Annotated in this window: 69 protein-coding genes, 1 pseudogene and 1 riboswitch; of the genes and pseudogenes, 24 read left to right on the top strand and 46 right to left on the bottom strand. The window is 44.4% G+C overall.

Annotated elements, in window-relative coordinates:
• Positions 1-280 precede the first annotated feature (280 nt).
• From AB4185_RS12015 to AB4185_RS11995, 5 genes are all read right to left on the bottom strand, one after another.
• Positions 281-1,336 (bottom strand): MJ1255/VC2487 family glycosyltransferase, encoded by a 1,056-nt coding sequence (locus tag AB4185_RS12015; RefSeq protein WP_017068817.1) that lies wholly within the window; start codon positions 1,334-1,336, stop codon positions 281-283.
• Positions 1,337-1,390: 54 nt separating this feature from the next.
• On the bottom strand, positions 1,391-1,915 hold the full coding sequence (locus AB4185_RS12010) for a phosphatase PAP2 family protein (protein WP_017062930.1): 525 nt from the start codon (positions 1,913-1,915) through the stop codon (positions 1,391-1,393).
• 293 nt (positions 1,916-2,208) lie between these two features.
• Entirely contained in the window at positions 2,209-5,316 is a 3,108-nt protein-coding gene (locus AB4185_RS12005) for an efflux RND transporter permease subunit (protein WP_102332758.1), read from the bottom strand.
• The gene (locus AB4185_RS12000; protein WP_050053092.1) at positions 5,313-6,650 is read right to left on the bottom strand and encodes an efflux RND transporter periplasmic adaptor subunit; all 1,338 of its coding nucleotides are present in this window, start codon (positions 6,648-6,650) and stop codon (positions 5,313-5,315) included. The genes AB4185_RS12005 and AB4185_RS12000 overlap by 4 nt, the downstream gene beginning before the upstream one ends.
• Entirely contained in the window at positions 6,650-7,309 is a 660-nt protein-coding gene (locus AB4185_RS11995; RefSeq protein ID WP_102332757.1) for a TetR/AcrR family transcriptional regulator, read from the bottom strand. Before AB4185_RS11995 ends, AB4185_RS12000 begins: the two co-directional genes overlap by 1 nt.
• Positions 7,310-7,877: 568 nt before the next feature.
• Here AB4185_RS11995 and leuA point away from each other — a divergent pair.
• The 5 genes from leuA to AB4185_RS11970 all read left to right on the top strand — a co-directional run bounded on the left by leuA (position 7,878) and on the right by AB4185_RS11970 (position 13,700).
• Complete coding sequence (gene leuA / locus AB4185_RS11990) at positions 7,878-9,425, top strand: 2-isopropylmalate synthase (protein WP_017066940.1); 1,548 nt, start codon at positions 7,878-7,880, stop codon at positions 9,423-9,425.
• Between the two features lie 97 nt (positions 9,426-9,522).
• Complete coding sequence (leuB, locus tag AB4185_RS11985; RefSeq protein WP_017061390.1) at positions 9,523-10,614, top strand: 3-isopropylmalate dehydrogenase; 1,092 nt, start codon at positions 9,523-9,525, stop codon at positions 10,612-10,614.
• 117 nt (positions 10,615-10,731) lie between these two features.
• Positions 10,732-12,144 carry a 3-isopropylmalate dehydratase large subunit gene (leuC, locus tag AB4185_RS11980; RefSeq protein ID WP_017062936.1) on the top strand — a complete coding sequence of 471 codons (1,413 nt, stop codon included), beginning with the start codon at positions 10,732-10,734 and terminating at the stop codon, positions 12,142-12,144.
• Between the two features lie 14 nt (positions 12,145-12,158).
• Positions 12,159-12,761 (top strand): 3-isopropylmalate dehydratase small subunit, encoded by a 603-nt coding sequence (gene leuD, locus AB4185_RS11975; protein WP_102332756.1) that lies wholly within the window; start codon positions 12,159-12,161, stop codon positions 12,759-12,761.
• 156 nt (positions 12,762-12,917) lie between these two features.
• The gene (locus AB4185_RS11970; protein WP_102332755.1) at positions 12,918-13,700 is read left to right on the top strand and encodes a DUF547 domain-containing protein; all 783 of its coding nucleotides are present in this window, start codon (positions 12,918-12,920) and stop codon (positions 13,698-13,700) included.
• Positions 13,701-13,795: 95 nt separating this feature from the next.
• Here the strand turns inward: AB4185_RS11970 and AB4185_RS11965 are convergent.
• Positions 13,796-14,346, bottom strand: a pseudogene (locus AB4185_RS11965) (DUF924 family protein).
• A gap of 57 nt (positions 14,347-14,403) precedes the next feature.
• Positions 14,404-15,258 carry a co-chaperone DjlA gene (gene djlA, locus AB4185_RS11960; protein ID WP_017061385.1) on the bottom strand — a complete coding sequence of 285 codons (855 nt, stop codon included), beginning with the start codon at positions 15,256-15,258 and terminating at the stop codon, positions 14,404-14,406.
• 149 nt (positions 15,259-15,407) lie between these two features.
• Here djlA and lptD point away from each other — a divergent pair, with 149 nt between their 5' ends.
• The 6 genes from lptD to AB4185_RS11930 all read left to right on the top strand — a co-directional run bounded on the left by lptD (position 15,408) and on the right by AB4185_RS11930 (position 22,170).
• Positions 15,408-17,735, top strand: a complete 2,328-nt coding sequence (lptD, locus tag AB4185_RS11955; RefSeq protein ID WP_102332753.1) for an LPS assembly protein LptD — start codon at positions 15,408-15,410, stop codon at positions 17,733-17,735.
• Between the two features lie 43 nt (positions 17,736-17,778).
• Positions 17,779-19,077 carry a peptidylprolyl isomerase SurA gene (surA, locus tag AB4185_RS11950; RefSeq protein WP_065584690.1) on the top strand — a complete coding sequence of 433 codons (1,299 nt, stop codon included), beginning with the start codon at positions 17,779-17,781 and terminating at the stop codon, positions 19,075-19,077.
• A complete protein-coding gene (pdxA, locus tag AB4185_RS11945; protein ID WP_017062941.1) occupies positions 19,064-20,056 on the top strand; it encodes a 4-hydroxythreonine-4-phosphate dehydrogenase PdxA in 993 nt (330 codons plus the stop codon). The genes surA and pdxA overlap by 14 nt, the downstream gene beginning before the upstream one ends.
• Positions 20,053-20,868: a 16S rRNA (adenine(1518)-N(6)/adenine(1519)-N(6))-dimethyltransferase RsmA gene (rsmA, locus tag AB4185_RS11940; RefSeq protein ID WP_017062942.1), complete on the top strand. Its 816-nt coding sequence runs from the start codon at positions 20,053-20,055 to the stop codon at positions 20,866-20,868. Before pdxA ends, rsmA begins: the two co-directional genes overlap by 4 nt.
• A gap of 88 nt (positions 20,869-20,956) precedes the next feature.
• On the top strand, positions 20,957-21,337 hold the full coding sequence (gene apaG, locus AB4185_RS11935; RefSeq protein WP_004735899.1) for a Co2+/Mg2+ efflux protein ApaG: 381 nt from the start codon (positions 20,957-20,959) through the stop codon (positions 21,335-21,337).
• Positions 21,338-21,366: 29 nt separating this feature from the next.
• The gene (locus tag AB4185_RS11930; RefSeq protein ID WP_017062943.1) at positions 21,367-22,170 is read left to right on the top strand and encodes a symmetrical bis(5'-nucleosyl)-tetraphosphatase; all 804 of its coding nucleotides are present in this window, start codon (positions 21,367-21,369) and stop codon (positions 22,168-22,170) included.
• 74 nt (positions 22,171-22,244) lie between these two features.
• Here the strand turns inward: AB4185_RS11930 and folA are convergent, their stop codons facing one another.
• From folA to rplU, 6 genes are all read right to left on the bottom strand, one after another.
• On the bottom strand, positions 22,245-22,724 hold the full coding sequence (gene folA / locus AB4185_RS11925) for a type 3 dihydrofolate reductase (RefSeq protein WP_017062944.1): 480 nt from the start codon (positions 22,722-22,724) through the stop codon (positions 22,245-22,247).
• A 36-nt stretch (positions 22,725-22,760) separates the two neighbouring features.
• The gene (locus AB4185_RS11920; RefSeq protein WP_017062945.1) at positions 22,761-23,234 is read right to left on the bottom strand and encodes a threonine/serine exporter family protein; all 474 of its coding nucleotides are present in this window, start codon (positions 23,232-23,234) and stop codon (positions 22,761-22,763) included.
• Positions 23,234-24,001, bottom strand: a complete 768-nt coding sequence (locus AB4185_RS11915; RefSeq protein WP_017061378.1) for a threonine/serine exporter ThrE family protein — start codon at positions 23,999-24,001, stop codon at positions 23,234-23,236. Before AB4185_RS11915 ends, AB4185_RS11920 begins: the two co-directional genes overlap by 1 nt.
• Positions 24,002-24,165: 164 nt before the next feature.
• Positions 24,166-25,338, bottom strand: coding sequence for an Obg family GTPase CgtA (gene cgtA, locus AB4185_RS11910; RefSeq protein ID WP_017061377.1), 1,173 nt, complete (start codon positions 25,336-25,338; stop codon positions 24,166-24,168).
• Positions 25,339-25,661: 323 nt separating this feature from the next.
• Positions 25,662-25,919 (bottom strand): 50S ribosomal protein L27, encoded by a 258-nt coding sequence (rpmA, locus tag AB4185_RS11905; protein WP_004735905.1) that lies wholly within the window; start codon positions 25,917-25,919, stop codon positions 25,662-25,664.
• 19 nt (positions 25,920-25,938) lie between these two features.
• Positions 25,939-26,250 carry a 50S ribosomal protein L21 gene (gene rplU, locus AB4185_RS11900; protein WP_004740823.1) on the bottom strand — a complete coding sequence of 104 codons (312 nt, stop codon included), beginning with the start codon at positions 26,248-26,250 and terminating at the stop codon, positions 25,939-25,941.
• 268 nt (positions 26,251-26,518) lie between these two features.
• Between rplU and ispB the strand changes: the two genes are divergently transcribed.
• Positions 26,519-27,490, top strand: a complete 972-nt coding sequence (gene ispB, locus AB4185_RS11895; RefSeq protein WP_017061376.1) for an octaprenyl diphosphate synthase — start codon at positions 26,519-26,521, stop codon at positions 27,488-27,490.
• Positions 27,491-27,593: 103 nt separating this feature from the next.
• Here the strand turns inward: ispB and AB4185_RS11890 are convergent, their stop codons facing one another.
• Both AB4185_RS11890 and mdh read right to left on the bottom strand, forming a co-directional pair.
• Entirely contained in the window at positions 27,594-27,785 is a 192-nt protein-coding gene (locus AB4185_RS11890; RefSeq protein WP_017061375.1) for a hypothetical protein, read from the bottom strand.
• A 124-nt stretch (positions 27,786-27,909) separates the two neighbouring features.
• Entirely contained in the window at positions 27,910-28,845 is a 936-nt protein-coding gene (gene mdh / locus AB4185_RS11885; RefSeq protein ID WP_009847834.1) for a malate dehydrogenase, read from the bottom strand.
• Positions 28,846-29,177: 332 nt separating this feature from the next.
• Between mdh and argR the strand changes: the two genes are divergently transcribed.
• From argR to AB4185_RS11865, 4 genes are all read left to right on the top strand, one after another.
• Positions 29,178-29,648: a transcriptional regulator ArgR gene (gene argR, locus AB4185_RS11880; protein WP_004740827.1), complete on the top strand. Its 471-nt coding sequence runs from the start codon at positions 29,178-29,180 to the stop codon at positions 29,646-29,648.
• A 342-nt stretch (positions 29,649-29,990) separates the two neighbouring features.
• Positions 29,991-30,959, top strand: coding sequence for a TAXI family TRAP transporter solute-binding subunit (locus AB4185_RS11875; RefSeq protein WP_017061374.1), 969 nt, complete (start codon positions 29,991-29,993; stop codon positions 30,957-30,959).
• Positions 30,960-31,213: 254 nt separating this feature from the next.
• A complete protein-coding gene (locus AB4185_RS11870) occupies positions 31,214-33,793 on the top strand; it encodes a TRAP transporter permease (RefSeq protein WP_372135494.1) in 2,580 nt (859 codons plus the stop codon).
• Positions 33,794-33,897: 104 nt separating this feature from the next.
• Complete coding sequence (locus AB4185_RS11865) at positions 33,898-34,335, top strand: universal stress protein (protein WP_048609641.1); 438 nt, start codon at positions 33,898-33,900, stop codon at positions 34,333-34,335.
• A 90-nt stretch (positions 34,336-34,425) separates the two neighbouring features.
• Here the strand turns inward: AB4185_RS11865 and AB4185_RS11860 are convergent, their stop codons facing one another.
• Complete coding sequence (locus AB4185_RS11860) at positions 34,426-35,388, bottom strand: D-2-hydroxyacid dehydrogenase (protein ID WP_372135493.1); 963 nt, start codon at positions 35,386-35,388, stop codon at positions 34,426-34,428.
• Between the two features lie 36 nt (positions 35,389-35,424).
• Complete coding sequence (gene rluA / locus AB4185_RS11855) at positions 35,425-36,159, bottom strand: bifunctional tRNA pseudouridine(32) synthase/23S rRNA pseudouridine(746) synthase RluA (RefSeq protein WP_372135492.1); 735 nt, start codon at positions 36,157-36,159, stop codon at positions 35,425-35,427.
• 156 nt (positions 36,160-36,315) lie between these two features.
• Here rluA and AB4185_RS11850 point away from each other — a divergent pair, with 156 nt between their 5' ends.
• Positions 36,316-37,593 carry an NRAMP family divalent metal transporter gene (locus tag AB4185_RS11850; RefSeq protein ID WP_010434396.1) on the top strand — a complete coding sequence of 426 codons (1,278 nt, stop codon included), beginning with the start codon at positions 36,316-36,318 and terminating at the stop codon, positions 37,591-37,593.
• A gap of 110 nt (positions 37,594-37,703) precedes the next feature.
• On the opposite strand, the gene rapA is transcribed toward AB4185_RS11850, so the two are convergent.
• A complete protein-coding gene (rapA, locus tag AB4185_RS11845) occupies positions 37,704-40,613 on the bottom strand; it encodes an RNA polymerase-associated protein RapA (RefSeq protein ID WP_102332749.1) in 2,910 nt (969 codons plus the stop codon).
• Positions 40,614-41,079: 466 nt separating this feature from the next.
• On the opposite strand from rapA, the gene AB4185_RS11840 reads away from it, so the two are divergent.
• Positions 41,080-42,459 carry a PhoH family protein gene (locus AB4185_RS11840; protein WP_102332748.1) on the top strand — a complete coding sequence of 460 codons (1,380 nt, stop codon included), beginning with the start codon at positions 41,080-41,082 and terminating at the stop codon, positions 42,457-42,459.
• Positions 42,460-42,567: 108 nt separating this feature from the next.
• On the opposite strand, the gene tldD is transcribed toward AB4185_RS11840, so the two are convergent.
• The 26 genes from tldD to AB4185_RS11710 form a co-directional block, all read right to left on the bottom strand.
• Complete coding sequence (gene tldD / locus AB4185_RS11835) at positions 42,568-44,013, bottom strand: metalloprotease TldD (RefSeq protein WP_372135491.1); 1,446 nt, start codon at positions 44,011-44,013, stop codon at positions 42,568-42,570.
• Positions 44,014-44,032: 19 nt separating this feature from the next.
• Positions 44,033-44,845, bottom strand: coding sequence for a carbon-nitrogen hydrolase family protein (locus tag AB4185_RS11830; protein ID WP_372135490.1), 813 nt, complete (start codon positions 44,843-44,845; stop codon positions 44,033-44,035).
• Positions 44,846-44,919: 74 nt separating this feature from the next.
• Complete coding sequence (locus AB4185_RS11825) at positions 44,920-48,795, bottom strand: YhdP family protein (protein ID WP_372135489.1); 3,876 nt, start codon at positions 48,793-48,795, stop codon at positions 44,920-44,922.
• A gap of 10 nt (positions 48,796-48,805) precedes the next feature.
• Positions 48,806-50,275 (bottom strand): ribonuclease G, encoded by a 1,470-nt coding sequence (gene rng, locus AB4185_RS11820; RefSeq protein WP_017061363.1) that lies wholly within the window; start codon positions 50,273-50,275, stop codon positions 48,806-48,808.
• A 20-nt stretch (positions 50,276-50,295) separates the two neighbouring features.
• A complete protein-coding gene (locus AB4185_RS11815; RefSeq protein WP_372082783.1) occupies positions 50,296-50,919 on the bottom strand; it encodes a nucleoside triphosphate pyrophosphatase in 624 nt (207 codons plus the stop codon).
• Positions 50,920-50,926: 7 nt separating this feature from the next.
• Positions 50,927-51,415, bottom strand: a complete 489-nt coding sequence (gene mreD / locus AB4185_RS11810) for a rod shape-determining protein MreD (protein WP_017061361.1) — start codon at positions 51,413-51,415, stop codon at positions 50,927-50,929.
• Entirely contained in the window at positions 51,405-52,292 is an 888-nt protein-coding gene (gene mreC, locus AB4185_RS11805) for a rod shape-determining protein MreC (protein ID WP_004735927.1), read from the bottom strand. The genes mreD and mreC overlap by 11 nt, the downstream gene beginning before the upstream one ends.
• A gap of 94 nt (positions 52,293-52,386) precedes the next feature.
• Entirely contained in the window at positions 52,387-53,430 is a 1,044-nt protein-coding gene (locus AB4185_RS11800) for a rod shape-determining protein (RefSeq protein ID WP_017062957.1), read from the bottom strand.
• A gap of 150 nt (positions 53,431-53,580) precedes the next feature.
• Positions 53,581-57,495, bottom strand: coding sequence for a DUF6701 domain-containing protein (locus AB4185_RS11795; RefSeq protein WP_372135488.1), 3,915 nt, complete (start codon positions 57,493-57,495; stop codon positions 53,581-53,583).
• 3 nt (positions 57,496-57,498) lie between these two features.
• Positions 57,499-57,942 carry a hypothetical protein gene (locus tag AB4185_RS11790; RefSeq protein ID WP_029235849.1) on the bottom strand — a complete coding sequence of 148 codons (444 nt, stop codon included), beginning with the start codon at positions 57,940-57,942 and terminating at the stop codon, positions 57,499-57,501.
• Positions 57,932-58,675 (bottom strand): PilW family protein, encoded by a 744-nt coding sequence (locus AB4185_RS11785; RefSeq protein ID WP_017066956.1) that lies wholly within the window; start codon positions 58,673-58,675, stop codon positions 57,932-57,934. The genes AB4185_RS11790 and AB4185_RS11785 overlap by 11 nt, the downstream gene beginning before the upstream one ends.
• Positions 58,675-59,064: a prepilin-type N-terminal cleavage/methylation domain-containing protein gene (locus AB4185_RS11780; RefSeq protein ID WP_016790948.1), complete on the bottom strand. Its 390-nt coding sequence runs from the start codon at positions 59,062-59,064 to the stop codon at positions 58,675-58,677. Before AB4185_RS11780 ends, AB4185_RS11785 begins: the two co-directional genes overlap by 1 nt.
• Positions 59,064-59,570 (bottom strand): prepilin-type N-terminal cleavage/methylation domain-containing protein, encoded by a 507-nt coding sequence (locus AB4185_RS11775; RefSeq protein WP_372135487.1) that lies wholly within the window; start codon positions 59,568-59,570, stop codon positions 59,064-59,066. The genes AB4185_RS11780 and AB4185_RS11775 overlap by 1 nt, the downstream gene beginning before the upstream one ends.
• A gap of 144 nt (positions 59,571-59,714) precedes the next feature.
• Positions 59,715-60,191: a type II secretion system protein gene (locus AB4185_RS11770; protein ID WP_108167446.1), complete on the bottom strand. Its 477-nt coding sequence runs from the start codon at positions 60,189-60,191 to the stop codon at positions 59,715-59,717.
• A gap of 33 nt (positions 60,192-60,224) precedes the next feature.
• A complete protein-coding gene (locus tag AB4185_RS11765; protein ID WP_372135486.1) occupies positions 60,225-60,800 on the bottom strand; it encodes a prepilin-type N-terminal cleavage/methylation domain-containing protein in 576 nt (191 codons plus the stop codon).
• A gap of 79 nt (positions 60,801-60,879) precedes the next feature.
• A complete protein-coding gene (locus tag AB4185_RS11760; RefSeq protein ID WP_372135485.1) occupies positions 60,880-61,335 on the bottom strand; it encodes an MSHA biogenesis protein MshF in 456 nt (151 codons plus the stop codon).
• Positions 61,336-61,338: 3 nt separating this feature from the next.
• Entirely contained in the window at positions 61,339-62,562 is a 1,224-nt protein-coding gene (locus tag AB4185_RS11755) for a type II secretion system F family protein (RefSeq protein WP_017061351.1), read from the bottom strand.
• 12 nt (positions 62,563-62,574) lie between these two features.
• On the bottom strand, positions 62,575-64,299 hold the full coding sequence (locus AB4185_RS11750; RefSeq protein WP_229648290.1) for a GspE/PulE family protein: 1,725 nt from the start codon (positions 64,297-64,299) through the stop codon (positions 62,575-62,577).
• On the bottom strand, positions 64,289-65,464 hold the full coding sequence (locus AB4185_RS11745) for a lipopolysaccharide assembly protein LapB (RefSeq protein WP_017061349.1): 1,176 nt from the start codon (positions 65,462-65,464) through the stop codon (positions 64,289-64,291). Before AB4185_RS11745 ends, AB4185_RS11750 begins: the two co-directional genes overlap by 11 nt.
• A 2-nt stretch (positions 65,465-65,466) precedes the next feature.
• Entirely contained in the window at positions 65,467-66,306 is an 840-nt protein-coding gene (locus AB4185_RS11740; RefSeq protein WP_017061348.1) for an ExeA family protein, read from the bottom strand.
• 53 nt (positions 66,307-66,359) lie between these two features.
• A complete protein-coding gene (gene mshL, locus AB4185_RS11735) occupies positions 66,360-67,997 on the bottom strand; it encodes a pilus (MSHA type) biogenesis protein MshL (RefSeq protein WP_017065932.1) in 1,638 nt (545 codons plus the stop codon).
• A 15-nt stretch (positions 67,998-68,012) separates the two neighbouring features.
• The gene (locus tag AB4185_RS11730) at positions 68,013-68,345 is read right to left on the bottom strand and encodes an MSHA biogenesis protein MshK (protein WP_372135484.1); all 333 of its coding nucleotides are present in this window, start codon (positions 68,343-68,345) and stop codon (positions 68,013-68,015) included.
• On the bottom strand, positions 68,338-68,985 hold the full coding sequence (gene pilO / locus AB4185_RS11725) for a type 4a pilus biogenesis protein PilO (protein ID WP_017061345.1): 648 nt from the start codon (positions 68,983-68,985) through the stop codon (positions 68,338-68,340). Before pilO ends, AB4185_RS11730 begins: the two co-directional genes overlap by 8 nt.
• A complete protein-coding gene (locus AB4185_RS11720; RefSeq protein ID WP_372135483.1) occupies positions 68,985-70,427 on the bottom strand; it encodes an MSHA biogenesis protein MshI in 1,443 nt (480 codons plus the stop codon). Before AB4185_RS11720 ends, pilO begins: the two co-directional genes overlap by 1 nt.
• Positions 70,428-70,429: 2 nt before the next feature.
• Positions 70,430-72,445 (bottom strand): RNase E specificity factor CsrD, encoded by a 2,016-nt coding sequence (gene csrD / locus AB4185_RS11715; RefSeq protein WP_372135482.1) that lies wholly within the window; start codon positions 72,443-72,445, stop codon positions 70,430-70,432.
• A 161-nt stretch (positions 72,446-72,606) separates the two neighbouring features.
• On the bottom strand, positions 72,607-73,164 hold the full coding sequence (locus AB4185_RS11710) for a single-stranded DNA-binding protein (protein WP_017061342.1): 558 nt from the start codon (positions 73,162-73,164) through the stop codon (positions 72,607-72,609).
• Between the two features lie 278 nt (positions 73,165-73,442).
• On the opposite strand from AB4185_RS11710, the gene AB4185_RS11705 reads away from it, so the two are divergent.
• The 4 genes from AB4185_RS11705 (at position 73,443) to AB4185_RS11690 (ending at position 79,961) form a co-directional block, all read left to right on the top strand.
• Positions 73,443-74,090 carry a LuxR C-terminal-related transcriptional regulator gene (locus AB4185_RS11705; protein ID WP_029235092.1) on the top strand — a complete coding sequence of 216 codons (648 nt, stop codon included), beginning with the start codon at positions 73,443-73,445 and terminating at the stop codon, positions 74,088-74,090.
• 157 nt (positions 74,091-74,247) lie between these two features.
• Positions 74,248-75,120, top strand: a complete 873-nt coding sequence (gene galU, locus AB4185_RS11700) for a UTP--glucose-1-phosphate uridylyltransferase GalU (RefSeq protein WP_372135481.1) — start codon at positions 74,248-74,250, stop codon at positions 75,118-75,120.
• Between the two features lie 149 nt (positions 75,121-75,269).
• Positions 75,270-78,101, top strand: coding sequence for an excinuclease ABC subunit UvrA (uvrA, locus tag AB4185_RS11695; RefSeq protein ID WP_017061339.1), 2,832 nt, complete (start codon positions 75,270-75,272; stop codon positions 78,099-78,101).
• A 96-nt stretch (positions 78,102-78,197) separates the two neighbouring features.
• On the top strand, positions 78,198-79,961 hold the full coding sequence (locus tag AB4185_RS11690; protein WP_017061338.1) for a PglL family O-oligosaccharyltransferase: 1,764 nt from the start codon (positions 78,198-78,200) through the stop codon (positions 79,959-79,961).
• A gap of 112 nt (positions 79,962-80,073) precedes the next feature.
• Here AB4185_RS11690 and AB4185_RS11685 read toward each other — a convergent pair whose 3' ends face one another.
• Entirely contained in the window at positions 80,074-81,213 is a 1,140-nt protein-coding gene (locus AB4185_RS11685) for an alanine--glyoxylate aminotransferase family protein (protein WP_017061337.1), read from the bottom strand.
• Between the two features lie 176 nt (positions 81,214-81,389).
• A riboswitch (Lysine riboswitch) is annotated at positions 81,390-81,567 on the top strand.
• A 108-nt stretch (positions 81,568-81,675) separates the two neighbouring features.
• Between AB4185_RS11685 and lysC the strand changes: the two genes are divergently transcribed.
• Positions 81,676-83,043, top strand: coding sequence for a lysine-sensitive aspartokinase 3 (lysC, locus tag AB4185_RS11680; RefSeq protein WP_372135480.1), 1,368 nt, complete (start codon positions 81,676-81,678; stop codon positions 83,041-83,043).
• 107 nt (positions 83,044-83,150) lie between these two features.
• On the opposite strand, the gene metH is transcribed toward lysC, so the two are convergent.
• Positions 83,151-86,828: a methionine synthase gene (gene metH / locus AB4185_RS11675; protein WP_017068719.1), complete on the bottom strand. Its 3,678-nt coding sequence runs from the start codon at positions 86,826-86,828 to the stop codon at positions 83,151-83,153.
• Between the two features lie 169 nt (positions 86,829-86,997).
• Between metH and AB4185_RS11670 the strand changes: the two genes are divergently transcribed.
• On the top strand, positions 86,998-88,278 hold the full coding sequence (locus AB4185_RS11670) for a sodium:proton antiporter (protein WP_017061334.1): 1,281 nt from the start codon (positions 86,998-87,000) through the stop codon (positions 88,276-88,278).
• Positions 88,279-88,496 lie beyond the last annotated feature (218 nt).

Genomic DNA, 88,496 nt, shown 5'->3' with positions numbered 1-88,496 from the left:
TTCTTATATTTATCAGACCGATGTTTTTCGGATTGACATTACTATTAACCAATGCATCTCGAGCTACCAACAAGATTGATAAAGAATAATTTTATTTTACCTTAATTATTAAATAACATCTAAAAATCAATTATTTATAGAGTTATAAAAAAACATAAAATGCGTCACTTATGAGTTTAATTTCGACTTATTTAGCTGTTCTATCGTTTGGTTACATTTGTTACAATTTATTGAACTCGTGAATTGTTCAACCGGTCAATTCAGAAATAGCACTTATGAGTTAGGTGAGCGATGCATAACTTGGAAAGTCGACCTTGTCCCAAAGTTGCTTTCTTAAATCATCTTGATTAGACCAATTCCCTGCTAATACCCACTCAACGAGTGCACTTGCCACGTCTGGATAGGTGACCACTTCGGCCTGTTTTTCACTGAGCCAAGCGCGCAAGATAGCCGCATCTAAAAACGTCATGGTTTGAGCTAACCCAAGGGCCTCTAGCGTCGCCACATTGCTCTGTTGTTCGAACTGTCCTTCGAGTGGTTTGAGAAGCAATTTCTTCCCCAAAGTTAGGGCTTCAGATGGCAATTCAAAGCCGCCATTTGCGACCACACCAGAGCACTGATTGAGGTCGAATTGAAAGCCCGCATGACTCAGTGGTTTGAACTCAATATTTTCAACTCGGCTATGCTCAATCACATCCGGGTGGTAACAGACAAAGTTTTGCGAAATGAACTTCATCAGCAGCTCTGAGATCGACTCAAGATCCTCAAATGGCAAATAGACCAACGTAAAGTCTTGTGCTGTTTTGGTTTGTTGCTCACCAACCAGCGTGTGAACGATAGGCGGCAAAATCGGCTGTTCAAAGTGATACCAGTGCAAGCCAATAGAGTGCTCGGTTGGGGCGAAATGTTGAATCACTGAATGTTCAATCCAGTTGCCCCCTTCTTTGGGTACATCATAACGAAACGCATTCTGGTGGCTTATCCCAATGCATGGCACACCTTGTCTCTTAGCCGCCCATGCAGTGACAGGCTCAAAATCATTAATCACTAAGTCATAAGGCGTAAGATCGATCTGGTTAATCTCACGGAGAAATCGCCAGATGTTGTTCTTCATGAATGTTTTGCCGTATTTAACCTGCCCCTGCTCGCTGTAAAAAGTTAAGCCGCTGCGGGTCTGATAGTTGCCAAACGCTTCCATCGAAAAGTATTTGCTCTCATCTCGCCCAGAGAACAGAAAATCGACATCAATATTTTGCTGACGAAAAGCGACGGCCATTGCTCTCGCTCGAGCGATGTGCCCATTTCCTGTGCCTTGTACGCCATATAAAATTTTCATGCATGTTCCTTTAAATTTACCACTTAAGCTCGGCAGTGGTTGCCAACAAAATAATTACAGGATGAAGCTGATAGCTAGGCTGGTACAAGCGATGCCCAAGGCTGCGCCAATCAGTACGTCCGTTAAAAAGTGCACACCGAGCAGGATTCGAGAGCCTGCAATCGCAGTTGCCCACACCAAGCTAAAGAGGTACAAGCTCGGATAGAAATGCCCGATTAGGGTCGCCATAACAAAAGCAGCAGCGGAATGCCCTGAAGGCAGACTGTATTTATCGGATGGCACAATATGAGAGTGAAGTAGTGAAGAGAATTCAGCTGGTCGACGGCGCTTGAGGGTATTTTTAGCAAACCAGTAAATAGGCAGTTCGATTGCGAAGGCGGTTAAGCCCACCAAAAGAAAGTCTCGACCGGTGTTGCTATCGACCAGCAGTGCAATCAAGGCAATCAAAACATAAAGGTGTCCATCTCCAGTATGAGACACCGCTTTACTGAGCGTTGCATGTTGCCCGCCATAGCGGTTGTTTAAACAGAAAACAGAAAATGCCACATCCCAGCGGACAATAGGTTCGATAGTACGCATACGATCTCCTTAACAATCCTTATTCAGTTAAGGCTCAAGTTATGCTCAACAAATGACAGTTAAGTGACATTTTGAATGAACTAAAATGAAATTTCCCATGCTTGATAGGCTGGTCAATGGATCAAGTCAGGATGGCGATAGAAGCGACCGATAAAAATAAAGCGACCCAAGGCCGCTTTATTCTTCTATGTTTTCAATTCTTTATATAAGCAAGCAAACGCTACTTCTATCGTGTTAATGGTTATAGCGTTCGCTAATGATAATAGAGCTCGCAAATAATTAAACGCTAAAGGCTATAGCGCTAGTGGCTCGTGCTTTTTAACCAAACCGAAATCCGCCAATATCGCGTAAGCAGCAGGGGTCATAAACAGCACCAGTAAGGTCGAGGCAAATATGCCGAATACGATCGAAATAACCAATGGCTGGATAACCTGAGCCTGTAAGCTGGTTTCCGTCAACAGCGGTAGCAAACCTGCCGCAGTCGTCATTGAGGTCAAGAATACCGCTCGGAAACGCTCGCGACTGGCTTTCACCACCGAGTCATGCACGCTATCTCCCTCATCGACATGGTGACGAATGTACTGCACCAACAAGATGGAATCATTAACCACAATTCCGGCAAGCGACACAAAGCCCATCATGCTTGGCATACTCAAAGAATGGCCAAGTATCCAGTGACCAACGACCACCCCAATAAAAGCGAGTGGAATCGCTAACATCACGACCACAGGCTCTAAATAGCTTCTGAACTGATAGCTAAGAATCGCAAACACGCCGAATAAGCCGAGCAAGAATCCTTTGCCCATCGAAGCGCCAGTCTTGGCTGCATCCTTGGCCTCCCCTTCGAAATCAAAGCGTAAACCCGGGTACTTCTGAATAAGTTTGGCGGCTTCATCTTTTTGGAACTGAGCCAAAATCGCGGATGAACTCGCTTTCTTATTATCAATATCACCAAAGATACTGATGGTTCTCAGCCCATCAATACGCTGAATTCGCACGTAGTTACGCTGGAAATCTAATGTCGCCAACGTTGCTAGCGGGATCTGACTGCCGTCTGCGGTAATGATTGGGAAGTTAGCTAGCTGCTGTAAATCACCCGCTTGTTCTTTATCAAGACGAACTTCAATCGAGATATTCTCAACACCGATTTGAATCTCATCCGCTGTCTGACCAAAGAAAGCCGCACGTAATTGGGAAGCGATCATCTGTCCATTCACATTGTAGGTCTCAGCGCCCGGGCGCAGCTTAACCAAAATCTCTTCTTTACCCATGCGCATATCATCAAGCACGCCGTGCACCCCATCGAACTGATTAAGGTACTCCTGAATATCCAAAGAAGCGGATTTCAATGCGCTCAGGTCATCGTGTTTGGCGCGGATTTCAATAGCACGACCGCCCGGCCCCATAGTCGGTTGCTTGAACACCAATGAAATAGGATCCGCTAAATCGCCAATATCCTCTCGCCACGCATCAATGAAATCATCGATAACCGTATTACGACTCTCTGCTCCGCGTAAATCTAAGCGCACTGTGGCTAAGTGCGGGCCGGATTCATTGGCATCGGCGTTAGCATTGAATTGGCTAGTTATGTGCTCGACCAGTGTATTGCCTTCTTCAACCTCTTCGCTCCATTGCTTGTTCAAACGCTCAGCAGACGCGACAATTTTGTCGACCACTTTCTCGGTTTGAGACAGTGATGCGCCCGGCGGAAGAATAATACGCGCCTCGGCAATATCACCATCCAGCTCTGGGAAAGGTTGAAACTTAACAACACCACCAGCAATCAAGGCGACTGAAAGCAACAACAGCGTAATCACTCCGCCCATAAAGGCGTAGCGGAAGGTCACGACTTTCTCAACCATGTTCATCAAAGTGGTATTACGGAAGTTCTCAAACTTCTCAAGCAACACCACTTTAAAGCGCAGCGCTGGCTTGTCATTTTTTTCTTTGTGTAATGAATGAGATAGGTGATTAGGTAGAATCAGGAAGGCTTCAATCAAGCTCAACGACAGCACCAAAATCAATACTTGAGGAACGGCCTTAAGCACAGCGCCCATCTCGCCATCAAGAAACAGTAAGCTACCGAAAATACACACCGTGGTTAAGAAAGAAGACAGTACTCCGGGAAGCACTTTCTTAACGCCGTTGTACACCGCATCATCGACGCTTTGTCCCCTATCTAAGTGGGAGGCTATCGATTCGGCTATCACGATGGCGTCATCCATCATAATACCGATTGCCATTAACAACCCGACCAGCGACATAATGTTGATCGACAAACCAAGGTTGGCCATTAAGAACAAGCCACCAAGGAAGGCCACTGGCAACCCTGCCGCCACCCAAAATGAATAACGTAAGCTGAAGAACAGCCACATGGTGGCGAACACCAGCACAATACCTTGCCAGCCATTGCTCACCATCATGGTTAGACGATCCCAAAGCACAGATGAGAGATCGTTGGTCATTTGTAGTGTCACGCCATCAGGAGCAATCGCGCTTTGATCTTCAACGAATCGTGTTACGTTCTCTTTGATTCGCAGCGCATCGTCTTCTTTGTTCTTACTGATCTTAAGCAGCGCTGAAGGCTTGCCATCAAATAGCACCTTTTGCTCATCAAGCTCAAAGCGGTCGGTTATTTTGGCTATGTCTCTCAAACGAATCACCGAGCCATTAGGCGCAGATCCAACCACGATGCTTTCCAGCTCAACAGGCGTAACTCGTCTCTCGTCGAAACGAATCAGAAAGTTTTTGTCTGGTGTTTCAACGTTACCACTCGGCAGTTTTACATTCTGTCGACCAATTTGATCCGCGATATCACCGACACTCAAACCCAACTGACGAATAGCTTGGGTATCCAGTTCCACTCGATATTGATGATCCGAGAAGCCGCTAACCTCGACCAAAGAGACATCGTAATCAAGCTTCATGGTGCGCTTAAGATCTTCCGCGTAGGCCTTAAGTTCTGGCCACGACGTTTCGGCTGTTATAGCGATATCGACAACCGGTTCATTCCAATCTAGCTCTTGAACAACAGGCGATTCAATCTCAGTTGGGAAATCATTGATCGAGTTGATCTGGGTTTGCACATCCACCAGCATTCGGCCGATGTCCGCTTTTTCATTTAACTTTAGAATTAAACGAGCGCTGCCTTCGATGGCTTCACACTGAGTTTCTTCAATGTTGGCTAAGCCGTCTACTGCATCTTCCATTCGCACACACAAGCTCTCTTCCACTTCTTGTGGAGAGGCGCCGGGATAAACAATCGCAGCCATAATGTAAGGCGGATCGTAAGCGGGGAAGGTTTCACGTTTGATGGTTGATAGTGAGCTTATACCCAAGATCAACAACCCAAGCATCAACAAGTTTGCTGCTGTTGGGTGCCGAGAGAAAAACTTGATCATGACGCACTCTCCTGAGTATCTGATTCAAGCTCAGCCTCTTCAGAGTTGGACTCTCTCAGTAACATGCCTTCTATTGCTGGCAGGACATCATTGAGAACCAGTTTATCTCCAGTTTGTAGCTCTCCACTCACAACCACTTGATTGTCTCTGCGATAAAGCACTTCAACATTGACCACTTGCAAACGCTGGTTGTCATCCATCAGGTAAACCTTATCACCATGCAGTGCTCGCTCTGGAACCACCCAACTTAGATTGGCGACACCCTCAATCTCAGCTTTGACAAACATACCGTTAACCAAAGGCGTCGCGCTGTCTGGTTGCAATTGTGAGTAATCTTGAGCGATCTCGAGAATAATCCCCGCCGTCGCTTGGTTTTCATCAACTGTTTCGCTGATTCTTGCCACCTTCGCTGGCCAACTGAGGTTCAGGTTGCCGCTGTTAAGTTGAATGCTTGCTTTGATTGGCGCTTCATAAGGATTAGGGATTCCTGCAGCATCGCGAGGAAATTGGTTAAAGCTGGAGGCTAAAGTTTGCATATCGTGAATAGAAAGTTGCGCCTCTACTTCCATGACATTAATCCCGTGAGCAATAAACATCTCCTGCTGAAGGTTTACTACTTGATTTTGTTCGATATCAACCTGAGCAATTCGCATCGCTCTTGGCAAAGTGATCGTGGTCTTATCGAGAGAGCGCTGCGCCTCTTTTACCTTAGACACGTTGACCTTAATCACCGCTTCCGCAACACGCTTTTCATCTGGCATCAACGCGATTTGGTTCGCGATATCTAATACCAACTTCTGCTGAGACAATGCGCTTTGTTGTTGCAGGTCGACATCCGATTGAGAGGTGAGCCCTTTCTTACGCAGATCCTGTTTACGTTGTAGCTCTTTATTGCTGATCACCAAACGATTCTTTTCGATCTTAAGAGTCTGATTAAGGTTGTCTTCTTCTTGATTCAATTTCGCTAATGAGGTTTGGCTTGATTTTAGATCCGCCTCTGCTTGTATCAGTTTCAATTCGTAATCCAATGGATCAACCTTGAGCACGACCGTTCCTGCAGGGATCACCTGGCCTTTTTCAAGATCTGGATGTCGATACACGATCTGTCCTGTCACCTCAGCGATCGCTTTCCATTCAACTTTAGGCACCACTTTGCCAAAGCCGACCGCTAACGGCGCTATCAGTTGTTGTTCTAGGCTCACAGTATCAACTAAGCGAGCCCTATCACCCGCAGGTTTGGTTGGAAGATCCGGCTTCAAGTTAATCGCGGCGACAAGGCCAATCACACCAACCGCAAGTGCTGGAAAGAAGAGTAGTTTTTTATTTATTTTCATTATCTTTGGTCCTGCACGGAAGAAGGGCTCGGTGCGTTAATAAAGCCTTCAGTCATCAATTGAATGTTGTGTTCGATTAAACGATTAAGAAATTCTTCATTAATCTCAATCCCATGAATTGCCAATAAAGGCGGCGGAGCGATGAAAGGAAACACCATCAAGCTTACATACGAAATACGGCACAATTTTGGATCCATGTTCTGTTTTAAGATGCCTTGTTCAACCAACTTTTCAAAAATGACATCTTGGGCTGGCTTTGCAACATCGAGGAAAACCTTTTCGAGCAACTCTCTTTGCACTTCAGAGGGAGGCATATTCATCACTTGGGCTATCAAGCGAGGAAACTTCGGCACTTTGACCATCTCTTTGTAGTAAGTCCTCATTAAATCAAGAAAGTTCTCATGACTGCTTTCATCAACGAGTCTCTGCATCTGCAATTGCATCGGTCGTAGCGTTTCACGCAGCATCGCCTCAAACAATCCGGCTTTACTGCCAAAGTAATAGCGGATCATCGCAATATTCACACCCGCACGCTCAGCAATCAGGCGCGTCGAGACCTTGTCGTACGGTTGAACCACGAACAGATCTCGAGCGTGCTCAATGAGTAACTGCCGTACATCTAGATTCTGTTGAGGTCGCCCTGCTTTACGCGCTGCCATCACTGAGACCTATCCCTATAATTAATCACACGATTAATTATAGGGATAAATCGACATGGTTGTAGAAGATTAATTACTCACTATTTAATCAAATGATTAATTAATTTAGCCACCCTTTTAATTTTATTGGTGAATCGTTCCATCAAAAAGATTTACTACAAAGTTTTAACCTACACATCAGCCAAACGATAAACTAACCGCCCAGTACAAAACACTCAATCAGCTGATAACACCAGCAAACAACACGCAAGCAGCACAAACCAAAAAAAAACACCGCCAAAGCACGCTGATATTGGATTTTCTTGTTTGACGCTCAGAATAAATTGCGGTAAATATGGTGTTAACAGTTTATTTACGGATATTTGTGTAATGATTTTTTCTTCTTCTCGACTGCTGAAACTTCTCCTTATCGTGAACCAATCGCGCGGGTAAGTTGTGGGTCAAGAACTACACAAATATTAAAACCCGCGCTGAGCGGGTTTTTTTGTAACTGGCACTTTTAAAAGAACATCATTCTTAATAATAATTTGGATAGCAATCGATTCATTATCGATATAAGGAAGCACCCATGAACGATCAAGTGATAATTTTTGACACGACCTTACGTGATGGCGAGCAAGCGTTGGCTGCAAGCTTAACGGTAAAAGAGAAATTACAGATCGCTTATGCACTTGAACGACTGGGTGTAGATGTTATTGAAGCGGGCTTTCCGGTGTCATCACCAGGCGACTTTGAGTCAGTACAAACCATCGCAAAAAATATTAAAGACAGCCGAATCTGTGCACTTTCTCGTGCTGTAGCGAAGGATATCGATGCCGCTGCAGAAGCGTTAAAAGTCGCTGAGCAGTTCCGTATTCACACCTTCATATCTACATCAACGGTTCACGTGCAAGATAAATTACGCCGTAGCTACGACGATGTTGTCGATATGGCAGTAAAAGCGGTAAAGCATGCGCGCAACTACACAGACGATGTTGAGTTCTCTTGTGAAGATGCCGGTCGTACACCTATCGACAACCTATGTCGTATGGTTGAAGCGGCAATCAACGCGGGCGCGAAAACCATCAACATTCCAGACACAGTGGGCTACACAGTACCTAACGAGTTTGGTGGCATTATCAAAACGCTATTTGATCGCGTTCCAAACATCGACCAAGCAATCATCTCTGTTCACTGTCACGATGACTTAGGCATGTCGGTTGCTAACTCAATCGCAGCGGTACAAGCAGGTGCTCGCCAAGTTGAAGGTACCATTAACGGCATTGGTGAACGCGCGGGTAACTGTTCTTTAGAAGAGATCGCAATGATCATCAAGACTCGTCAAGAGTTATTAGGTGTTCATACCGGCCTAGATCACCAAGAGATCCACCGTACCAGTAAATTGGTGAGCCAGCTTTGCCACATGCCGATTCAAGACAACAAAGCAATCGTTGGTGCTAACGCATTCAGTCACTCTTCAGGTATCCACCAAGATGGCATGCTAAAGAACAAGAACACTTACGAGATCATGACACCTGAGTCTATTGGCTTGAAAAACAAAGCATTGAACCTAACAAGCCGCAGTGGTCGTGCAGCCGTTAAGAGCCACATGGACGCAATGGGCTACAAAGACAATGAGTACAACCTAGATTCATTGTACGAAGACTTTTTGAAACTGGCTGACCGTAAAGGCCAAGTATTCGATTACGACCTAGAAGCACTAATGCACTTCGCAAATCTACGTGACGAAGATGACTTCTATAAACTTAACTACCTAAGCGTACAATCTGGTAGTGTTATGTCTACCACTAGCATCAAGCTGCAATGTGGTGATGAAGAGAAATGCGAAGCGGCTGTCGGTAACGGACCTGTTGATGCTTTATACCAATGTATCTACCGCTTAACAGGTTACGAAATTGCATTGGATAAATTCGACCTTACCGCGAAAGGTGAAGGCGAAGATGGCTTAGGCCAAGCTGATATTATTGCGAACTACAAAGGCCGCAAGTACCACGGTACAGGCGTTTCAACGGATATCGTTGAGGCCTCTGGTCAGGCGCTACTGCACGTTATTAATAGCATTCAACGCGCAGACACCATTGCTGAAATGAAACAGCAAAGAATCGCAACAGTTTAAACACCCAATAACAGAGCCCTAGAGCCGATGTTATTGGCTTTAGGGACAAAATTTAAAACGAGCGAAAGAGCTCAGTAACAAGAATTAAAGGATTAACATGACTGATAAATCATACAAGATTGCCGTACTACCTGGTGATGGCATTGGCCCAGAAGTAATGCAGCAAGCACACAAAGTGCTAGACGCGATTGAAAAGAAGCATGCGATTAGCTTTTCTCGTGAAGAGTATGATGTTGGTGGTATCGCAATTGATAACCACGGCTGTCCACTTCCAGAAGCGACAGTAACAGGCTGTGAAGAATCTGACGCAGTACTATTTGGCTCGGTTGGCGGTCCTAAATGGGAACACCTTCCACCGAACGACCAACCAGAGCGTGGTGCCCTACTTCCTCTACGTAAACACTTCCAACTGTTCTGTAACCTACGTCCAGCTCAAATCCATAAAGGTCTAGAGTCTTTCTCTCCTTTACGTGCTGACATCTCAGGTAACGGTTTCGACATCGTGGTAGTCCGTGAGCTAACAGGCGGTATCTACTTCGGCCAACCTAAAGGCCGTGAAGGCGAAGGCGCAACTGAAAAAGCTTTTGATACAGAGGTTTACCACCGCTACGAAATCGAACGTATTGCAAAGATTGCGTTTGAATCGGCACGCCTACGTAACAAAAACGTTTACTCAATCGATAAAGCGAACGTTCTACAGAGCTCTATCCTATGGCGTGAAGTCGTTGAAGAGATCGCAAAAGATTACCCAGATGTAACGCTAAACCACATGTACATCGACAACGCGACCATGCAGCTAATCAAAGACCCATCTCAGTTTGACGTAATGCTATGTTCAAACATCTTTGGTGACATCATCTCTGATGAGTGCGCAATGATCACTGGCTCTATGGGTATGCTTCCTTCTGCAAGTTTAAATGAAAGCAACTTCGGCCTATACGAACCAGCAGGTGGCAGCGCACCAGATATCGCAGGTAAGAACATCGCAAACCCAGTCGCGCAAATCCTTTCTGCAGCCCTAATGCTTCGTTACAGCCTAGGCGAAGAAGCGGCAGCACAAGACATCGAAGCAGCGGTTTCTAAAGCACTTTCTGCAGGCGAGCTAACGGCAGACCTTGCTGGCAAAAACCAAGCGCTGACTACCTCTGAAATGGGTGACAAGATCGCTGAGTACATCTTAGCTTCATAAGCTAAAGGCTCCGATTAGAAGCAAGTACATAAGAATAATATCAAGCCAAGTCAGCGTAAACCGCATGACTTGGCTCGAAACAAACACTGGGACTGATGCTCCCAAGGAAGAAAAGCTATGTCGACAAACCAGCACGCAAAAACCTTATACGAAAAAGTTTATGACGCTCACGTTGCGGTTGCAGCGAAGGGCGAAACACCAATTCTTTATATCGATCGTCACTTAGTTCACGAAGTAACGTCACCTCAAGCCTTTGATGGCCTACGTGAGAAAGGCCGCAAAGTTCGCCAAGTTGGCAAGACTTTCGCGACCATGGATCACAACGTATCGACACAAACTAAAGACATCAACGCTTCTGGTGAGATGGCTCGTATCCAAATGGAAACGCTATCGAAGAACTGTGAAGAGTTTGGTGTCACGCTTTACGATCTAAACCACAAATACCAAGGTATTGTGCACGTAATGGGTCCTGAGCTAGGTATTACGCTACCGGGCATGACCATCGTATGTGGTGACTCGCACACGGCTACACACGGTGCATTTGGTTCACTAGCATTTGGTATCGGTACTTCAGAAGTGGAACACGTTCTAGCTACGCAAACGCTAAAACAAGCTCGCGCTAAAACCATGAAGATCGAAGTAAAAGGCAAGGTTACTCCTGGCATCACTGCAAAAGACATCGTGCTAGCGATCATCGGTAAAACAACGGCTGCTGGCGGTACTGGCTACGTAGTTGAATTCTGTGGTGAGGCAATTACCGACCTTACGATGGAAGGTCGTATGACAGTATGTAACATGGCAATCGAGCTTGGCGCTAAAGCAGGCTTAATCGCTCCAGATGCAACGACATACGAGTACATCAAAGGTCGTAAGTTCTCTCCAGAAGGCGAAGACCTAGAAGCAGCAATCGAATACTGGGATACGTTAAAAACCGATGCTGATGCAGAATTCGATGCAGTTGTTACATTAGAAGCGGCAGACATCAAACCACAAGTCACTTGGGGTACCAACCCAGGTCAGGTTATCTCAGTAGACACACCAATCCCTGCACCAGAAAGCTTCGCAGACCCTGTAGAAAAAGCATCAGCTGAAAAAGCGCTGGCTTACATGGGTCTTGAAGCCGGTAAATCTCTATCTGATTACAACGTAGATAAAGTGTTCGTGGGTTCTTGTACTAACTCTCGTATCGAAGACATGCGTGCAGCAGCAGCGGTAGCGAAAGGCCGTCAAGTAGCGAAACATGTTCAAGCGCTTATCGTTCCGGGTTCAGAGCAAGTTAAAGCACAAGCTGAGGCTGAAGGCCTAGATAAGATCTTCATCGAAGCAGGCTTTGAATGGCGTTTACCGGGTTGCTCTATGTGTCTTGCGATGAACAACGACCGTCTAGGTCCACAAGAGCGCTGTGCTTCTACATCAAACCGTAACTTTGAAGGTCGCCAAGGCCGTGATGGTCGTACGCACCTAGTTAGCCCAGCAATGGCAGCCGCAGCGGCTATCGCTGGTCACTTTGTCGATATTCGTGAACTTTAATTAGAGGATTTAACATGTCAGGTTTTCAACAACACACCGGATTAGTCGTTCCTCTAGATACGGCCAACATCGATACTGATGCGATCATTCCAAAGCAGTTTCTACAGAAAGTAAACCGCATCGGTTTTGGTAAGCACTTGTTCCACGATTGGCGCTTCCTAGACGATGCAGGCCAACAGCCAAACCCTGATTTTGTAATGAACGAAGCTCGCTACCAAGGCGCTTCAATTCTTTTAGCTCGTGAAAACTTCGGTTGTGGTTCATCTCGTGAACACGCACCGTGGGCGCTTGCCGATTACGGTATCCAAGTAATGATCGCACCAAGCTTTGCCGACATTTTCTACGGTAACTCGATCAACAACCAAATGGTGCCAGTTCGATTGACTGAGCAAGAAGTGGATGAGCTATTCCAATTCGTTGAAGCGAATGAAGGTGCAGAAATTACGGTTGATCTAGAAGCAATGAAAGTCAGCGCGAACGGCAAAGAGTACTCGTTTGAAATTGATGAGTTCCGTCGTCACTGCTTACTGAATGGTTTAGATAATATCGGCCTTACACTTCAACATGCCAATAAGATCTCAGAGTTTGAAGCTAAGATTCCTAGCTTCCTAAAATAATGAGACGTTTCTGAATAAATCTAAAGGTTGGCCAAGTGCCAACCTTTTTTATTTGGCTAAGCTTTTAACTTAACTTCATATGTTTATTTAAATGAAGAGCAATGAAAGAAAATGGTAAGCCTTAAGGTCTTAGTAGTCAGTCATCAGGAGAATGCCATGAAACAACTACTTTTTATTGTCAGCCTACTTTTCTCAACCTTAGCTTGGTCTGCGCCTAAATCCGATCTTTGGCCATACTGGAAGCAAAGCGACGAAACCAACCTAGAACAGGTATCTCATCAAAATTGGCAGCAATTCCTCGATAGCTACTTGGTTAAACAGGGGCAAAATACGTTAGTTCGCTATAAAGCAGTGAACACCGCCGATAAAACAAAGCTTAAACAATACATCAAGCAACTCGAACAGGTGAATCCGCTCGACTATTCAAAAGCGGAGCAGTATGCCTATTGGGTTAACCTATACAACGCCGTGACTGTCGATTTGATTCTTGATGCCTACCCGATCAAATCCATAACTAAACTTGGCGGACTATTTAGTTTCGGTCCGTGGGGAGATGATGTGGTAGTCGTTAATGGGAAATCACTGACACTCAATGACATTGAACACCGAATCCTAAGACCAATTTGGCAAGATCCTCGCACGCATTATGCCGTGAACTGTGCCAGCCTAGGTTGCCCTAACTTACAACCTGACGCTTTTACCTCTAAAAATACTGAAGCCTTGCTAGAGCAAGCTGCAACTGAGTTTGTAAGCAGTGACAAAGGCGTGATGGTTACAAACAATAAGCTTCAACTATCATCGATTTACGAATGGTTTGCTGTGGATTTTGGTACGAAGAAACAGCTTATTCAGCACTTAGAACAATATCGAATTGAAGCAGTAACCAATACTCAAAACATCAGTTATGAATACGATTGGTCGCTCAACCAAGCAAACTAGCTCTAAGGCTAAAGTTGATCACTAAAGTAAAAAAGAGGCGAGAGGTTTTTATTAACCTCTAGCCTCTTCTCAATTCTTTGACCGTATTTCTACAATTAAAAGCTTGAGCTCGGTTGCTGCAAGAACTCAATCTCTTCGGGAGTCGAAGCTCGCCCTAACACCTCATTACGGTGCGGATAGCGACCAAATCGCTCAATGATAACCTTGTGCTTAAACTCAAAGTCCAGATTATGCTCTAATCCCGTTTGAGAAAAGAGTTCCACGGCTTGTTCATGGACTAACAAAGATTCACTGTGCATATAAGGCATATACAGGAAGCTTTTCTGTTGCTCGTTAAGCTGGTGATCAAAACCACCCGCCCCGCTACCGCCTCTTGGGCTAGAGCCAACGCCATCGGATCAGCAGAAAATGCTGTCGGACTTTTTCTACCAATATTTCGAGAAAACTGATCAAGTACGATAATCTCAGCCAATCGTCCTTGCGCAGTTTGGCGCCACTCAAATAGCTCGCCTTGAATGGCTGCTTTATGCAATTCAGAAAATCGAGACTCTATCAAAGTGTCAATCTCGGCGCCGCCAGTAAACCAACCTTTAGGCGTCAACTCATCGAACCAAAACTCTAGAACATCCTGATACGTTACCGTCATATAATTCCCTTTAATAAAAAACCGAGTAACTTTGTTATTACTCGGTTTAGTGTTCAATTACTTAAAACCTTTTACTTTCTTTATCAGGTCATAAGCATTCTGAATTTCTTGCGATTTCTCTTTCGCAACATTCATCATCTCAGGCGGTAAGCCCTTCGCCATCAGTTTATCTGGGTGATGTTCATTCATCAGCTTGCGGTAGGCTTTCTTCACCTCTTTACCGTCAGCACTTTCACTCACACCAAGAACCTTATATGCGTCGCCAAGTTGGTTCTGTTGCGAAGCCTGTTGCCAACCTGATGATTGCCCATGACCCTGATGGCCACCAAAGCTTCCACCTTGCTGTTGGAAACGGAACGCAGCTTCTTGCATCTGCAAGCGGCGTTCTAGTTGTGCTGCCGAAAACCCAAGCCCTTGCGCTATTTTATGCAGAACTTGACGTTCACTCGGGTGCAAACTTCCATCCGCAAATGCGGCAGATACCTGAAGCTCTAGAAAGAACTGCAGAAGATCAAAACGACCACCCGATGAGATTTTAACTCGCTCAAGTACGTCGTTCAGAGGGAAGTCGCTCTCTTTGCCGTCACGGAATGCATCTTGCGCTGCTTTACGCTGTTCGCCATGCAGGTTCATACGCTCCATCATGGTAGAAGCGAGTTGAATCTCTTCTGGCGTTACCTGCCCTTTCGCTTTAGCAACGTGCCCCATAACCGCAAAAGCGGATTTAAAAAACTCGTTCTGTCTTTCTGCTTGGCTTGGACCTCGACCAAAACCAGAGCTATTGAAGCCTGATTGGTTCAATCCGCGAGCTTTATCGAATTGGTGTCCTAAAAACAGACCAAAAACTAAACCGAGTGGCCCTCCAAATAAAAAGCCAAAAAACGCGCCCAAAATTTTGCCAAATATTTGCATTATGTGTTCTCTATCTATGAATTTTATCTGAGTAATGCTGTCTGATGATGCTGAATGCTATTATTTCCTTTATCATAAGGAAAATGCTTTATTAATTGGATTGATACTAGATCAACCCTTCATCTAGTGACACAGGATAGTTCAACTTCATGCAATCTTTTTCCCGCACCTTGTTAGCCGCGTCTATAAGTACGGCGTTATACGTGTCGACAACTCAAGCTGAAACAATCACCGATAGTAGTGTGCAGGAAATGCCCTCTATAGATCAATGCTTGATCGAGCCCGCTGCAGAAAACGAGACACAGCTACCCGCTCATGTTGAGTCAGATCGCTTAGAAGCTATCAATGGTGACAAGGCAATATACTCAGGTGACGTAGTCGTTACGCAAGGAAATAAGACCATCCTTGCAGATAACGTAACCCTGCACCAACAAGAAAATATCGTTGTAGCTGAAGGCAACGTAAACTTTAGTGATGGTCAAATCAAATCTATCTCAGACAGAGCGACCAATAATCTGACTACAGATGAAATGACGCTTGAGAACACCGATTACGAATTCCTTTGCGAGCCCGGTCGCGGAGATGCTGTTTATATAGCAAAAACAGGTAAAGCGGTTTATGAGATTGAAGATGGCTCCATTACCTCTTGCCCGATTGGCGATAATGCTTGGCGTCTAAGAGCATCGAGCATCAGTGTCGACCAAGACGAAGAACAAGCCACTTTTTATAATCCACGTTTTGAAATCCAAAGTGTTCCCGTCTTTTACTTACCTTACTTAACAGTACCGGTGGGTGATACACGTAAAACCGGTTTCTTGTACCCAACAGTTTCGTATGGTTCAAGCGATGGTTTTGAAGCTGAAATTCCTGTTTATTGGAACTTAGCACCAGACTACGATTTGGAAACTACCTTCAAGTACATGCAAGAGCGTGGCACTCAACTCAACAGTAAATTCAGATATTTAAGCGATTTTGGTTCCGGTAGTATCGAGTCTGAATATTTACCAGACGATCAAAAGTACACTGATCTAGGCGATCGTTGGGGTTTCCAACTAGAACATTCAGGAATATTCCAACAATCTTGGTTATTCGAAATTGATTACTCTAAAGTCAGTGATATTGACTACTTTTCGGACATGAGCTCAAATATCGGTAACCGTGAAGATGGACAACTGCTTCAAGAAGGGCAAGCAACATACCGTTCTCAAAATTGGGATGCGTCTGTACTTGTTCGAGACTTCCAAGTTCTTACCACCAGCAATAACTTGCCTTATCGTCTAATGCCACAACTCGAGTATAACTACTATGCTCCAGAGGTAATGGATTACCTAGATTTTGACTTAATCAGTCATATATCAATGTTCGATACCGACGCATCAGGCAAACCATCAGCCACTCGTGTTCACGTTGAACCTGGTATTACAATCCCAGTAGGTAACACTTGGGGCACTTGGACAACCGAAGCACGATTACTTGGTACATACTACCAACAGGATCTGAATGACATTGATAGTGAGTATGAAGATTTAGAGGAATCAGTAACACGTGTAATACCTGAGTTTAGAAGCCACGCAGGTATCGTTCTTGAACGTGATACAAAAATTGTAGGTAATTACACTCAAACACTCGAACCTCAAGTTCAGTACCTTTACGTGCCAGAAGAAGATCAAAGCGAAATTGGTCTTTACGATACAACACTACTACAGACTGATTACTATGGCTTATTCAGAAGCCGCAAATACAGTGGTGTAGACCGCATTGCGTCAGCAAATCAAATTAGCTATGGCGCATCATCTCGCTTTTTTGATGATGAGTACCGAGAGCGCTTAAACATATCTTTTGGTCAAATTTTCTATTTTGATAAAGATACAAAGCAAACTTTAGGCAACGAAGACTCCGCTGACAAAACTAATTATTCATCTTGGGCTATTGAAATGGACTTCAACTACGATGATTACCTTTTCTACCATGGCGGTGTGCAATACGACATTGATTCATCTTCGATGCAACTTGCTAACAGTACCATTGAGTACCGTTTTGCCGGCGGCTATATACAAACCAACTACCGCTACGTTACAGAAGAATATATTGAGGATAATGTAGGCGAAAGTATAAATGTTGGTTCAATAACTAGAGATGGTATCTCACAAGCAGGCTTACTTGGTGCTTACCAGATTTCGCGGAAGTGGAATGCCAGTGCTCAATATTTCTATGATTTAACCACACAAGAAAATCTAGAATGGTTGGCTCGCTTGAACTATAAATCGGATTGTTGGTATATCGGATTTACGTATAGTAACCAGCTGACAAATAACATTAGTGATCCAAATGTCACGCCTGAATATGAAAATAACTTTGGTGTGAATTTCGGTATTATCGGCTTTGGTACTAACTTAGGCTCTGATTCAGGCGCTGTTGGGGATAGCAGTTCTGATAACTCATTGAGCTACGGTCGCCCATTCTTCTTAAACAACTAATTTTCTTTACTGATAAGAAATCAGTAAATTTAAAGGATTACACATGACATTGTGGAAACGCACATTAATTGCTATTGCAGCGACTTGTACTTTATCAACAAGCTTTGCAGCACCGGTTGAGCTAGACAGCGTAAAAGTTATCGTTAACGAAGGCGTTATCTTACAAAGCGACATCGATGCTTCGATGAAGACACTGCGTGCCAACGCAAAAAAAAGCGGTCAAACACTGCCATCGCAAGATGTGCTCAATGAGCAAGTACTAGAAAAACTGATCATCGATACTATTCAAACTCAAGAAGCAGAACGTATCGGTGTTCGTATTGATGATGCTCGACTTGATCAAGCAATTGAAGGTATCGCTAAAGACAACAACCAAACGGTAGAACAACTTACCGCATCGGTTGCTGAAGAAGGCCTTAGCTACAATGCATTTCGAGAGCAAGTAAGAAAAGAGATTGCAGCAAGTGAAGCTCGTAACGCCTTAGTTCGTCGCCGTATCAATATTCTTCCTGCGGAAGTTGATAACCTAGCAGATATCTTAGCGCAAGAGACTAACGCGACCGTTCAATATAAAATTGGCCACATTCAACTGCGCTTTAATGATGACCAAACCAAAGAAGAGTTAGAAGCTCAAGCTACTGAACTGGTTGAAGAACTGAACTCAGGCAAAGATTTCAGCACCATGGCATATACTTACTCTAAGGGTCCTAAAGCGCTGCAAGGTGGTGATTGGGGTTGGATGCGTAAAGAAGAGATGCCAACCATTTTTGCTGACCAGATCAAAATGCAAAATAAAGGCAGCATCATCGGTCCTTTCCGTAGCGGTGTAGGTTTCCACATTCTAAAAATTGAAGATGTGAAAGGCTTAGAAACCGTAGCAGTAACGGAAGTGAATGCTCGTCATATCTTGATTAAGCCAACCGTAATCTTGAGTGACGATGGCGCGAAAGAACAACTTGAAGAGATCACGCGCCGCGTAAACACAGGTGAAGCGAGCTTTGGCGACCTTGCACAGCAATACAGCCAAGATCCAGGTTCTGCAGTACAAGATGGTGAGCTAGGCTACCAAACACCAGATTTGTATGTACCAGAATTCAAACACCAAGTAGAAACGCTACCAGAAGGCAAAATCAGTGCGCCATTCAAAACCGTACACGGTTGGCACATTGTTGAAGTACTAGACCGTCGCGAAGTCGACCGTACCGATTCAGCTTTGAAAAACAAAGCTTACCAAATTCTATTTAACCGTAAATTCAACGAAGAAGCTGGTGCTTGGCTACAAGAAGTAAGAGCAAGTGCCTTTGTTGAGATGGTTGAGGACGACCAAGATGACAACAACTAAACGTATTGTCATAACCGCAGGTGAACCAGCAGGGATAGGCCCAGATTTAACTTTGGCTCTATCTCAAGAAAGTTGGCCTCATCAACTCGTGGTTTGTGCTGATAAAACACTGCTATCCGAGCGAGCTAAAATTCTTGGTATCGAAGTCGATCTTCTGGACTACGATGCAAATGCAGCTAAGCAACCGCAACGCGCTGGCACACTGGTAGTGAAACACGTTCCACTTGCTGAAACGGCAGTTGCAGGTCAACTCAATGAGGCTAATGGTCATTACGTATTAAATACTTTAGAAACCGCAGCAATTGGCTGTATGAATGATGAATTTGATGCTATTGTCACCGGCCCCGTTCACAAGGGTGTAATTAACCGAGCTGGCGTTGCTTTTAGCGGCCATACCGAGTTCTTTGCAGAGAAGTCCAATACACCACTGGTGGTGATGATGTTGGCAACTGAAGGGCTGCGTGTTGCGCTAGTAACAACGCACATCCCACTAGCTTATGTATCTCAAGCTGTGACCGAAGACAGATTAGAGCAAATTATTGCTATTCTAAATAAAGACTTGGTTGAAAAATTTGCTATTGAGAAACCAACTATCTATGTGTGTGGCTTGAATCCACATGCTGGTGAAGATGGTTGTTTAGGGCGTGAAGAGATTGAAACTATCACCCCGACGCTAGAAAAAATTCGCCAAAAAGATGGCATCAATTTAGTTGGCCCATTGCCAGCAGACACCATCTTTAATGAAAAATATTTGCAAGATGCAGATGCTGTTTTAGGTATGTATCACGACCAAGTACTCCCGGTATTGAAATACAAAGGGTTTGGTCGCTCAGTGAACATCACGCTTGGCTTACCGTTTATTCGCACATCAGTCGACCACGGTACCGCCTTAGACTTGGCAGGGAAAGGCCAAGCCGATACAGGGAGCTTTAGAACAGCGCTCACGCACGCCATTGAATTAGTAGAGAAAAAGCAATGAGAAATGATGTCCACTTAGGGCACAAAGCGCGTAAACGTTTTGGTCAAAACTTCCTTAACGATCCATACATTATTGATGGCATCGTATCGAGTATTAACCCACTACCAGGTCAAAACTTGGTAGAGATCGGTCCTGGTCTAGGCGCAATTACTGAGCCTGTGGGTAAGCTTGTCGATAAATTTACTGTTATCGAATTGGATAGAGACCTTGCAGAACGTCTTCGTAACCATCCAGATCTTGCGGACAAGCTAACGATCCGTGAAGGCGATGCGATGAAGTTCGATTTCCAAGAACTGGTTAAGCCAAACAATAAGCTACGCATCTTTGGTAACTTGCCATATAACATCTCTACACCATTGATGTTCCACCTTTTTGAATTCCATAAAGACGTGCAAGACATGCACTTTATGCTTCAAAAAGAAGTGGTTAACCGTCTAGCTGCTGGCCCTGGCAGTAAAGCTTACGGTCGTCTTACTGTAATGGCTCAATACTACTGTAAAGTAACGCCTGTGTTAGAAGTTCCACCAACGGCCTTCGTTCCGCCACCGAAAGTAGACTCAGCAGTCGTGCGCCTACAGCCATACGAAGTGCTGCCTTATCCGGCAAAAGATCTGAAATGGCTAGATCGCGTCTGTCGTGAAGGCTTTAACCAACGTCGTAAAACAGTTCGTAACTGCTACAAGAGCTTAATCGATAAGGAAGTGCTTGAAGAGCTAGGTATCAACCCAAGCATGCGTCCTGAGAACTTAACACTCGAGCAGTTTGTCGACATGGCAAACTGGTTGTACGACAGTCATAACGCTGACAAATAAATAAAAAAGGCTCCTACACTTCGGTTAGGAGCCTTTTTTATGTAATACTTTAATTACATTAAGTATATCAACAACAAAAGGTGCGAATATGGATATATCTACGCCTTGTATCAAATGCCAGGTTCACTCTAAGTACATAGAAGAACAATCTGAGCCAACGAAGAATCGTTATGTCTTCGCCTACATTATTACCATCAAAAATCTAAGTAAAACAACGGTGCAACTTATGTCTCGCCGCTGGTTAATTACCGACTCTAACGGCAAGCAGCTCACCATTGAGGGTGATGGTGTAGTTGGCCAACAACCCGTGATTGAAGCCAACGACGAGTACACCTACACAAGTGGTACGGTCATCGAAACCCCTGTTGGCGTTATGCAAGGTCACTATGTGATGACCGATAACAAGGGCATTGATTTTATTACCGAAGTTGACCCATTCAGACTCGCAATCCCTAATATTCTTAATTAGCCGTACATCCGTATCTACAGGAAATTATTGTGTCGAATTACATTGTCGGAGACATCCAAGGGTGCTTCGACGAACTTCAAGGACTACTTGAAAAAATTAACTTTGATAAACACCAAGATACTTTATGGGTCGCCGGAGACTTAGTTGCTCGAGGCCCTAAATCATTGGAGACGTTACGCTTTATTCGTAACCTTGGTGACGCAGCTAAGGTTGTATTAGGCAACCACGACTTACATCTTCTGGCGGTGTCCTTAGGACTATTTCCAGCGAAGCCAAAAGATAAGACTCAAGCGATTCTTGATGCTGAAGATCGTGAACTGCTAATCGAATGGTTAAGACAACAGCCTTTGCTTCAAGAACACCCAGAGTTCGTGATGTGCCATGCGGGTATCTCACCGCAGTGGAATCTAGAAAGAGCACGTGTTGAAAATCGAGAGATCGTATCCTTGTTAAAGTCCGATAAATGGCAATGGCTAATCGAAAACATGTACAGCAACGCGCCTGATTTATGGCATCAGGATTTACATGATATTGAGCGCTATCGCTATGCGATCAATAGCCTGACAAGAATGCGTTTCTGTTTTGAAGATGGCCGTCTCGACATGGCATGTAAGCTACCACCGAATGAGATTACCGATGAACCATTAGTGCCATGGTTTGACCTTCCGCAACGCATAAAGCTCGATAAAACCGTTGTTTTTGGACACTGGGCTGCGCTTGAAGGCTATAACGGAAAAGACGTAATTGGACTTGATACTGGATGCGTCTGGGGAGGTGAATTGACAATTCTTCGCTGGGAAGATAAACAGTTTTTCACTCAGAAAGCGCTATAAAGATACGAGAAACTTGCGCTACCTTGGTAGGGTAACGCAAGCATTTTTCAGAGACTAGCTATTGATAACCACAGTTAACGCTCGAGAATCACAAACTCCATGTTGTGTTTGTTTTTCTCGTCAGCTTGATAGCTCTCGTTAAAGCTCTGCTTCCAACCTTCACCCCAGTCAGGAAATTGTGTATCTCCATCGACGGCGAAATCGATGTAAGTCAGATACAACTTGTCCGCTTTAGGTAAGCAGCTCTCATAAATAGAGCCGCCACCAATGATCATCACCTCTTCAACATCACTGAGTAGCTCTAGAGCCTGTTCAATAGAAGTTACCGTCGTTACACCTTCAATCTTTAAACTCTCATCACGGCTGATTACGACATTCAACCGACCCGGCAAAGGGCGTCCAATAGAATCGTAGGTCTTACGTCCCATCACGACTGGTTTACCCATAGTCGAGCGTTTAAACCATGCAAAATCCGCAGGTAAATGCCAAGGCATCTGATTGTCTTTACCAATTATACGGTTGTTTGCCATTGCCGCTATCATGCTGATGATCATAAATCGAAAGTCCTGTCCCTAAAAAGAAAATTAACGCTAAACGATAGGTCTACGGCGATAGAATAACAGCCCTGGCACAGCTAAGCCAACCGCCAACCCTGCGATAATGAACATCGATTTTAAAAAGTTCTCCATCAACATTGCCAACAACTCAGGCGTGTAGCCTGCCCTGTTAATCTCCACCATCGCAATCATCGCCTTGAAGGCGAACACACCTGGCACCATAGGAATTAGAGCTGCAACCGTAAACACCTTCGGATGTGCTAACAGTTTATGTGACCAATGAACCCCTATCATACCAACCACGGTTGCGGCGAAGAACGTCGCCCATTCGATTGGAATACCAAAGTGCATCATCAGATACCGGCTACCATGACCGATAGAACCACCGAGTGCACAATAAATTAAAGCACGTTGCGGAACGTTAAACACCAATGCAAACCCAACCGCAGGAATAGCGGCGAAAAACATATCGTTGAGCAGACCTAAAAACAGTTCGAAAATACTCATTAGCTTGCCCACCCCCAAACATCTGATAGACTCATCGCCGCGACAATGCCCAAGCTCGTCGCCAGAGTTAATAAGCTGGCCATGGTAAAGCGCGCTAACCCCATATTAATATGGCCTTTAAGCATATCAGCGACGGAGTTAATCAGAGGAAAACCAGGTACTAACATTAATACAGATGAAGCCATCACGATCGTGGGTTGGCCGCCAATATTGTAAAGTACGGCTTGAGCTGAAATGGTCGTGGTAACGAATGCTGTGATAGCAAAGTTTAATAGCGGATTGAAATGGCGGTGCCCAATCTCTTGCCTGACGATCATACCGCAAGCTGAAGCAATAAAAGTCATCATGAAGACTTGCCAGTCTCCGCCCGCAAGGTGGCTAAAAGAGGCGCACGACAACCCTATCATCACAACCACTAACCAACGGTTGTAGCGCTCGGGGCTGATGTTTTGAATCTTTTTATACGCCAAATCATAATCGAGAATTCCCTTCTCCATCATGATGCAAATGCGTTGAATGTCGGTGATAACCTGCATGTTAATGCCACGATCAGCACAACTTCGAGTAGTGGTAATACAGTGATCATCCATTACGGTAGTTACAACAAGCGCATTGGCTGACAGTGCGACTTCAACCTCATTCACCCCACAAGCAATACCGATGCGACGCATGATATCGCCGACCAGTGTGCTCTCTGCCCCGTGCGCCAATAACATTTGTCCTGATTGAGCGACGAGTCTTGAGATCGCTCTTTGCTTTGATGCCATGATTTCCTTCCCATAGGCGTTAATTATCTAAAGATAAATTTTGCATAAAAAACAGTAAGACGTCATGATTTAGATACAAAAAAACCGCAATTTTCATTGCGGTTTAATAAAACTATCAGTGTACTTGTAAGAAGCGACCGATGCGTTATGAGAAACTAAGAGGATTAGTCACGAACATAGATAACATGGCCGTCATCCTCTTCGTCATCCCAATCGTCCCAATCGTCGTCATCTTCAGTAACGACATTCTTACCGCTCATCGCATCTTTATGGTAGTCATCCCACATAAAGTCTACTTTTTCTTCTTCTTCAACTTCTACAACTTCACGAGGTAGGTTTTCCATAAACTCACCTAGTTTGAAGCAAAGATCTTTGGTGCCGATTTTATTCACAGCAGAGATCTTGAAGTACTCGCCTTCCCAGCCCAAAGCATCGATGATTTCTTGAATCTTTTCGTCTGCTTCGTCTTCTGGCATTAGGTCAACTTTATTGAACACTAACCAGCGAGGTTTTTGTGAAACTTTTTCACTGTATTGCTCAAGCTCATCGATGATCGTTAGTGCATTCTGAATAGGATCAGATTGATCGATCGGCATAATGTCGATCATATGCAGAAGAACACGACAACGCTCAAGGTGCTTAAGGAATCGGATACCAAGGCCAGCGCCATCAGCTGCGCCTTCGATTAGTCCTGGGATATCGGCAACAACGAAGCTCTTTTCAGGGACAACACTTACCACACCCAAGCTTGGGATCAAAGTAGTGAACGGGTAATCAGCCACTTTTGGTTTCGCAGCAGATACTGAACGAATAAAAGTAGATTTACCTGCGTTTGGTAGGCCAAGCATACCAACGTCAGCTAATAAAAGAAGCTCTAAACGCAGTTCACGAACTTCGCCTTTAGTACCCATTGTCTTTTGACGAGGAGCGCGGTTAACAGACGATTTAAAACGCGTGTTACCAAGACCGTGCCAACCACCTTTACCAACCATTACTTTCTTGCCGTGTTCAGCAACTTCAGCAACGATTTCGTTGGTGTGGATATCAACTGCACGCGTACCAACTGGTACTTTCAGCGTAATGTCTTTACCACGTTTACCAGTACAGTTACCGCCGCGACCATTCTCGCCACGCTCTGCATTGTAAAAACGTTGGAAACGGTAATCGATCAGTGTGTTTAAGTTCTCATCCGCTTGGATGTAAACATCACCGCCGTCACCACCGTCACCGCCATCAGGACCACCTTTAGCGACGAATTTTTCGCGCCAAAAGCTAACTGTACCATTACCGCCATCACCGGCTTCTATTTTTACTACCGCTTCATCAACGAATTTCATTTTTTAACTCCGCACTTACGTTGCGTTACCACTCATCAAGGAGTGATATAAATTCTAGCAGATCCGTGTTTAGATCGATCACCTAAGATCTAGGCCGACCTGCAACCAAGGAACAAATAAGGAGAGGTTCTTTGCTTCTTATTTCTTAAAAACAAACGGCTTCTTAAAAACTAATCTGTTTATCAAAAAATAAAACGGCTTCTCAAAACCAAAACAAGAGCGTCTGCTTTTTTATTCTTGCTATAAATAAAAAACCCTGCCGAATCGGCAGGGCTTTTGAATTCAGCTTGAAAGCTAATAAAATAATCTAGTTAAAGATTAAATTACTCAGCTTCGATGCTTACAAACTTACGGTTTTTAGGACCTTTAACAGCAAATTTCACTTTACCTTCAGTAAGAGCGAAAAGAGTGTGGTCTTTACCGATGCCAACGTTTGTGCCAGCGTGGAACTTAGTACCACGTTGACGAACGATGATGTTACCTGCAAGAACAGATTCACCACCAAAACGCTTAACACCAAGACGTTTGCTTTCTGAATCGCGGCCGTTATTAGTAGAACCGCCAGCTTTTTTATGTGCCATTGTTAAACTCTCCTAATACTTAAGCGTTAATGCCAGTGATTTTCACTTCAGTGAACCACTGACGGTGACCAGCTTGCTTACGCGAGTGCTTACGACGACGGAACTTAACGATTTTTACTTTATCGCCACGACCGTGTTGTACTACTTCTGCAGTAACCTTGCCACCTTCAACAAGAGGTGCACCAACAGCGATTTCTTCGCCGTTAGCAACAAGAAGAACTTTATCAAATTCAACAGTTGCACCAGTTTCAACGTCTAATTTCTCTAAACGAAGTGTTTGACCTTCGCTTACTCGGTGTTGTTTGCCACCAGATTGGAAAACAGCGTACATATTTTACTCCGCTTTTTCCGCACAGCCTATGGTTGTTAATTGTACAACTCGGGTGTGCGCTAAACTAATCAATAGGGCGCAGATTCTACGGGAATCATGGCGCTATGACAAGCCATATTTTTAAAAAATTGGCGAAAACCTGTTCGCCAAAGAAAAGTGCGGCAATCATGCCCTTTAGCGATGTATTAATCAACGTTTTTTAGTGTATTATTCAACAATTAAATACAACGTATAAGCCTTACAGGGTCTAACTTCAGCCGGATGAACAATGGATTTTAAAGCTATCCAAACGCTTACTGCCAATGATATGGCAAAAGTGAATGAAACAATTCAAGCCCAACTTAATTCTGACGTAAGTTTAATCAACCAGCTTGGTTTTTATATCGTTAGCGGTGGTGGCAAACGCCTACGCCCTTTGCTTGCTCTTTTATCTGCTCGCGCACTTGGATATCAAGGTGAAGCTCATATCACCTCTGCAGCCTTTATCGAGTTTATTCACACCGCAACCCTGCTTCACGACGATGTTGTCGATGAATCAGACATGAGACGCGGTAAAGCGACGGCCAATGCCGCTTTTGGTAATGCCGCTAGCGTTTTGGTGGGTGACTTTATCTACACACGCTCATTCCAAATGATGACAACGCTAGGATCTTTAAAGATCCTTGAGCTAATGAGTGAAGCGGTAAACGTGATTGCCGAGGGTGAAGTTCAACAATTAATGAACTGCAATAACCCAGACACCACAGAAGAAAGCTACATGCAGGTGATCTACTCTAAGACTGCTCGTTTGTTCGAAGCTGCGACCCAAATCGGTGCGATTCTTACTGAGTCATCACCAGAGATCGAAACAGCAATGCAGAACTATGGTAAATACCTAGGCACCGCTTTCCAACTGATTGACGATGTGATGGATTACACTGCAGATGGTAAAGAGATGGGTAAAAACGTTGGTGACGATCTAGCCGAAGGCAAACCAACACTGCCTCTACTTTACGCAATGCATAATGGCTCTCCTGAACAAGCAAGCATGATTCGTGAAGCGATTGAGAAAGCGAACGGCATGGAACGTCTTGACGATATTATGGCTGTAATGAAAGAGACAGGCTCTTTAGAGTACACAACAAATAAAGCCTACGAAGAGGCCGATAAAGCCATCGCTGAGCTTTCTGTACTTCCTGACTCAGAATATAAGCAAGCGCTAACCACGCTCGCACACTTAGCTGTTAAACGCAGTAAGTAAGCAGGTTAATAGACAACTCGCTTCTAGCTTCTATATAAATAACAAAAAGAGCCTCAGGGCTCTTTTTTTTGGTTTTCAACAAATATTTGTAGGTGAGCCAAATTCAATATCGACTGGCTTCTAATGATAACGGCAGTTGTGCTTCAATCTCTTCAAGCTCTTCCATTGGCACCGCGTACTGCTCATGCCCGTTGTAAGTCTCTACTAGTGCGTACTGCTCTTGCTCATCAATTACCAATACTTTTCCTAAGTGCCCCAAATATTCGACATTCATACCCTTCTGAACAGTAGCCATAACATTTACCTTCACATTAATTTTAAAGCTAAATACGAGTAGCTTGAACTTCAGGATCAAAAAAGCCGATCATAATGACCGGCCCTTATTAATTAGCTTAAGTCTGAGTTAAATAGCGTTTCGCTTATTTAGCGAATTCAACACCAATCTCGATGTCACCATTTAGCGTTTCAAGCATGCTATCTAAAGCGTTACGTTCGAAGTCACTTAGCTCACCGTAGCTAAGGATCGCTTCAGCGCCCTCTTTGCCTAGTTTAACTGGCTGTGCGAAGAATGGAGCGTGCTCGCCTTCACCTTCAACGTATGCACATTCAATCACGTTTTCTTCACCTTGAAGTGCTTTAACTAGTGCAAGACCGAAACGACAAGCCGCTTGACCCATAGACAGTGTCGCACTGCCGCCGCCAGCTTTAGCTTCTACTACTTCAGTACCTGCATTTTGGATGCGAGTCGTTAGCGCTGCAATTTCTTCATCAGTGAACTCTACGCCTTCAACTTGAGAAAGTAGAGGAAGAATCGTTACGCCTGAGTGACCACCGATAACAGGAACACGGATGTCGCCTGGATCTTTGTCTTTTAGTTCAGCAACGAACGTTTCAGAACGAATCACATCAAGAGTCGTAATACCGAATAGACGACGCTTGTCGTAAACGCCCGCTTTCTTCAGTACTTCAGCCGCGATTGGCACTGTTGTGTTTACTGGGTTAGTAATGATACCAACACAAGCAGTCGGACAAGTAACTGCGATTTTCTCTGCAAGAGACTTAACAATGCCAGCGTTCACATTGAAAAGATCCGCACGATCCATACCAGGCTTACGAGCAACACCCGCTGAAATAAGTACAACATCCGCACCTTCTAGTGCTGGTGTTGGATCTTCACCCGCGTAACCTTTGATCGAAACAGGCGTTGGGATATGGCTAAGATCGGCAGCAACACCCGGTGTTACCGGAGCGATGTCGTAAAGTGCAAGATCTGAACCAGCAGGTAGGCGGTTCTTAAGTAGTAGGGCTAGGGCTTGACCGATGCCACCAGCGGCACCAATAACAGCTACTTTCATTGTTATTCTCCTTGAGAGCTTTCTCTTATAGATTCTTTGTAGGGTAATTCTTGAGCTAAATCTAAGTTAAAAAACTATATTAATCACAAAGTGATTACAATCAATTAACGCTAGCTTTGCGACTTCGCGCAAGTCAATAAAACCGTGCTACACAGCAAGTTCGCATTATGGCGATAATCGACTGAAATAACAAAATAAGTCGTCGCAAATAACACATTATTCTATTAAATATTTACAGTGATATGACTAACAAATTACAGGGATGTTTTGGCTAAAATTGAATATGTATGCGAGAATATGCAAACATCTTTGTTAATGAATAAGAATGACATATGCGCAATACAGAAAAGCAAGACAACTTAGTTCGTGCATTTAAAGCCTTACTAAAAGAAGAACGTTTTGGCTCACAAGGCGAAATTGTTGATGCTCTAAAACACGAAGGTTTTGAAAGCATCAACCAGTCTAAAGTCTCGCGTATGTTAACCAAGTTTGGTGCCGTTCGAACTCGTAACGCAAAAATGGAGATGGTTTACTGTCTTCCTGCTGAGCTAGGTGTTCCGACCGTTTCTAGCTCTCTAAGAGAATTAGTACTAGATATTGACCACAACAATGCATTGGTGGTGATACACACAGGTCCTGGTGCGGCGCAGCTGATTGCTCGTTTATTAGACTCACTAGGTAAGTCGGAAGGTATACTGGGCGTAGTCGCAGGTGATGATACTATCTTCATTACCCCAACGTTATCGGTTACCACTAAGCAACTGTTTGATTCAGTGTGTGAACTGTTTGAATACGCAGGATAATTGATCGCTGTTTCATAACTATCAGCCTTATTAATGGATCACGAGTATCTATTTGCTTCGTGATCCAAATCACATCCTAGAATATCCATACCTCCCTTCCAAAATCACACTAAACCATTGATTTTAAAAAACTCAGTAGCAAATCAAACACGAGATCAAGACATCATTTGTTAGATTTTTTAGCTATATCTTTTAACATTCGAGTAATTTTCTGCCAATTTTTGATATTATTCAGCCACTTTTTCATCACATGGATTGAAAAAGGTGCCGTTTCCAAATAGGAAACTCCTGAAGCAACTACACTTGTTTCAGGGTTAATAATGAATAAAGGAAGGGAAATTCATGGCATTTACCAAACTTATTAAAGTTGGTGCTATTGCAGCTGCTGTAATGGGCGCTGGCGCTGTTAACGCTCAAGAGTTCATCACGATTGGTACTGGTTCAGTTACGGGTGTTTACTACCCAACTGGTGGTGCGATTTGTAAGCTAGTGAACAAGGGCCGCAAAGACCACAACATTCGTTGTTCTGTAGAGTCTACTGGTGGTTCAATCTACAACGTTAACACCATCCGTGCTGGTGAACTAGATTTCGGTGTTGTTCAATCGGACTGGCAATACCACGGCTACAACGGTACAAGTAAGTTCAAAGATCAGGGCGAATACAAGAAACTTCGCGCGATGTTCTCTCTACATACAGAACCGTTCAACATCATCGCTCGTACTGATGCTGGCATCAACAATGTGTCTGACCTAGCAGGTAAGCGTGTAAACATTGGTAACCCAGGTTCTGGTGACCGTGCAACGATGGGTGTTGTAATGGACGCTATGGGCTGGACTAACGACAGCTTCAAGCTTGCTTCTGAACTTAAAGGTTCTGAGCGTTCACAAGCACTTTGTGATAACAAGATTGATGCATTCATCTACATGGTTGGTCACCCGAACGGATCAATCAAAGAAGCAACAACGTCTTGTGATGCAAAACTGGTTTCAGCAACAGGTCCACAGATCGACAAGATCGTAGCTGAAAACCCATACTACGCTTACAGCACAGTTCCTGCTGGTATGTACCGTGGTACTGACGCTGACGTAAACAGCTTCGGTGTTGCAGCTACTATGGTAACAACTTCAGACGTTTCTGAAGAAGTTGCATACAACGTTGCTAAGGCAGTATTTGAAAACTTTGACACTTTCAAACGCCTACACCCAGCATTTGCTAACCTGAAAAAAGAAGACATGGTTAAAGCGGGTATCTCTATCCCTCTTCACCCAGGCGCAGCAAAATACTACAAAGAAGTGGGCCTTCTAAAGTAACTCTACTTTAAGCCTACTACACCAATAAGGAGGCTAGCCCTCCTTATTGGCTTTTCACGTTTTATAAAAATAATTTAAGTGAAAAGAACAGCCCTTTAAGTTTCTCCAATTTGGAGGACTTACCTTCGTATCAAGCCTAAGACAAAGACGAGCAAAAAACGCATTTCCCTATCCATTCACTACACTAGATAGGAAAGAAATAACGTCTCGTTGTTCGTAAGAAAGGCAGACCATCAATAATAAGGATAAAGTACATGACGCAGACAACATCACCGTCTCCAGATGTGCAAGAAATGGTGGCACAATCAGACACTGGTGCGCGTAGCCCTCGCGGTATCCAAGGCCGTATTTTATGGTTTGTGCCTCTATGTTGGTCACTGTTCCAACTTTGGTATGCATCTCCGCTGCCGTTCATTTTTAACTTCGGAATTTTAAACGATACCGAAGCTCGAGCAATTCACCTTACCTTTGCTATTTTCCTAGCATTTACCGCTTATCCAGCTATGAAGAACTCGCCGCGGGACCATATCCCGGCAGTCGACTGGGTATTAGCGCTTGTAGGTAGTTTTTCAGCTTCTTATATCTATATTTTCTACACTGAACTTGCTGAGCGATCGGGCGCACCAACAACATTCGATATTGTTGCGGCTGTATTCGGTATGGTTTTACTGCTTGAAGCAACACGACGCGCTTTGGGTCCACCTCTTATGGTTGTGGCAGCAGTATTCCTACTTTATACCTTTGGCGGCCCTCACATGCCGGACGTTATTGCCCACAAAGGTGCGAGCCTGAACAAGGCAATGTCGCATCTGTGGCTAACAACTGAAGGTGTATTCGGTGTGGCACTTGGCGTATCAACGTCATTCGTATTCTTGTTTGTACTGTTTGGTGCAATGCTAGAACGTGCTGGCGCCGGTGCTTACTTTATTAAAGTTGCATTCTCACTGCTTGGTCACATGAAAGGCGGCCCAGCGAAAGCAGCCGTTGTCGCATCAGGTCTGTCTGGTTTGGTATCAGGTTCATCTATCGCGAACGTGGTAACCACGGGTACATTTACTATCCCGCTAATGAAGCGTGTTGGTTTCCCGGGCACTAAAGCAGGCGCAGTAGAAGTCGCGGCTTCAACCAATGGTCAATTAACACCACCTATCATGGGTGCAGCAGCCTTCTTGATGGTTGAGTATGTGGGCATTTCGTATGTAGAAGTAATCAAAGCCGCGCTACTGCCCGCTCTGATCTCTTACATCGCTCTGATTTACATTGTTCATCTAGAAGCATGTAAAGCAGGTATGACTGGCCTACCTCGTCGCCACACACCAACTATCGTACAAAGCTTACTGTCTTTCACGGGTACCATTTTAGGTCTGTGTGTTATCAGTGCCGCAGTTTACTACGGTGTCGGTTGGACGAAAGATGTCTTTGGCGATGCTGCAACACCAATCGTAACGGTGGCTCTATTAGTCGCTTATGTCGCTCTGGTTCGTGTATCAGCAAAATACGCATCTGAAGGCGGCATGGAAATCGATGCGGATCTCAAAGAAGTTCCGGATCCAGGTCCAACAATTAAGTCTGGCCTGCACTTCCTATTGCCTATCGTGGTGCTTGTTTGGTGTTTAACAGTTGAACGTTTCTCTCCAGGTCTGTCGGCATTCTGGGCGACCGTGTTCATGATCTTCATTCTGATCACTCAGCGTCCGTTAATGACTCTGATGAACAAATCAGACGATCTTGCAGAGCAAACTAAAGCTGGCTTCGTTGATCTCGCAGAGAGCTTGGTTTCAGGCGCGCGTAACATGATCGGTATCGGTGTGGCGACAGCGGCTGCAGGTACGGTTGTAGGCGTGGTGACTCTAACGGGTATCGGTCTAGTAATGACGGACTTCGTTGAGTTTATCTCAGGCGGTAGCATCATTCTTATGTTGCTATTCACTGCAGTAATCAGCTTGATCTTAGGTATGGGCTTGCCAACAACGGCGAACTACATCGTTGTATCAACGCTGATGGCTCCGGTAATCGTGACCCTAGGCGCTGCGCACGGCTTGATCATTCCATTGATTGCGGTTCACTTATTCGTGTTCTACTTCGGTATTCTTGCAGATGACACACCTCCGGTAGGTCTGGCAGCCTTTGCGGCCGCCGCGATTGCGAAATCCGACCCAATTCGTACAGGTATTCAAGGTTTTACCTATGATATCCGTACCGCAATTCTACCTTTCATGTTCATCTTCAATACTCAACTACTACTGATGGGCATTGATTCTTGGTGGCACTTAGCACTAACGATTTTCTCATCTGTGACTGCGGTACTTATCTTCGCAGCTGCAACACAAGGTTGGTGGTTCACCAAGAACAAGTGGTGGGAAACGGTGCTGCTTATTGCATTAACCTTCACTTTCTTCCGCCCTGGCTTCTGGTGGGACATGATTTACCCAGAGAAAGTTCTTTCACCTGGAGTTGAGATTGCTCAAATCACGGAAAAGCTGGATGTGGGACAATCACTTGAACTTAGAGTGGGTGGCGAAAACTTAGAAGGTGACTATTCTGAACAGACAGTTCGCCTGCCGTTTGAAGATTCTGCGACCTCAAGTGAAGATCGTATTGCCTCTATGGGTCTAATGCTGACTGAATCAGAAGGCAAGATGATTGTTGATATGGTTGAGTTCGGTAGCCCAGCAGAAGCGGCTGGTATTGATTTCGATTGGGAAATCAAATCCGTTATCCAAGATGCAGATCGACCAATGAAAGAGTGGGTATTCTTACCAGCTCTGATCATTTTGATTGGTTTAGCGATGAACCAAAGAAGACGTGCTCGTAAGGATGAGATTAGCGCGTAATGGATAAGGCTGAGTAGTGCTTAGCGCTATTTGGCTTTATTACATGGAAAGGATAATTACAGTGCTAAGTGAAAGCTTAGCGCTGATTAAAAAGAGACGAATACATGTATAGACAAATCCTTGTTCCCGTTGATCTTAACGACAAAGGCTTTTCTGATAAAGCAGTCGAGCTAGCGGTATGGCACGCGAAACACAGCAATGCTGAAGTCCACATTCTGAACGTCCTACCAGGCATTCACATGTCGATGGTTGCGTCTTACTTCCCGAAAGATGCAGCGAACCAAATGAAGCTTGATGTGAAAAATCAGCTCAAAGAGTTTGCTGACAAGCACATTGACGATGAAGTGGTGTATAAAGTTCACGTTGCCGAAGGCAAGACTTACACAACGATTCTAGATTACGCAGAAAAACTGGGCGCTGACCTTATCGTGATGCCTAGCCATAAGCGTTCGAAAATCGACAAAGTTGTGCTTGGTTCTGTTGCAAGCAAAGTGGTACAGAACTCACCAATCAATGTATTGGTAGTTAAGCCGCAAGGCTAAATCACTTAATCGACACAACGATCTAAAAAGGTTGGCTCAAAGCCAACCTTTTTTATGTCTGAAGCTGAGCGTATAACTGCTTACTGTGAATTAACTGACAAGATTCTGCGGCTTACCTGAAGCAAAGGCATCAATGTTATCTATCAAGATATCAGACAGCTTTTGAATTGAGCTATCACTGCCCCACGCCACATGTGGCGTTAATAGTAAATTTGGCAAATGACTGTTAGCCAGTAATGGGTTCGAGTTGTCTGCAGGCTCTTGTGTAAACACGTCCATGCCCGCACCTGCGATCTCATTACCTTTCAAAGCTTCAACCAAAGCTTGTTCATCGACAAGCCCACCACGGCCAGCATTAATTAACACCGCACTTGGTTTCATCATTGCTAGCTCTCGCTGTGAAATCAGATTACGGGTCGCTTCAGTCAATGGACAATGCAAGCTGATCGCATCGGCTTGCTGCAACACTGTATCAAAAGGCAGATACCCCTCTCGACAAGACTCCGCCCCTTTTCGCTCAGCAAAAATCACCTTCATACCTATCGCTTTAGCCAGTATCGCAGTCGCTTGGCCTAAGCTGCCACTACCGATTAAGCCCAATGTGCTGCCTGCAATATCTTGAATCGGATGTGTAAAAAAACAGAACTGCTTGTCCTTTTGCCACTCCCCGACTTCAATGTCTTGATGATAACCAACAAGGTTTCGTTTTAGCGTAAACAGCATAGCAATCACATGTTCAGGAACCGATTGAGTCGCATAACCTTGTACGTTTGTCACTGCAATGTTTTTAGATTTGCAGTATTCCACATCGACATTATTAACACCGGTCGCTGAAACCGCGATCAACTTGAGTTTTTTCGCACCAGCGAGATTCGACTCATTGAGCACTACCTTGTTAGTGATCACCACATCAGCTTCTTCAACTCGCTCTGATACTTGCTCAGGAGCTGTGAAATCATACTCTACCCATTCATGCTCAAAGCTCAGAGGCTTTAAATGAATTTGAGATGGGATAGTCGCTCTATCGAGAAACACAACATTCAGCGTTGGCATTCTTCTTCCTTGGTTAGATCTATGAATCAGTCCATTCTAAGCTTTTAGCTTACTGTAGTCTGGAAGCTCAAGCGCAATTTCAAAGTGCTGTTCGATTTGTGGGGATGCTTGAGGATAAAAGTCACAGGGAACAAAGGCTTTAAACAACTGATTATTCGCTGGATGATAAAAGCTCAGCTCACACGCATGCAAAGCCAACCTATCACTGTATTCAAATGCTTCTGATGTTGCGTAAAACTCATCGCCCACAATCGGTGCGCCTATTTCCATGCAATGCACTCTCAATTGGTGAGAACGCCCGGTAATTGGCAGTAACTTAAGTAAAGTCGTTTGGAGTTCTTGCTGTTCTACCACATAACGAGTCTGTGATGATTTACCATCCTCGAAACACACTTTTTGCTTCGGCCGGTTTGGCCAATCGCAAATAAGAGGGAGGTCAATCAAACCTTCTGCTTTTTCCAATCGGCCCCATACTCGCGCGTAATAGAGTTTGTGTGTCAGTCGATATTGAAACTGCTTCTTCAAATGACGCTCAGCTTGTTTGTGTTTAGCGAGCAGCATCAAGCCTGATGTCGACATATCCAAGCGATGCACCACCTGAATATCTGAAAAATCCACGACTAGGCGACTCCACATACTGTCGTAATGCTCTGGTAACCTCCCAGGAACTGAAAGTAAGCCAGCAGGTTTATTCACCACAAGAATATCGTCATCTTGATACACAATATCAATCCAGGGGTCACGCGGTGGTGCGTAATGTTCTAACGCCATTCTAGCCTCTAGTTACTGTTAAATAATAATTTATGGTCAAGTTGTTTATTAAAAAATACAATTAAAGTCTTTTTTGTACATAAAAGTTGACGACCTTACAAAACATGGTATTGATAGGGGAACGGAAAATAAGAAGTCAGCATCAAAGGAAAAATGATGGAAAGTACGGTTAAAACTACAACAACAAAAGCACAAACCTCTGCTCCCCTATCAACGTTAATTCGGTCTCTTGGCCCAGGTATTATGATGGCAGCAGCTGCTGTGGGAGGTTCACATTTAGTTGCATCCACTAAAGCTGGTGCGATATATGGCTGGCAACTTGCCGCTCTTATTATCCTCGTGAACCTGTTTAAGTACCCGTTCTTTAAAGCCGGCATCCAATATACATTGGGAACGGGTCAAAGCTTGGTGGAAGGTTACTCTAACTTAGGTCGCCCTTACCTTGTGATCTTTTCTATTTTGAGTGCTATTTCAGCCGTTGTGAATACCGCAGCCTTACTGTTATTCAGTGCAAGCTTACTTAGCTACTTTGTTCCTTTTGATTTGGCCACCAGCACATTGTGTATGATCGTTTTAGCGACATGCTTAATCATTCTATTCGCCGGCCATTATCGCGCTCTCGACACGCTATCTAAATCGATCATGGCGATACTGACCATCACAACCTTAGCTGCAGTCGCCATTGCGATTGGCTCTCCCGTTGAACCTGATGCGGCTTTTGTTCCACCGTCGCCTTGGTCATTGGCTGCTATCGGCTTTATCGTGGTAACCATGGGTTGGATGCCAGCTCCTATCGAGATCTCAAGCATCACCTCTATGTGGCTAAAAAGCCAAAAAGAAAAACAAGAAGTGACCGCTCAATCAGCACTGTTCGATTTCAATGTCGGTTACATTGGTACTGCACTGCTTGCTTTAGTATTTGTTGCGTTAGGTGCGTTGGTACTTCACGGTTCAGGTGTTGAACTGTCTCGCTCTGGCGTTGGCTTCACTCATCAATTGGTCGGTATCTACGCTTCGACAATTGGTGAATGGTCTCGTCCATTAATCGCTCTGATCGCATTCTTCTGTATCTTTGGCAGCACCATTACCGTTATCGATGGTTATTCACGCGTGCTTGCTGAATCACAACGTCTATTGCTTAAAAAAGAAAGCAGCCCAAAAATGCTACAGGGTTGGATCGTCATCGTCTCTCTCGCAGCACTCTCCATCGTGATGTTCTTCAGTGCTGCTTTAATGCCTATGCTTGATTTCGCGATGGTACTTGCTTTTGCAACTACGCCATTCTTCGCATTGCTTAACTTCATCTTAGTCAGTAAAACAAAGCTTCCAAAAGCGCTCGCGATTGGCACTAAGCTAAAATGGTTGTCTGTCGCAGGTCTTATTTACCTATTTGGTTTCCTAGCCGTATTTGTTTGGTGGAAATGGTTAATGTAATTTCTTTGCCATTGCACGTTTCAACAATCAAAACACCTTTCAAATACTAGATAAAAAGAAGGCCTTCATCATGAAGGCCTTCTTTTGTTAAAGCATTTACTAATTCAAAACTAGTTGTGAGAAACCACTATCAAACGTAGTGAATCTAATTGAACCTGAGCTTTGCTGATGTAACCTGTCAGTGCATTGATTTGAGCTTCGATAACCTCTAGCTCTTCATCACGAATATTAGGGTTCACGGCTTTAAGCGCTTGTAGACGCTCTAATTCACCGTTCAGGTTAGTCTGCATATCTCGTTGAGCCTGTTCACGCACTTCTTCCACTTTAGGAAGTACGTGCGTCTCACCCGCTTCAATTAGCTTGTGAATCTCACCTTGTACCGAGTTCACTAGCTTGCTCGCTAAGTGACGGTTTACTGGGCTTAGTTGACGGTTAAAGCTGTCGAACTCAACCTGAGCAGATAAATCGTTACCACGGCCATCCATCATCAAACGAATTGGCGTCTTAGGTAAGAACTGGCTGATACCGCTGCGCTTTGGCGCTTGCGCATCCACAAGGTAAACCAACTCAAGCAGGATAGTACCCACTGGCAGCGCTTTGTTTTTCAGCAATGATACCGCTGATGCACCCACACCTTCACTCAGTAGCAGATCAATACCGCCTTGAATCATTGGGTGCTCCCAGCTGATGAAGTTCATGTCTTCACGAGAAAGGGCTGTATCACGATCGAACGTGATGGTTGCGCCTTCGTATGGTAAGCCAGGGTAGCTTGGTACCATCATGTGCTCAGATGGTGTCACGACTAGCGCATTTTCACCCTTGTCGTCTTGGTTCAAACCAATCGTGTCGAACAAGCTCAGTGCAAACGTTACTAGGTTAGTATCGCCATCAGTTGATGCAATCTTCTCTGCGATTTCGTGTGCTTTGTCGCCGCCGTTTGAGTGCATCTCTAATAGGCGATCGCGGCCTTTTTCTAGATCCGCTTTTAGGCTTTGATTTAGCTTGGCAGACTCTTCAATCACTTCATCAAGCTGCTCTGTATTACCAGAAGCCAGCATTTCGATAAGAACATCTGAGTACTTGTCGTAAACTGTGCGACCAGTTGGACATGTCTCTGCAAATGCATTTAGACCCTCATCAAACCAACGCGCAAGAATCGCCTGTGACGTGCCTTTTAAGTAAGGGACATGGATGTCGATGTCACGCAGCTGACCGATACGGTCCAAACGACCAATACGTTGTTCAAGCAAGTCTGGGTTGAACGGAAGATCGAACATTACTAGCTGGTTCGCGAACTGGAAGTTACGACCTTCAGAGCCGATTTCGCTACAGATAAGAACCTGAGCTCCGCCCTCTTCTTGAGCAAAGTAAGCCGCGGCTTTATCACGCTCTAGAATCGACATGCCTTCGTGGAATACGGTTGCACGTACACCTTCACGCTCACGTAGTGCTTGCTCTAATTGAAGAGCAGTACTTGCACGTGATGCGATCACTAAGATTTTTTCGCTTCGCTTGTCTTGGATCTTTTCAATCAGCCAGTTAACACGCGAATCGAACTGCCACCAGCTTGAGTCTTCACCTTCAAACTCTTGGAAGATCTCTTCTGGATAAAGCATCTTCATAGCACGAGCTTCGGGAGCCATCTTGCCACCGATCATGCCAGATACACGCATTGAGGTTGTGTACTGCGTTGGAATCTCCATCGGCAGTAGGTTTACATTACGCTTAGGGAAGCCTTTGATTGCAGCTCGCGTGTTTCTAAATAGAACACGGCCAGTACCATGGCGGTCCATAAGGTTATCAATTAATTCTTGGCGAGCTAACGCTTGCTCTTCTTCGCTACTATCACCTTCGATAACACGGAACAGCGGCTCTACATCTTGCTCAGAAAGCAGTTCAGTAATCTGATTCTTCGCGCTGTTTTCAAGCTTCACACCAGAGAACAATGCAGTAACAGCATCAGCAACCGGTGCGTATTGGTCTTCTTCTTCAACGAATGCTTCGTAATCGTAGAAGCGGTCAGGATCAAGCAGACGCAGACGTGCAAAGTGACTCTCACGACCTAGTTGTTCAGGCGTTGCTGTTAGTAGTAGCACACCAGACGTATTTTCCGCTAAGCCTTCAACCACCTGGTATTCGCGGCTTGGTTTGTCTTGGCTCCACTCAAGGTGATGCGCTTCATCGACAACCAGCAAGTCCCACTCGCCTTCAAGTGCTTGCTCGTAGCGCTTACGGCTCTTACGTAGGAAATCCAAAGAACACAGAACGTACTGCTGGGTATCAAATGGGTTGTCCGATTCAGCAAACGCTTCAATACAACGCTCTTCATCGAAGATAGAGAAGTGCAGATTGAAACGGCGCATCATCTCTACTAACCATTGGTGCTGTAGAGTTTCAGGAACCACAATCAGAATTCGTTCAGCACGGCCAGACAACACCTGTTGGTGGATGATCATGCCCGCTTCGATGGTTTTACCTAGGCCAACTTCATCAGCCAGTAAAACGCGCGGAGCGTGACGACGGCCCACTTCATGAGCGATGTATAACTGGTGAGGGATCAAGCCAGCACGCATACCACACAAGCCACGCATAGGGCTCTTGTGTTGTTGGTACTGGTTACTCAACGCGCGGTAACGCAACACGAAGTTATCCATACGGTCGATTTGACCTGCGTACAGTTTATCTTGTGGCTTGTTAAAGCGGATCTGGTTACTTAAGAAGATTTCACGCAGAGTGACTTCTGTTTCTTGGGTATCTTCGCGAGTACCTAAGTAGGTTAGCAGTCCTTTGTCTTCGATAACTTCTTCGACAGACAGAGACCAACCTTCTTGGCATTCGATGACATCGCCTACATTAAACGTTACTCGGGTTACGGGAGCATCAGTACGTGCATAAACACGGTTTTCTTCTGACGCTGCAAACATTAGTGTCACTGTGCGAGCATCCATTGCTACAACGGTACCTAAACCTAAATCGCTCTCCGTATCGCTTATCCAGCGTTGCCCCAAAGCAAATGTCATGAATCGACTACCTCAATCTTATAGTTGGAATTTGGTCTTTTTAACTGCAGTTTCAAACAAGAACGTTCTTGCTCCTGAACTAAAAATATAGCCAAAAATGCCTAGTTTGCAGCCACTTTTTAAGTGCGCTCTAGATAATAAATATCTCAAGAAAATGGTGCAGAAAAAGGTCGCTAATCTTACTCGATGCTGTGATTTAGGTCACGCCTAAAGGAGATGATTTCGTGCTTTTTTTCTGTTTTCGCCAGTGCAATCAAACTGTCAAAAAATCATGGTTAATCTATAGGTAGCAGATTGCTGCTCTCAAACGAATACGCCATAGTCATCTACAACGATATGGTGGTATTCCTCTAGATGAAGTTTAGGTGAGTAGTTGACTATCACCAGAATCAGATACTAATCTTTATATGAGCTTTATCTACGTTCAATGAATGCAAGGCAAGCCGCACGTCGGCAAGGAGATGCTATGGGCGAGACCAACCGGAAGCTATTTGTTTTAGACACCAATATCCTACTTCACGAACCCTTCGCTATATTTTCTTTCCAAGAGCACGATGTCGTTATCCCCATGACAGTGCTAGAAGAACTAGACAGAATCAAAGACAGTAAGAGAGACGTTGCCCGAGATGCGAGAATTGCGATACGAACTCTCGAAGATCTATTCAGGGAAGCTACACCAGACCAAATATCGGAAGGTATCCCTTTCACCAAAGACATTAAAGCCTCAGGCAGTATTTCAATACTCGCCGATTACGAACTTCAAGAAAGCATTAAGGCCTTCGCCGACGACAAAGCTGGCGATAACCGAATCCTCAACGCAGTCCTCTATCTTCAAAACAAACGTGCGCCACGCGAAGTGGTTCTCATCACCAAAGACATCAACATGCGCTTACGAGCCAAAGGCGCTGGTGTTCGCTTTGTTGAAGACTATCAAACAGACCAACTGATTGATGATATCCAATATCTCACCAAAGGCTTTCAACAGCTCGAAGGATCATTTTGGGATGGTATCGACAATGTCGAGAGCAGAAGTTTAGGTGGAAAGACACTGCACACCTTAGCTAGAGCGCCTTTTGAGCCAACCTTCCTTAACCAATATGTGATTGATGAAGAGAGTGACTTTGCCGCTCGAGTCGAAGAGATTGAGCCAGAAAGCATTACCCTGAGAGACCTCAGTCGCGAACGACTGATGAATCGCAGAGCATGGGACATCACACCCAAAAACGTCTATCAAGGTATGGCGATCGATGCCCTGCTCGACCCTGATATTGATCTGGTGATCCTAACTGGTGCGGCAGGGAGTGGTAAAACGCTGCTCGCCATGGCTGCTGCACTTGAGCAAACCATTGAGCGTAAACAGTTCGATAAGATCATCGTAACCCGAAACACGCCCGACATTGGTGAGTCGATTGGTTTCCTCCCTGGTACCGAAGAAGAGAAGATGCTGCCTTGGTTGGCTGCTGTGACCGATACACTGGAAGCGCTGCACAAGAACGATCACTGTACAGAAGGCTCGATGAAGTACATCTGTGACAAAGCCAACATCCAGTTCAAATCGATTAACTTCATGCGTGGACGCTCGATTCAGAATGCGTTTGTGCTTCTCGATGAGTGTCAGAACCTCACCGCTTCACAAATCAAAACCATTATCACCCGTTGTGGTGAAGGTACTAAGATCGTCTGCTCAGGAAACCTAGCACAGATAGATTCTTCCTACTTAACCCCCGTGACTTCAGGCTTAACTTACATGGTTGAGCGTTTTAAAAACTTCGAAGGCAGTGCCAACATCCACCTCAATGGTGTGGTGCGTAGCCGACTGGCAGAGTTTGCGGAAGAGAACATGTAGCGACTCTATACGCTCACTGAATCAATAACCTAAAAACAAAAAGCGCCTCACATTGGAGGCGCTTTTCAATTTAATATTTTGAAGTAAGTTGGCAGAGATTCGTCTGAATTACTCAGTACCACCAACAGTTAACGAGTCTAGTTTCAATGTTGGCTGACCAACACCTACTGGCACACTTTGGCCAGCCTTACCACACACACCAACACCTCGGTCGATGCTTAGGTCGTTACCGACCATAGACACTTGCTGCATCGCTTCAATACCAGAACCGATCAACGTTGCACCCTTCACTGGGTGAGTGATCTTACCGTTTTCAATCATGTACGCTTCAGAAGCCGAGAATACAAACTTACCAGAAGTAATATCAACCTGACCGCCGCCGAAGTTCGGGGCGTAGATACCCTTCTCAACCGTTGCGATGATCTCTTCCGGCGTGTGTTCGCCCGGTAGCATGTATGTATTCGTCATACGTGGCATTGGAAGATGGGCGTAAGACTCACGACGACCATTACCTGTCGGTGCTACACCCATTAGGCGAGCGTTCAGCTTATCTTGCATGTAACCTTTTAAGATGCCGTTTTCGATTAAAGTATTGTACTGACCGTTAACACCTTCATCATCGACGTTCAATGAACCACGAAGATCAGTCAATGTACCGTCATCGACAATCGTACATAGGCTTGAAGTGACTTGCTCGCCAACTTTACCCGAGAATACTGAAGACTCTTTACGGTTAAAGTCGCCTTCTAAACCGTGGCCTACGGCTTCGTGTAGAAGAACGCCCGGCCAACCAGAACCAAGAACCACAGGCATTGCACCAGCAGGCGCAGCAACTGCTTCAAGGTTAACAAGCGCTTGGCGAATCGCTTCATCCGCAAATTGGTAAGCAACCTGAGTGCCTTTGTCATCGCTTAGGAAAAAGTCGTAACCAAAACGACCACCGCCACCAGCACTACCACGTTCACGGCGATCGCCTTTCTGAGCAAGTACACTGATTGATAGACGAACCAGCGGACGAATATCGCCAGCGTAAGTTCCATCAGTCGCAGCAACCAGCATCTGCTCATGTACACCGCTTAGGCTCACAGATACCTCAGTCACCATAGGCTCTTTCGTACGAATGTAAGCATCCAATGATTTCAGTAGTTCCGTTTTCTGCTGTTTTTCCCAGCTCGCTAGCGGGTTAACTGCATCATAGTAAGTTTGGTTAGAGTTGCGTTTAAACGCTTGAACCTTGCCGTTTTGACCTTGCTTCGCGATACCACGAGCCGCAATTGCGCTCAGTTTAAGACCATCCAATTGGATTTGGTCAGAGTAAGCAAAACCGGTCTTTTCGCCAGATACTGCACGAACACCAACACCGCAATCGATATTGAAAGAGCCGTCTTTAATAATGCTATCTTCTAGCACCAAAGATTCGTGCCAGCTAGACTGAAAGTAGATATCAGCATAATCAATTTGGCGGGTAGCAATGCTCGCCAATGTATCTGCGATATTTTGCTCCGTAAGCCCTGTTGGGTTCAGTAGCGCTTCTTCAATTTGATTAATGCTCATAGATGGCTCTTGTTTGTAATTAAAATTGATTGGTAAATCGAGAGTGTTGCGCGATGGGCATATTTTGCCTGATTGATTCGCAACTGGACGTATCTATCTCAACCACCATACTTTTAGGTTCTTGATCTAACTGTGCGACCACTCTTCCCCAGGGATCAACCACCATAGAGTGTCCCCATGTTTCTCTTTGGCAAGGGTGTTTGCCACCTTGCCCTACCGCGACGATCCACGATTGTGTTTCGATCGCACGGCATCTTAATAGTGCTTCCCAATGCGCCTGTCCGGTGACTGCGGTAAACGCAGCTGGAACCACTATGATTTGCGCCCCTTGCTTACGTAACTCAGAATACAAGTGTGGAAAACGCACATCATAACAAATACTCAAACCTAAGCGACCAAAAGGCGTTTCCGCTGTCACAACTCGGTCACCCGGCGTGAAAATATCCGACTCTCGATAGCACTTATGGGCATCGGCGACATCTACATCAAACATGTGTAGCTTGTCGTAATGAGCCACTAAACTGCCAAAATCGTCAATCACCAAGGTTGTGGTAGTCACGCCTTTAGCTGTGCTTATCGGCATACTGCCAATGACGATCCAAATTCGCTGAAGCTTTGCTAACTCAGAGATTTTCTTTTGCAATGGGCCATCATTTAGAGGCTCAGCATACTGGTGATAGTCGGCTTTACTGCCAAAGACTAACGCATTTTCAGGACACACAACCCACTTAGCCCCCGACTCTTTGCACTTTGCTACCTCTTGAACAAGGTACTCAAAGTTCAGTTCAGGGCTAGGGCCAGATGTCATTTGAATCAACCCAACACAATCCATGTGTATCGCTCCTCCATTCATTATGATTCAGAAATCAGCATTTCACCGTATATTCGCTGACTAGGATATAAGGCCTATTCGGCTAACTTCCTGAGTTTCTCTGGTAGCTGGAACTCACCGGAGCTACGAGAAAGCTCGCTCACCGTTGGTGAATCCAATGGTCCTTTCACCGAATAATTTACTTGGGTAAAGACTTCCACAACTGGCGAGATAACCGTGGTCACCGCCAATACGTACAGCGCCGTTTGAGGGGTTACCGCAAAGGCCGTTAATACGGGAATACCCGAGGTAATATCTGGGGTAAAGTTCACCTCAGCATCAACCTGACGCGTGTTGAGGTTAGCGATACCTTTGATTTTCATCTCACCTGCGACCGCATCCATGTTCAGATCATTGGTCAGGAAGATACCATTTTGAATCTCGCCCGTTCCGGTGATGCTGTTGAAGGCCATACCTTTATCAAACACATCTGAGAAATCGAGCTGCATCTTACGGATGATCGAATCTAGGCTAAACAGGCCAAGTAATCGAGCTGCGCCGCTCACATCCGAGATAATGCCTTTACCAAACTTGGTTTTAACGTTGCCATCAAGGGTATCCATTTTGATTCCCCAAGGCGAACCATCCCAATTTAGTTGACCTTCCAACGCGAATGGCGCTTTTTGAATCCCGGAAGTAATACCAAAGCGCTCCATGAGCTCACTGTTGTTTTCGCCTTCAACATCAACCGTTAGCGCGGAATGACTCTTGTCACCGTCCAGTTCCCACCAACCGCTGACATCCGCTTTGTTACCGCCGCTTCGCACCTGGATTTTGTTCCACTCGATACGATCTTCGTTCCTCGTCATTTCAACATCGACCTTACCCACCTTGTAGCCTTGCAGCCAAAAGTCGTTCAGCGTCAGGGTCAGGTTTGGCATCGCATCGTGGATCTCTCTATCCAATTTGGATATCAATGGCGCAGCTTGTTCTTTACGTTGCAGCAGTTGCTGATCTTGGTTGTTCTTATCACTCCACTCAGGAACAAACAGATGCAGACGATCCAGTGAAACTGTCAAATCATAAGGAGGCAGGTAGTTAATATCCCCTTCTAGCTCTTGGCTAGACACTTCCATTTGCCACGCCTGTTTGTTCTTACGAGCACTAAAATCGACGTCATTCCAAGAGATACCACCCAAGATCAGCTCTTTACTCTCAAAGGTAATACGGCTTGGCGCAGGTATGGTTGGCGTGTTCATTTGACTAAGTACAGCCGTTGAAGGCTTTACCGGTTCCATTACAACCGATAACCAATCATCGGCATTGAATTTGTCTGTACGAATCAGTGCGTGATGGCCCACCACCGGGCTAATTTTGTAGCCACCGCGACCAAGCACTAAGTTGGTCGCCGTTAACTCAGGCACGTCGCCTGTGATATCAATCTCAGCTTGGTACTTGGTGTTTGGCAATTGCAGGCGCGCGGTAATCGTCTCTTGGTTACCCGATGCCTGTAGCCTTGCAGAACCACTTTCTAGTGATTTTTTCGCCAATGGATATGGGTAATCACTCGCCAAGTATTTTAGGTCTGACTGTAAGTCTAGTTGGTAGGTAAAGCCGATATCATTCAGCTGGATATCAATCTGGCTTTGCCATTGCGCATGACCTGATAAGCGGCTTAACCATTGCTCACCGATGTAAGGTTCTAGAGGCTTGACGTCCCAATCACCTAACACATCAATATCAACTGCATAGCCAGGACCATCATTAAGGCCCTTAAAATCAAGCGAGATACCTTGGTTAAGCAGATCCGCAGCGAGGCCATTTGCCGTCACTACGTCATTATCAAATTCAATTCGACCCGTGGTGTTCTCGAGCACCATTGGCGGCGCTTCAATCTCAACATGGTTGCCACTTAAGTCGGCGTAACCCCATGCTCTTGCTTCTTTTTCAGAATCAAACGGAATATTCAGCTGGAACTCAGAAGAGACATCACCACTCACTTGAAGTGCGGTTAAGGCTGCGCCTACCGAGCCCACCAGTGGCGAAGACGTCATGTAATCGCGTACTGCGTTGCCAGACGCCGTCGCTTTAGCTTCAATTTCAATATGGCCGCCTTCCCCTAAATAAGGAATGCGTCCTGTGATTCGATCTGCCGTCACATCCATCAGTTGAGCTGAGCGAGAATCCAAATGCATCGCATCATTTTCAAACAACAGATCAAGCTGAAGATCAGTAATCAGTGGCCACGCGGTATCAAAGCTGAATTTCGCATCTTCTAAGCCAACCCAAACCTGGAAAATACCATCGTGGTTAGTGTATGGGTATTGAGACAAATCACCATGCCACAACAGTTTTACGGTATCCGCTTTACCGGCTTGAATCGCAGTTGAAAGGTAGTCTGTTAGATCTTGCCCAAGAGCCAGTGTAGGTAAGTAGCGCCATGTTTCACCGACATTGTAAGCGTCCGCTTCGCCGTAGAAGGATAAAAACGGGCTCGCATCTTTTGGGAAGTCTAAGCGGAATGCGCCTAGTACTTGTAAATCGGGGGTGGCAGCTGTGATTTTGTCTGACCACAGCTTCCAGCCGTTTTCATCTTGCTGCCAAACAATATCAACCTGACCTTGTTTGATATTCAAAGGCGCTTGGAATACGTCACCATAAGGGAACACATCGTCAATAACATGCAGGCTAGCTTTCGCTTCCGAGGCCGAACCAAACACACTACCAGACACTTGGCTAAAGCCTGGGACTAGTTCCCACTGCTCGATAGCAAGATCAGAAAAACTGGCTGAATAACGTAAACTGTCAATTCCCGAACCCATGGAAACACGGATATCAGAAACAGAGCCGCCCGGCGCCAATACGTTAATCATTTTGGTTGATTGTTCAGAGTCAGGCAGCAGCTTAATCAACGGAGTAATAGTCGCAATATCCAGCTCAGAAATGTTGAGTTGCCATGGACCTTGATTCCACTTGAACGCTACGTCGAGTTCCGGCCAAGGTGTGTCATCCGTTCTAAGGTTTAGTGAGTGACCATTTACTTGCCAACCATCATCAGTCGGCGACAACTTAAAGACACCGGACTCAAGCATGAGGTCATGCTCGCCATCTTCGTTCCACGCCAGTTCTGAGGGTAAAACCTCAACATAAGCGCTCACTGGCTTGCTATTTCGCAGCGTAAGCCAGCTATTCAAGCTCACAGTACCCGTTTCAATGCCGGATTCCGCCTGCATATAATGCGTAAGCCATGGCTTAACAGAAATGCTGTCGGCACTGACATAAAACTCACCAGTCACATCAGTCAGTGACCCACCATCAATAAAGTTAGCACTCACTGACAGAGAGTTTAGATTGGCATCTTTGATACTCACCACACCTTCAGCAAGGTGATGTTTGTCTAAATTTTGCCATTTTAAGGTTTCTATATCGAGCTGACGTTCTTCACCCGAAACAGAGTGATAAAGAATAGAAGAATCTTTTGCAGTTACATCGACGAGTGTTTTTAGCAGTAAATTATCGAGCTCTTGTATCACTCGCTTGGAAGACTCGGGATCTGTAGGTTCGTCTTTGCCATTTTGTCCGGCAAACAGATCAATTGAGCGGATATCAAGATACATTTGATTCATGACTAGATCGGCCACAACCGGGCGCATCTGCACGAGCGATTGAATCAAGTCAAACTCGACTTCAACACGCTCAACAGAGAAGGTCACATCTTCTGCATTGGGGAGGCTAGCTTTAACGCCTTGCAGAGCAATAGAGGGGTGAGTGTTACGCCAAAAACCGCCCACATCTTGAATCGAAAAATCAAAACCGGAGTGTTGGTTTACCCAAAGCTCAATTTCAGATTGATACTTGTTTAAATTGGGCAAGGCTACACGCAGTGTAGTAACGGCAATGGCTAGCGTTACTAAGAGAGTAACCACTAACCATAAACATGCACGTAGAATCAGAGTAACGCTTGAGCTCACAAAATTTCCATTACATCATAACAACATCAAACTGCTCTTGTATGTACAGAGGCTCAGCCTGGATTTTAACTTGCTTACCAATAAAGACTTCAAGCTCCGCAAGCGCATGAGATTCATCGCCCTCTAACGCCTCAGCTACGGCAGCTGCCGCATAGACCACAAATTTATCGGCGTCGTACGCACGATTCACTCGCGTGATCTCTCGAAGAATTTCATAACAAACGGTTTCAACTGTCTTCACACTGCCGCGGCCTTCACAAGCAGGACAGCTCGAACATAGGATATGCTCAATACTTTCCCGAGTACGTTTACGAGTCATCTCAACCAACCCAAGCTGCGTGAAGCCATTAATATTGGTTTTCACACGGTCTTTGTCGAGCGCAGCCTCTAAAGAAGTTAGTACTCGCTTACGATGTTCCTCAGACAACATATCAATAAAGTCGATAATGATGATGCCACCTAAGTTACGTAGACGCAGCTGACGAGCAATCGCTTGAGTCGCTTCTACATTGGTGTTGAAAATCGTCTCTTCTAGATTACGACGACCAACAAACGCGCCAGTGTTGATATCAACCGTGGTCATCGCTTCAGTTTGGTCGATAATCAGATATCCACCAGACTTTAATTCGACTTTACGATCCAATGAACGCTGAATTTCGTTCTCGGTATCGTACATATCAAAGATAGGCTTATCACCTTCATACAGCTCAAGCTTGTCTGTCAGCTCAGGCACGTATTCAGAGGTAAACTCTTTTAGGTTTTCATACTCTAGACGAGAATCGACCTGAATCTTGCTCAGCTCAGTACCGACGAAGTCACGTAAGATACGTTGGCTTAAGCAAAGCTCACCATACAAACGAGTACGCGCCTTGTGCTTACCACGACGCTCTAATACTTTTAGCCATAATCGCTTCAAGAATGCGGCATCTTGTGCCAACTCATTTGAATCTGCACCTTCTGCTGCTGTGCGGATGATGAAGCCACCGTGTTCGTCACAGTAACGAGACACGACTTTTTTAAGACGGTTACGTTCAGACTCGCTGTCGATACGTTGAGATACACCAACATGACTTGCGCCCGGCATAAATACCAGATAACGAGACGGTAGAGTGATATCAGTGGTTAAGCGAGCACCTTTAGTACCAAGAGGGTCTTTGACCACTTGCACCACAATGTCTTGCCCTTGACGGACAAGCTCTGAAATATCACGAACCTGAAATTGTTTCTTTTCGTTTTCAGCGACACATTCAGTGTGTGGGACAATATCAGAGGCGTGTAAAAAAGCTGCTTTCTCAAGGCCTATATCCACAAAAGCCGCCTGCATTCCCGGAAGAACACGGCTTACACGTCCTTTATAGATATTTCCTACGATACCGCGTCGAGCATCTCGTTCGACATGGATCTCTTGAAGAGCCCCCCCTTCAATCATGGCCACACGAGTTTCACTCGGGGTCACGTTCAGCAACAATTCAGCACTCATGGTGCACCTCAGATTAGTAATTATAAGAATTCTTGCAGTAGCTGGTCCGTTTCAAATAAAGGTAAGCCGACAACGGCGTAATAACTACCTTCAATTCGGGTAACAAAGCGTCCGCCCAAACCTTGGATCCCATAGCTACCGGCTTTATCGCATGGCTCCCCTGTTTGCCAGTATTGTTCTATTTCTTTTTCACTGAGGGGTTTAAACCATACGTCGGTAATAATGATTTCTGTTCTTTGTTTTTCTTCTGAAACCACAGAAACCGCCGTCATCACTTGGTGACGTTCATTCGCTAACTGAGTAAGCATACGCTTAGAGTCAGCAAAATCGCAGGGCTTCTCAAGTACTTGCCCTTGACTAACAACGACGGTATCAGAACCAAGAACGACTATATCAGAGCCATTATCTACAGTATCAGAACTAGGAACGACATGCTGCCTTTCAGAAGGGTTATCTTTTAATAAAGACAACGCAGCTAAAGCTTTATCTAAAGATAGTCGCTTAACATATTCTTCGGCGGTTTCTTGAGCGTGTTTACACTCTTCAACATCGGTTACGAGGACAGAAAACTCATAACCGAGTTGAGATAGCAATTCTTTGCGGCGTGGAGAGCCGGATGCCAAAACTAAATGTTTCTTTTCCATCGTCACGCTACCTCACATGCCAATGGCGACGCACGCGTCTCATTAATAAAAACATCCAAGGCCAAAGTATACAGTTTATCAATGCGCTCCATAACGATAACGGATTGAAAACAACATCTTGGATCAAATATTCACCAAAGAAGATCAACACCTCAAACAAGACCGTTAACGCGGCAATGATCATCGCTTGCTGCCATAACGCCATGTTACGAATGACGAGGAAGTTCATCGCAATAATGTACATCACTATTGCCATCATCATGCCTCGAATACCCAGAGTAGAGCCGATCAAAAGGTCCCACAATAAGCCTAAAATCAAAGCACTACCCACGTTAACACGATGCGGTAGAGCCAAAACCCAGTAACACGTAACCAGCAGTAACCAAGATGGTCTAAATAAATCTAAGCTACCAGGCCAAGGGATCGTCTGCAGAATCAGTGCTATTAAAAATGAGCAGAAAATTACTACCTTGCTTCTCAAAACGCTATTGGCCATCTTCGCCCTCTAACAATGCTTGTTCTATGCTCGATTGATCCGCTTGCATCTGTTTGTTTTCATCAGGCCATACAAGCAGCAGGTATCTGAGCTTATCGAACTCAACCACAGGCTCTGCTTTAATCACAGCGAACTCACGTTTCGGGTCGTAATCAACGGCCGTAACATAGGCGACTGGATAACCTTCTGGATATACCCCACCAAGACCTGATGTCACCAACAGATCTTCTTCTTGTATATCGGTACTGGTTGGAATGTGCTCTAGCTGGATCTCATCAATCATGCCATTGCCCGAAGCAATCACACGGATGTCATTACGAATAACCTGAACAGGAATCGCATTGTTTGCATCAGTGAGTAGTAATACACGACTATTATGAGCAGCAACGAAAGTGACTTGGCCGACAATGCCTTTTTCGTTGATCACCGGCTGACCTTCATACACCCCATCAATCTGACCTTTGTCGATCACGACTTGATGGCGATATGGTGAAGTGTCTACCGCCATAACTTCTGTGACGACTTTCTTCTCATCACGGATAAACGGAGACCCCAACAGCTTACGAAGGCGCTTGTTTTCTTCTTGATATTGCTCAAGCAGAATCAGCTCGCTCTTCAGACGCAAGACTTCTCGTTTAATATTATGGTTGGATTCAATTAACCCTTTTCGAGTGCTAAAACGGTCGTAAACACCATCGAACATAGTGCGAGGCAAGTTGGCTGCATATTGAATAGGCGCAACCATGCTGTTTAATAGATAGCGAACATTTGAGAAAGCATCTAAACGACTATCAGCCAGCATAAGGCTGGCTGATAAAATTACAGCAAAAAACAGGCGCAATTGTAGAGAGGGACCTCTACCAAAAATTGGCTTCATTCTATATTTGGTCCTAGAGCTACATTTGATCCTATAGACAAGGTCCTAGGCTCTTTACATAAAACTAGATAATAAAAGAGCCTAACACTAGATATTATTCTTCGCTGAACAGATCGCCGCCGTGCATGTCGATCATCTCTAGAGCTTTACCGCCACCTAGAGCAACACACGTTAATGGCTCTTCTGCAACAACAACAGGGATACCTGTTTCTTCTGTTAACAGACGATCAAGGTCTTTAAGCAGTGCACCACCACCTGTTAGTACCATACCGTTTTCTGAGATATCAGAAGCTAGCTCTGGCGGACACTGCTCTAGTGCAACCATTACTGCAGATACGATGCCAGATAGAGGCTCTTGAAGTGCTTCAAGGATTTCGTTTGAGTTTAGGCTAAAGCTACGAGGCACACCTTCAGCAAGGTTACGACCACGTACTTCGATCTCTTCGACTTCATCGCCAGGGTAAGCTGAACCGATTTCGTGTTTGATCTTCTCTGCTGTCGCTTCACCGATCAAGCTGCCGTAGTTACGACGAACGTAGTTGATGATCGCTTCATCAAAACGGTCACCACCAATGCGAACAGAAGACGAGTAAACCACACCGTTCAGTGAGATAACCGCAACTTCAGTAGTACCACCACCGATATCAACAACCATTGAACCTGTTGGCTCAGAGACACGTAGGCCAGCACCAATCGCAGCAGCCATAGGCTCATCGATTAGGTAAACCTCACGAGCACCAGCACCTAACGCTGATTCACGGATAGCACGACGCTCAACCTGTGTTGAACCACAAGGTACACAAACCAAAACACGAGGACTTGGTTTAAGCACACTGTTGTCATGCACTTGTTTGATGAAGTGCTGAAGCATTTTTTCCGTTACGTAAAAGTCGGCAATTACACCGTCTTTCATTGGACGGATCGCTGAGATGTTACCAGGCGTACGACCAAGCATTTGCTTAGCAGCGTGGCCAACAGCAGCGACACTCTTTGCAGAACCCGCACGATCTTGGCGAATAGCTACAACTGAAGGCTCATCAAGAACAATGCCTTGGCCTTTTACATAAATAAGGGTATTGGCTGTACCTAAATCAATCGATAGGTCGTTTGAAAACATGCCACGAAGTTTTTTAAACATATTCTTCGCTCATCCTGCAAGAATTAGAAGACAAAAATTGCACTAAATGTACCAATGCCTTGCTGTTACGGCAAGGCATTGAAGTACAAACATGGACTGAAACCCGCAATTTCTTACAGATTCCTAACTTAAGGGGCAAAAATTATATTATTACTGACCTGTTAAGCCACTTTCACCTCGGTAGATCACACGATCGTTACCACGGTAGATACCAAATGTGACGACGGTGGATGGATCTTCATCACCCAGTTGGCGCCAGTTGTAACGTAGCCATGGTTGATCTTGATCACTGCCACTACATGAGATGTTATTTCCGCCATCGCTATCAGGCTCAGAGTCATCCATTCTTAACCACAGACGAACTTGCTCACGTGGCGCGTCTGTTCCTGCTGGCGTATTTTGATTTGCTGTGACCTCTTCTTCTCCATCATCCACATTTCCACTACCGTTAAGTAAAACTAAAGTGGTTGCCGCCCCTTCACTGTGCCAAATAACTTGTTTACAAGTATTAGCCCCATTGAAGGTACTGCGGTCATCATCCTCGTTAACAATAAACTCGTTGCCATCCCAGAACTCAGCGCGCAATGGAATAGTTAGAGTAGTATCAGAATTGCCACCAATATCATCTAGCACCATTCGACCATAACGAGCTGGAGGCTGGACCGGAAACTCGACAGAATCAGTCAAAATATCAGAGTCAGTAAATGAAACAGGATCAACTCCTGCAACAGTCAAGCCAAAGTGGGTAATAGTGGAGTTAGCATCTGAAGTATTAAACGGTGCATCTCTGCGGCTAACGTCATCTGAATCCGTAACTCGCTGAAGAACAGCGGCACTATCGTTCAACAACCAATGCTCACGATCAGCCGACCATGTTCCAGAGCCCGTATCTAGCAAGAAGCCGTTATCAGTGTTGCTATCATCTAAAACACCAAACTTTGCTTGTAACTCTGTATTAAAGAACCGGTAATTATTAAGAACATTATCCGTATCACCTTCACCAGAAGCCATTGGATATACTTGGTGAACTGTAGAATCATAAGGTTGACTTAGGTATGCGATATCCTTTTGATTGGCGACATTCCATTCCGGAGTACCTTGCACAAAGTATTTAGGGTAAAAGCGGCCAATAGATTTACTACCAGAGAAGCCGCCAAGGATACTTCCGTAGAAGCTGCCAGTTTCAGTTGCGATGAAATTAAAACTACCCACTTCTGAGTATTTTAAGCTCTCGAACTTATAACCTTTATTTGCCTGATCATTCGGCGAAATTTGTTTAGTTAGCTGAGCTACAGGGGTTAAATCACCTAGCTCAGCAGCAGGATAATCCGTAATTGAAGGGGTATCTAAAGTTGTTGTAACTTTCACGCTTGCTGCCGACTCAAAGTAATTATTCGTCAACAAATTATCATCAGTACAAACCGAAGATGAGTCGGTATGCTTTATCGGGCGGGCATAAACATCAAATGGAGATCCGGCAGCAGCAAAACTATCTGAGTCTTTCTCGTTGCTGTTTCCATCGGAGCTCTTGTTGGTGCAAATCGCAAATTTCCAAGGGCGAGAGTAGACCGAGAAACTTCCCTCTACATCATAATTCCCATCTTCGGGACAACCAGCGAAACCAGTACAATCAAAACTATTGTCTTTTAAAGTGACGTTGAAAAGCCCTGACTCAGAGATAGTTAAGTCAGTTGAGGCGCTACCTTTTTTGAACTCAGGTAAGTAGGTCAGCGAGCCATCGGAGCCACTCCAAGAACTATCAAGCTCATGAGCAATGATAACTTCATCCCCGGCTTCACCTATATAGTTCTCAGCAACAACAATTGAGTCACCAGAATCACACGCTAAAACTTTAGTTACTGTCGGTGTGGCCTGCCCTGCAATAACGTCAAGACGATTGGTTAGAGTATTGCCATCCACTAAAGAGAATTTAAATGGTACGAACTTAAACTGGCTTTCAACCTCTTTACCAGAATCATCGACTAATGTCGCCGTTAGCTTATAACCTGTATCAAAATCAATATTGGCAGTATCTTTAGCGACAACTTTTAAAGTTAATTCACCATCGTCATTTGAAACATAATTAGGGTAAGTACCTGAACCTTGTCCTTGCAGTACAGAAACGTCGAATTCATCAGCGTCTGGCGTAATACTCACCGTAACACCTAGGCTTCCCGCCACACCATTATTAGAGGTATTAATGGTAAATTGAGGGGAGTCGTCGCCACACATCAAAGCTAAATCGGTTGCTGGGGAAATATCAATTTCATAGTCATCCGAAGGTTGAAAACAATGATTGTCAGTCGCAATAATCTTAGAAGTATTCCTCAGGCTAATAGCCTTAGCAGTAACTGCACCATAAACCGTTGACTGGTTGCTCATAATGACATCGACTTCGCTATATAAAAGACCTCTAAACTCACTCCGGTTGGCAAAGTTAACAGTAGAGTTTTGCAATGCGTGGATAAAAACTACTAGTTGCCCATCACCTTCTTCACCGAAAAATGAATCATTATTACTTAAATTCACTTTTCCTATGTGAATAATAACTTTTTCTCCGTCAGGGATAATGACTCTCCCTGCGTTATTAATATCCAAACTACCGACCCAGTATGTGCCGCTATAAAATGTTACAGAGCCTTTTCCAACACTCAAACTTCCTATTGATTCATTATTAGAAAATTCTGCATCATCCTGCCATACATTTACAGTCTCCAGTCCATTATCAGGAGATTGGAAGCTTTCTAGTTCTTGCTTATTAACCAACAATCCTTCTTCACCATAACACTCCGTACTATCACAAGCGCTCTCCTTCTTATTTCCTGTTATCGTATTTTGAGGAAACCCTATATACCTCTTTCCATTTGATACTAACGCTCCTTCTATCCCCTCCGATGTATCCAACAAAATATAAGTATTCTCGTTATTTTTCCATGTTTGAGCTGGTGAAGGGAATAACTGACAAATTTCACTCGTTGGCGGCTTATCAAATAAAAAGTACGAATAGGGCTCTACAACATGCGCACGTTCATAATCTTGAGTCATGTCTTCTTCGTTGATTAAAGCAACACCAGTTTTCGATACTGAACAGCGCCTCAACCAGCCGCCATTGTTACCATTACGTGTACGCTTTGACGCGAGTAATGTAGGGATACCCGAAAAACCAGAAGCTGAAAAATCTTGCACAAGCTGACAACCTTCTGTGATTGGTTTGATAACCCTATCATCGATATTCAGCGTATTTGATGTTGACCCTTGGCCAAGCCAAAATTTCTGCCCATTTATAAATCCTTCTCCTAGCCCCGCGACAAAAGCAACTTGTTCATTACTAGTAAGCTGAGCATTAGATGAAACTTCTGAACGATCAAGGACTAGATTAAATGCATTTGTTGTCGGGTTTAGAGCTATTGGGGTTAACCAAACAGGAGCGCTACCTTGCATATTGCTCAAGCTTTGAATCTGTACTAAAACGCCTGGGGAAGAGCTAAAGTTGGATGACAAGCCAAAATCACTGAATTGCACCGATTTACTATTATTAGCTCCACCACCAGCATTTGAATAAGTACGGTTATAATCAATGGTCCCTGCAACTAATTTCGCCCCACTATCAAACTCCAGAACGCCTGGCTCAATGACCAAATAGTCGATATTTTCCATCGGAGCATCAACGTACTCCACTAAAGGATCGTTGGTATTGGTGCTGCATCGCCACTGCCCATTGTTATTCTGTTTCAAGCGAACACATGCCGCATCATGGGGTGGAAGTAGTTGCTTTATTGTTGCCTGGCTCGATGAAACAGACCAAACTCGGAGATCAGAAGGGTATTCTGTCGTCTTACTATCAAAGTTTGAACGACTCGCATTAACCGTTGACATGACAAACACCAAAGGCGCTGAATCATAGGTGTTTTCAAACTCAATGACACACTCTACTGTTGGTCCGGATATATCACATTTATCGGCAGGAACCGTACCAAACTCAAACTGAGGGTTGGTATTAACATTAGCTTGAACTAATGGAGATAAAAAAAGCGCAACTAATAATACAGAGAAATGCTTTATCATCGTTTATTCCCTCACCCAAACTTCTTGAATACGCTGTACTTGATTGATACCTGAACCACAAACAACCGAAGACTCTAAAACATAAAAAACAAAACCACCTAATTCACCACGACTTGAGCACTCTAAACTATTAAGAGAGCAGTTCATTGGTACTCTGGATATCAAAGATTTAGCTTCAGAAACTACACCAAGTGGCTCTAGGTTAGTACACGCGGCGGAAACAGCAGAAGAGGCAAGTGGGTCAAGGCTCGGATAAAACTGAGTCATTACATACTCATTAACAGAATGGCTTAATAGCCATGCCTGAGTGCCCAATACTGAGCGGGTATTGGTATCGTGAGTTGACCAACTGGTACGCGTTAAACTTGTCGCGAGAAACCCAACAATAACGATGACAAAAATAACTATTATAAGTGCGCTACCACGCTGTTGATAACTACGGGACATTGAGCACCTGCACTTCTTGTTCAAAGGTCGTGGTTTCACCATTAACAGTAAATGTAAAGGTTAGATCTACAATTCCATTTTGCTGAACCGTAGCCGGAGAATATAAAAGGGAGCTTTTAGCAACATTTAATTTATCACTAATGGTAACTGGCGCTCCACCATTGGCTCTTGTTAAAAAATCATCGCCAGAAAGACAGTATTCAACAGGATTATCATCGTCAAAAATATAATGCCGATTACTCACAGACCCTCCGACCAAATCACTAGCCTGATCGACCAAAGTAAATGCAGCTCCTGAGACATTTGTTCCTGTAACTTGGCTGATATTAGTTAATGAGAATACATTATCGATATTATTAATTTCTTCGTAAGGGCGCGTTGGGTTAATAACCATTGATAAGTTTTTCAGTGATTGAATATCACTATCTGAATCGCCTACTAAAAAATTAATATCTGCCCCTGATACCACATAGAAACCAGAGTCTACGATTGGGTAAAAAGAGACACAACCGCTAGATACTGCTGAGGGGAATAGGTTTGGTACTGCATGCCTCATCTCACGTGATATTTTTTCAATAACAAAATTGGCTTCAGTTTGTAAGCGATAACGTTCTACCGTACTAAAATAACCTTTTACACCCACTTCCGTGAAATTAGCTAAACCGAGCAACAGAATGCTAGATACAACGATGGCTAGAATCAACTCGATCAATGTAAAGCCTTTCATTCGCATCAATAGTTCCCCTTAAAAGCATTAAAGGACACTGTTGGCTGCGAGCTTGAAGTAACTTCGACAATGACAGATTTAAGATTACTACTCGCGCCTGATACTGGGTCTATAGAAACCTCAACTTGAAAGTTTATGTAGGTAGATGCATCTTTAATCAAGTTGCTTAGATCCGTTTCACCATCAAACGTATCAATATCCGTATAGCTTTGAGCAAGTAACCTAGACATAACACTACTACCTAATGCTGAAGCTCGATTGTAGTAGTTTGCATCGCTAGATTGGGCAGATTGTGGAGCTAAAAAAGAGGATAATGTAAGCGCCGCAAAACCCAGTAAGACGATTACAATCACTGATTCTATTAAAGTGAATCCTTTTACATTGTTTTTCACCATCAACACCTTCCCACTTCAGCAGAAACAAAGCCTTGCTCATTAATACAAACCCAAACTCGGTTTTCTGAGTTTGCTTGTTCACTGATCTCTATACCTACTCCAGCCGAAGCTGCTAGGGTAGGATTTCCTAAAAGGTCAAATTCCAGGGTGTTATCTGTAAGATCAGGTTGGTAGCGAAATAAGTACCCATGTTCCAACACACGATCACTTCGCGAAACTGACTCTTCGTCGGATGAGCACGCATTAGATGAACCAAGACAATTTCCATCAGCCACGAGTTGAAAATTATCTTGGTCTAAAGGAGATGACGAATCAAGGTTGGATTGCATGCGGTTGACTTGAACCTGCCTAACAACTGAAATGACTTGATCTTGTAAGGCATAAAGTTCAAAGCTACTTCGACCGGACATACGTGATACAGCGGTAATAGATACGATAGCAAGAATAATGATAACGATGATCAGCTCTACCAGAGTAAAGCCTTTGGGTGTGGGGCTGTTATCCATAATGAGCCTCTAACTGACTAGCGAACACTGATTATACAAGATAACGAAGCTTACGCTCTTATGTATATGAATAGTTTTGATATTTATGTGCTTTGGATAGAAAAAAGGCCAGCACTCGTGCTGGCCTAGAAAAATCTAGTCAAGTTATGGGGCTACAGTACATTCCGTAACAGTGTCTGTTACAACAATTACAGGCGCTGTATTTTTATCTTTAGCCTCAGTATATTTTACACAACTGGTTGTGTAATCTTTAATACCAAACGTTACAACAGTGCCCGCTGTAACATCTTTAATAAACGTAAAGTCTTCATTAGTACCAATGCCTTGAACGATTGCAGCAATAGCTGTAGACGATGCTTCAGGGTAACCAAATGCTACATTAATTGTTGTAGTACCGGCACTAACAGCTCCAGATGTATTTGACTCGATACCTGCAATGGCTGATTTACCGTAAATAATACCAGATGCACCTTGAATTGAACCTTTTAAGCCTTCAAGCGTTGCATTTTTAGCATCATCTTGCAGGTTTAGGAAACGTGGTGCCGCAGTTACAGCAAGAATACCTAGAATAACAATTACAACCACTAGTTCGATTAGGGTGAAACCGCCTTGTCTTTTCATAGTTAAGCTCTCTATGTTTAATTTTACGCAGACTTACTGCAAAGTTACGGTCACACGACCAGTTTTAATTTCGTAAACAAATTTGTGCTCGGTACTACCTTCTAATTGAACGTAAGTACACGTTGCATCACCTGAATTCGCTTGCGCTGAATATTTGTAATTTGAGCCACTAGCAACAGCTGAAACCGCACCAACTTTAGGTGGATTTTGCAGCAAGTTTTTCATCAACTCAGAACAGGTTTTATCTGAAATGTCTTGTGGTGCAGTGCTCGAATCGTTGTTCAGAGTCCATGGATAGCCGTCTCTAAAATCGGTATCGACATTGTTACTGTTCTTTGATCTTGTTAACCAAAAATCAACACCATCATAATTTACAGTATTGTATGTTTCAACACCAATCTTCTCAGATGGTCTAGCTTCAGCTTCCCATTGTGCTCGTGCCGACAAAACGGCGGTTGCAAAACCACCAGCGACACCTTCAATGCTTGATTTTTTAGCCTCATCTGTCACGTCGAGGAAGCGGGGTAAAGCAGCTACCGCCAATAAACCAACGACCACGATCACTATGACTAATTCGACAAGGGAGAAACCCTTTTGATTCTTAAGCATTTTCTACCTACTCATCTAATTATTAACGCGCATTATACATTCGCGCACGTATAAAACCATACAAAAACTGTCAATATTTTCACAAAGCCAAAATATTGGCTTTCACACTAAACCTTTCTTTCTTGAGTAATATATCTATCTGATACTTATCACTATAATGATAACGACAATGAAACTGTATGTTATCACTTTTATCTTCAACACTCGGTGAACTGAGCCCTAAAATACTATCTTGAGGGTATAATTCCTCAAGCCAATAATGACAGTCTCGCTCATCTCCTTGAATCGGCATTATCCAGCCTGTTCGGCTATAACTTTTAAGATGTTCCGAGCCATTGTCTTGCTCAGCACTCGATAACAAATACTGTTGTTTGAACAGGTTTGCTTGCTCTAAAATTCGCTTGCTCGCGACGATAAATGCCGTGTTAGTCGCTTCTTCTTCTACCGTTTTGAATGCCGAAAGCACACCGACAATAAGAAAAAGAATAACCACTGTCCAAATAACAAAACGTGAGCGTTGTAGGTTATTTAGCATTCCCTAGCCTTTGATCGCATCCAACATTCCCCACATCGGCAAGAAGATACCTAGCGCCAAAATCAGCACCATGCCTGCAACGATGGTTAACAAAATGGGTTCAATTCTGGCGGTTAAGGTTTTCAGATCGTAATCGACTTCGCGGTCATAAAAATCAGCCACTTCAAGTAATAGCTCATCAATACGACCCGTCTCTTCACCGACGGAGATCATTTGTATCACGAGCGGTGTGAAAATTTCGCTGTTAATCGCGGTCGACGAAACCGTACTACCGGCTTCAATGGCCGATTTCATGGCTTGAACTCGCAACTCTAGAAAACGGTTATCTAAAGCTTCCGCCGAAAGCGCTAGCGACTGGTTCAGTGGAACACCCGCTTTAAGCATCAAAGCAAAAGTACGCGAGAAGCGTGACAACAGTGCTCGATTCACTACCCCGCCAATGACCGGCATTTTTAAGCGTAATCGATCCCACTTTTCCAAGCCTTTGTCTGTCTTCACCCAAGCTTTAAAAGCGAAGATAAGACCAAAGATCACTCCAAGCATTAAGCCCCAGTAATTCACAAAGAACTCAGACATACCAATCAAGATACGAGTAGGCAGCGGCAAGTCGACACCAAAGCGCGCAAACATGCTTGAGAACTGTGGAATAACCTTGATGTTAAGAATGAACATTGCAATCAAGATAAAACTGATCACGAATGTTGGGTAACGCATCGCAGTCTTAATTCGTTTGCGAGTCTCAACTTCTTGTTCGTAATATCCAGCTAATTGCAGTAAAGCCTGATCTAGACGGCCTGTGTTTTCACCAACGCCAATCATCGAGACAAACAACGGACTGAATACCTTTGGGTGCATCTGCATTGACGCCGCTAAGCCGCGACCATTGGTTAGCTCAGCAACCACCTCTTCCAAGGCGGCTTTCAGCTGCTTATTTTCGCAGTTTTGAGTGAGGCCTTTCATCGATCTTAATAGTGGTACACCCGCTTTGGTTAGGCTGTATAACTGTCGACAAAACAGAACCAACACCTCTAACGGTACACTCGGAAAGAACAGACTCGATACATCCATATCTAAGACTGAACCACCACTTTTGCCCAGTTTGATAGAGGTTGGAATGATCCCTTTACTCATCAAGCTTTCAGCAGCAAGATCTTCGTTATTCGCGTCTAATTGCCCACTTACTTGACTACCATCAGAGCTGCGACCTACATAACGATACGTTGGCATATCATTCTACCCCTACAGATAAATTGGGTCAGTGGCACCGGACGCATCACCTTCGCCAAGATGCATTATCTCATCAAGACTCACGACACCTTGCAGAGCCAATTCCATCGCAGAAGCCAATAACGGTTTATAGTTTTCAGACTGTCTCGCCTTTTGAGCAAAACCTACCGCATCATTAGCTCTCAGTGCATCCATCATGTTTTGCTCTAGCTCCAACATTTCAAATACACCAATTCGCCCGCGGTAACCGGTTAAGTTACAGTTCTGGCAACCACGGCCTTTCATAAACGGCACACCTACTTGGTTAGGGAAACGGACGCTCAGCCATTGCTTGCGAGGTTCATCTAACTCATCCTCAACCTTACAATCTGTACACACTTTACGAACTAATCGCTGTGCGACTACTGCTCGAACAGCGCTCGCGACCAAGTAACCCGGAGCACCCATATCCATCATACGCAACGCGCTGTCTACCGCATCATTGGTATGTAACGTACTTAATACTAAGTGGCCGGTCAGTGCAGCTCTCAAGCCTATCTCAACGGTTTCGTGGTCACGCATCTCACCGATAAGAATAATATCGGGATCCTGACGTAGAAAGGTTCTCAAGATAGTAGAGAAATCGAGATTGATCTTAGGGTTTACCTGAACTTGATTCACACGAGGTAGGCGGTATTCCACCGGGTCTTCCGCAGTAATGATCTTTTTACCCGGTTCGTTTAATTCACTTAACGCGCCGTATAAGGTTGTTGTTTTACCTGAGCCGGTTGGTCCGGTAACCAAAATCATGCCATGTGGACGGCGCAATTGTTGACGCAGACGAACCAACAGATCACTCGGTATGCCCGACTCTTCTAGTTTACGTAGGCCTGCTGACTGGTTAAGAAGACGCATAACCACTGATTCACCGTGCTGTACTGGCATGGTCGACATACGAATATCAACCGACTGACCTTTAGATCGGATATTAAAGCGACCATCTTGAGGAAGACGTTTCTCTGAAATATCGAGGTTTGCCATCAGCTTCAAGCGCAGTACAAGTGCAGAAGCGATATTCACTTCATTCAGCAATGTTTCATGCAGTACGCCATCAATACGCTGACGAAGACGCAATACGTTTGAATCTGGCTCGATATGAATATCCGAAGCACCAACCTGAATAGCATCTTCAAATAGCGAGTTGATCAGCTTAACGACGGTAACTTCATCACTATCTTCTTCAGCGATATCGAAATCAAAGGCATCATTAACTTGGTGTTCAGCGTGAAGCTGTTCTGCAAACGAGGCGATCTCTTTGGTTCTTCGATAATAGCGATCGAAGCCATCAACCAATTGCCTTTCTTGAGCAACAACGAATTCCAGCGCGTAATCGCCGAGCTGACCAAGCAAAGACTCTTGGGCAAACAGATCGGCTGGGTCACTCATAGCAACACGTAAAGTGTCACCTTGGCGCCCAATCACTAAGGCACGAAGGCGACGAGCATGTACTTCTGGCAAAAGCTGTACCGCTTCAACATCGACAACGGCTCGGCTTAAATCAATAAGAGGAATCGCTAACTGCTGCGACAAAAAGCTCAGCATTTGCTGTTCTGACAAGAAGCCAAGCTCGATTAGCGCATCACCCAGCTTACGCCCAGTACTTTTCTGAGCGGCCAGTGCTTGTTCAACTTGAGCCTCAGTGATAATGCCTTCTTCGACAAGCAAATCACCAAGTCTTTTTCTTAATCTAATTTGCATCGCCGCTCTCCTCTAAAGCATTGAGTATTTTTAACCGGTCACGTACAAAGCTTTGTGATTGAGATGAGATACCGACTCTAGTCAACGCACCTTGATATGATTGTTTTGCTGCAGCGAAGTCTAACTGGCGTTCTTGCTGAATCGCTAAGCCCAACCACCAGCGAGCGTTATCTGAATCGACCTCAACCAACTTTTGATAACTCTCGAGTGCGATTTCTTCTTGCTGTGATTTTTGGCTCAACGCCGCACGCATTGCTAGATACTCTTGAGTTGGATGCGGAGGCATGTGTACTAAAGGGCTCAGCGCCGCTTCTGATTGATTCGCTTTAACCAGCAGTTTAGATAACCCTAATCGCAATTTTTCACTGTTGATGTTGAGCTTAATTCCAGACTGATAAAGCTCATAGGCTTTGCGAGTATCGCCTTTACCAAAATAGAGAATCGCAAGTTTCTGACGGACATCTTCATTTCGTGGCGTGTAGCGTAGAGCTTCAGTGTAGCCCTTCAACGCACCAGTAAGATCGTTCGCATCAAGCGCTTTCTGAGCTCGACCTTGAGCATTCACAGATAGCTGTTCCGGAGTTAACTCAACCTGTTCGATCAACATTCCGCTATTTTCTGAATCACCAGAGGCTACAGGCTCATTAGAGATAGACGCAGGATCTTTTTTGGCCACACTAGCAACGTAAACTGGTTGGGGGATGTCAGTCCTAATCGTTTTAGGCGTGCTTAGAGGTTTAGCCGGTGTTTGTTGTTTTGTCGCTTTTGGGGCAGACATAACAACTGATTCGGAAACACTAGGCTTAGATTGAGCGCTTTTTGCCATCGCAGTGTTTTCTGTTGAAAGGATCGCAGAGTCTAGTGTCACCAATTTCTTAGTTGGCGATGAGATAGGTTGAGCAACTTCCTGAATGCCATTTGAATCATCAACGACAGAGACTTGAACCTGTAAATCTCGAGTTGAGATTGACTGCTCAACAATAGACTGATCAATCACAGGGCCTTGCGATATCGCCCAACCGCCCATCGCTAAGCTCAAAGTAAAACCTGCAACAACCCAAACTAGGGGGGAACGCGTTTTTACTTTAGGTACGACTGCGGCTTCAATCGAAGTCGCTGACTTTTTCTTTGCCAATTCAGACAAGGCGTTGTTAATGACGCTCATAATTAATTCCAACCCCACAGTATTGGCGTTTTAAATTTAGGCTTACACACATCGTACGTTTCATGCATAGCTGAAAAAAGATGTTGGTTGTCGATACTTTTCTTATCTTCACTGAACGAAAGCAATAGAGCCTTATGGCAAAGTTGGTTTATCAATCTAGGGATACCTAACGACGAACGACAGATCGCCTTTTTTTGATTCAAGCTGAATAACTCAGGACTGCCACCAGATTTAGCGATTCGATTATCAATATAAGCCACCGTTTCATCGAGATTCAGCGGCCTCAGTGTCGAACTAAATGTGATTCTTTGGCGAAACTGCCTTAGGTGATAAGCCTCTAATCGAGCATCCAATTCTGGCTGACCTAATAGAACAATCTGCAGCAGTTTTTTATCTTCCGTTTCAAGGTTACCAAACAACCTTAATGTTTCGAGCGCTTCATCCGATAGAGCCTGAGCTTCATCAAGAATAGCCACCACTCTTAAACCAGAATTGTGCAATTCAATGAGCTTATGCTGAATGTTATCAACCAAGGTTGCTTCATTATCGACAGCTAAACCAAGCTCTGTTGCAACCGCCTGGCGCAAGTCTGCCCCTGATAACACAGGGTTTGGTAAGTAGATCAGAGCTGTACAGTCATGTAGGTGATTGACCAACATCCGGCAAACCATGGTTTTTCCAGTGCCTACCTCTCCGGTCACCTTAATCACGCCCTCGCCCATTTCCAACGCCGAGATTACCGTCTGAATCGCTTCGAAATGAGGCGCTAAACCATAGAAGAAATCGGTATTCGGCGTTAAGGTAAATGGCAGTTGTTCAAAACCAAAGTGAGCTTGATACATACGACGACCTAGCTTAGTGAGACACTGCCACTCTATATTGAGAAAGTAAGCAATTACTCTTCATCAGGGAACCACTGCTGAAGAAGATCACGTGAACGCTCCAACTCATTTTGCCAAGTATTCACACCCACGATCGTTGGCTTAAGCAAGATCACGAGCTCAGTTTTTTGCGTTAACTGATTGGTATTACGGAACAAATGACCTAAGGCTGGAATATCACCGAGGAATGGAACTTTAGAAGTCACATCACTGGTGTTGGATTTCATCAAACCACCAATAACAACCACATCGCCATCTCGAGCTCGAATCACTGAGTCAGACTCACGAATAGAGCTTTTCGCCAAAGGAAGCTGCACCACACCCGTTGTAGAACCAAGGTTGAGCTCTTTCACTTCTTCCTCGACCTCAATAACGGCTGGGTGAACATGTAAGAATACGCTACCTTTATCATCTATCTGAGGGGTCACATCTAAGGAGATACCCGAAAAGAACGGAGTTAACTCAACCTCAGGTGCGACGTTCGCGTTGTCACCACTGCCTACCGCGCTAGATAAATCCGTCACGTAGTATTCGTCAGTACCCACTTTGATAACCGCTTTCTGGTTGTTTGCAGCTGTGACTCGTGGGCTTGATAGAACGTTCAGGTCACCTTGAGTATCCATAAAGCTCAATACCGCTTCAAAACTGCCATCTGAGATCGTTACGTTGGTTTGCCCGCCTAACAAAGAGCTGATCGCATCTAATGGAGGCAAAGTTCCACCAGGTCGATCAATTACCACACCGCCGCTGCCAATCGACTTAGATAAATTAGACCAGCTAATACCTTGTTGGTAACCATCACTCAAGGTTACTTCCATGATTTTGGCTTCTAGGATAACTTGACGCTGCAGGCGTTTTTGAGAAATACCTAAGAACTCTCGAACCTCACGAATTTCGTCAGGGTAAGCACGCACTGTAATCACACTCGCTTGCGGGGTCACGACAACGCTTTGCCCATCGCCCGAGCCAATTAAGTGAGCAACCGCCGCTTCAAGCTGTGGCCAAAAATCACTTTCAGAGGTCGTTTCAATCTCTGTACCACCATTCGATGTCGAGTTTGATGAATTAGAAGAGTTAGATGAATTTGACGAGTTTGAGTTCGAGTTTGAAGAGCTCGATGAATTCGAATCTGAGTTAGAGATCGTGCCGGTGGTGATCGTCGTTAGTGAGCGACCAGAACGCTTAACTTGTAAGTAATCGACAGGGATCGTTACGGTGCGAAGACCGGCAGGATAAACTTGAATCACTTTGCCACGCTTTTCAATATCGTAGCCATACATATCTTGAGCAACAGCCAGTACCTCATCTAACGTCACGTCCGTTAGATTAAGCGTAAGGTTTCCAGACACACTTGGGTGAATAGCCGCACTATATTCCGTACCTTTCACTAAGCTGGCAAAAAAAGTTCTCGCTTCAACGCCTTTTGCCTGAATACGAAAACGCTTAACCGTTTCCATCCCCGGAGACATCGAGTCAGAATTAAGCTGAGGCATAAGGTCATCTTGAACCGACGAAGGCAGCTCATGAAGCGCTCTGCTATTGGCTTCATTAATTGATTCGTTTAAAGACTCTTTAATCTCAACAGGATCTCTATGCCCCATCGAACAGCCGACTAAAGATGACACTAGGATTGCTACTACAAGTTTACGCATGTCTTCACTCTAACCTTAATTATTCTTAACATCTAAAGAGAACATCTCTAATTTCCACTGCTTAGAGCTTCTCTGCAGAGTGACGTATTCTGAATCTATGTTCTTAACTCGGTACCCTCTGATCGTTTCCCCTTGTCCGAGAATCTGACCATTCATAATCGCATAGCAAGGCGTATCTCCCTTACACACGATGCTTTCTAAAGAAGGCAAGCGATAACGAGTTGGTGCTTTCTTAGCAGGCGCCGTTTTCTGTTGAGGTGAAAGCCAGCCTAATGGCGCCGTGGGATCTTGCTCAGCCCACACAAAAGAGCTACTAAATAGCAAGGACAACAAAAGAGTTCTAACCACCGATAAACTCCTGTCTAGTACCTAATGTGTAAACCTCGAACACCAGTCGAGCTTTAGGATATTCTTCTACTGAGTATTCAAATGTGCGCCAGTAGTAACTCACAGGTAGAGACTCAAGTGCTTGAAGGTAAGCTGAGATATCAAAGTAACTGCCGGTTAGCTCCATTCTTACAGGGTGAAGAAAGTAGCCTGAATATTCGCTGGTCTCTTTATTGTTCGAAATCGCTTCTGGTTTTAATGACTCTAGCGATTCAAGCTTTAGTCCATTACCGGCGTTAAGAACGCTCTCCAGTAACTGCGACATTTGAGAAGGTGTGATTAATCCATCAACAATCTGAGAAAGCTGAAGAGAGAGATCTTGGCTCTCCACCAGCAGCTTTTTGTACTCTCGATTAATTTCTTTGTCTGGGTCTTTGTTTAACTGAGCTTGCAGAACAAGTAACTCACCTTGCTGCCTTTGATTCGATTGAGTCAGGCTGCTCGCCTTGGCATTTTTAGCTTGTAGATCGAGATACGCAGGCTCAACCAATAAGGTGAACAACAACATCGATAGGCCAACAAAACCACACACAAAAAGTAGCCATTTTTCTCTTTGACTTAATGCAAGAAACTTATCGCTCAGCTGGTTCCACTGCTGCATTATTTACTCTCCCGACGAGTACTTAGCTCAAACGTCACCACATCCTGATCATTACGGCCAATTTTTAGTTTTTCAAAAGTGCGTCCGACTAAATTAAGCTCACTTTTAAACTGACCAATCCAGTTCGGAACGACATTTGCGTTACGAGCCAAGCCACTAAGATCTAAAGTATCGTGGGTCATGTAGATGTGCGAAAGAGAAATGTCATTTCGGCCTAATTTAGCTAAGGAATTCATGACGCCAGAATACCCGACTTGTTGGGATTCGTCGTATTGTCCAACAGCCTTCAAAGCCTCTTTTTTAGCCTCAGTCTCACGTTTGAGACGCGCAACCGCCGCGACTTTCTCTGGAGACGGTTTATGCTGAGTTAACTTACTATTCAATTGGTTAACTTGCTTGTTAAGTTGATTCGAGTCTTGTTGCAGGGATGTTAGCTCTTTATCTAGATTAGAAACTTGATACTGCATTGCGAAGTAACCACCAAGCATCAAAACACAAATTACTCCCCAGCTCGCAACAACATTGGTCAGCGTAAAATATTCTTTTTTAGGCTTAAGGTGTTCAGGGTAAAGATTGACCTTAAACGTCTCTTTTTCAGCTGCAAGTTTAAGCAACAAACTCTCTGAATTATCACGCTCACCTTCAACCAACAGTGAAACTGTCGAGCTCAATGTACTGTTTAAGGCACTTTGTAACTCTGCTTCATCTTCTTCGTCACAACAGATTTTAAGCTGGTGAAGCTGGGTGCCTTTAATTTGAGAAGAAAGGTAATCAATCGAGCGTTGAAGCTCTAAAGCGAGGCCATCTAACTGCAGAGCACTTGACGCAACACCCGTTAAAGGTGGCACAACACTGCGGATGGTTCTTTGAAAACAAACGGTATTTTCGACAAACGCACCCAATTTAAAGTGTGAATTGACGCTACGTTGTAAAAGAATGAAATTAGACAGTTCGCCTGCACTGTAACCCCAGATTTCATCTTCAGGAGCAACACCTATTAATTCAACCTGAGCCGAATTAGTGATATTCAAAAGCTTGTCCAACAGCTTTTTAGGCAGAACATACACTTGCAGCTTATTCGACGTCGGTAACGCGACTGCACTCGCGATAATTTCAGTCACTCTTTCAGAGACAAGATCTTTGAGTAAAAAAGGCAAGGCAACCGACCATTCACTCTCTGGAATGTCCGGTTTATCAATTTGGTAGGTTTGGTAGTAGTTAGCACAGACAATCAGCTGGAGGCTATTACTGGTAAACGCCTCACTGCTAAGCGATTTTTTTAGCGCACTCTCCCAGTCCCCATTAACCACGGGAATGCTGGTTACTTGAGGTTCTTGTTCTGTCGATGAAATATAAATGGCATCGTTGCCTAACATGACAACTTGAGAGCTGTCTTTATTATTCGTTGGCTTTATCTTGTCTAAAATCGCTTTAAAATTCATTGTTAACTACTACTCTTACGCCATCGATTTCTTCGTCCAACTTTCACAACAGATTCCGCTTTCGCGACCTTTTCAGCTTGATTAGGCAAAGGGATAATTTGTTGTTCTTCGTCGAAATATCTCCCTTGATAGCCGTTAATGCCTAACTCTATCAAGGTGTTCTTTTCTTGTTCTGTCTCGACTCCAACGGCAATAACTTGAGTTGGGGAGTCACCGCATGCCCCAATTAAGCTTCGGACAAACAGTTGGTTCTCATGCCTTTGATCGATTTTCTTTATTAGGCTTCGATGAAGCTTAATATAATTAACCTTCAAATCCTTTATATAGTGAGTGCTAACAATGGTTCGCCCAGCTTGGCCAACCACAACTTTACACCCTAAACCTCGCAACATCTTTGCCACCGGTCTCATATAATCAAGATGAGCAATCAAGTGCCCTTCTGGAAACTCAAACGCAAGCTGAGAGCGGTGTTGAGCAGAGAGCTGTAACAACTCACTCCTAAACCACTTAAAGTGCTGTTTATTAGCAAACGGGGTAACATTCAGATTCACTGAATAGTTGATAGGTTGAGTTGATTCTTTCAACGATTTCAACACAACCTTTAGAACCGATTGGTCCATTTGAGCTTGATAACCCACTTGCTCTACCGCAGGCATAAATCGAGACGATTTCAATAAACCTTTGTCAGGATCCTGAATTCTAGTAAATATTTCTCTATGTAATTCATTAACTTGACCAGATTCCGGCATAAGATAACACCGCTGAGCAAAGATTACTAAATTTTCAGGAAGCAGCGCTTTATCAAGTAATGTTCTCCAACGAACACTGCCTCTATCAAGCTCATTCTTATTCTCTTTCGGGTAACGGCTCCAGTTATTAATACGCTCTAACTGAGCACTCTTTAGTGCCGTTTCCGTTTCATCCATGATCTGGCTATGACGCTCACCTTCGGTATACATGGTCACACCAATATGACACCAGTTATCCGACTCTAAAGGCTCTGGCGGAGTTAGCTTATCTAACTGCCTTAAACACTGAGCAGCCAAGGTCGCAATATCTTTTGCGCCCTGATGAGGGATAAATACAGCAAAGTCCGCTTCGTAATAGCGAGAAAAAATGACATCGGGATAGCGTTGAACGATATTCGACAGTACTTCACCGACTTCAATAATAAAGCCGTCTGTGGTTTGCTTATCGTTAGCATCACTAACTTGCTCCCATTCGTCGATACGTATCAGTAACACACCGCCTCGAGCACCACTTTCATGCAGTGCCGATTCCAGCTTATTATCGAATAAAACTCGGTTTGCCGTTCCCGTGAGTTTATCTAGGAAAGTATGGGTACGAATAAAGGTATCAAAGCGACTTCGTTCTTGACGAGCATCTTGTAGCTCTTCAATCAATACATCTAAGGCTTCGCTTGCGGTATAAGGCCACTCTCGCTCATCTCCCTTTGCATGAGCTTCAACCTGACCGGCCAAGATCATTCTTCCTCGCTCTTCCAAGATTTCAGAACCCATGAGTTGTTCTTTCAACCAACGAACACCGCGAGCAAGACAGAACAGAACCAATGCGACAGCCAAAGTAATTGACCACATCGCTTCCATTGAGTAGTTGTAGCCAATATAAGGAGGAAGTGCTTTAAATTCGATTCGGTAGCCTTCATTACGCTCTAAAATGAAGCTTTTCTCATAAAGACGATTGGGGTCAATTTGTGGGGAGGTATCTTTGAAACGATAAACGATGCCGGTCTTGTTCGAGAGTTTCATCTCAACAATATTGCTCGCCTGCAACATCTTAGGCATCCAACGCTGCATTGAATACGCGGCGTCAGGGTCTTCCATCTCTTTATCTACAACGTCGACAATGCCAACCAAATAATGGTCTAAATATTCCTGTCCAATACGCTTAAAGGAAAGTGTGCCACCAATAAAAAGAATGAACATAGCGCTGATCACTATCACGGTGACAAATGCGACCAATCGAGTGCTCAATTTTAGTGTCGGGGTATATCTCATGAATAACGAAATCCTTTTCAACTCACATTATACCGTATTGCTACTTATACTATAAATTGACGTTGTAAATAAAGCGTTAAGAATTGTAGGTAACAAAAAGCCGCGATGAACGCGGCTTTTTCCAATTTAATACTGTCTTTATAATATATTAAAAACAGGGATTAAAATGGGATGTCATCATCAAAATCCATTGGCGGCTCATTATATTGAGGTTGAGCCTGCTGAGGAGCTTGTTGAGGTGCTTTTGGCTGCTGTTGAGCGGGAGCACTGTATTGTTGTTGCTGTTGTTGTGGCTGCTGTGGCTGACCCCAACCACCTTGCTGTTGGTTGTTACCCATGCCACCTTGAGCAGGAGCACCACCTTGAGCACGGCCGCCAAGCATTTGCATTACACCATTGAAGCCTTGAACAACCACTTCAGTTGTGTAGCGATCTTGACCGCTTTGATCTTGCCATTTACGAGTTTGAAGTTGACCTTCAATGTAAACTTGAGAACCTTTACGTAGGTACTCACCAGCAACTTCCGCAAGCTTGCCAAACAGAGCAACACGGTGCCATTCTGTTTTTTCACGCTGCTCGCCAGTTGCTTTATCACGCCATGACTCTGACGTTGCAATGGTAATGTTCGCTACTGCGCCGCCATTTGGCATGTAACGAATTTCAGGGTCATTACCTAGGTTACCCACTAATATAACTTTGTTAACTCCACGGCTAGCCATGATTTGCTCCGTCTAAATTCATAGTCTCAGAAAATTTTAGCGCACAAGAATAGCATGCTTTTCTGCAGTGATAAATCGCATTCCTATTCTCTCCTCACTACAAAGAATAAAAACGTAACAAATCATGATATTCAGAGCGATGTTGCTTTTTTCTCCACTTACAAACCACTCATTTACTTTGATAATTGATATTCAACGCAAGTCACTATCAAGGCGCTAGAGAAGCTAAAGCCTGCATGACAACGTGGAATCTAATCCCACTCAAACAGGACGTTTCAATGAGAAAATCAAGATACGCTCGCACTTTACACTTTCTGTGCATCGACCCAAACGATACCTATCTACATGTAAAAGAGATAGAAAAGCATTTATCTATTGTTCTCTACAAAATGACACCCGACGAATTAATGCTAGTTGATAGAAAGCGGAGTAACCGGATCTTGCTCGTCGATTACAGAGAGGTACCACAACTACTGATTATTTGTCCTAACCTGACTGTTATGTGGAAAAATCACGAAATCATTTTATTCAATGTCCCCCAGCAACTTCCAACCTCAGAGCTTCTTACCTATGGGGTACTAAAAGGACTCTTTTACAACACTGAACAAAAGGACAAGATTGCTCGTGGTCTTCAAGAAGTCATTGATGGCGATAACTGGCTGCCAAGGAAGGTAACCAATCAACTGTTGTTTTATTATCGCAATATGGTCAATACCAACACCACACCAACCAATGTTGACTTAACCATTCGTGAGATCCAGGTGATTCGCTGTCTTCAATCCGGGTCTTCAAACACACAAATCGCCGATGACTTGTTTATTAGTGAGTTCACGGTTAAATCTCACCTCTATCAAATATTCCGTAAGCTTGCGGTAAAAAATAGAGTTCAAGCGATAGCATGGGCAAACCAGAACCTGCTTGCATAATCGACCCACCTCTTAGTCTGACGATAATTTTGAGGGAAGCTCTAGTAAACCATGGCTATTGTTGCTGAATTTTCTACATAACTTATGCTAGAGTTGCCCTCAGAAATATCAACCACTCAGGTTGAATCAATAATTATTATAGATAAAGGGTCTTATCATGATCAAAAAGTGCCTTTTCCCGGCAGCTGGCTACGGTACACGTTTTTTACCTGCAACCAAGTCAATGCCTAAAGAAATGATGCCTGTAGTAAACAAACCTCTGATTGAATACGGTGTAGAGGAAGCTATCGAAGCTGGTATGGATGGAATGTGCATCGTTACTGGACGTGGTAAGCACTCGATCATGGATCACTTTGATAAAAACTACGAGCTTGAGCACCAGATTAGCGGCACCAATAAAGAAGACCTATTGGTTAATATCCGTGAAACGATTGAAGCGGCAAACTTCACCTACATTCGTCAACGTGAGATGAAAGGCCTTGGCCATGCTATTTTAACGGGTCGCGAACTTGTAGGCGATGAACCGTTCGCAGTAGTACTTGCTGATGACCTTTGTGTGAACGAGCAACAAGGCGTGCTAGCTCAGATGGTTGCGCTATACAAACAGTTCCGCTGTTCTATTGTTGCTGTACAAGAAGTTCCAGAAGAAGAGACTCACAAGTACGGTGTTATGTCTGGCGAAATGATCAAAGATGACCTTTTCCGAGTTGATGACATGGTAGAGAAGCCAGAGCAAGGTACAGCACCAAGCAACCTAGCGATCATTGGTCGTTATATTCTGACTCCAGATATCTTTGAATTAATCGAGCAGACAGAACCAGGTAAAGGCGGCGAAATCCAGATCACTGATGCATTGCTAAAACAGGCAAAAGCAGGCTGTGTATTGGCTTACAAATTTAAAGGCCAACGTTTTGACTGTGGTAGTGTTGAAGGCTATATCGAAGCAACAAACTACTGCTTCGAAAACCTATACAAGAAAGACCAGCAGCAAATCGAGCTAGGTAAACACTCGACCAAGAAAGAAGCATAACGACTGGTTAATCACTAACGTTACTGATTTTAGAAAGGGCGACTCTTTGAGTCGCCCTTTTTGTTTACTGTTTTTTTATCCAGTAAAACTTTGCACAAATCTCACTCTATGTAATACTTTAGCCACTTAAAATTACATGGTCTATTGAGATGGATAAAATAGAAATTAGAGGCGCTCGTACGCATAACCTCAAAGACGTCAACCTAACCATTCCACGTGACAAACTGACTGTCATCACCGGATTATCGGGTTCAGGAAAGTCGTCACTTGCGTTTGACACACTCTACGCAGAAGGTCAGCGTCGTTATGTTGAATCTCTGTCTGCTTACGCTCGTCAATTTCTATCTCTTATGGAAAAGCCTGATGTCGACCATATTGAAGGTCTATCTCCAGCTATCTCAATAGAACAAAAATCGACTTCACATAACCCTCGCTCAACCGTCGGTACCATTACCGAAGTCTATGATTACCTCAGATTATTGTATGCGCGAGTAGGCGAACCTCGCTGTCCAGACCACAACATCCCTCTAGCAGCACAAACCATCAGTCAAATGGTCGATAAGGTCTTAGAACTGCCTGAAGGCTCAAAGATGATGTTGATGGCACCGATTGTCAAAGAGCGCAAAGGTGAGCATGTTAAAACACTGGAAAACTTAGCTGCGCAAGGCTTTATCCGAGCCCGAATTGATGGTGAAACCTGTGATCTATCCGATCCACCAGCCTTAGAACTTCATAAAAAGCACACCATTGAGGTCGTCGTTGATCGATTTAAAGTACGTCCCGATCTACAGCAACGTTTGGCTGAATCGTTCGAGACCACATTAGAGCTCTCTGGCGGCATCGCTGTCGTCGGTTGGATGGACGAAACGGATCAAGAAGAGATCGTATTCTCTGCTAACTTCGCTTGTCCTAAATGTGGTTACAGCATGCAAGAGCTTGAGCCTCGCCTGTTCTCATTTAATAACCCGGCAGGAGCCTGTGGGACGTGTGATGGTCTTGGTGTTCAACAGTATTTTGATCCAAGCCGAGTGATTTTAGATGAGAACCTAAGCATTGCTGAAGGTGCGATAAAAGGTTGGGATCAAAAGAACTACTACTATTTCCAAATGCTAACGTCGCTGTCAGAACATTATGGTTTTGATCTGTATGCGCCATTTAATTCTCTACCGAAAAAGACTCAAGAGATCATTCTAAAAGGATCAGGTCGAACTGAAGTGGAATTCAAGTACATCAATGACCGAGGTGATATTCGAGTTAAGCGTCATCCATTCGAGGGCATTTTAAATACCTTAGAGCGCCGTTACCGTGATACTGAATCTAGCGCGGTGCGTGAAGACCTTGCCAAATACATCTCAACCAAGTCGTGTTCTAGCTGTGATGGCACTCGCCTGAGATTAGAAGCTCGTAATGTTTTCATTGGTGATACAACACTTCCGGAAATCGTTGAACTTAGCATTGCTGACGCACTACAATTTTTCCAAGAATTGAAGCTAGACGGTCAACGTGGGCAGATCGCAGATAAAGTGATGAAAGAGATCAATGATCGTCTGCATTTCTTAGTCAACGTTGGTTTGAACTACCTTAACCTATCACGCAGTGCTGAAACGCTGTCTGGTGGTGAGGCGCAACGTATTCGTTTGGCGAGCCAAATCGGTGCCGGTTTAGTTGGCGTTATGTATGTACTTGATGAGCCATCAATTGGTCTCCACCAGCGCGATAATGAACGTCTATTGCAAACCTTAATTCACCTGAGAGACTTAGGTAATACGGTACTTGTTGTGGAACATGACGAAGATGCAATTCGTTGTGCTGACCATGTTATCGATATCGGTCCAGGAGCAGGGGTGCACGGTGGTCACGTGGTGGCAGAAGGTACCATGCAAGACATCATCGAAAACCCGAACTCTTTGACAGGCCAATACCTGAGCGGTGCTAAAGAAATTGCAGTGCCTGAAAAGAGAACGCCTATCGACAAGAAAAAGGTCGTCGAGATCGTTGGCGCAACGGGGAACAACCTAAAGAATGTGACCGCGACAATTCCTGTTGGCTTGTTCAGTTGTATTACGGGCGTATCAGGTTCGGGTAAATCAACGCTTATCAACGATACCTTCTTTAAAGTCGCCCACACTCAATTAAACGGTGCCACGACTGCAGTTCCAGCAAAGCACAAAAAGATTAAAGGGTTAGAACATTTTGATAAGGTAATCGACATAGATCAAAGCCCTATCGGTCGTACACCAAGATCAAACCCTGCGACCTACACAGGGATTTTCACCCCTATTCGTGAACTATTCGCGGGCACTCAGGAATCACGTTCTCGTGGTTACAAGCCAGGTCGATTCAGCTTTAACGTTCGTGGTGGTCGTTGTGAGGCTTGTCAGGGAGACGGCGTAATCAAGGTAGAGATGCACTTCTTACCCGATGTGTATGTGCCTTGTGATGTGTGTAAAGGTAAGCGCTATAACCGTGAGACTCTAGAGGTCCGCTACAAAGGTAAAACCATTGACGAAGTTCTAGAGATGACTGTGGAAGATGCTCGTGAATACTTCAACCCGGTACCTGTTATCGCTCGTAAACTGCAAACTTTAATGGACGTTGGCCTCTCTTACATTCGCTTAGGGCAAGCAGCTACAACCTTATCTGGTGGTGAAGCTCAGCGTGTTAAATTAGCGCGTGAACTGTCTAAACGAGACACGGGAAAAACCTTATACATTCTCGATGAGCCAACAACAGGCCTTCATTTCCACGATATCCAGCAGCTACTGACGGTATTACATAGACTGCGTGATCACGGTAATACAGTTGTCGTGATTGAGCACAACCTAGATGTCGTTAAAACAGCAGACTGGATCCTAGATCTTGGCCCAGAAGGTGGGCAAGGTGGTGGTGAGATTGTTGCAGAGGGTACACCTGAAGATGTGGCGTTAGTCGAAGGTTCACACACTGCTCGCTTCCTTAAGCCTATGTTAAATTTGAAGTAGGTGTAAAATAGCGCCCTGCGGGCAGACAGAAAAATGTTAAAGTAACAGAGCTTGTTTCAGAAGGAACAAGCTCTGTTTTTATAAGGTTAGGGATTTATGGCAACAATACACACTAGCGGTACTCAGCTAGAAAATCAGGTCACTCAGCTACCACTCAACAAAGCATTTCTGGCTTCTTTAGCTGTTGTATTCTTGTTAGCTATGCATTTTTTTATGCCGAATCCTGGTGGTTCGGGCCTTGCTCTATCCTTTAACCCTACCACTTGGCTAGCGCTAAGCTTCACGCTAGCGATTGGCTTTTACCAACTCGCGACCAATCGAGTACTCAAGTATTCCAAATTAACAATTGGCTTGTTGATTAGCTGCATCATACTCACGCTACCCATTTTATACAGCAATGCTGCACCTCAAGGAGCGTCAGGACGCTTGCTTGGATTGTGGGCGGGCTTTGCCTTATTTGTGGTGCTGCAGCAATTTAAGTTCAGCAATAAACACAAGCAACGTATGTTGTGGTTCATTGTACTTGCTGTTGTTATACAAGCACTATTTGGCTATGTGCAATATTTCTTATTAGAACCTGGCAACCTATTTGGCTACAACACTGCTGCAAACCGACCATATGGGATATTTCAACAACCGAATGTAATGGCAAGCTTTCTTGCTACTGGTTTTGTGCTGTCCGCTTACCTTTTAGCAAGGCAGCCGGCTAAATATAACCATAAGATCAGCGAATCATTCCTACTGTATTTAACTCCAACCTTAACCGTGCCCTTGCTGATCATCATTGCATCACGTACCGGATGGTTGGCCGCTGTCATTGGGTTTATCTGCATTCTGCCCTATCTATACAAGTTCTCGACCAAGAAACGCTTCTACGGATGGTGCGCATCAGTGCTCGTCGGTGTCGTCGTCGCTTTTTCGGTGATCAGCCTAAGTGCGACTGATAGCCTCGCTAGCAAGAAAGCGAACCTAGAAAGCCCGCGCGCTTATACGTTCCCGCAAGCTTTAGATATGATGATCGAAAAGCCATTTACAGGTTATGGTTACGGGAAATTTGAGTCTGAATACACGCTATATACAGCTCGCCAACATCAACTCAACTCGAACTATCATCCAGGTCTTCCTTCAATGGATCACCCGCACAATGAGTTCCTGTTTTGGGGAGTTGAAGGGGGGATTGTACCAATCATCGGAATCTTGATTGCTGCAATATTGGTGATGTCACGCATAACAAGTTCAGCAAAGGGAACACGTCTAGCCCTGCTCGCGTTATTTATCCCAATCCTTTTGCACTCTCAACTTGAGTATCCTTTTTACCACTCGGCGATTCACTGGATAACATTCATTATATTGATTTACTGGGTAGATCAGCGCTCTTCCCGACATTATCAACAGTCGTTCAGTATCATCAGCAAGACCCTATTTAGAGTGTTGAGCTTAGTGCTCCCTATTTTGGTCAGTTTTTATATGTTGAGCGCCCTGCACACCAACTATGTACTGACTAAGTTTGAACTGTCTAAGCCGAAAAATCCGGACATTCTTAAGCAGGTAACGAACCCAGTGGTGTGGAAAGATCGCTACGATTGGGATATATACAGCACTTACCTTAATATCGGCCTCTACAAAGCCGACCCGAGCCTTATACAGCCTTACATCGATTGGTCACTGGAGATCATTAAGAGCAAACCAAGACCGGCTTTCTACAGCAATCTGATTCTGGCGTATCAAGGCCTAGGAGAAGAAAGTAAAGCAGAGCAAATTCGTAGCGAAGCGAACTTTTTATTCCCTAACAGAGACTTTTCAAAGGTTCAGTATAAGAAAGTGTCACAAGCAGAAGATAACGTTTCGTCTGCAGAATAATGTTAAGAATTCGCAACGCAAGCTTCACTTAGTAGGCAGTAGGAGCTTGGGGTAGATACAAAAAAGCGCACGATCTCTCGTGCGCTTTTCTTTTTAATTTCAGTTCATGCAGCTACTTCAAAACATCTTTTAGCGCTTTTAGGCACAACGCGACATTCTCTTTACGAGCACCGTAACCCATTAGGCCGATACGCCATGCCTTACCAGCCAAAGAGCCAAGCCCAGCACCGATTTCAAGATTATATTCTTCTAAAAGCTGCGTTCTTATCTTAGCCTCATCAATTCCTTCTGGGAAATAAAGTGCATTAAGCTGCGGCAGGCGGCTCTCTTCATCAACCACAAACTTTAACCCTAGAGCTTCTACGCCTTCTTTAAGCTCTTGGTGCATCGCATGATGACGAGACCACGCATTATCTAAGCCTTCATTTTTCAACAAAACCAGCGACTCATGCAGAGCATAAAGGCTGTTCACGGGTGCGGTATGGTGGTAGCTACGCTTACCTTCTCCACTCCAGTAACCTAATACTAAACTTTGATCCAAAAACCAGCTTTGCACTGGTGCTTTACGGGCTTTCATTTTATCAACCGCACGCTGAGAGAAAGTCACTGGAGATAGCCCTGGCACACAAGACAGACACTTTTGGCTGCCAGAATAAACCGCATCAAGCTGCCACTCATCAACCAGCAATGGCACACCACCTAATGATGTCACTGCATCAACAATCGTTAACGCATCAAACTGACGAGCGACAGCAGAGATAGCTTGAGCATCAGATAACGCTCCGGTTGATGTCTCTGCATGCACAAATGCAACAGCAACGGCATCGGGGTTTTCTGCCAATGCTTGTTCTACCTTTTCAACTGAAACGGGCTTGCCCCATTCGTCATCAACAAGGATCGCTTCGCCACCACAACGCACCACGTTTTCTCGCATACGCTCACCGAAGACACCGTTACGACAAACAATCACCTTTTCACCAGGCTCAATCAAGTTAACAAAACAGGTCTCCATACCCGCACTGCCCGGTGCAGAAACGGCAATCGTAAATTCGTTTTCAGTCTGAAAAGCGTATTTAAGAAGCTGTTTAAGCTCATCCATCATCGCAATAAACAGCGGATCTAAGTGACCTATGGTTGGACGGCTCAAAGCCTGTAACACTTGAGGTGAGATATCTGAAGGACCAGGTCCCATTAACGTTCGGTGTGGTGGATAAAAGCTATCGATAGCAGTAGTGAGTGGTAAATTAGACATGTACATCCCTTACGTTAATGTTGTGAACAATCCACCCTAAAGCAAATTGATTACCTCAGCAATTAGCCATAAGTATTGAGGTCAAACCACTGTCACATAATTGTTAAAATTATTTTTCAATTATCTCAAGTTACGGATTGACATTGTTACCACAAAAACGTTCAATGAAACGGCTATCTAGCAGAAGAGGAGCACTGCCCAGGCAGATGTTTTGTGGAACCGCATTTCCAATACAAAACATTTATGGGGAGCAGTGCCGAGATAATAAAAGGATGCAGGACCTTTATTATCGGTTGAGCGGGCTGAATCCCGTCAACTGTCGCCATTTCTATATGGTGAAGAGCTTCTGAGGTTACTATTCTAATAATTCCTCTCTTTTTGCTCTAAAACTCTCTTCGAAAAACATCGGACGTTGGATTACCCAACCGTAATTTTATTTTAGGAAGTCGTGGGAGATATATCGTGAGTGCATCTAATGTAGCTGGTTCTTTTAATGTCGCTAAGTTTGGTGGAACAAGTGTTGCCAACTTTGAAGCAATGAGCCGTTGTGCTGCCATTATTGAAAACAACTCAAACACGAAACTGGTCGTGAGTAGTGCATGCTCTGGTGTCACTAACTTGCTGGTTGAACTAGCAAATGGTGTTCAAGACAAAGCTCGTCGTCAGGAACTAATGGCGCAATTAGCGGACATTCACAACGCAATTCTTGACCAACTCGCAGATCCAATCAGCATCGAAAAAGAAGTCCACAGCATTCTTGATGACATTGCGAGCGCTGCAGAGGCCGCATCATTCCAAACAAGTACTAAACTGACGGATCACCTTGTCGCATGTGGCGAGTTGATGTCGACACACATTTTGGCTCAGATTATTCGTGAACGAGGTACACCAGCCGTTCGTTTTGATATCAGAGAAGTGATGCGCACTAATGGTGATTTTGGTAAAGCAGAACCACAACTTGAAGATATTTCAGCCCTAGCAAAAGAGAAGCTTATACCACTTTGCCAACAGCAAGTTGTGGTTACTCAAGGTTTTATCGGTGCAGATAGCGAAGGTAACACCACGACTTTAGGCCGTGGTGGCAGCGATTATTCCGCCGCGCTGATCGCCGAATCAGTACAGGCAATGGGGTTGGAAATCTGGACAGATGTTCCGGGTATTTACACGACAGATCCACGCATCGCACCGAAAGCATCTCCTATTCCAGAGATCAGTTTTAGCGAAGCATCGGAAATGGCAAACTTTGGTGCAAAGATACTGCACCCTTCAACTCTAGTACCTGCATTGCGCCACCAAATCCCGGTATTTGTCGGCTCTTCTAAAGCACCAGAGTTAGGTGGAACTTGGATTCGCCAAGAAGTTGAAAGCTCACCATTATTCAGAGCACTTGCTCTTCGTTGCAACCAAACGATGGTTACGCTTCGCAGTGCAAACATGTTCCATGCTTACGGCTTTTTGGCGAAGGTATTCGAGATCCTTGCTAAACATAAGATCTCAGTCGATCTTATCACCACTTCAGAGATCAGTGTTTCACTAACACTCGATCAAACGGATACCTCTGGTGGTGCCCCTGAGTTACCTGAAGCCGCTCGCATTGAGCTTGAGGAGCTGTGTTCTGTAGATATTGAACACGACCTATGCCTTGTTGCTCTTATTGGTAACAACATGAGTGAAAGCAAAGGCTATGCAAAGCAGGTCTTCGGCACTCTTGAAGACTTCAACCTACGCATGATTTGTTACGGTGCAAGCCCACACAACCTGTGCTTCTTACTAAATGAATCTGTTTCTAAGTTGGCGATTCAAAAACTGCACCAAGAATTATTTGAATAGAAAGTCCGTTTATCATCGACAGATAAATCACAAATACAAAAAGGGTTGCTATTAAGCAACCCTTTCTCTTTTTTACTATACGAATCAAAGCTCGTCGTAGATTCAAACTAGTTAATGTTTGGACCTAACCACTTCTCGGCTTCTAACATGTCCCAACCTTTGCGGTCAGCATAGCTATCCACTTGATCCTGTTGAATCTGTGCAATAGCAAAGTATCTAGCATCAGGGTGTGAGAAGTACATACCAGATACTGAAGCACCAGGCCACATCGCGTAGCTTGTCGTTAATGACATATCGATTGCCTTTTCAACATCCATCAGCTCCCACAACGTGCCTTTCTCTGTATGCTCAGGGCAAGCAGGGTAACCTGGAGCTGGACGAATACCTTGGTATTTCTCTCGAATCAAATCGTCGTTAGACAAATTCTCATCTGGCGAGTAACCCCAAATATCCTTTCTCACTTCTTTATGCAGATATTCCGCGAACGCCTCAGCCAATCGGTCAGCAACCGCCTGAATCATAATCGCGTTGTAGTCATCGCCTTTCGCTTTGTATTCATCAGCCAGCTCTCGCTCACCAATACCACCCGTAACCGCAAAGCCACCAATCCAATCCGCTTTACCGCTTTCTTTTGGCGCAATGTAATCAGACAAACAGTAGTTAAAGCCTTTTGGTTTCTCTGTTTGTTGACGAAGATTGTGTAGAACTTTTAGAACTTCGGTACGAGATTCATCGGTATACACCTCAATATCATCACCAACACTGTTCGCTGGGAACATGGCACACATACCACGCGCTTCAAGCAGCTTCTCTTTCTCTACGCGATCCAGTAAATCATTAGCATCTTTGAATAAACGTTTTGCCTCTTCACCCACTTCTTCATGATCAAGGATTGCAGGGTATTTACCAACCAATGACCATGTCATAAAGAATGGAGTCCAATCGATGTACTGACGCAAAGTCGCCACATCAAAATCATTGAAGATGTGAACTCCCGGCTTAGCGGGTGCAGGTGGCGTATACGCATCCCAATCGATAGCAACTTTATTGGCACGAGCTCTTTCAAGCGTGACGGGCTTGGTACGAGGTTTCTTACGATTGTGCTGATCTCGAACGCGATCGTAATCGATATCCAGCTTCTCAACGAAAGCGGGTTTCAATTCATCAGAAAGTAGTGAAGTACAAACACCCACTGCACGCGAGGCATTATTTACGTATACAACAGGTTCTGAATAATTCTGCTCAATCTTAACTGCTGTGTGAGCTTTAGATGTGGTTGCGCCGCCAATCAGAAGAGGCAGCTTGAAACCCTGTCTCTCCATTTCTTTAGCAACATGTACCATTTCATCAAGAGACGGTGTAATCAGCCCAGACAGGCCAATAATGTCGACATTCTCTTCTTTCGCTACCTTGAGAATCTTCTCGCAAGAAACCATCACACCTAAGTCGATAATTTCGTAGTTATTACACTGTAAAACCACACCAACGATATTTTTACCGATATCGTGAACGTCACCTTTAACGGTCGCTAACAAAATCTTACCGTTAGTTGCGCCCACTTCTTTGGATGCATTAATGAATGGTTCTAAATGGGCAACCGCCTGTTTCATCACACGCGCAGACTTTACAACCTGTGGTAAGAACATCTTACCTTCACCAAACAGGTCACCAACAACGTTCATTCCGTCCATTAGAGGACCTTCAATCACTTCAATAGGACGAGAGGCATTAACACGAGCTTCTTCGGTATCTTCAACAATAAAGTCGGTGATACCTTTTACCAAAGAGTGCTCCAAACGCTTCTCTACAGGCCAAGTTCGCCACTCTAATGCAGATTTATCTTCAACCTTACCAACAGCACGCTCTAGGTATTCGGTCGCCATATCCAGCAATCTTTCAGTCGAATCATCACGACGGTTTAGTACCACATCTTCAACAGCATCACGCAGATCTTCTGGAACATTATCGTAAATTTCCAACTGACCAGCGTTTACAATGCCCATATCCATACCGTTTTTAAAACAGTGATATAGGAATACCGCGTGAATAGCCTCACGGACGTAGTTATTACCACGGAATGAGAATGAAACATTCGACACACCGCCAGAGATCATCGCATGCGGGAGATCGCGTTTGATGTCTCCTACTGCTTCAATGAAATCAACCGCATAGTTATTATGCTCATCGATACCAGTAGCCACTGCGAAAATATTCGGGTCAAAAATAATATCTTCTGGTGGGAAACCGACTTCATCAACAAGAATGTTGTAGGCATTGGTACAGATTTCGACTTTACGCTCTCGAGTATCAGCCTGCCCGACTTCATCAAACGCCATCACGATGACAGCAGCACCATAACGACGAACTAATTTGGCTTGCTCAACAAACTTCTCTTTGCCTTCTTTTAGAGAGATTGAGTTAACGATGCCTTTGCCTTGAATACACTTTAGGCCAGCTTCGATAACTTCCCACTTAGAAGAATCGACCATAACAGGTACTTTCGAGATTTCAGGTTCTGAAGCACATAGATTCAGGAATTTAACCATACACGCCTCGGCGTCTAGCATCCCTTCATCCATGTTGATATCGATAATCTGAGCGCCATTTTCGACTTGCTCGCGAGCAACACTCAATGCTTCGTCGTAAAGCTCTTCTTTGATCAAACGCTTGAAACGCGCAGAACCAGTGACATTGGTCCGCTCACCTACATTCACGAACAAAGATTCTTTAGCTATCGTCAGTGGCTCTAGTCCCGAAAGACGACAAGAAACTGGTAAGTCTGGCAATTGACGCGGCGTTACACCTTCAACGGCCTCAGCCATTTGACGGATATGCTCTGGAGTAGTACCACAACACCCACCAATTAGGTTCAAGAAGCCACTTTCAGCCCACTCTTTAACATGTTCAGCCATATCCTCAGGAGAAAGGTCATACTCGCCAAATGCATTAGGCAAGCCCGCATTAGGGTGAGCAGAAACATTGCACTCTGAGATACGAGACATCTCACCGACATACTCACGCAGTTCATCAGGGCCCAATGCACAGTTCAATCCAAATGAGATTGGTTTTACATGACGAAGGGCGTTGTAGAATGCTTCTGTCGTCTGTCCTGAAAGGGTACGACCTGATGCGTCAGTGATGGTACCGGAAATCATCACGGGAAGAGCAATACCCACCTCTTCAAAAACAGATTCAACGGCAAAGGCACACGCTTTCGCGTTTAACGTATCAAAGATAGTTTCAATAAGAATTAAATCTGAACCGCCCTTAATGAGCGCGCGAGTCGATTCAGAATAGGCTTCAACCAGTTCGTCAAAGCTAACATTACGGTAACCTGGATCGTTTACATCAGGCGAGATAGAACAAGTTCGGTTGGTAGGGCCTAATACACCCGCGACGAAGCGAGGTTTATCTGGGGTCTTTGCAGTCCATTCATCAGCTGCTTCACGAGCAAGCTTGGCAGCAGCAAAGTTAATCTCTTCACTAAGGCTTTCCATATCATAGTCGGCCATAGCGATGGTTGTAGCGTTAAAGGTATTGGTTTCGAGGATGTCAGCCCCAGCTTCCAAATACTCCATATGGATATCTTTGATAAGCTTAGGCTGTGTAAGAACTAAAAGGTCATTGTTGCCCTTCAAGTCACTGTGCCAATCAGCAAAGCGTTCACCACGATAGTCTTGCTCTTCCAATTTATAATCCTGAATCATGGTGCCCATGCCACCATCAATCAGTAAAATTCGTTGCTTCAACAGAGCGTCAATCTTTTGCCTTACATTACTTCCCACGGTACAACCTCATTCCTTTAATTATCCCTCCATCCTATCACACATTAAAAAGGAGTCTAGACGTCTAAAAAAGGAAATTGATTACTGAGTCATGACAAAAAAATGTTTGCTATTTGAGCATGAGACAACGAAAATTCATATTCATACTTTGTTACATGTTGGAATCCCAATGTCGGTCTATTACACCTTATGCTTCTTGTCCGCTGCAGCCATGCTTATTGCTTTCGTGAATACAAAAATTGGTAAAATGCAGACAACCATCGCCATTACAGCTGGCTCAATGATGTTATCTCTATTAATTATCATTGCGGGACAAAACAATTGGTTCCAATTGGCTGACATCGCCTCAGAAACCGTTGCCAGTATTAATTTTGAAGATTTCCTTCTAAAAGGGATATTAGGATTCTTACTATTTGCAGGCGGTTTGGGAATCAAATTACCAAACCTAAAAGACCAGAAATGGGAAATAACAGTACTCGCGTTAGGTGCTACGCTGTTTTCAACATTCTTTATCGGTTTTGTGCTGTACGGGTTTTGCCAGTTCATCGGTATTCAATTTGATCTGATTTACTGCCTACTCTTTGGCTCGCTAATCTCTCCAACCGATCCCATCGCCGTGCTAGCAATAGTAAAGAAACTCGACGCTCCCAGAAGAATCTCTACTCAAATCGAGGGAGAATCTCTATTCAACGATGGTTTTGGCTTAGTTATCTTCGTAACCCTATTTACTATCGCATTCGGCACAGAAGCGCCAACCGTCGGTAGTGTGACCATGCTATTCGTTCAAGAGGCGATTGGCGGCATTGTCTATGGTTTTGTTTTAGGTCTTGTATTCCACTACCTAATCAGCAATACCGATGACCACTCGATGGAGTTGCTATTAACCATCGGCATCCCAACTGCTGGTTATGCGTTTGCTGAAGTTCTACATGTATCAGGCCCATTAGCGATGGTGGTATCAGGTATCATGATTGGTAACTGGACTCGCTTTATCGGATTCTCGAAAGAGAGTGAAGATCACCTAGATCATTTCTGGGAGTTGATAGATGAATTCTTAAACGGCGTATTATTCCTACTAATTGGTATGTCGATGCTGTTATTCAAATTCCACCAAGAAGACTGGATCTTAATGGCGTTCGCAGTCCCTCTAGTATTGAGTGCACGTTACTTGAGTGTTTTCTTGTCTTACATCGGATTTAAACGCTTTAGAACTTACAACCCGTGGTCGATTAAGATTCTAACTTGGGGTGGCTTACGCGGTGGCTTAGCATTAGCCATGGCACTTTCGATCCCTTCAGGTATCTGGGTAATTGAAGACAAAGCAATAGATGTAAAAGAGATAATCCTTGTCATGACATACGCCGTTGTTGTGTTCTCTATTCTAGTTCAAGGCTCAACAATCACTCCTATGATAGAGAAAGCAAAACAAGCAGAGAAAGAGCTAGATTAACACCTAGATAGATCAACCAAAGCCGCCTACTTTAGGTGGCCTTTTTTATACCTAATGAAAGTCAAACTCGCCAATTCCCTCACTGAAGTTATCGTTGAAAGGTATGCGTGGAACATAGAGATTATATCGATATTTGATACCGCGAGTATTTGAGTAGTCGAAAGCCTTGTTGTGGGTATCCAGAACTCTTTAAGTAGGTTAATACCAATTAAAGTAAA

It is taken from the genome of Vibrio sp. 10N.286.48.F5, from assembly GCF_041469785.1.
In the GTDB taxonomy this organism is placed as follows: domain Bacteria; phylum Pseudomonadota; class Gammaproteobacteria; order Enterobacterales; family Vibrionaceae; genus Vibrio; species Vibrio crassostreae_C.
The sequence above is the reverse complement of the archived record's forward strand: the minus strand, read 5'-3'. Positions and strand labels throughout refer to the sequence as shown.

What these genes read in the sequence shown, in the direction of transcription:
- AB4185_RS12015 (WP_017068817.1), bottom strand. Translation starts at nt 1,336, where the DNA reads ATGAAAATTTTATATGGCGTACAAGGCACAGGAAATGGGCACATCGCT.
- AB4185_RS12010 (WP_017062930.1), bottom strand. Translation starts at nt 1,915, where the DNA reads ATGCGTACTATCGAACCTATTGTCCGCTGGGATGTGGCATTTTCTGTT.
- AB4185_RS12005 (WP_102332758.1), bottom strand. Translation starts at nt 5,316, where the DNA reads ATGATCAAGTTTTTCTCTCGGCACCCAACAGCAGCAAACTTGTTGATG.
- AB4185_RS12000 (WP_050053092.1), bottom strand. Translation starts at nt 6,650, where the DNA reads ATGAAAATAAATAAAAAACTACTCTTCTTTCCAGCACTTGCGGTTGGT.
- AB4185_RS11995 (WP_102332757.1), bottom strand. Translation starts at nt 7,309, where the DNA reads ATGGCAGCGCGTAAAGCAGGGCGACCTCAACAGAATCTAGATGTACGG.
- leuA (WP_017066940.1), top strand. Translation starts at nt 7,878, where the DNA reads ATGAACGATCAAGTGATAATTTTTGACACGACCTTACGTGATGGCGAG.
- leuB (WP_017061390.1), top strand. Translation starts at nt 9,523, where the DNA reads ATGACTGATAAATCATACAAGATTGCCGTACTACCTGGTGATGGCATT.
- leuC (WP_017062936.1), top strand. Translation starts at nt 10,732, where the DNA reads ATGTCGACAAACCAGCACGCAAAAACCTTATACGAAAAAGTTTATGAC.
- leuD (WP_102332756.1), top strand. Translation starts at nt 12,159, where the DNA reads ATGTCAGGTTTTCAACAACACACCGGATTAGTCGTTCCTCTAGATACG.
- AB4185_RS11970 (WP_102332755.1), top strand. Translation starts at nt 12,918, where the DNA reads ATGAAACAACTACTTTTTATTGTCAGCCTACTTTTCTCAACCTTAGCT.
- djlA (WP_017061385.1), bottom strand. Translation starts at nt 15,258, where the DNA reads ATGCAAATATTTGGCAAAATTTTGGGCGCGTTTTTTGGCTTTTTATTT.
- lptD (WP_102332753.1), top strand. Translation starts at nt 15,408, where the DNA reads ATGCAATCTTTTTCCCGCACCTTGTTAGCCGCGTCTATAAGTACGGCG.
- surA (WP_065584690.1), top strand. Translation starts at nt 17,779, where the DNA reads ATGACATTGTGGAAACGCACATTAATTGCTATTGCAGCGACTTGTACT.
- pdxA (WP_017062941.1), top strand. Translation starts at nt 19,064, where the DNA reads ATGACAACAACTAAACGTATTGTCATAACCGCAGGTGAACCAGCAGGG.
- rsmA (WP_017062942.1), top strand. Translation starts at nt 20,053, where the DNA reads ATGAGAAATGATGTCCACTTAGGGCACAAAGCGCGTAAACGTTTTGGT.
- apaG (WP_004735899.1), top strand. Translation starts at nt 20,957, where the DNA reads ATGGATATATCTACGCCTTGTATCAAATGCCAGGTTCACTCTAAGTAC.
- folA (WP_017062944.1), bottom strand. Translation starts at nt 22,724, where the DNA reads ATGATCATCAGCATGATAGCGGCAATGGCAAACAACCGTATAATTGGT.
- AB4185_RS11920 (WP_017062945.1), bottom strand. Translation starts at nt 23,234, where the DNA reads ATGAGTATTTTCGAACTGTTTTTAGGTCTGCTCAACGATATGTTTTTC.
- AB4185_RS11915 (WP_017061378.1), bottom strand. Translation starts at nt 24,001, where the DNA reads ATGGCATCAAAGCAAAGAGCGATCTCAAGACTCGTCGCTCAATCAGGA.
- cgtA (WP_017061377.1), bottom strand. Translation starts at nt 25,338, where the DNA reads ATGAAATTCGTTGATGAAGCGGTAGTAAAAATAGAAGCCGGTGATGGC.
- rpmA (WP_004735905.1), bottom strand. Translation starts at nt 25,919, where the DNA reads ATGGCACATAAAAAAGCTGGCGGTTCTACTAATAACGGCCGCGATTCA.
- rplU (WP_004740823.1), bottom strand. Translation starts at nt 26,250, where the DNA reads ATGTACGCTGTTTTCCAATCTGGTGGCAAACAACACCGAGTAAGCGAA.
- ispB (WP_017061376.1), top strand. Translation starts at nt 26,519, where the DNA reads ATGGATTTTAAAGCTATCCAAACGCTTACTGCCAATGATATGGCAAAA.
- AB4185_RS11890 (WP_017061375.1), bottom strand. Translation starts at nt 27,785, where the DNA reads ATGGCTACTGTTCAGAAGGGTATGAATGTCGAATATTTGGGGCACTTA.
- mdh (WP_009847834.1), bottom strand. Translation starts at nt 28,845, where the DNA reads ATGAAAGTAGCTGTTATTGGTGCCGCTGGTGGCATCGGTCAAGCCCTA.
- argR (WP_004740827.1), top strand. Translation starts at nt 29,178, where the DNA reads ATGCGCAATACAGAAAAGCAAGACAACTTAGTTCGTGCATTTAAAGCC.
- AB4185_RS11875 (WP_017061374.1), top strand. Translation starts at nt 29,991, where the DNA reads ATGGCATTTACCAAACTTATTAAAGTTGGTGCTATTGCAGCTGCTGTA.
- AB4185_RS11870 (WP_372135494.1), top strand. Translation starts at nt 31,214, where the DNA reads ATGACGCAGACAACATCACCGTCTCCAGATGTGCAAGAAATGGTGGCA.
- AB4185_RS11865 (WP_048609641.1), top strand. Translation starts at nt 33,898, where the DNA reads ATGTATAGACAAATCCTTGTTCCCGTTGATCTTAACGACAAAGGCTTT.
- AB4185_RS11860 (WP_372135493.1), bottom strand. Translation starts at nt 35,388, where the DNA reads ATGCCAACGCTGAATGTTGTGTTTCTCGATAGAGCGACTATCCCATCT.
- rluA (WP_372135492.1), bottom strand. Translation starts at nt 36,159, where the DNA reads ATGGCGTTAGAACATTACGCACCACCGCGTGACCCCTGGATTGATATT.
- AB4185_RS11850 (WP_010434396.1), top strand. Translation starts at nt 36,316, where the DNA reads ATGGAAAGTACGGTTAAAACTACAACAACAAAAGCACAAACCTCTGCT.
- rapA (WP_102332749.1), bottom strand. Translation starts at nt 40,613, where the DNA reads ATGACATTTGCTTTGGGGCAACGCTGGATAAGCGATACGGAGAGCGAT.
- AB4185_RS11840 (WP_102332748.1), top strand. Translation starts at nt 41,080, where the DNA reads ATGGGCGAGACCAACCGGAAGCTATTTGTTTTAGACACCAATATCCTA.
- tldD (WP_372135491.1), bottom strand. Translation starts at nt 44,013, where the DNA reads ATGAGCATTAATCAAATTGAAGAAGCGCTACTGAACCCAACAGGGCTT.
- AB4185_RS11830 (WP_372135490.1), bottom strand. Translation starts at nt 44,845, where the DNA reads ATGGATTGTGTTGGGTTGATTCAAATGACATCTGGCCCTAGCCCTGAA.
- rng (WP_017061363.1), bottom strand. Translation starts at nt 50,275, where the DNA reads ATGAGTGCTGAATTGTTGCTGAACGTGACCCCGAGTGAAACTCGTGTG.
- AB4185_RS11815 (WP_372082783.1), bottom strand. Translation starts at nt 50,919, where the DNA reads ATGGAAAAGAAACATTTAGTTTTGGCATCCGGCTCTCCACGCCGCAAA.
- mreD (WP_017061361.1), bottom strand. Translation starts at nt 51,415, where the DNA reads ATGGCCAATAGCGTTTTGAGAAGCAAGGTAGTAATTTTCTGCTCATTT.
- mreC (WP_004735927.1), bottom strand. Translation starts at nt 52,292, where the DNA reads ATGAAGCCAATTTTTGGTAGAGGTCCCTCTCTACAATTGCGCCTGTTT.
- AB4185_RS11800 (WP_017062957.1), bottom strand. Translation starts at nt 53,430, where the DNA reads ATGTTTAAAAAACTTCGTGGCATGTTTTCAAACGACCTATCGATTGAT.
- AB4185_RS11795 (WP_372135488.1), bottom strand. Translation starts at nt 57,495, where the DNA reads ATGATAAAGCATTTCTCTGTATTATTAGTTGCGCTTTTTTTATCTCCA.
- AB4185_RS11790 (WP_029235849.1), bottom strand. Translation starts at nt 57,942, where the DNA reads ATGTCCCGTAGTTATCAACAGCGTGGTAGCGCACTTATAATAGTTATT.
- AB4185_RS11785 (WP_017066956.1), bottom strand. Translation starts at nt 58,675, where the DNA reads ATGCGAATGAAAGGCTTTACATTGATCGAGTTGATTCTAGCCATCGTT.
- AB4185_RS11780 (WP_016790948.1), bottom strand. Translation starts at nt 59,064, where the DNA reads ATGGTGAAAAACAATGTAAAAGGATTCACTTTAATAGAATCAGTGATT.
- AB4185_RS11775 (WP_372135487.1), bottom strand. Translation starts at nt 59,570, where the DNA reads ATGGATAACAGCCCCACACCCAAAGGCTTTACTCTGGTAGAGCTGATC.
- AB4185_RS11770 (WP_108167446.1), bottom strand. Translation starts at nt 60,191, where the DNA reads ATGAAAAGACAAGGCGGTTTCACCCTAATCGAACTAGTGGTTGTAATT.
- AB4185_RS11765 (WP_372135486.1), bottom strand. Translation starts at nt 60,800, where the DNA reads ATGCTTAAGAATCAAAAGGGTTTCTCCCTTGTCGAATTAGTCATAGTG.
- AB4185_RS11760 (WP_372135485.1), bottom strand. Translation starts at nt 61,335, where the DNA reads ATGCTAAATAACCTACAACGCTCACGTTTTGTTATTTGGACAGTGGTT.
- AB4185_RS11755 (WP_017061351.1), bottom strand. Translation starts at nt 62,562, where the DNA reads ATGCCAACGTATCGTTATGTAGGTCGCAGCTCTGATGGTAGTCAAGTA.
- AB4185_RS11750 (WP_229648290.1), bottom strand. Translation starts at nt 64,299, where the DNA reads ATGCAAATTAGATTAAGAAAAAGACTTGGTGATTTGCTTGTCGAAGAA.
- AB4185_RS11745 (WP_017061349.1), bottom strand. Translation starts at nt 65,464, where the DNA reads ATGAGCGTCATTAACAACGCCTTGTCTGAATTGGCAAAGAAAAAGTCA.
- AB4185_RS11740 (WP_017061348.1), bottom strand. Translation starts at nt 66,306, where the DNA reads ATGTATCAAGCTCACTTTGGTTTTGAACAACTGCCATTTACCTTAACG.
- mshL (WP_017065932.1), bottom strand. Translation starts at nt 67,997, where the DNA reads ATGCGTAAACTTGTAGTAGCAATCCTAGTGTCATCTTTAGTCGGCTGT.
- pilO (WP_017061345.1), bottom strand. Translation starts at nt 68,985, where the DNA reads ATGCAGCAGTGGAACCAGCTGAGCGATAAGTTTCTTGCATTAAGTCAA.
- AB4185_RS11720 (WP_372135483.1), bottom strand. Translation starts at nt 70,427, where the DNA reads ATGAATTTTAAAGCGATTTTAGACAAGATAAAGCCAACGAATAATAAA.
- csrD (WP_372135482.1), bottom strand. Translation starts at nt 72,445, where the DNA reads ATGAGATATACCCCGACACTAAAATTGAGCACTCGATTGGTCGCATTT.
- AB4185_RS11710 (WP_017061342.1), bottom strand. Translation starts at nt 73,164, where the DNA reads ATGGCTAGCCGTGGAGTTAACAAAGTTATATTAGTGGGTAACCTAGGT.
- AB4185_RS11705 (WP_029235092.1), top strand. Translation starts at nt 73,443, where the DNA reads ATGAGAAAATCAAGATACGCTCGCACTTTACACTTTCTGTGCATCGAC.
- galU (WP_372135481.1), top strand. Translation starts at nt 74,248, where the DNA reads ATGATCAAAAAGTGCCTTTTCCCGGCAGCTGGCTACGGTACACGTTTT.
- uvrA (WP_017061339.1), top strand. Translation starts at nt 75,270, where the DNA reads ATGGATAAAATAGAAATTAGAGGCGCTCGTACGCATAACCTCAAAGAC.
- AB4185_RS11690 (WP_017061338.1), top strand. Translation starts at nt 78,198, where the DNA reads ATGGCAACAATACACACTAGCGGTACTCAGCTAGAAAATCAGGTCACT.
- AB4185_RS11685 (WP_017061337.1), bottom strand. Translation starts at nt 81,213, where the DNA reads ATGTCTAATTTACCACTCACTACTGCTATCGATAGCTTTTATCCACCA.
- AB4185_RS11670 (WP_017061334.1), top strand. Translation starts at nt 86,998, where the DNA reads ATGTCGGTCTATTACACCTTATGCTTCTTGTCCGCTGCAGCCATGCTT.